We start from the raw sequence: 108,744 nt of genomic DNA on the forward strand, positions 1-108,744 counted from the left end.
TCGATGGCTCCGCAGATATCAATCTACCAGGCGTAAATACATCGGGTAATCAGAATACTTCCGGTAATGCAGCCACAGCGACGAAGCTGCAGGCGGCCCGAAAAATTGGTGGGGTTTCTTTTGATGGGTCAGCCGATATCAACTTACCTGGCGTAAACACAGCAGGCAATCAGAGCACTACGGGCAATGCTGGTACGGCGACAAAACTGCAAACAGCGCGAAAAATTGGCGGAGTTTCTTTTGATGGGTCAACTGATATCAATTTGCCGGGCGTAAATACTGCGGGTAATCAGAGTACAACAGGCAATGCAGCAACAGCGACTAAGCTACAGACCCCAAGAACGATTAATAACGTGTCTTTTGACGGGTCAGCAAATATCTCCATTCCCACACTTGTGTCACGCGGGAGAGTCGCAGCGCTGGAAGCTAACTCCCAGGGGGCAATGCCCGGCATACAAATGTATGAAGCCTACAGCAACAATTACCCAACGACTTATGGCAACGTCATTCATCTTAAAGGTGCGGCGTCTTCAGGTGAAGGTGAACTATTGATTGGCTGGAGCGGAACGAGCGGTACTCATGCGCCAGTTTACGTTCGTTCTCGCCGTGATGCTAGTGATGCAAATTGGTCGGCGTGGGCACAGCTCTACACCACACTCAACAAGCCGAGCGCCGCAGATGTGGGGGCTTTGCCTTTGTCCGGTGGCACGCTTTCAGGTGGTCTGACTGCAGCAGGGGATATCATTTCCAGATCGGCCAACGCCTACCGCGCGGCATATGGCAACTATGGTTTCTTTATCAGAAATGATGGGGGGAACACCTATTTCCTTTTGACCGCATCTGGAGATCCGCTTGGAAGTTGGAATGCTTTACGACCGATTACTATTGCAAACGCAAGCGGTGCAGTTTCAATGGGGAATGGCTTGAGCGTTGGGGGAGGGGTGGATGTCACGAGCGGAAATATCCGAATCCCGACGTCGAGCACATCGTGGATCGACATGAGGACTAACGCTGCGCTTTCAAACAGCTCCGCTGTAAATACCTCCTCCGCATCAGCAATTGTTCGTCAGGAGCACGCCGATCGTTACTTTATGGTCGGTGGGTTGGGGAACTCGCAGTTCGGGTTCTACATGATTAACAAATCGCGTACTGCTAACGGAACGGATGCACAGGCTTTTCTGCAGAACGATGGCGTGTGGTATTGCGGTGGCAATGGTAGTTTTAACGACGTTTATATCCGCTCTGACCGTCGTAGCAAACGTAATATTCGCAAGATTGAACGGGCGCTCGACAAGTTAGAGCGGATTGAAGGCGTTCTATATGAAATTCAGGTCTATGACCGTTACGAACAGTCTGGCGGTCTTATCGCGCAGGACGTTCAGAAGGTCCAGCCTGAGCTGGTAACTGTCGACCACAATGATCAGTCCGGCCAAGCGCGTTTACGTCTGAACTATAACGGTGTGATCGGCATGTTGGTCGAGGCTGTGAAGGAGTTACGTGAAGAAGTGCGCGAACTCCGTGGAGAAATGTCTGTTTTAAAGGGAGGTAATTGATGGCTATTGGCTCCGGATGGGTCGGGTCGTCAGCCGTCGCAACAACTGGTCAGCGGTGGATGTCCGCCGCTGGCTCGGCTGTTAAGGTCGGCACACCGTTCTGGATGAGTGGCTTGGTTGGTAAATCTACTGCCGACTTTACCATCACAACTGGACGCAGTACTTATGATGCCCGCGTGCAGGTAACAAACATGCAGTGGGTCGTTGTGTCCACTAACTACACCGGTTTTGCAACCGCTACAGGCAGTATCCAGAATGTACTCAGTAACGTTCTAACCGTGCGCCCTACTGGTTCTCTAAGCGGTAGCTTGTTTGGTTGTGAAATCCGACATTTTTATCAACCAAGCGGTTATCAAAATCTCTATTTGGGATTGGTTAATGGGCCTGCACAAAACTTTAATCTATCTCTTAATGGTACTGTGCTGTCGTTTGTCAATTATATGTACCTGAATGGGGTGCGGACTTATTACGCATTAACTGCACAAAACTGGTTTTTCAATCAGGTAGGAGCGACGTTTACCGTCTCCAGAGTCTGATTTTAAGAGGTACGTTAGTGCCTCTTTTCACGGAGGGAAAATAATGAGTTATGGAGCAAAAATCTGGTCGCCTAGCCGTCAGGAAATGGTTGACGCATTAGCGCCAATTTATTATCTGGATTATTTTCTACCGACAGGTAGTGGCAGCAGAAGTTATGCAATTGAGCCAGGTATGTCAATTGATTACTACATAATGGAAACAATCAATGGATATATTGGAAGTGTTTCGGTATCGGGCAACTCGATTAACTGGTCTGATGCTCGCGGTACAATTTATATATTGGTGTTTCAGAAATAATGTACGGCAGCAAAATTGTTCGTTCTGATGGGAAGGTCTGGATGTCTCCAAGTCTTACCCCGATGGTGTTCCAAAGTAAGCATGTGGTGTCGTTGCGAGGTGGAAGTGAGTTCAATACTGGCCTGTCTCCAGATCGGTCGCCTATTGTTTTCGTTGCTTATTCAAAGGCTGTTTCGCTGCTCGCAAGCCGATTAGTTCGCAATAACCAGGTTATTTACAGCTTCGGTGGGGTAGGCAGCGACTCCAGTGTAACGGTGTATGTGTTCGCAACTGGCATTTCAAAAAAAGAGAAGTGGGGGATGAGTTTCTTTAATTCATCGGGGGTGGAGATCTATAACACGGCAAATATTCCATTGTCATTTACGTTTCTTGATAATAAGAGCTGGAACAGCGGAGATAAACACAACTTTGATTATCCAGTAGCTATTGTGCCTACATATGCTAACGCATTCGCCATACCGATGCCGGGTGGTGCGAAGACCCTAGTATACGGTTACACATGTTATGGGAACACCGTGAGTTCGATTCTCGTTAATGAAATTAACGGTGGAGCTACATTAGCTATCAATAACCGAGTTCCAGTTTTGAACAGAAACCTCTACGGATAACGGAGAATAGAATGAAAAAGATGATATTAATTTTAGGTATGGCTTTAACTTTGACTGCGTGCCAGAAACTACCAGAGCCGGTTTGCTATGGGCGAGCAATGGTAGGCGGCGTTGACACTGGTGTGCCAATCTATGCGATTAAGAAAGAAGGGCATTACACATTATACCGTGCAGGTAGTGTCTTTAACTGGCGTTGGGTCGGCTCTGGTGCTTTCACCTCACTAAGCTCATGCCCAAAAATTTAAAGCTCATTTTGTAGGTAAGTGCTTACCTACAAAATGCAATTAAATTGTGATATAAAACTGCCATCCCGATTTGACTTTTCATGGAGGAAATCATGTCGAACGAGATGGCAGGCGTAACGCCTGAGCAGGTTGAACGCATTGCCGCAATCGTTGCGCGTGAAGTCGTTGGAAAATTAGGTAAGGAGTTGCGTGAAGAAATTGGCCAGGAGGTCAATGACCAGCTCAAAACCTACTTTGGCGATATGACGCCTGCACAACACAGCATTCAGCACTCCAACCTGGACAAACTTCTTAACCGGCTCGACACCATCTCCAGCGGGTTCTTTGGCGGCATTATCTCAAAGATTACGTCGTTCCTGATTACCGCGCTGCTGCTGGGGTTAGCCGCCTACGGCGTCAAGAATGGACTGCAATAAAGGAGATCAAGGATGAAAACTCCAAGAGGTATTCGTAACAACAACCCAGGCAATCTCGATAAGGGGTCGCCGTGGCAGGGGCTTATTAGCAACCCTTCCGAACCACGTTTCTGCACGTTCAAAGATCCCGTATGGGGGATTCGAGCGCTGGCGGTAACGCTCATCACTTACCACGACAAGCGCCGGGCGAAGGACGGCTCAAGCATCGATACCATTCGCGAGGTCATCGAGCGCTGGGCGCCGCCAAACGAAAACAACACCAGCGCCTACGTGAACGAGGTATCTAAAGCCGTTGGTGTCACCCCGGACATGATCATCGATCTACACGACTACGACACTCTGCGTCCGTTGGTAGAGGCGATCATTCGGCACGAGAACGGCCGTGGCCCACTGAAAACGCCAAACACCTGGTATGCGGCAGAAGTTATTGAGGAAGGTCTGCGTCGCGCTGGCGTCGTTAAGCCGATCAAGACGGTTAAAGCGGTTCCTGTGACCAAAGAAACGGCTGGCGCAACTGTCACGGCAGGTATTGGGCTGGCGCAGCTGGCCGACGTAATGCCCCAAGTGTCTGTGGCGATGGATAAGGCGCAGGGACACATCACCAGTGGTGATACGGTTCGGATCATCTTCGGTATCGCGACCATTGTGGTGGCTGGCTTTATCGCCTGGTCACAGGTGCGAAAACACCAGAACGGGATGGTCTGATATGACCGGCAGCCTATTTTCAAAGCTGAAGTTTGCTCTGATGACTCTGGCTGCCGTTCTTTTCGTGCTTGTCGGTGCTTATACGATGGGAGGTCGTGCGGCCCGGCAAGCAATCGAAGAGAAGGCCAGACAGGAGGACAGGAAAAGGCTTCAAAGCACAGTGGACGTCAAAAATGAGACACTTAATGAAGTGCGGCGGAAAGATGCTTCTGCTGTTCATCGCGAGCTGCATGATAAGTGGCTGCGTGATTAAGACACAGACTTCCGGCGTGCTGTTCTGCGATGCAGCAAACCCTATTTATGTCAGTAACGACGACTTTATGACCGAAGAGACGGAACGCGAGATCCTCTTCCATAACACGATGGGAGAGCGATTGTGCAACTGGCAGGACAGACAAGCCTTGAATTAAAACAGCCCCTCAATCGAGGGGCTTCTTTATTTTCCACCAAACAACTTCTCAATGCCTTTTGTGGGATAGAACAGCGAATTGGCGTTATCACCCGTAAGAGGGGTAAAGCCTAACTGCTTATAAAACCGCATCGCATTCTCATTTTTGGCGTCAACAAACAAAGCGTAGATCCCAACGGCCAGGGAAGCCCGGTATACCACTTTCATCGCATGTGCCACCAGCGTTTCCCCATACCCTTGTCGCTGGATACTTTTGTCTATTGCCAGACGACCGAGCGTAACGCTTGGGGCGTCGGAATAGGGGACTTTACGCTGTTGAGTGTTGGAAGGAAGCGTGTTTCTTGCAAAGCAGCTCCCGGACAACGTGTAAAACCCCATCACTTTCGGTATCGGATCTCTCGTCAGAAGCAGATATCCGCGTAATATACGCCCGCTGTGTTGCTGGGCGAGGCGATTGTTAAGAAAATCATTGAGAGACGTTTCTCCGCAGTCGAAGCATGAGAAATCATATACAGCCTCTTCTGAAAACATCTCAATGGTCAGGTTGGCCACGTCTTACTCCATGCTTTGTAGACGCTCGGCAGCTCGTTTCAGCCTATCATTCGGTGCAGGCGGGTTACTGATGGCATCCATCACTATATTCCATGACTCTTCGCTAAGAATCAGGCGACGATGTTGCTCTATCACTTCCGCAGCACGTTCAGAGGCACTGGCAACCATAAACTGAGTAATTGTCTGGTTGGTCATTGCCGCAGCTTCTTCGATCATGCTCTTGTCGTCGTCGGTTAATCTGAGATCGATGCGCTGTTTTTTCAGTGCTGACATGCTTGTACTCCTAGCCCCACGCCTTGACTCGCGAGGCATCTCTATAGTCGATTTTTCAGTTTTCAGTTTTCAGTTTTCAGTTTTCAGTTTTCAGTTTTTCGATTTTCAGTTTTTCGATTTTCAGTTTTTCGCATTTAGTTTTGTAGACGGATTACGCCACTCTTTGTACGGCATCTTTCCGTACAAGAACTATAAAGCCAATCGAACAAACTTTCAACTGATTGTTTGTCCTGTGAGCCAACACCCGTACTGCCTATCATTTCACCTTTACACCGTAGCCGTAGGCATTTAGGCTATATCGCATATAAGAAAACAAGTTGTTTCATACGACAATAATTCACGCAAAGGGAACTCACCAATGACCAGGATCATTGTGGTTGGCGGCACAAAAGGCGGCCCAGGCAAATCTACCGTTGCCCAGCAAATTGCGGTATGCCTCAAAGTTAAAAAGAAAAAGAAGACTCACGTCACCGACATTGATATTCAGCGCACCACAACGAGCTGGTGTGAAGACCGTCGCCAGAACGAAGATCTTGAGCTAATCCCGTTCGCATACGTTCAGGACGACATCGTCAAACACATCAAATCGCTGAAGGGACGCTACGATTACGTCGTCATTGATGCGGGTGGTTTTGACTCCGAAATTCAGCGACAAGCGATGCTGCTGGCAGACTTCATCATTATCCCGCTGCGCCCTAAGCGTCGTGATTTGAAATCCCTGCGTGATATCGACCCGATTATCGACAACGTTCGCAACGTGAACGAGACTGTGAAGATCCGCGCGGTAGTGAACCAGTGTCCGTCACTGCCTTCCCAGGCGTCACGTATTCTGGCGGCGAAAGAAATTGTCGAGACATTCGGCATCGAGGCTGCGCCGGTTAACCTGTACAACCGTAACGTTTATGACGATGCGGAAGAGGCGGGTCGTTCTATCTTTGAAATGACTGGCGCCGAACGCGATAAGAAGGCAGAAGCCGAGTTCGAAGAGTTTGTAGATTACATCATGAGTCTGGAGGAAGAATAATGTCCATGAGAATGGGAGACCTTGCAAAGCGCAAAGATCCGGAAGAACCGGTAAAAAGCAGCACCCCAATGCGCCAGCCAGTCAGACCGCAGGGGCGTCCGACTCGTGGGAAAGAGAAGATTAAGAGCCGCACAATGTCGCTGGAAGACGAGTACTTCGATCTGCTGGAGATGATGAAGTTCATCCCTCGTTTCGAGAAATTCACCCGTTCTGACGTGATTCGTGCAGCCATTTTCCATCTGGCAGAGAAGTCGCCGCAGGAAATCGAAGACATCGTGAAACTGAACGAGGCGATCACCGCTGCCGACGTCACGATGCGCACCGATGAAATCAAGCGTGAGCTGATGAAGAAAGGCTAGTTATGATGAAGCGAACACAAACCGCTTGTGTTCGCTTCATCTCAAATTTCGTTTTTTTCGAATGCTGATATCACACCGGCAAGAATACCGAAATCAGCGCTAGGCCAATCAGTAAGCAGACTCATATCATAATCCGTTTTATCTAAGTCCCAAGTTCCCCTCTTGAAACAACATTTTTGGATTTTAATATTGTTATCCAAAATGCCATTTCTTAAATTATCATTTTCGAGTGCTGTAAGTTCAAAATCCTCATTGTTGATTCCTATGAATATCTCTTTAATAATATTTGTGCCTGGCGCCTTGTATATATAAAACCTATCTTCTTCATCAACACCGATAGGTATCAATTTGTCACTTTCAATAACAATTCGAACTTCTTTCTCATATTTCCAATGTTGGCTTTTTCTAAATAAGACCTTTTTAACTATATCCTTGTTTTTAAAGTTTTTATCGGAGATGATGACTCTGGATTTGTCTCGTTCATCGAGATAATCAATACCCCCTTCATTCGCAGTGATTAAACAAAGATTCTCATCGTGAAACCCTGCTAATTCGGTATCAATGCCAACAACATAACCTCTGTGGTGTTGAGCATAGTGAGACCACATTAGCACTTCTAAAGGTGATCTTGATAAGCATAGACTGGCTAGGTCTGAATTGATCTTTGAGCGAAACGTCAAATGCGCTAGCGAGTCTTCATCTTCAGAGGCAAACGATACACCGTAGGTTTCGAAAGGATCATTGAACTGACCAACTGGAGTAAATTTGAAGCTGGTTGCGTCATGATCAAAAAACAGTTTTAAAGTTTCTTCTGGGACGTATTTGTACAATATCATCATGTCGCCTTTTGTTGAGGTTTAGAAAGGATTATGCACTTTTTTGTGTTTCATTACAGCACTCAGAATCTGGTGGAGACTTCGAGTTCAGAACCTGCTTCTGTATATAAATACTAAGTTACTTATTATTATTTATACGGAAGCAGGTCTTTTTCTATGCCAACTTCTCAGACACATTCCCTTCCGTTTCCACTTCCAAAAGCTGTCTCCAGTCGCTATGATTCGCTCATTATGATAAGTAAGTATCTACCTATCAGGCGGAGCACATGAGCCAGATCTTCTTTAACACTATTAACAACGATCAGTACGACTTCATGACCGAGTGGGACACCACAGTCATGGACAAGTGGGTGGCCGAGAATATTGGGCTGTCACGCTGCAAGGATGAGGCGGAGTTGTTCGAGACAAAGTGGTTTGATTACCGCGACATGCACCCGCTTATGGCCACATGCCTCTTCACTGAGGCATACAAGCGCCAGTACTCATACATCATGCTGTCGCATGGCCGCGAACACTATGAGACGGCCCAATTCACTACCGGTTTGAAACGTGTGCCGTATCAGGAGCTGTCGACGGCCAACAAAACATCTCTCTGGAAAGCACGCCAGTTTGCCGACCAGTACTGCTGCTCTTATGACTACTTCATTTCTACCGTTCTTTCCGCAGCTGCACGCCGTCTGTGGGACAAATTACCTCGCCCCCAGCATCTCTGGCAGCCCGAGCTGATTGAGATATTCGAAGAGAAGTTAGCCAAACGCGCTGTAACCCGTCTGGATGACTCTCTGGTGAGTTTTAAGCATCTGGGAGACATGCAGCACGACCCGATTCAAGAACGCTATTTTGAGTGGGTTCTGGAGCGTCTGCGTGGCATTACCCGAGACAAACGTGTCCGCATCATCTTCTCCGCTGTCTGGTTGATGGAAATCGTGCCTGAGCGTGTGATTTACGCGCACTTCCCGGAAGAACTGGAAGAAGCACGGCGATTCTGTTGATCCCCTATTTGGCTTTTTTAGTATTAGAAAACAAATTGTTTAAGCACCAAAGGAAAGCACATGACCGAACTTTGCCACACAGGACGAGGGTTGTCTGAAGAGTTCGATGACGACTTCCAGAATCGACTCGCAGCCTACTTCTGTCGCGACCATGAGTTTCTGACTCGCGCCGGTGATCTGGTTGCGCCAAACCAGTTCTCCAATGCGGCCAACGCCATTCTGGTGAACATGGTGTCGGGCTACTACAGAATGTATAAGAGCGCACCATCATCGTCGGCCATACTCGACATGCTCAAACGCGCCAAACGCGATAAGACGATCCGCGAAGAGCTGTTCCCCGACGTCGTTGAGGCGTTTAAGCGGATTCTCGCTGAGAAGCTGTCAGACACGGCGTACATGGTCGACCAGGTCGCCACGTTCGCCAAAAGCGTAGCATTCGACGACGCGCTGATTAAAGCGGCTGAGATGAAAGAGAAGGGCGATTTCCAGGGCGCGATGGCAATCATGGCTAAAGTCCAGCAAATCGGCTCTAACGAAGCGACCGGCATTTACGATTACTTCTCTGAATCAGCAGAGCGTTACAAGGCGCGTGAGTATGAAGCGTCCGACGATTACGTGCCAAACAGCATCACAACGGGTCTACCGCTGCTCGACAAGCTGCTTTACCAGAAAGGCTGGGCAAAGCGTGAAATGGTGCTGTTCATGGGCTTCGCGAAGTCTGGTAAATCGACGGCGATGGGTGAGTTCTCCATCAACGCCACGCTTGCCGGTTACAACGTCCTGTATCTGTCGCTGGAAGTTCACACCTCCATTCTGTCAGATCGCTTTGACGCCCGTCTGTCTGAGACCGAAATGTCCAAGCTGGTGGAGCGCCGCGACGACGTCCATCGCAAACTGGCAGAGCTGGGCGCGACGAAAGGCGTGGGGAGCTTGTGGATTGTTGAACGACCGTCCGGAAGCATGTCGCCTGCAGATCTGGATCGTATGTTGGGCAGCATGAAAGCCAATGGCATGATCCCCGACATGGTCGTGGTCGACTACGCTGACCTGATGCGTGCCAGCTACGACCTCCGCGACGACCGCGCCAACATTCGCAGCATCTACACTGACCTGCGTGCGCTGTACGACAAACACAACGTTGCCGGCATCACTGCATCGCAGACTAACAGGGAAGGTGGTGCTTCAGAGGTGGCTACAATGATGCACGCAGCGGACAACATCGAGAAGGTGCGTATCGCTGACCTCGTTATCACGATCAACAAAACGGAAGAGGAAGAAGCGAAAGGCGAAGCGCGTCTGTACTTCGCTGGTTCACGTAACCAGAAAGGCGGCGTAAGCATCCGCGTTAAGCAGAACCTCGAACAAATGCGATTCATCGAACGCATTATGGACGTCCTCTAAAAAAAGAAGGCGTGGAGAAACGCTCTCCACGCCGGTCTCCATAAGAGAACAAATTTTCTCTTTTGCCAAAGCCACAAAAGAAAAAACACATGAGCCTTTATGGTATTCAAATACCGAGGATTATCAAGATATTACCTGCAAAAAGTAGGGTTAAGAACGTGAGCGACTTGAAAGAATTACTGACCGAGCTGGATTTTGAACAATGGCTCGATATGGAAGGAATCATCTACCGTCGTGGTGGCGTCAGTACTCGTGGACGTGAGGTGAATATCAAGGAGTGTCCGGTATGCGGCAGCTCAAACTGGAAGGTTTATTTCAACCTGACCAATGGCGTCGGCAAATGCTTTGCTGGTGATCATCCCGAAGAGATTCAGTTCAACAAGCTGGTCTTCCTCAAGCACTACAGCGGCAAATCCCGTCGCGATTTTGAAGAGTACGTCCAGAACGCGCTGATCTCACAAGGATGGGCGCCGAAGACGGAAGAGGTCGTGCTGGCCAGCAAGGTTGAACTCGAAGGGCCAGTAGCTCTCCCGCGCCATTACGAACTCCCCATTGACGGTCGTCTTCCTGATTATCTGGTGGAGCGCCATATCTCCCCGGAGCTGGCCAAATACTTTGATCTGCGTTACTGCGTCGAAGGCAAGCACGCATACGTCGATCCGTACACAGACCAGGTCAAAGGGCAGGTGTTTGATATGCGCATCCTGATACCGGTTTACGATCTGGATGGCGTGATGAAGACCTTCCAGGGGCGTGACATTACCGGTGCAGCAGAACGCCGTTATCTCTTCCCCATGCAGCTGCCGGCGTCGGGTAAGTTTCTCTACAACGGCCACAATGCAGTCGGAAAACAAACGGTCGTTGTGTGTGAAGGGGCATTTGACGTAATGGGCGTGAAGCGAGCCATCTTCGACGAAGAGACGCTGCGGGATTATGTAGAGCCAATTGGCACGTTCGGGATGCACTTGTCCGGAAATATGAATGAGGACGCTGAAGATCAGTTAGGCGCGTTCCTGACGCTCAAGGCGCGTGGATTACGCAACGTCATCATGATGTGGGACAGCGAAAAGCAAGCGATCCGCAACACCATGTCAGCGGCCAAACGTCTCACCAGCATCGGACTGAATGTCAAAGTGGCCTGTCTGGGCGAAGAAGGTCTCGACCCCGGCGACGCGACGCCAGAGCAGATACTAAAAGCCTATTATCGTGCCAAGCCGTACTCCAGACAGTTGGAGCTACAAAGCAAGGTACTCGGCATTAAAGCTCTTGTATAAATTGCACGCCTTTAATGATAAGTAGATACATACTTATTTTTCTGTAAGAATATGCTCGACGAAGGAATTGAGGAACCTTTATGAAAGCAGATATTCAGAAGTCCGTTACCGAAATTATCGACAAATCAGGCGTAGAAATTGATACAGAAGAGCGCCAGAAGATTATCGATGAGGCGATCCAAACTGCGCTGGAGCACATCGCCACGTCTGTGAGCACAGCACCTCTTGGGGAAGGCTCGAAATACATGCGGGTATGGGTTCGTTTTGGAGAGTCCCCGGAGCTGCCTGGTGTTAAACAGAAACGCGCGGCACTCGTGGCGTTCACTCGCAAAATGAAGGACGCAACGGTCGAAGTACGTGCCGGTGCATGGTACGACGGTCGCGTTGTCTACACCAATCAGGCGGTGTGTGATGAAGGTGAACGATTTGAGGAAATTGTCGACGCAACTCTTCGCGCGATCAAAGGCAGGGCTGGTGTAGAGGATGATCCGTCTATCGCGGCGTTCCTGAGCATTGTCGAACTGCCTGAAGTTACCGAACGCGTTACCGATCTGACAACACCACCTGGTTTGCTGGAATTGGTGGTCAGTGGCGATACCAAAAAAGCCGTTGAGCGCATTCGTGAGGTGGAATACGGCATCATCTGCGATATGTGCCGCAGCGACTTAGACCTGGTGCGCATCATTGTTGACGCGGGTCAGGCATGTGACGGTGTGCTCGCCAGTTTTGCAGGGCAGGTGGCACGCCTGGCCAACGAGCTGCCGATGATTAAACAGGAGGCAAAATCATACGCCGTCCACCATGCCAACGATTTACTGGAGCCATACCGGTTCGAAGCCGCTCAGGACAAAATGACTGGCTGGGCGACCTGGTAAACCTCGAAAAACCATTTAGCCCCCTGGTGGGGCTTTTTTAAACTGCGCTTAATAAGTAAGTACACGACTACGGTTAGAAGCATGTCCACAAGAACAGATTTGTCGAAAATCCCGTCTATCTCCGGAAACAACGGTTATTCGCTGCGCTGTCCGGAAGTGAAGATCAACGGCCATGAGGCCCATTGCAGCTATACAGTCTGCCAGCACACCATCCTCGCCTACAAAGAGAAGCGCCTCCCGGCGACATCGTTCCAGTCCTGCGCTGCGGCCATTGCTGCTGGCAAATGCCAGGCGCTGAAGATGATGGTCGAAGAGATCCGCAAAGGCGAACAGCTCTACTTCATCGATATGGCTGCGCTTATCAAAGAAGTGGAAGAGCAAAACGACCACGCCAGAACGCTAACCCGGAAGCGCAACACCATGACGATTAACAGTCTGGTTAAACGCACGAAGAAAACAGAACCAGCCAAACCCGAAACCACGTCCACCGATTCACTGGCGCCCGTCACTGACGTGTACGCGGCACTCATTGAAGAAGCAACCAAAGAAAACACATGAAAACTCCCGAGCGACCGATGGAGGTTAAACACTAATGGAAAAACTGATCGCCCTAAAGCACAAGCTGGATGCCATAAAAACGATGGGAACCAACGCCAAGAAAGAGGCGCTGGCCAACCTTGATGAATTTGAGCAGAGCATGGTCTCGCTAATGCTCAACCCATTCATTCGATTCGGTGTGAAGAAGTACAAAGTGGCCGAGCCACTCGATACTTCCGTACCCAGCGATCAGAAGGTAGTCGAGCTGCTGGAGAAGCTGGCGGCGCGCGAACTGACCGGGAACGCGGCCATTACTGCTGTCGAATCACTCGTTGCCTCAATGTGCGCTGACGGGCAGGACGTGTTTCGTCGCTTCCTGCTGAAAGATCCGAAAGCCGGCGTCGGCATTAGCCTGTGCAACAAGGTGTTCGAAAACCCAATTCCGAAGTTTGAGGTACAGCTGGCGTCTCCGTACAAGGAGAAAGGCGACAAATACCCATTTAAACAAAACCCAAAGGCCAAGTGGCCAATGATCGGCAGCCTCAAACTCGATGGTCTCCGGGTTATCTGCGAAGTTATCGTTGACGAGGAAGAGGTGAACTTCTTGACGCGTACCGGCAATCCGATTACGTCACTCGATCACCTTAAACCAGCCATGCTTGAGCGAGGCAGACTCTCCGGTTTCAAGCACATCTTTTTCGATGGTGAGGGTACTGCAGGTACGTTCAACCAGTCCGTGTCGGCGCTTCGCAAGAAGAACGTGACAGCCATTGGTGCCGTTTACCATATCTTCGATTTCTTCTTACCGGAGTGGCGTGCTCAGGCAAAAAGCAAAGAGTACCTGAAGACCGGCATGAAGCTGAAAGAGCGCCTGGCTATGCTGGTGGCGTTATTCCGCAACACTTGCGGGGAAGATTACGCGCAAGATATCCACCTGCATCCGTTCTACATCATCCATAGCCATGAAGACTTTATCGAACGCTTCATGAAGCGCCTGGACGAGAACGAAGAGGGGGAGATGGGCAAAGATCCGGATTCTGTTTACGAGTTCAAGCGTACCCGCAGCTGGTGGAAGCTGAAAGATGAGGATTCCGAAGACGGTGAAATCATCGACTTCGAGCCAGGCGACCCGGACTCAGGCTTTGCACATACGCTGGGCAAGATAGTGATTCGTCTGGAGAACGGCGTCATCGTTCGTGCCAGCGGTATCAAGCATAAGTACCTGGATGAAATCTGGAACAATCAGGAGAAGTATCGTGGACGCATCGTCGAGGTTCACTGCCATGAGAAAACGCCAGACGGTAGCTTACGCCACCCACGTCTGAAGTGGCCGAAATGTCTGCGAGATACCGAAGACCGTATTGGAGATAAAGACTGATGCTCGGCTGGATGATTGTATTTTTGGTCGTCGGCATTGTTATCGGCAGTCTGGTTATGTCCAGCTGCATCAACGATTACGTAAAAGCCGGTGTCATGCAGAGGCGCGGCCGCATTTACCGCATTGTAGATATCACGTACACACTGAAGGAGATTAAGGATGATCATGTTAAGTAAACGGGAGAAAGAAACTCTGCGTGAAATCAGCCAGTGGAAACAGTTCTACGCCAACTGGAAGCCAAAGACCCGCGCCAAACTGGAACGTATGAATCTTGTCGCTAACGTTTCGCCAAAAGGATGTGTGGAGAACTATCAACTCACTGAAAAAGGACACTCACTGTTACAGCAATTGACTGAGGCGGGGGCGTTCTGATGATTCCATACATCCTGTTATCTTTTGCTGGGGGCGTGGCCCTCGGCTTCAGTATCTGTCGCGATCTGGTCAGGCAGGAACTGAAAACCAAAACGCTTCGCATCGGTAAGCGTCTGTATCGGGTTGTTCACGAGACGGGAGTGCAGAAATGAGCAATTTGACCTCATTCGACTGGTGGCTGGCAACCTACCTTGTGGCGGCCGGCTTCGGATATGCCTTTTACATTGGTCAGTTAATCGTAAAGCTACTGCTGATCAGATTTGCCAGCCATAAACGCATAGACGACGGTCTGTGGCGCCTGGGTTCTCTGCTGGAGACTCACTACGGCGAACTCAAGGAGAACGAAACTATCACTATTCAAGCGAAGCGTTTTACGGCCATCATCACGAGAACGCCGGAACAGAAGGTGAGTTTGATCAAAAAGATAGCAACTGAACGAGTCACAGAAAAATAAGTATTTACTTACTTATCTAATATGTATAAGATTCACTTGTTTTCGTTGAGACGCGACTGTTTGAACGTTAAATATAACTGCAAACGAAGATACGTACCTGGCAGTAGCCTAAGAAGCCAAACACCAGCGAGGTCAGTTTCCAGCCTCGTCACCGAAATGGGACACACTGAGCGAGTGTGATTGCAGAACGCAGGATAGGGCATGTTGCACCACCCATGCCCTATTCGATGAAGTAACAGGATGGGCGGTTGGTTTTCCTCATTCCATTCCATCATCCCGGTTTCAGCCAGCTGACCGTCCATCCTGTTACGTCATTTCCATTACTTATGTCGTTTAATCTTGGGTTAAAAGCGGCGACGTAACCCGGCTGGCTTGGTTAGCCAGCGCACAACGTTGAGGTCACTGTTTTTCTTTTAATCATACAGGTGATTCCACAGAGCTGTAGTGACTGATCGATATGTTGGGTCGAACATAAATCGGTTCAGTGGCCTCAACGTTGTGAAAGCAGGATTCTTTAACCCTCTGGTGAAATCATTGTTGCCTATGTAGCCCCTGGTTTCACAACATGGATGATTCCATACATCCAATAAGATCGAAGAGTCTGGCGGCCATCAACCGCCGAGAAGGATTCCAGATCTTCGCTCTATGTGAGCGAGCCACAAGCCTCGTCTGGCACTAACGTAAAGTGCAAGTTGCGGGAAAGTTCTTGGTTGCCTGGTTGTCCATGAACAAGTACCGCCGCGAAAAATGATGGTGTAGCTCAGTGGTAGAGCGGTTGACTGTTAATCAACTGGTCGGTGGTTCGAGTCCACCCACCATCGCCAACACAGCGCTGAACGGTTTGGAGTTCGCCACCACCGTCCGAACGGAAAGACTCCGCAAATGTCGCCAGACCGTTCAGCGCTGTGATAGACACGGCAGACGTTCTTAACCATTGATTCCTAGCATTGTACCAACACTTTTTAGCGCAAAAATCAAAGGGGCTTCGGCCCCTTTTTTGCTGGGTTGACTCCAGAATATTTCCACGTATGGTTTTACCACCTTTGGGCCTTCATTTAGCAACGGCAGCATTAGACTGCCTGCATGTGGGTGATAGGATGTGGCAGCAAAACATGGAGATAAGCCAATGAAAAAGCGCAACCTCAATATTCTCGCATCTCTGGTGATCGCGCTCGCTCTGACGGGATGTAACGAGTCTGAAGTAGATAAAATCACGCTGATAGGCCAAGACAAAAACGCTCTTGAGAGCCAGTACAAAACCCACTTTGAAAAACGAACCCCAAACATCGAAGCCTTCGCTCTGTTCGATAAAACCGCGGCTGAAGGCAAGGAACCGCATACCACTGGTGGATTAATTGACGGCAAAGTTGAGTCGAGCATGACTACTAACGTCGGCAAATATACCTTCATGCAGCTCGACGAAATGCTTACTAAAGAATACGGTAAGCCGGTTGCCACTAAAGACCAGGTATTTGATGAGACAGCCTTGAATGGACTGGAATGCGCCAAGACAATGTCATGTGCAGCGGGAAAGTATTATGAGGTATTCCGCGGCAAAGAGCGCCTGATCATGATGATAAACGGTGCCGGTTTCATGAATAAAGATGAGGGCGTAACGTTACTTACCTTTACCGACAAACACTTAAAAACGGCGCGTCTGGAAGAAGACAAACGCCACTAACAAACAACCATATGATTTTTTAAACACAGCGAGGTTAAACGTGAGTAACAGAGATGATTTTCCCCAATCGGTGAAGCGAACACTGGCCGAACGCGTAGGCTGGAAATGCTCTTTTCTTGGCTGCAACCAGGTAACAGTTGGCCCGGATAGCAGCAATCCAAACGGCAGGATTAATAATGGGATTGCGGCCCATATTACGGCAGCTGCAAAAGGCGGCCCGAGATATGACTCTAGTTTGACCCAAGAACAGAGAAGCTCGATTGATAACGGTATATGGATGTGTCGTTCACATGCCGCACTCATCGACTCTGACTACGTTGTCTATTCCACTCCACAATTGAAACTTTGGAAACAGCAGGCCGAAACTCAGCAAGCTCTACTGCTCCAGATGACGCACCAGGTGAGCCAAAACAATTACTCAGAAAGAGACATCGGTGTTCTAAATTCTATTACTGATATTTTTAATTACAACTACCTCCAAATACTGAAGAACGAGCAGTTCCGAGTAAAAGTAAGTACCAACATTACCGACCCTCTCTACGCTTTTGATGATATTGCAAACAATCCCTTTTACAGCTTCAATGATGTTGTTTTAGAAGGACTTCGTATAGCGTTGATCGGCAAAGTTAACAACTTTTGGGCGCTGTTCAGACAGCATTGCGCTGGAGGGTATGGCGGGTATTATGACTATATAGACATACCCAAAATCAGACAGTTCCGCCCTGATGAGGTTGAACGCCATTACGATATAATTAACGAAACCCAAGATCTGGCGTATGACATCAGTGTCGCGGCACAAAAATTACTCGAAATTAGAGCAAAACTGCCGTGAGTCATGAAGATACCCCTCTACATGGTAGAGGGATAACACACGCAAAATAGGTAATGACTTACCTATTATTTGTCGGTATAGTTCTTTCAGTTACTCACTTGAAAGGACTCAATATGGGAAACAAACGTAAACAGGCGCGTCGCGCAGCTCGTCAGGCTCTGAAGTCAAAACCACGCATCCACGGCTACGAAATTGACACAATCATCGTTGACGAGCTGGCCGCCGCCCCTGCTCTGCCACCAAAACCTAAACGCGACAACTCTCCCATCGAAGCGCGTAACGAGGCCCAGGCCCACTATCTTATCTCTCTCGATACCAAACCTCTGACGTTCGCCACTGGTGAAGCCGGTTGCGGCAAGACCTACCTGGCTGCTGCCGTCGCAGCGCAGCGTCTGCTGGATAAGGAAGTCGGGAAGATCATCGTGACGCGTCCGGTATTGCAAGCAGAAGAAGATCTGGGCTTCCTTCCGGGCGACATGAGCGAGAAGTTCGCTCCGTTCTTCCGGCCCGTCTATGACGTGCTACAGAAGCGTTTGGGTGGCTCGTTCCTTGAATATTGCTTAAAGCCAGAGGTGGCCAAAGTAGAGATTGCCCCCTTCGCTTACATGCGTGGGCGCACGTTCGAGAATGCTGTAGTCATTCTCGATGAGGCGCAAAACGTTACAGCGTCACAAATGAAAATGTTTCTGACCCGTATGGGCGAGAACGTAACCGTCATTGTGAACGGAGATGTGACGCAATGCGACCTGCCAGGCAATGTTAAGTCTGGTCTGGAAGATGCACTGGAGCGTTTTAAACCTTCCTCCCATGTTGGCCTTATTGAGTTTGCGACCGAAGACTGCGTGCGTTCTGAGCTATGCAAAGTCGCACTGGAAGCCTATCAGTAAGGGAAAGCCAATGACCAAAGAGTACCTGCCACACCAGAAACGTGTCATGGATGAACACGAAGAACTGTGTGGCCGCATCAAAGAACTGGAGGCGTACATTGCCGGCGACGAGTTTGCTCGCCTGCTGTATGTCGACCGCATCATCCTCATTAAGCAGCTGGACACGATGAAGGCGTATGACCTGATTCTTCGTGCTCGGATCGCTCGTTTTTAACGTAAGGAAACCAAAATGACCGATATGGATATCGAAAACGAGATTGTGGCCAAAGGCAAAACGGCCGCGCGTGTTACCCCGGAACGCATTGAAGCTGTTATCTCAGGCGAGTTTTACTTTACCGGCGCGGACGGATATCGCAGCTCACCGTTGTGGCTGAAGCAGGAAGAGCCTGAACCGGCCCCGCAATCACTCGAACTGCTGACCTTCTGCGTTCTTGTGCTGGAGAACGGCTACACCGTAACCGGCGAGTCTGCGTGCGCCAGCCCGGAGAACTTTGATCCGGAGATCGGACGTAAAATTGCACGCCAGAACGCGATTGCCAAAATCTGGCCCCTGGAAGGCTATCTTCTCAAGCAGCAGCTGCACGAGGTGAAGTGATGAAGGTCGTTATCTACGGACGGGATAATTGCTCATACTGCAAACGTGCGGTCGAGCTGGCGAAGCAGCTCCACGGCCACGGCTTTGGCGATTATGAATACATCGATATTGTGTCTGCCGGGATCGACAAAGAGAAGTTGAGCGACCTGGTTGGCAAGCCGGTGGAAACCATACCGCAGGTGTTCGTAAATGGCGAACCTATCGGGGGTTATACGGAATTTGCTGCTTTTGCGAGCACCCTGTAATACAATACGGCTCCTTTTGGGGCCGTTTCTGTTTGTCGCAGTTTCAGGGAACGCGTACACTTAGTTACGAGCCAGCAAAAAGCAGGCAGATAAATCATGAAAGACTCAATCACCAAAATCGCAATGGTTGTGGCACTGGCACTAAGCAGCCTGTCACACGGATCTTATGCCAAAGACCACACCCATGAACGCAGCGCTATTACTTCAGGGGCGAGCGCACCATCCCTCGCAGAACTGCGCGAAAGTGTGGGTAAAATCCAGGAAGTCACCGCTGATGGCCGTGAAATTTACGCCAGACTGGATGCGCTAGCAGAACATGATTTTGAGCAGGCAAAGTTTGCCGCAGAAGGCTTGCGTGCTGATGTAATTGGCTCCCTGGCAATTGCCGAGTTCTTATTCCAGGCATTACCAGAGATGTCGATCATCCGGTCTTACGACAAAAACTCCACTGAATACAAGCTATGCAGGGCTGTCGCTGAGATGCGTCACGGGGCCAAAAATCTCGATAATCTGGTTAATCAGATCCTGACAGTTAGCCCTCTTCGCGAATCAGAAATTAGCCATGCGGCTCTTGCTGTTCTGGCAGCCAGTGGCACAGAGGCTTCGACCAAATGGCTCTGATTGTCGAGATCAACCCCGATACACGCGCCGAATTTTTAGACCCCACTTTCAATAAGTTCCCTGGATTGGAACAGCAGCTCATAGACGAATTTATTTACTGCAAGGAGCACAACGCCACAACGGATATCTTCGGCAATGACGCCGTCTTCACTTTTCCACCTTATGCCGTAGACGCTCAACTCGCTCGCATCCACATCAAGCTACCCGACGAACAACCCTGGCCACCTCGCACTCCAGATCGGCAGAAGAAGAGTAATACTTATTTAGTTTATGCACAGCATTTGTGGAATCCGGACAGATACTCCATTCTTGCACTTGTTACCCCAGCACACGATCTCATGAGCGCCGCCAACACACAGTTAATCTCCCACTTTTCAGCCTGTGCTGAAGATTTTCACAACCGCTAAAATCATCTTGCTTGTTTCTCAGATTTAAAAAAATCGACTCTCAATGATTCCATACCTATTAAGTATGGAATCATTGTACAAAACAGGCTATTTTATGGTTGATCATACAAAAACTTATGCCTAATATACTGTTTATACATACAGTAAAAAGGGCTTCACTCAGTGAGTGGACGATGAAAAACACCTTTGATAAAGCACGCGCAGCAGAAAACACCTCTCGGGAAGCCATCGAGTACCTCGAACGCGCTTCCGGTTTGTCGGCAGTGTCGACCGCCAAATTCGACGGAGACATGTCGTTTTCTTCCGCCTTCATGTTATTCACTCGCTTATCTTTACTGATAACGAGGCGTCGACCTGAAATAGCCGTTCATTGTGTTTTGATACATGTAATGCCGCATATCTCTGATGTAAAGGTAAGTGATATAAGTAGGGTCTTGGTCAACCAGCTGGTGAACCCACTGATACTGGAAGGCAAGATCGTCCAGGGCAGACGCGTGTTCTCCCTGATGAAACAGTTCCTGAGCTGGTGCGCCTTTCAGGGGCTGATTGATACATCACCGTTGAATGATATGTCGCTCAATAGAGTTGCCGGTGGCGCAAAGCCAGTGCCGCGCGAACGTAAGCTGACGGACGCCGAGGTCTGGGTATTCTGGAACGTCTGGGATTACTTCAATGTGTGCGAAGGCACAAAGTGGGCGGCCAGGCTCTGTCTTGTCGCTGCCAGACGACCCGATGAAGTGCTCCGGGCCAGAAAGGATGAGTTCAACCTTCAACGTGATGTATGGAATCAAGGTACGCGAAACAAATCGGCCAGACAGCACGCGCTGCCGTTAAGCCCATTGATGCGTCAATGCGTGGAAGAGTTGTTCGAGTACGGGAAAGACAGCCAGTGGCTCGTTCCTTCGAATAAGAAGAAGGGCGTGGATACGCCAATGTCTAAGGTGGCCATTGCCCAGGCACTGAGAAGGATACTGGAACGACCTGAGTTGATGGAGGTTGAGTCATTCACCCCACGCGATCTGAGACGTACAGCGCGTAGTTATTTCCCTGCTCTGGGGATTAATCAGGAGGTGGCCCGTAAGATTATGAACCACAGTCTTGAAGGGATAGATCGCGTCTATGATCGCCACGATTATATGGATGAGATGCGAGACGCCTTGAATAACTTCTCAACGTACATCGCATCTATCGTTAATCAAACAGACTTAGACGAGATAGACCACAAATTCAAGGGAGATCGTCTAGCCACGGAGCTTATTCGTGTAAATTTCTCACAGTGACTTGATGGCCTCTACCACCTTTTCTGACGCACCCTGTTGACCGTCAAAACGGTTACGGAACGCTTCTAGAACGAGTTTTTCATCAGCGGAGAGAGGTGCAGTGCCCTCTTCGCGAAAAAACTCAAGCAGCTCAGGATGACGTTCTTCCAGAACCATCAGCATCAGTCGAACCGGATCTGCCTCCAGTGCTTCGGCTAAAGCTCGAACCTTATCGACTGGAAGTGGGATTTTGCCGCTTTTGATGAGGGAGAGGTTGTTGGCGTTCTTGTACCCAACCTCTTTGGCAATGGTAGCCTGACTTTTAGGCGAGATTGTGATTAACGAGTCAATGTAAGCTGCGTAGCGACCTTGTTTGATCTCTGTTTCGTTGGTAGCCATGTAGTGAACCTTGCGTGTTTTGTTTATCTCTGGTAAGTGCTTACTGATATTACAGCAAAGGCCAGGGTTGTAAAGACTTATCTATTTAATTTCGATAGGCACAAAACCCCGGCATACCGCCATTATACTATGGTTTTTAAGCAATTTGTCACTATTCTCTTACAGAAAAAAGTAAGACGTATCTGATATAGGTGCATTCCATATTGATACAATAGGTAGTAGTATTGCCGAACTTTCAAATGTGTTCAGTTGGATGATATGAAATGAAAAATATAACTTCTAAATTGACCGCCCTTGAGGTTGGACACGCATATGCGATTGGACTGGATGGCGTCGCGACGATCCTGACAGAACTAGAATCTGAAGAGCTTCCCGTGGACATGAATGACACGACCGTTTTCGCTTTTGAACTCAAAAATAAGCATTTCACTCTCATCAATACTGGTTGCGGCTCTCTGGCCGTAAGAACCAATTAACACATATTCCTGCCTATAGATGCCTGTACGAACAGCTGAGTTGCCTGTTCGTACAGTGATAAATTACGCACATCAGAAAACAAATTGTTTTAATAACAAGGAAATTCTCATGTCCAAAGCCATGACCAGATCTGTGCTGAAAGAGGTACAGGACTTTCGCGACTGCGTAAAACGAGTTGTAGCGATGCTATCAGGAAAACAGATACCTGTTGCAGAGCGAGGCAATGAAGCATATGTCCGCTACAACCGGCGCGGCGAACCAGTGCTGGTAAACATCCCATCTATACCGGACGACGCGTCACCAACCCTCATGAACGCAGTACGTGGTTTTCTCGACCATGAGATAGCCCATATCCTCTTTACTGATCCGAAAGTCGCAATGAAGATGCGAGAGAGAGGAAAGGCTCCGTCTACCGGGCTTTGGAACGCGCTGGAAGACGTTTTTATTGAACGCAGAATGGGGCAGGTATTCAACGGAACCCGTCGCAATTTGCTGGCCACACAGAACCTGGTGATCGACAAATACTTCAAGGGCAAAGTGTCAGAGGCGGTTTCAATCTGCCACGGCAACCAGCGTGAATTGTTCCTGAAATTCTTCCTTTGCCCGGTCGTTCGCGCCTGGGATGGCCAAAGCCCTTTCATCGACTTTATGGAAGAACACTGGCACCTCATCGATAAGCCTGTAGCCTTGCTCAAAGAGCATGGCATCGACGTGGCCGTTCGCAATATGTCGAACACAGAAGACTGCGTGAAGGTCGCAGCTGCTATCGCCCAAATCATGCAGGATATGAAAGACAAGCCAGAGGGCAAATTACCAGAGCTTAAATCGTCTGCTAGGAAGCCGTCGAAGAGTGAGGACGAGTCAGAGGAAACCCCAGAAGCCGGTGACGAACCGACTCATAGTGAATCAGCACCAAAGCGTACCAAAGGCGAAGACGACGACAAGGAAGAGCAAGAAGATGATGCCTCAGAAGAGGAAGAGTCTGGGGATTCTGATTTGCCTGAATCAGTAGATAAGGACTTACCTACAGAGGATAAAGAAATTAGTGATACAGAAAGTAAATATACAGAAGCAGGCGAAGAAGAATCAGGAGACACCCCAGAATCCGATGATGCCGGCATGGAATCAGGTGATTCTGATGACGAAGGTGGTAGTGATGACACTGGCTCTCCAACGCCTGGTGATGGCATTCGCGAAGACGCCGATGACTCCGATGGTTATGGCTCTGGCGCCGCTGGCGATGGTGATGGTGATGACGGCGAAGACTCCGATGCCAGTCACGGGGAGTCGGAAGGAGAAGGCGAAGAGGAAGATGACGCCGCCGATCACACAGACGGCGAAGGTAAAGAAAATGAGGATGCCGCGGAAGCGCCTGAAGACAGTGAGTCAGGCTTTGTTCCTGCTCCGGATGAAATGACTCTGGAGGACGCACTCAAGGCGCTCGACGAGATGGAAGACGGAACAGGCGAAATGACCGAAGACGCACTGTCGGCCACCATCAGCAAAGAGCTTATGAGCACCTCACTTTCTGAGTATCGCCCATACGATCGTTCATACGACTTTATCGGGTTGATTGATGAGGCTGAAGAGCATGTAAAGCGCACCAGAAAGACGTTTGGCGCAATCCCAATGCACTCACCGGTCGATCGCTACCGCATGGTTCCGGAAGGCAGAAGGCTCTTTGAACTGAAAATCGAAAAACATCTGTCAGCAGGCGTTTCTTCGACTCTGGCCAAAGACCTGGAGCGAGCTATCGCCAGCCGCAATCGAGTCCAGTTTATCCCAGGCCAGAGACGTGGACGGATACATGGCGCGAACCTGTATCGTCTGGCAATGAACGACGACCGCGTGTTCCGCAAGAAAGAAGACCACAGAGCGGTGAACGCGTGCGTCCAGCAGGTGATCGACTTGTCCGGCTCAATGGGCGGCAGGAAGATTCAACTGGCACTCGCCAGCGCCTACACCATTGCGGATGCTCTGGATCGTATCAATGTGCCTAACATCATCACCGGCTTTACCACGTTTGGTAGCCCAGATTATGAAACCATGTCGAAGCGCGGGTTTACTCGTTTCGAGGCGCTAATGCTGCCCATTATCAAAAACTGGAATGAGAAAGCCAACTCTCCAGAGATCCGCGCCCGCATGGGCTGCGTGTGTGAGACGTTCCCCCTGCTCAATAACGTCGATGGTGAGAGCGTCGCGCAGCTGGCGACTCTGTTTGCAGGGCGAATGGAGGACAAGAAGATCATGCTGGTTATGAGCGACGGGGCGCCATGTGCTGCAGGCGATGGGTTCCATCAGCATTTGCGAACCGTCACCAAAGAAATTGAGACGTTGAGTGACATCGATTTGATGGCTATCGGCGTTCTGACCGACGCACCACGGCGTTACTACAAAAATTACGCACTGGTAAACAGCGTAGAAGAGTTAGGGCCGTCAGTCGTCACAGAGCTATCTCGTATCATTCTTGGGTAATTGGTTTACCCGTAAAAATAAGTAATCACTTACTATACAGCCTAATATATTTATATAAGATATACCCCACGAACGACAAACAGTAAGGAAAAACACATGACCGCTACTGCACTACAGCAAGAAGAACATTTGCCAGAAGCCATCGTCTGCAAGTGGTGTGGCAAATCCTTTCATTACCTGAAATCCCATATCTCTATGGGCCGCTGCGAGAACATTCCTGAGTCCGCGAAAGGTCTGGACGTGGACGAGGTGGTGAAAATGTACACTACTGCGTTTCCGGATGAACCAACGATCTCTCGCACGGCACTGGCCAAACTCAATGAGAAGCGTGCCGAAAAGCATTCAGGTGAAGGAAAAGTGGCGGACATTAGCGCACATCCGGGCTACGCAGGAACGGTCGAATACAAGACCGAACTGGTGGCCGCGCACGAGCTGCTTGGCGTAACGATCAAAGAGCTGGGAACGCCACGCGGAAAACCACTACAGGTGACAGTCAACGTCAACACGCCATATCCGGAGTTCGTACCGGAAGCGAAGAAGAACTATGTGTATGGCGACTTCGACCTGATTAAAGACATCTTCATGATGCTGGAAATCGGAATCCCAGGCTATCTCTGGGGTCATGCAGGAACCGGTAAATCTTCTCTTCCTACGCAGCTATGCGCCCTGCTGAATCGACCACTGATCCGCGCCCAGCATACGGCGTCTATGGAAGAAGCACACGTTACAGGCCAGATCCTCGCTCGCGATGGCTCCACCTACTTCGAGCCTGGTTTGCTGGCGCTGGCGATGAAAAATGGCTGGGTGTACCTCGCTGATGAATATGACTTCGCGTTCCCGCAGATTCTGGGTGTGTACCAGCCAGTTCTTGAAGGAGAACCGCTGATCATCAAAGAGGCAACTCCGGACTGGCGCCGTATCACTCCGCATAAACGCTTTGCCTTCATTGGCACTGGCAACACTAACGGCTCTGGCGACGAAACGGGTCTCTATCAAGGAACGAACATCCAGAACGCGGCGAACTTCTCGCGCTTCGGCATTGTTTCGAACGTGAAGTACATGAGCACTAAGGCTGAAGTCAACATGCTGGCTGAGGCTGGCGTCATCCGCGAATACGCCGAGAAGATGGTGAAATTCGCGAATCTTGTCCGTGAAGGTTATGAACAGCATCTGATCAGCCAGCCAATCGGCCCTCGCGAGCTGCTGCTGTCCGCAAAAATCGGAATGATGCGCGGTGATTTCTCTGCCGGCATCGAAAAGTCGTTTATCAATAAACTTCCATCCACGTCTGCACAGGCAGCGCGTGAAGTGGTTCAGAAGATCTTCGGTTAATCGTGCGTAAAGGATGTTTCGGCTCTCTTATCGCAGCGTCTGAAACTGGCCGGGCTTGTCTGGCGTGTCCGGATAGGCCCGAGTGCCACCAGTCAGCCAAAGAGGTTGCGATTTCGATGTATGGGAAGTTCGTTGGCTTCCCCAATGACAAAATCAAGAAAACCAGAAAGGTAAAAACACATGAAGGCTCTGATGGTCAGAACTGACTTCTCCCTGGGAGAGTCGGCTCTAAAAGCAGAAAACGCGGTGAAAATCGCGAGAGACGCTGGCTACACCGCTGTCATTTCCGCTGACAGCATGAACATTGCCAGTGTGATCCCCCTGCAGCGTGCCGCTGGCGACGACATGGCGGTTATTTGTGGTGTTAAGCTGAATGTTGTCGACGATCCGACATACGAGCACCGCGCCCGCCTTGCGAAAGAGTCAGGGGGATGTATGGAATCATTGGTACGTGATCGCAGCTACTGCTTCACGGCACTGATAAAGAATGAGCAAGGTTATCGCGACGTGTGCGAACTGATGACCTTAGCCAACAAGCGCGAGCAATTCTACTTTGTCCCGCGTCTGGCGCTTGACCAGCTGGCGGCCGCATATGCCAAAGGCAACATCATCCTGCTGACGTCTGACATTGGCAGTGTATTCCAGCGCCAGGACTTCGCAAAGATTATCGGGACGCTGGTCACAGCTGGAGGACGCGATAACTTCTACAGCGTGGTTTATCCGCACCCTACCCCATTCTACGACCAGATTAACGTCCGGGCGATGAAAGTGGCGAGCGCACTGAAAATAGAGCCAGTGGCGTTCTACCCCGCTTATTACGAAGCGGTCGACGACGCTGACATTAAAGACATTGCGCACATGGTTACGAACAACATCAAAATCGACCAGCCGCATCGTCTGCGTATTCCCCACCAGCGAGATAACGCCGTTAATGGTCGCCGCCATCTCCTTGAAGCGCTGAAAGCCTTCTCCGTTCGAATGGATGTGCCGGTAACAGCTGCAATGGCCTCAACAACGCAGGACACCATTATTGAAGCCTGCACATGGCGCTGGCATGAATTGCCACCAGCACTGCCCAAGATGGCAGACGACGAGCCTGCAACGCTGATGAAGCTGGCTGTCGCGGGGCTGCGTAAGCGTCTTACTACCAAAGAGTTTGGCTACACACCACCGGCTTCTGAGCACCGTGTGTATGTTGATCGCCTGAAGTACGAAATGGACACACTGACCCGCCTGGGCTTCTGTGGTTACTTCCTGATGGTGCGCGACCTGATGAATCACAGCCGTGAAACTGGCATTCCTGTCGGGCCAGGTCGTGGTTCCTCTGCCGGTTCTCTGGTGGCGTGGTGTATAGGCATAACCAACGTCGATCCTATCCGTCACGGTCTTCTGTTTGAGCGTTTCATCAACCCTGAACGTCTCGACTTACCGGATGCGGATCTGGACTTCAGCCAGGCACGTCGTCATGAGGTGATCGAGTATCTGAATGAACGCTATGGCGAAGATTACGTTGCCGGTATTCCGAACTTCACCTATCTGGGCGCCGCTTCTGCGCTGCGTGACACTGCGCGTATTTACGGTGTCGACGCTGCGGATATGGCGGTATCCAAAGAGTTCAAGAATCTGGAAGACGATAGCCTGTCTCTGGAAGAGCTGCGCGAGCAACTGGCCAGCCTGGACAAATACGCCACGAAAAACCCGGAAGCGTTCAAAGCGGCGTGTAAGCTGCAAAGCCTGATGCGTGGTTTTGGTCGTCACGCTGCGGGGATGATCGTCGCTGGCGTTCCACTGGTAGAGCGCACGCCCGTCGAGCTGCGTGGCAATGCTCGCTGTATTGCGTTCGATAAACGTTACTGCGAGGCGATGGGGCTGATTAAGCTGGACGTTCTCGGTCTGGCCACACTGGATCTGCTGGATAGCGCGAAACGCTACATCAAAGAGAGTACCGGGGAAGACATCAATCTCGATGCTATCCCACTGGACGATCGCAAGGTTCTGGATGGGTTCGCTGCAGGGTACACGCAGGGCGTATTCCAGCTGGAGTCCGGCCCCATGCGCAAGCTGCTTAAAGATCTGGGCGGTGGCATTGAGCCAATGAGCTTCAAAACCGTTGTCGCCACGACCGCACTCTTCCGACCTGGCCCGATTCAATCCGGCATGTTGGACGACTATGTCTCCGTGGCCAAAGGCTTCATGGCTCCACAGTCGCTGCACCCGGTACTGGACGAACTTACCGCGGAAACCAACGGCGTGATTCTGTATCAGGAACAGACGATGAACGCGACACGATTGCTGGCCGGCTTCACGATGGCCGAAGCAGATGGTGTGCGTAAAGCGATCGGTAAAAAGGATATGGAAAAGATGAAGAGCATGGGCGAGAAGTTCGTCGTTCAGGCTCAAGCTGGTTGGATCGACGTTGAGATGGAAGACGGCACAACGCAGCGCATTCACCGCGCGGAACACTTCAAATGTGAGGACGGCGCACTGCGGACGGTCGAAGAAGCGCTGGAGGCAGGTGTGAAATTGCCTATGGCTGCTGTACGCGTTACAGGGTCACAACCCGGCTTGTCTGAGACGAAAGCTAAGGAGATCTGGGATGCCTTCGAGAAGAACGGTGCGTATCAGTTCAACAAATCACACTCCGTTGCCTACTCGCTGATCAGCTATCAGTCTATGTGGTTAAAGACACATTACCCTGCTGAGTTCTTCGCTGCTGCGCTCACCATTCTGGGCGAGGATAAGCACCAGGGGCTGGTTAAGGATGCGCTGACCTATGGCATTCGCGTATTGCCACCAGACGTTAACGTGTCATCTAACCGAATTGAGATCCGCACGCTGGAAGACGGCAGCCAGGTACTGTATGCGCCATTCTCTGCTGTGAAAGGCTGCTCTGAGAATGGTTGCCAGGCCATCATGAGAGCGCGTGAGAAAGTTGGCGGCAAATTCGAGTCACTTGAGCAATTTGAGGAAGCGGTCGAGAAGCGTGCGTGTAACAGCCGGGTACGCGAGTCACTGCAAAAAGTAGGTGCGTTCGCATCGATTGAGCCTGGCAGTCTGCCAGCGACAGATCCGGAACGACTGCGCGACCAGGCAGAGTTGATGGGCAATCTGGTGATCGACGCTGTAAAAGCCTCTCGACCGTTCGAGATGAACCCTAAGCGCTCTGCTGAAGTGAATGTACTGATGACTCGCATGGCGGCCGAAATGGGTCTGGGAGACGACCTGATCCGCCCAAGCATTGGCATTAAGCCGAAAATCATGGTCATTCTGGACAACGCGAACGGCAATGATGGGCGTACCGGTTACTTCATGGAGAACGGCTACGACGACTTTAAGGCGAAGTTGCTTACTGCAGGCGATCTGCGCATGGGCGATCTCTACGTCACCGGCGTGTGCAAAAAGGTGAAGGACAAAGAGAAGGACTACACCAAAGACGAGATCGGCCAGTTCACCGACTTTATGCGTGAAGAGATCAATCTGGTGCGTCCGACCTATGTGCTGACGTGTGGCAGCCGGGCGACGTCGCTCTTCAACAACAAGAGCAAACCATCCGACCTGGTTGGACGCAAAGAGTATCTGCCGGAGCTGGATGTGACCGTTTTCTACGGATTTAACCCGAACATTTTGTACTTTCGCCCAGAAGAAGGCGAAAAGCTGGAAGCAATTCTGGCAGAGGTAGCGGAGACTATTAGCAAATGAATAAAGAGAACACCATGAACGAGGCACAGAAGATTGCACAAGCGCTGGCGGCTATCCCAGCGGATTTTCAGGATAAAGCTGTTGCGGCCACCATGCGGTCGCAGTTCTGGGAAATCATCGACTGCCCGGTCACGTTAGATCTGGCGCTGGCGTTCGCCGGGCTGGATGGTGCCGATAAAGTCAGTCGTCTGCGTAAATGTGCCAGAGCGCTGGCGCTTAAAACGCAAGATCCGAAGGCGTGCCAGTATCTGCTGGAGATCTACGAATCGGATAATCCAGAGGAACAGTTGGAGGCGTTCAAAGTGTTCCGCAATCGGCTGGTGCTGAAGGTGGCCAAAGAGTTTATGGAAGTGAACAAGATTGGCGATGTGAGACAGTACAGGCTGAAACGCCAGACCAGAGTCACGCTATCCAACATTTTTGGTAAGAAAGTCGCATAAAGCAAAAACCCGCCGATTGGCGGGTTTTTTTCATGCGCATTCGGCGTGATGACGTCGACGTGCGATAAGAGCTACCGCGATCGACTCAACTTCTTGAAAATCTTTTGAAGCGCTTGCACGTAAGGCAAGGTTCCATTTACTCAGCACACGAGCGTTATTTACCAAGTTGCTGTCTTCTTTTAATCGACCGTTCTTTAGTAGCCATTCGGCTACATCAGCCCAATCCCAAAGTGGAGATTGGCCTTTGATTCGTTGGATAGGGCAAGGGAAGTCTCCGCTACCACGAGTGCCATCTTTCAGCATCGCAATCGCCTGGCGAGACATTTCTGTTATTTCTGCAATGTCGCTCAAGCCTACAAGGGCAGAGTCGACAGATTCAACAATAGCGCCGATTCCGGCTGATTCGATATTGTCGACCGCTGATGCAATAGCGGCATCCAGCGATTCAGCTTCGCGGTCGAACTCAACATAGACGGAGTTTCCATATGCGCAAATCAGCGCATCGTCACAGCCGCTTTCGTACAGCGCGTCTTCCAGTCCTTCGGTCTCATACGTTACGCCTGAGAGTGTCAGAGTGAAGTTATAAAGCGCCATAGTACCTCTTCGTTTAGTATTCAGAGTATTCTCTTATTGATTCGGTAAGGAGTTGTTGTCGCAACTCCTTACCGGGCAAAATCAATCGCAGCGATCTACCATACGAATGATTTGCTTGGCATGGTTTTCAGCACTTCTCGGTGTCGACCATACGCTCATCTGGTGATCTCGGTGCTCACCTTCTGGACTGCCGCAGCGCAATTTGCAAAAACAGTGTGCAGAATCGCCTGGTGGAACCCAAACCCAGCCCTGAGTTACAGCATATTCAATGGCCGCTTGAATGTGCTTATTAGTATGTTTCTTCAGATACAATTTATCTCCGGCATATTATATGTTCGGTGTTGACAACTGTCAACGGCAAGTGAAATCCCTCCGTCCGTGTCCCCACCACATTGTCGTACGCTGTCTACGGCCAGCTTTTAACGGGGCATAGAGTACCAGAACCACCTGATTTTTCACTGGCTTACCTATCTCATAACCTCCATTTCATCGTGTCATAATCTCCACCGCCTGTTTCCATTATGATAAAATTGATATATAGAAATAAGCTGGAACCTATCAAAATGAGTGCAGATATCTACGAAAAAATCATGTCCGATCTGGAGTTCGACCGCGACAATCTTGAGGAAGTCTGGCGTCAGCAACCGCGCCTGTTGATGGAGTACGGCTCTAAGCTGGCGCGGGCAGAACGCGAAGTCGCAGATGCAAAACTCTCCCTCGATGCGATTGAGGCGAAAATCTACGACAATGAGCGTAAGAACCTGAGTATGAACGGCATTAAGTTTAATGAGTCCGTACTGGAGGCGAAGGTTAGAACCAACCCGCAATACCTCGCGAAGCGCCAGAAACTCGACGATGCCCGGCACGTTGCTGATCTGTACAAGCACGCTGTTGTCGCCTTTTCCCACCGCCGCGACATGATTGTCCAGGCGTCCAAAATGGCTATCGTGGAGATTGAGCGTTTGGGCGCCGAACGTTTCCACTCTCCCCGTTAATTTATGCTAGATCATAAGTAAGCACTGATCTATCATTCTTCTCGCTCGAAAGAGCCACGAATAAACGAACGCCCAACGCGCATAGCGCCAATGGCCACAATCACAACAAGGAGAAATACATGTCTAAGTCATTACTTGATCTGCTTAACAAGACCCGTGGCGATATTGCTTCTAAACGTGGCAATAACGTTGATTTGACCCGTCTGAAAGACGGCAATAACTATCTGCGCATTTTTCCGAACAAGGACGACCCGAATGGCGTGTTCTTCCAGACTTTCGGTATGCACTACGTTAAGCATCAGAATGAGGAAGGCAAAGATGTAACCACCGCCTACATCTGCGAACAGCACACCCACGGCCACGCTTGCCAGCTGTGTGAGATGGTTATGGAAGGTCGTGCTCGCTTTAAGGGCAACAAAGCGATGGAAGAGCGCATTAACAGTATGCGTGCTACACCGCGTTATCTGGTCAACGGTGTTCTGTCTGCGCGTGAAGACTTTGCGGACGCAGAGAAATGCCAGCTGATTGAGCTACCGTCTACGGTCTTCGACGATATCTGCAAAGTGATGTCCGAAGATATTGCGGATGATATCGGCAATCCACTGAGCAAAGAAGAAGGCTATGCGTTCCTGATTAAGCGTACCGGTTCCGGTCGTGACACCAAGTACGACGTATCCCCGAAACGTAAAGTCTACAAAGGCGACATTCCTGAGAAGCTCTGGACTACCCAACACGATCTGATCGCATACGCGAACCAGGCTGACGAAACCCGTCTGCTGTCTACGGCTCGCACTATGGGTCGTCTGATTGGTATCGCGGCTCCGGCAGCAACAATGTCCTCTCCGGCCATTTCTTCCGCTGCAAAATCAGCTGCTGCTGAACTGCCAGGCTTTGGCTCTATCACTGGTCATACGGAAGGTGCAGCTGCTGTCGCTACAGCACACACTCCGGCTCCAGAGTCCACCAGCCTGGTTGATGAAGAGATCCTGCGTGCCGCTGAAGCTGAGTTCAAACCGGAAACTAAACCGGAAGAAGTTAAAGCTCCGGAAGCCGCCGCAGCTGCAAGTGCTTCAGCATCTGCTGCCGCTGCATCTGCACCAGCTGACGAAGGTCTCGACGACCTGCTGGCTGAACTGGACGCTCTGTAATCCCATAACGTGACCAGTAAGGCGTCTACGGACGCCTTACTTTTTGGAAGGAGTGTACCGGTGAATTATCTCTTTGTGGACGGTAACAGCCTGGGCTATTACCACCAGCAATCCGACAAATTACACAACGGCGAGATGGAAGTTCAGGCGGCTTTTGGCTTCGTGAAGAACGTTCGTCGTTACGCCTCAATTCTCCATGCCCGCCCAATGATCTTGTGGGATGGATTCAGCGACAAACGTCGCGACTTCTACCCGGAGTACAAAGCGAATCGCGATGACGACCCGGATATGAAGAAGATGAAAGAAGGCTTTGCTCTCCAGAAGCCGTACATCTTGAAAATGATGACCGCGCTGGGCGTTAACCAACTCATTGCAAAGGATGCAGAAGCGGACGACCTGGCTGGAATGCTGGTCTCTCGCCTGGCACCGCAGCCGACCGTTGACCATATCTACCTGCTGACAGGTGATGGCGACTGGCTCCAGCTGGTTCGCGAGAACGTGAGCTGGGTAAGCCTGCGTGAAGATGCCAAGCACAAACAGGTGAACTTCGAACAGTTCGCAGAGCTGACTGGTCTGCCGACGCCACGCGCGTTTCTGGAAGCGAAAGCGTTGCAGGGCGATAACTCGGACAACATCAAAGGCGTCGGTGGCATTGGTGATGGTGGCGCGAAAGAGCTGCTTCATGAATGGGGAAGCGTGGCCGCAATGGTACGCGGCATTAACGACGGCTCCATTGTCATCAACAAAGGTCGCTATAAGACGGCATTCAACAAACTGGCAAAGAATGCCTTCAACGAGAAGACGGGCTGCCGGATGCTCGAAGCCTTTAAGCGCAACATGATGCTGATGAACCTTATCGACACAAAATTCCCACCCAGCGAAATCGAGTCGATTAAAGGCGCACGCGACATGAATGCCTTCGAACAGATGTGTTACGAGCTGAACTTCCGGTCGTTTCTGGAAGATCTGGAAGTGTTTGTTCTGCCATTTGAGAGGTACTGCTGATGCTGAAATCCATCATTAATGGCGGGGCAACTACGCCAACCATGCTGGCTAAAGAGATTGTCTTCTGCCACGGCGAGCACGCTGTGGTGGCGCTGCCGAACATTCTGGGCGCTGCTGGCATTTCTGCTACTGAGCGTGAGTTCGCGCTGGTCAGCGAGCAGGTCGTGAAGATCATCGCTCGCGTCGCCAAACACCTGAACCACGACGCAATCAAGTTTGACGAAGCCGCTGCTTCGAAGCGAATCAACGAATCAAAAGGAGCCTAATCATGGCAAAAGGCAAATCCGCACTGGCACTGGCGCTGAAAAAGAAAATCGGCAGCAATGACGAGATCCAGAAAGTCTCCCACTGGATTGACTCCGGTTTCCCTCCACTAAACAAAGCCATTTCCGGACGTTACGACGGTGGTTTTCCGTGTGGACGTATCGTTGAAGTCTTCGGGCCACCAAGCGCGGGGAAATGTGTTACCGCAGACACCATGCTGCTGACGGAGCGTGGAATGGTAACAGTGAAAGAACTGTTTGAGATTGAGGGGCACAAAGCAACATGCACTACTCGCGATGTAGAGCATAACGTTGGACTCATCAATGAAAATGGCGTGATAGAGAAGACCTCACACCTGACATGGAACAACCGTCGCAAATTCAAGCGCATTAAGCTGGCATCAGGGGGTTACATCGAGGCTACGTTCCGTCACCCAATTCGTGTGGTTGACGACTTAGGCAATATCGTCTGGCGGTATGCTGAAAAAATCAGTGTAGGCGACACGATTCCTTCAATGGTTGGCACACATCAATTCGGCGATCAGCACTTGGATGCCAATATCGCAAAACTGATGGGCTATTTAATTGCTGACGGATACGTGGCCTCTGAAAATTCTGTGCATTTTTCTAACACAGATCCATTCATCAAGGATGAGTACTACCGCCTCATTTCGCTGGTATCAGACAAGATGCCAGTTACGAGAAAACATAACGGCTCGGAAGACCATGTGCTGTTTAGCAAAGAGGTGCGTTCGCTGCTTTTTAAAGAATATGGTCTGGAGTATGAGAAAGCTGCTGGCAAGCAGGTTCCGTTGAGTGTGCGTCGCGCCAATAGCGAGGCTCAAATTGCATTCCTTCGCGGCTACTTTGAGCTGGAATGCCACGTCAATGATGGTCGCTGCATTGAGGTTGTGAGCGCGAGTGGGCTGCTGCTACAGCAAATTCGCCTCATGCTCCTGAATCTGGGGATTACGTCAACTATCTCTGAAAAACACGTCGCAGGTTATAAAAACATATATTACCGGCTGTCATTCAGTGGCTCTAACTACGACCTTTTCCTGTCAACGATTGGGTTCGAGTCTCCGGCTCGTTTAGCAGTGGCAACCAAACGGGACATTAGTTTTGACCGCACTTATTTAGGCTACGTTCCGCACATCAGCGGCTTAGTGAAATCACTCTACGAGTCACTCACCAAGACCTCTCGTAAAGACTACGTTCTGGTAGATCACGTTATTGGCCGCGGCGATCGTGTCGGAATAGACAAACTGCGAGAAATCTATGTCTCCTTCATTGGCAGAAAGAATCGTTTTAACGAGCATCTGTTTGCACAACTGGCAGCGGTAATTGACTCTAACTTGTTCTACGACGAAGTCGTGGCTATTGAGGAAGGTGAAGCACCAACGTTCGACGTAGCGATGCCGGAAACACACTCTTTCTGGTCTAACGGGATTATCAGCCACAACACATTCCTCGCGACGGCAGCGATGGTGTCAGCACAGAAACAGGATGGTCTGGCCGTGTTCCTTGACCACGAAAACAGTTTCGACGTTGGTCTTGCGGTGGCGAATGGCTTGAACGCCGACGAAGACGACGGTCAGTGGGTCTACAAACAGCCGGATACCTTCGAAGACTCCGTCGAGCTGATCGGCACAATCCTCAAGCTGGTGCGCGACGAAGAGCTTATCCCGGAAACAGCCCCTATCTGCATCGTTGCCGACTCTCTGGCGTCGATGGTTCCGAACTCGAAGGCTGAGAAGTTCGACAAGATGGCAGAAGGCACTGCGAAGGACAAAGATCAGCTGAACATGAACGACAACACGGCGCTGGCGCGCGCGACGAGTGCGAACTTCCCTACTCTGGCGCTCTGGGCGCGTAAGTACAACGCGTGCATCATCTTCTTGAACCAGGTGCGTACCAAAATTGGCGTGATGTTTGGCGATCCGACTACGTCTCCGGGTGGTGACTCTCCGAAGTTCTACGCGTCGGTGCGTATCCGTCTGGGCGCATCCGTCATGAAGGATGGCAAAGAGAAGATCGGACAGGACGTTGGCGCCGAGTGCATTAAAAACAAAGTCGCGCCTCCGTTTGGCAAATGCTCATGGAAATTCTACTTCGACCCGACTCGCGGGCTGGACGTCATCGAATCGCTGGTTGAGTACATGCTGGAGGAAGGATACCTGCCCAAGAACGCCAGCGGGCGTGTGGAAATTGGCGATAAGAAATACACCAAATCGCAGATCGTCGAGATGTACCGCGAGAAGCCACTTCCGGAAATCATCGCAGCACTCCAGGCGATAGACGAGCGTCGAGCGAAAGAGTCGACCCCAGCCGAAACAGAAGAAGCGTAATCACAGGGCGTCCGTTGGACGCCTTTTTTATACTTGAAAATATATAAGTACTTACTTATCATTTCTACACCAAAACGACAAAAGGAAACACATGATCAAGGGTTATCTCATGGCTGTTTCAGCGGTGATATCAGTCTGCTTTATCTACGGTTTACTGGTTCCATCGCTTATCTCAGCTAAAAGCGATCTGGCCTTATTTATCGGACTTGCCATCGCTGTAGTCTTCCCGGTTGCCTTGTTAAAAGCTGGCCGCAGGTATATCAACTCACTCAATAAAATTAAGGAGAAGTAAGTAATGAAGAAAGGTTTACTGGCGGTGGCTTTGGCTGCTATTTGCACAATGGGTCTGACCGGCTGCGATCGCGTGGAACCGGGATACGTTGGCATTAAGGTAAACAAATTGGGTGAAGACAAAGGTATCGGTGAAGTTGTCGGCGTTGGCCGTCAGTGGACTGGTCTGAATACCGAGCTGTACACCTTCCCCACTTTCAAACAGATGAAAACCTACGATGAGCCGTTCACATTCCAGATGAGCGACGGTACAGCCATCGGCCACAAAATTGGTGTGGCATATCTGGTTAATCGCGACAAAGTAACTACCGTATTCCAGACCTATCGCAAAGGTGTTGATGACATTACCGACACTGATCTGCGCCAGAAGATTGCGGACTCACTGAACCGTCTGGCCAGCCGCATGACTACCGACACGTTCATCGACGGTGGCAAGGCGTCTTTGCTCGACAATGCGCTGAAAGACATTCAGGCAGAAATGTCACCGGTAGGTATTGAGGTTATTAGCCTGTCATGGGTGGGCAAACCAGACTACCCGGACACTGTCATCGAATCTATCAATGCCAAAGTGACCGCGAACCAGAAAACGCTCCAGCGCCAGCAGGAAGTTGAGCAGCGCAAGGCAGAAGCGAACATGCTGCGTGAACAAGCCGAAGGTGAAGCCGACGCTATCCGCAAGCGTGCTCAAGCAGAAGCTGATGCCATCAAGTTGCGCGGTGAAGCATTACGTCAGAACCCGAACGTCATGGAGCTGGAAGCCATCAACAAATGGAATGGTCAGTTGCCTCAGTACATGACTGAAGGGGCCAATACTCCGTTTATCGCGTTGAAGTAACAGCCTTTTCAAAGATACGGCGTCCACTTGGACGCCTTTTTTATTTCCGTATTATCACCAACAAGAAAACAAATTGGTTACTAATACGGAATTACCATCCGTAGAAGTACAAAGTGACAACGCCACATAGTTGTTCGGCAACGGATGAGAAGGAGATCGGGAATGAAAAATTACAGCGAGATGACGGACTTTGAGATTAACTGCCTGGTCGCGGAAGCCACCGGCCATCGACCGCTTATCTCACAATATGGCTGGAAAGGCTCACAGGAAGGCGATTACACAGCAGTGGTCGCCATCGGCCCGAACGGAGCCGGAACCTTCGACTGGTGTAACGATCCGGAAGATGCGTGGGACATTATTTATCGGCACAGAATCGGCGTAATCCCTGCCAGACAGCCTGGCGAGTGGAGGGCGGCCCACAGAAAGGTGGATAGCTCAACGCCACAACATCTGATCCAGAACCCTAACCCTTTCAGAGCGGCAATGACCGTGTTCCTTTTAATGCAGGAGAAAAAGCGTGAAGAAACTGTATGACGCGGCCAACGCTGCGCTGGATGTAGTGGATACCGAAATTGCCCAGGGCTTCCCGGAGCCAGAATGAGCGACGCAGCTGCGTGAGGCGATTGCAGAGATGAACGCACCGGAACCTTCAGAAGATGAAGCCGACTGGCAGCGTTTCATCAGAATGTACGCGGAAGAGATTGGCCCGACGCCCACCGCTGAACAGGCCATGCTGCTCAAGTACTTCAAGGAGGCTGGAGAGAATCTGCCGGTTGATGATACACCGCACTGGTTTCACGCCGCCTGGCGTAAGTTCGACGTGATCTACACCCGCGGTCTGGGAAGCAAAGATATGGTCGTCTGGCATCTGATGCACATTGATAAGGCTGTCGACCGGACGCTGGAGAAGTTCTTCCCACCAGCCTGAACACAATGATTGTGCGCCGCATGGCGCACATTAATATAAATAAGCACTTACCAACAAGGAGAAAACACATGAAGATTTTGGTTCGCATTTCAGCCAGCACCGACTATGACGTTTACCCGCTATTCATGGTCAAGTGCGATGGGCTGAACGATGAAGAAATTCAAGCGGCAATTGAGCGCAATCTCGTTGAGTACACTGGCATTGATGCAGATTCTGTGTATGTCGATGATGACGGTGTTTGTTGGCACAACGGTAGTTGCTGGTACGTCGACGACACGATGCCGGTAAGCGATGAAGACGCGGCTCATCTTGAGCGTATCTTAGGCATCAGCACTTTTGAGTGATATTTACAGCAAAAAATATATAAGTTAGTATCTACCTATCATGAAAACTGTATTAGACACTTTATTACTTATTGTCTCGATAGCTTTTGTGCTCGATTGCATCTTCACCGGAGCAATCCGTAAAGCGCTGGCGCCTGTTAATGGCGCGATGGTTAATGCGCTGGCCGTAGTGCTGGTATTCGACTCAGCATTCGGCGTTATCAAAGGAGTCGTGGCATGAAGAAAATAGCCCTGGCTCTGGCGCTGCTCTCCCTCCCTGTCTACGCGGACACGCACGTCTATGAGTGTGAGATGTCAGTGGCCGAAGTGAAAAACGACGTGATCCGCAATGTCGTCAAAGCCAGCTACGGCGCGATGGTTGTGGACAGCGGCGAACAGTTTTATGTTGTTCGCGATGATCGCGTCCTGTCTTCCCCCTATCTCACCAAACGTAACGGCAAACTGTCTGGCGTGGGTGAAGATAAGTTCGTTTACAACAAATCAGGTGATGTCTACGGCGTTCACGCGAAGAACGCCAGCTACCTTTTCGATGACTGCAAGGAGGTTGGTTGATGGCGGTTACACTGGCAGGTCTGGAAATCGAAAAAACAAGCGGCTACTGGCGTGCCAAAGGGTTTAAGCAACCCGGCGTGCTGGAGCGACTGGAACGTGAGGACGGTGTCATTGTCCACCAGCGTCGCGAATGGCGCATGTACGATCCGGAAACAGGTAAGCTCACGACGAAGGCCGGGACACTCTGGGGTCTGCTGAAGAAAATCCACTGATAACACTAACCACTGCGGTGAGTAGCCAGCTCACCGCGTGCGTATCCGGCCCATAACCACTGTAGTGAGTAAAACGGCTGCCGTGATATCCGGTATCCACTGTAGTGAGTAAAGTGGCGATTATCGACGTCGCTATCCACTGTAGGGAGTAAGCAGGCGTTCATTCGCAGCAAACAACCACTATAGAGAGTGATGGAATGCGTTCTCCAGCGGGTATCCACTATGGAGAGTAAACCTTCACTGTTTTCAGCGGATATCTACTCACTACAGTGGTTAGTAAATACGGCCAACCGATTCTGCTCTCCACAGTGGATAGCCAATAACTACGGGAACAACGATAACCACTATAGAGAGTGGATCTAACAAGATACCCAGTGACCACTAACCTCGCAGCCCTTGTTTCATCTAGGTTTGTAACCACTAACATTTATTTCGCTATTTGAGCGCCACTGCCTACAGTGGCTACTCTTCGGTTGTTGTTACTCACTACAGTGGATAGCGGATTTCAGATAAACAAAAGGCTCACTACAGTGGATAGTGAGCCTTTCTACTCTCTACAGTGGTTGGGTTATTTGCGAGCTTTTGCCTTGCGTAGCTCTTCGAGAATCGCCAGTTCTTCCTTGCTCAACATGACCATCTCACCCTCTTTTTCTTCAGGAACAACATCGATAATGTCCTCCTGATCATCACCAGGCAAGATGTCTTCTGGTTCTTCAGGCGCAGCTTTAGTTGGTGGCAATGACGGGCGTAACTTCGGCCGCCTATAGTGGATGATGAAGTAGACCGAGCTGCCGCGCTTCACTTCGGTGTAATCGAGATAGCCGATCTCCCGAAGTTGCTCCATCGCCTTCCTGACTGTCGCGTTCTGGGTAATGGTGCGGCTGGTTAAGTTAAGTCTGGCGCGTAAGCGAGCCAACGAGATTGGTGCCGGGTCAGGTGGCAAACTTTCGATGAAGGTGTAGAGCGCCTGCGCGGATTCTTTTCTGGAGAGTTCGTTAATTGCCCGGAGTTGCAAAAGAACCTTTTTGTCGAACTGGTAGAGTTCGAAAATCTTAGGATCAGCCTGCAGCGAGACCGTGTCGTTCTTTGTGCTGTACTTTGCTGTCTGCACAAGGTGCGTCACGTAATACTCATCAGAGCCTTTACTGCGGAATGAGATAGTGTTTGTAGCAATACGAGTTAGAGAACTGTCCAGGCGCTTGCGTAACTTCGCGGACGATCTGGCCGTTGGTATGCCACAGAGCCTGACGAACTCGACGAACGGTAACGTGACGGTGTCGCCAACAACCTTGTGTTTGGCGAACGCGTGGATGATGCCTACCCACGTTTTGAAGTCGTTATCCATATCCAGACGAACGCCGGAGATCCTTATGTCCTCGTACCCTTCGGCTTTGGCCAGAGACAGCTGTTTGAGTTCAGCAGAGGCGTCCATAGAGACCATTTGCCCCTTTCTGCCCCTGGCGGTCGATTTCAGCGTCGGAACGAAGAGACCAAGACGCATCAGAGCAACAGGCTGAACTGTGTTGTTGGTGTTAGGAACTAACGTAACAACTTCACCGGTCTTTTTGTCTGTTTCTGAGAATGCTTCAACGATCGCTATGTTTTTATTGCCGTTTTCGCTCATTCCAAGTGTCTCTTTTTATTCGACCGCTTTGGTGGCCTTTGCTGATTACAGTGGATAGTAGCACTCATCACAGCGGTTATCCTACCGCCTATAGTGGTTTTTCTACTCTCTACAGTGGTTGGCTTGCTCTTCATAGTGGCTGATCTTCTCTCTATAGTGGATATCGATCACCTCTAAGGCCATGTGGCACAACGGTTTGCTGGGTGCGGGGATCTTTTTGGGTCTTTGTGGGTCTCTTTGGTTCTCTTTGGGATCTGAATTACTGGATCGGGCCTGTGTATAAAAATCAGGTAATTGCAAAACCAGCCATCACTCCCCTTCTGGGGATAATGTGTGGTCGAAACAAACACGCCTGAACGCAAAACTTTCAACATCTCTATGAATATCAGCCACCTGACGTAGAAAAACAGGCACTGAGTTATCCAGTTAAGACAATGTATCCTACTCACTACAGTGGATACCGACCACTCTCCAGAGAGGTTGTTTTGCTCTTCATAGCGGTTATTATGCTCTCTACAGAGGTTACTTTCCTCCCCATAGTGGATAGTAAACCCCTCTCAGGCCAGTAACCGCAACGGCTGGAGACGATCGGGGATCTCTTTTGATCTTCTGTAGGATCTCTCTGGGGATCTAATTATTGGATCGGTCCTGTGAATAATGGGTATAAGTAAAACAGGCATTTGCAAACATCGGTGCGCCTTGTCAGTTATCGTTGCCCCGGACAAAACTATTTGAATAAGAATTATGGATCTCAAACGCACGCGCTGGGTTCGCCGTCTTGAAGATGGCTCCTACACCATTGAATCGAACACTAGCCTGAACAAACAGAAGTTGCTCTGCGACCTGTGCGGCATTGCGTCGAAGTGCCCGATTAACGAAACCCGGCTCAAACTCCACGACGCCGGGGCGCACTTCCACCTGAACAGCTGCATACGTTACGTGCCACTGCTGGCATTTCGTAAACCGATCATCGGATTAGACGCACCCTACTTCAACACATTCCGCTCTGGCGTAACATGGCGAGACCGGGTCGAACCTGGCAAGCTCGTTTGTCTGGTTGAGGCTGATACTGGAAATATCATCCGGTTCGGGAGAGTCGATAAGGTCTACTCCGGCCCGGTGGATGAGATGCTGCGGAAACACAGCCGGTTTAACCATCTCTGCATGGGTGGAGAGAAGATCGAGAAGGTTGGCGAAGTGATCCGCAAATCCTACGGACACTTCCTGAACGACGACAGCCTTCTTACGGCCATCTACATTCGCCATGTCGATCGGGAGTTCGATACGGAGTATCACAGTGCTGAAGAGTTGAATCTTGTCGACCCTCGCCCAAAAGCTGGGGTAATCGACATCAGCGTAGCGCGTCAGAAGCCCCCTGAGACGTTTTAAACGTAAACTCATGGTTTTACCGGGGCATAAAATATGGTGTCTTAGAAAGACACTGAGAGCTTTAGGGATTAATACATGAGTGAATTTTATTCAAGGGCAGCAACTGTGGCAGACATGCCATTTATCATGGGTGAGTTCGAAGACGGCGCACGCAAGGGTCACTTCTACGAAGAGATCCTCACATCAAAGGGTGGTAAAACCTTTGAGAAGCAGACCAGGCTGGCCATCCAGACGAACGAGCAGGGCCAATACTCCGGGCATTATATCTACATCCTGCTGCGCCGTTCTGATGACAAAAAAGCAGGGCTAATCTGGTTCTGTGCCGCACTCGATCCAACCGGTGCGCCACGACTTGAACTCCGTGCCGTCAGTATCGTCAAAGAGCTGCGCGGGAAAGGCTATGGGTCAATGCTGGTGTCCGACATGATCGATTCAAACCCGAGCCAGCCGATGATGGCGAAGTGCTACGTCAAATCCTCGCAAATGGCCGACATGCTAAAACGCAGAGGTTTTCACCTTTTCGACACGTCACCCAAAGGCACGCAGATGCTGTTTCGCGATCCAAAGTAAAAAGCACCCCATATGAGGTGCTTCTGAAGAATTAATCGCAAGTTGTTTTGCCAGTGCCGTCTGGGTATACGATGGATTCGCACGACTTGCCGTTCAAGAAGCTGTAGCTGCGAATAGTGCCGTCAGGATCGCGTTCTGTGTAGGACTCCAGCTTCTTCGGATCAGCGTTCTTACGGCGCACTTCTTTCAGCTCATATTGGGCCTTGTACATCTCCTTGTAGGCTTCCTCTATGCGCTTCATCTTGATCTCCTTTGCCTCTTTGCTACCGAGATAAGCGGCCATTTCAAGATCACAGTTGAAACGGATTTTTGGGAATGAAGGCGCGTATTTACCCATGACTTTGGTTAAATCATTGTCGTTGGAGACATAATAGGCATGGCTTCCACACAATTTGTCGGCTCTGTCTTGGGCAATAGCTACGCTTGAAGTGGAATAAATATCAACGTACCCGCCAGCTGACTTTTCATCTTGAGGCGGCTTTGGCACGCATCCGATCAGAGCAATGGCCATCGTCCCTATAATTACGCGTTTCACCGTCCGTTCTCCTTTTTCGTTTAGTTGTCATCAATGAGTGACTGCGATTATAGAGTGGCTTGTAACATTTAGAAATCTATGCCGCTTCATAAAATAGGTATTCACTTACTTATAAATTTTGTCATAATCGTGTGCCTGTAGATTTTCTTCTGTGCCGTGTTGTCTGGGTTGCTCGCCTCTCAAGCACGCTTAACATCTGTATCAAAATAACCACAAAGGAAAAGACACATGACATTGCCATACGGGGTGATATCAGATCCCCATTATCATCGTTGGGATGCTTTTGCGACAACAAACGCTGACGGGCTGAACTCTCGACTGGAGATCCAACTGGACGCCACGAAAGAAGCAGCCAAAGCCATGAAAGCTGCGGGCTGTAAGTACATGCTGGTGGCTGGTGATACTTTCCATGTTCGTGGTGCTATATCACCTTCCGTCCTGCATTTCGTGACTGAAACTTACGAGTGGATCATCAAAGAGTTGGGCCTCGAAGTGGTAATGCTGGCCGGCAACCACGACCTCGAAACCAACGATTCCGTATACAGCGCCAATGCAGCGGCCTCTCTGCGCTCAATCGGTGTGGAAATCGTCTGCGGCAAACGTCCCCATTCCATCAAAATGGGCGACGTTACCGTCCACTTGATTAGCTGGCGTAACAACCACGCAGAGCTTATCAGCGACCTCAAAACACTGCGTTCCGGGCTTGATGGCGACAACCACGATGTTGTTGTGCATACCTCGATCAACAAAGCGATCCCCACCATGCCTGATGTCGGCATCGACGCACAGGAACTGAAAGATATCGGCTTCCGTTTGTTGCTGTCCGGACACTACCACAACCACAAAGAAGTGCTGCCTGGAGTGGTTAGCATCGGGGCGCTGACGCACCAGAATTGGGGCGATGTTGGCTCGCTGGCTGGCTTCATGATCGTCAACCCTGACGGCACATTCACCCACCACGAAACCTCCGCACCCAAGTTCGTCAACCTTGAGGACGATGTGGAAGACGACCAAATTCGCGGTAACTACGTGCGCTTCCGTGCCGTTGTGGAGAGCGATGAAGAGGGCATCAAAATCCAGAACGTCCTGAAAACAATGGGCGCGAAGGGTGTCGTCTGCAACTTCATCCGCAAGGCATCGATGATGGAAGGCACTGCCAGTACTGCGGAGACCAGCAAAATAGACAGCCTGGGCGAGTCCGTCGCGGCGTACTGCAAGATCGTTCACGACACTGACGGCGGCTTCGACCTGAGCAAGCTGGACATGCTGTGTCAGGAGATCCTGACCGAAGCGGAGAGTGCGGAGGCAATGTGAGTACGAGCCATTCTGGGAGCTTTCGGGACTTCATCTCCACGATGAAAAGACTTGAACGAGGCCAGACGGTGATGTTCCACAAGCCCTACCCACCCAACGGAAACCCTGTGGCGTTTTATCTGGGAAGACTGAGCAAACAAGGCGTACTGAAACGCCGATCTTTCCCAGCCCACACGGAGTTTCAACTGCGAAAAGGCCAGCATTTGAATCAAAAAGTTAGAGGCATTGTATGAAATTTCTAAAGCTCCAGGTTGAGAACTTCATGGCGTTAGCCAGCGCCGAAGTTGAGTTAGACCAACGCGGTCTGGTGCTCATTCAGGGGGTTAACAGTGGCGACTCTTCCGCTGCCAGCAATGGCGCGGGCAAATCGACTTTGATGAACAGCCTGATGTGGTGTCTGTATGGCGAAACTGCGCATGGCGTCAAAGGTGACGACGTGCTCTCTACAGGCCACGAGAAAAACTGTCGCGTGATGGTGACTGTTGAGGATGAAGGAAAGCGTTACGCCATCATTCGCCACCGCAAACACAAAGAGTTCAAGAACCGGCTGATCGTTCGTGGCGAAGACGGTGATATGACCAAAGGCAAAGACACACTGACGCAGGAGTTCGTTGAACGCCTGATTGGTGCATCGAAAGAGGTGTTCATGGCGTCCATCTACGCCAGTCAGGAAGCAATGCCTGATCTGCCGGGTATGTCCGACAAGAACCTCAAAACCATCGTTGAAGAAGCCGCTGGCGTCGACCGGTTAACGCGAGCCTATGCCATTGCTCGCGAGCGTGCTAATGCAGCTGCCGCACGCATGGATGTTACCAAATCCAAAATGGACGCCTGTCTCACGCTTATCGAGACCGCGCAGTCAGAGATTGAGGCGGCCAAAGCGTCCTCTGATAGTTGGGAGCGCGATCGCGGCGAACGTCTGGACAAGGCCCGCGTCGATTTGGCTGGCGCGGAGGTAACGCTGTCTGAAGTCGTGATGGAAATTCGCTCGCTGCCGGAACAGATCCGGGATACGGAAAACGCGATTGCTGGCGAACGCAGCAAGCTGGCCTCCAAAGAAGAGCATGACGCCAAACTGCTGAAGGTGCGCGGTGCGATTACGGAGATCCGCTCAAGCATCCGCACTTCAGAAGCGGCACAGAACGAGTCCATGAACCGTGCTCGCTCGTTTAAAACCAAAGCAGAAGAGGTCAACACAAAGGTCGGAGCACCTTGTGTTACGTGCGGAAAGCCCTACTGCGAAGAAGATTTGTCCACCGTGAAGGAGAGTTTCATTGAACAAGCGCGTAATGAGATCGGCCAGGCGCAGGCATCAGCAGCGGCAGTGGCTCAACACAAAGCTCGTCTTGAGAAAGCGCTCGGCATCGAGTCTGCACTGGTCGCAGCCACACCCGACGTCTCAGAAATCATCGCCAGAATCGAACGCCTGACCAATGAGCTAAGTGCGCTGCGTCATCGAGAACGTGAAGTTGTGGCCGTCGAAGCGATGGTGGCGCGGGCGCGTACTGACGTGAATCGCATCATGGCAGAGGTAAACCCATTTCTGGCTGTCATTAAGCGCCATGAAGACAACCTGGCTGCCAATAAATCTAATCATGCAGTACTTAAAAAAGAGTTAAAAAGCATTCAGGAACAGGCTCTGTTGCTGGAGAAAGCTCGCCAGGTTTACTCCCCAGCAGGCGTGCGTTCACACATCCTGACGTCTGTTACGCCTTTCCTGAACATCAGGACTGCGGAGTATCTCAACACGCTGTCGGACGGCAATATCGTTGCCGAATGGTCGACAATGGAGACAACGAAGAAAGGCGAGTATCGCGACAAATTCAATATCAGCGTAACCAAAACAGGCTCCAGCAAATCCTTCCAGACGTTATCTGGTGGCGAGAAGCGTAAGGTACGCATTGCGTGCTCTCTTGCCTTGCAGGATCTGGTTGCCAGTCGCGCCAGTAAGAATATCGAGCTGTTTATCGGCGATGAAATTGACGACGCGCTCGACACTGCCGGTCTGGAGCGTCTCATGGGGATTCTGGAAGCCAAAGCGCGTGAACGCGGCACAGTGATGATCATCTCCCACAAAGAGATGAAATCGTGGTTCCGGGAAACCATCACAGTCGAAGTCAAAGAGGATCGCAGCTATGTCGTTTAACTTGAGCCGCACGCAGTTTTTGCAGATGTTTGCCGTGATGCAGTCTATAAAGCTGATAAACCACCATACGGCAAAAGCAGCTGCGCCTGCACTTTTGTGGAAAAACGAAAACATCAATGACGACCAGTTCTCGGTATTAACCAGTCTGTTGTCATCGACTCCGTTGATGCCGAGTTTGTCTATGCTGCCGTCAGGAAGCACTGCGCCGATCCTTATTAATCCATTTACGGAAGGTGGATATCTCCCACATTCTGGGCCGGGGTTCGTTGTGATTCCTGAAACCGGAACGCTGAACATCCAAGAAAATGCGCTCTTCAATGCGATGGAGACGCACATCAGCACCGCATTCACTAATCTGATTCGACACGCTAACGCACGCGCGGATCACGTTGCAATGCCTGGTGCTGCTTTCGCCAGCTTCTCTGTTGACTATGACCGACACGCGCCAATTTCAAAGCGGGCGAAACTCTGCTTTTACGAGGAGGGATGTGAAGTAGCGGTTATTGAAGTTCTTCTCCCCCATGTATTCAGCGCGAATGAAACGGCTGCACGCCATCTGATCGACATCATGCGGCATTTCATCGGCCAGAGCATGATCGATGCAGACATTGCTGCAGGCGTTCTAACCAACGATAGCATTCACGTTGTTAGCGACATTCCGAAGCCGCCAACTCGCGAGCCGGAAAAGACACTTGAACAGAAACTAATGGAATGCCCAACCTGGGCTACGTGGTAAGGAGACCAAAAATGAGTAAAACCATTCGTGTGGTCGGCGTCGACCCTTCAATGAGCAACTTTGGCCTGGCGATTGGCACGCTGGATCTGGAAACGGATAAGCTGGACATTCATGGCCTGACATTGGTGGAAACCAAAGCTGGTGGAAACAAGAAGACGGTTCGCGTTAACAGCGACGATCTGCGCCGCGCTAACGAAATCTGGCGTACCGCCAAGCCCATAATCGAGCAGGCTCATATGGTGTTTTGCGAGTTGCCGGTTGGTAGCCAGTCCAGTCGCGCACAAACCTCATACGGCATCTGCATTGGTGTACTGGCGTGCGTGGATAAGCCACTGATACAGGTCACGCCAAACGAGATTAAGCACTATGTCGGGAATAAGCTGACCACGTCGAAGGAAGAGATCATTCAGTGGGCTACGCAGAAGCAGCCAAACGCCCCGTGGTTGCGCCGGAAGCAATCTGGTAAGGAAGTGCTGGTGAATAAAAACGAGCACCTTGCGGACGCTGTCGCGTCGATTTACACCGGTATGCAAACTGATCAATTCCGTCAGGTTCGCGATGTTCTTGCAGGAATTTTATAAGTCGGTAATTGATAGGTAAGTACTTATCTATTAACATGAGGCCACTATATTTAGTGGCCTTTTTTATTGGGTGATACATGATAAGCATCGTAAAACGTAACGGTTCCACAGAGCCGTTGTCAGAGGAAAAATACAACCGCGTTGTGATGTGGGGAGTCGAAAACATTCGCAACGTTAGCGCGTCTGCTGTCGCTATGGGCGCCGCTGCCAGCATTTTCGACGGAATGACCACCTGCCAGCTGCATGAAGCGCTGGTGAAGTCCGCTGCCGATCTGATCTCTCCGGAAACCCCGAACTACTCGCAGGTTGCCGCGCGACTGAGCCTGTTCAAGATCCGCAAGGACGCCTTCGGGCAGTATGACTACCCGAATTTCTACAATCACATCGTCAGCAACGTCAGCCGTGGCGTTTACGATGAAGACCTTCTCAAGTACTACTCTCAGGAAGAAATTGCCGAGCTGGGCGTGTACATCAAGCCTAAGCGCGACGAATACTTCGGCTATGCCGCAACCGTGCAGCTGGCGAGCAAGTATCTCGTTCAAAACCGTGTAACTGGCGCTATCTACGAAGGGCCACAGCAACTCTACATGCTGGTCGGCATGTGCCTGTTCCAGAATTGGGAAGATGGCTGCGCCGGTAAGACGCGTCTGGAGATGGTTAAAGGCTTCTACGATGTGACCAGTACATTCAAGCTGTCTCTGCCAACGCCAATTATGGCCGGCGTGCGCACCCCTACTCGCCAGTTCTCCAGCTGCGTGCTGATTGAAGCTGCTGATAGTCTGAAAGGGATTAGCGCTGCGTCTTCCGCAATCATCGACTACGTGTCACGTCGCGCGGGCATTGGTATTGGCTTTGGGCGTCTGCGTGCGCTGGGAAGTGAGATCCGCAATGGCGAGGCCACCCACACTGGCGTTATTCCATTCCTGAAACACTTCCAGACGGCGGTGAAATCCTGCTCTCAGGGCGGTGTTCGCGGCGGCGCTGCTACAGCGTTCTATCCGATCTGGCACTTGGAAGTTGAAAGTCTGCTGGTACTGAAAAACAACCGTGGCATTGAAGAGAACCGTGTTCGTCATCTCGACTATGGCGTGATGATTAACCGTCTGATGTATCGCCGCCTGGTGCGCAACGAAAACATTACGCTGTTCAGCCCACACGATGTGCCGGGCCTGTACGACGCGTTCTTTGTTGATCAGGACAAGTTCGAAGAGCTGTACCTGAAGTACGAAGCCGACGAGAGCATCCGTAAGAAATCTATCCCGGCCGTCGACCTGTTCTCTACGCTGATGCAGGAGCGTGCCTCTACTGGTCGTGTTTACATTGCCAACGTCGACCACATGAACGATCACGGCGCATTCGTTCCGGAAATTGCACCGGTACACCAGTCCAATCTCTGCATGGAGATCACGCTACCGACCAGGCCACTGGCGTTCACTGACGATCCCAACGGGGAAATCGCGCTTTGCACCCTGTCTGCGTTCAACCTTGGCGCGATCCGCACGCTGGACTCACTGAAAGACGTGGCGTTCTACGCTGTGGCGGCACTGGACTCTCTGCTCGACTATCAGGACTACCCGATGGCTGCTGCAGAAATCCCGGCTAAAGCTCGTCGTAGTCTGGGTATTGGTGTGACCAACTTTGCCTACTATCTGGCGAAGAACGGCTTTAACTACTCTGACGCTGCGGGCAACCAGCTGGTGCATGAGACCTTCGAAGCCATTCAGTACTACCTGCTCGATGCGAGCTGCCGACTGGCTGAAGCGAAAGGTGCATGTGACTGGTTCTCCCACACCAAATATGCACAGGGCCAGCTGCCAGTCGACCACTATCGCAAAACGCTGGATACCAACCCGGAGACCTCTTTCGAGCTGAAAATGCCGTGGGAAGAGCTGCGTGGCCGTATCCGTGAGCATGGTCTGCGTAACTCCACTCTTACAGCGCAAATGCCGTGTGAGACGTCCAGCCAGATCACCAACTCCACCAATGGTATTGAGCCGCCCCGCGGCCCGGTGTCCGTGAAGTCTTCAAAAGACGGCATCGTGAAGATGGTCGTTCCGGACTTCGCGCAACTGAAAGACCAGTACGAGTACCTGTGGGATATGCCGGATAACCGCGGCTATCTGACTAAGGTGGCCATTATTCAGAAGTTCTTCGATCAGGCCATCTCTGCGAACACCAACTACGACCCGACTCGCTTCCCTGGCGATAAGGTTCCAATGATGAAGCTGCTGGAAGACCTGCTGTTTGCGTATCAGCAAGGTGTGAAGACGCTTTATTACCACAACACGCGTGATGGCGCTGGTAAGCGTGATGACGACGATCAGGTGTCAGAACCTTCCGCTGCGGAGGTTGTTGAGCCAGAAGATGAGTGCGATGGCGCGTGCAAAATCTGATGAGCGTGGGGAGAAATCCACACCTTTTCAAGGAGTTGAGCGCCTTGTTTAAACCAATAAGATAACAATTTGTTTAAAGCCACTCGATAACATTCAGAGGGAAACACATGACTTATTCTACTTTCCGTTTGGGCGCTAACGACGCAACGAAGGAACCTATGTTCCTCGGCCAGTCTGTCAACGTAGCACGCTACGATCAGCAAAAGTACCGTGACTTCGAAAAGCTGATTGAGAAACAACTCTCGTTCTTCTGGCGCCCTGAAGAAGTCGACATTACCACTGACCGCATCGACTTCAATACCAAGCTGCAAGAGCACGAACGCCATATTTTTCTGAGCAACCTGCGTTACCAGACGCTGTTGGATTCCGTTCAGGGTCGCAGTCCAAACGCAACACTGCTGCCGCTGATCTCCATTCCTGAGCTGGAGACATGGGTTGAGACCTGGTCGTTCTCTGAGACGATTCACAGCCGCAGCTATACCCACATTATCCGCGGTATGGTGGATGACCCGAGCATCGTTTTCGACGGCATCGTCACGGACGAAGAGATCATCAGCCGGGCTGTAAGCATCTCAAGCGAATATGACAGGCTGTACGAAATGACCTGCGCTCGCCAGCATCTTGGCGAAGACGAATTTGAACGGCTGTATGTCAGCGAGTTTGATGGCAAGCCCTACCCTCTCCAGCGCCAGCTGTTCCGAACACTGGTGTCGGTGAATGCACTGGAGGCGATTCGCTTCTACGTGAGCTTTGCGTGTACGTTCGCCTTTGGTGAGCGGAAGCTGCTGGAGGGCAACACGAAGATCATGCGCTTTATCGCGCGTGACGAGGCTTTGCATTGCGAAGGTACTGAACGCATGATCCGCTTTATGCGTACCGGTCGTGAAGGTCTGATGTGGAAGATGATTGCCGCAGAAGAAGAGAGCTTCATCTATCAGACCATGATGGACGTGGCCGGGCAGGAAATGCGCTGGGCTGACTATCTGTTTAAAGACGGCTCAATGATTGGCTTGAATGCCGACATCCTCAAAAGCTATGTGAAATACCGCACCAACCTGGCAATGCGTCGTCTTGGGCTGCGACCGCTGTTCCCGGAAATCAAAGACGATCCACTGGTATGGATGAATAAATGGCTGCTGTCAGACACCCTGCAGATCGCTCCGCAGGAAGCTGAACAAAGCAACTACCTCGTTGGCCAGATTGACTCCGCTGTCGATCGCTCCGGCCTGAGCCAGTTCGCAGACCTTTAAGCCGAGTTTAACCACTTTGTGGCCTGGCGCTGCTGGGTCACAATTGACGTATCAAATGAAGTCCAAAGGAAAGAAAGAAGACATGAAATTTACGAAACTGACCGATCATCTGAAACTTGCCGCAGACAAACTCGTGGGATTTAAGCCAGAGCCTTACGAGTTGAATCCCGGTTTTGGCAAGGCAACGGAAAGCATCTACCTGATGGTTGACCAGTTCCACACACTGTTTCAGCACCCACGCCGTGCCATTCCAGATCCTGCACTACTGCGTCTGCGTGCCAAGCTGATCCACGAAGAAGCTGTTACCGAGGGCATCCCGGCAGCTAAAAACGGGGACATGACGGCGCTGCTGGATGCGATGGCTGACTTCCTTTACGTGGGCGTCGGCACAATGGTGGCCATCAAAGGCGGTATCTCTACAGGCATGAGCTACTACACCCAAGAGCAGAGTGTTGATCGCTTCATCCACACCATCATGGTTCCAGGCAACACGGTCTTTGACGACATGGCCATCCCGTTTGAAGAAGCAAAAGAAGCTGCATTAATGCTGAATGCGCTGGCTGACAAACTCGAAGCGAAGCCGATTAGCGATTCCGAATTGGTGCAGGAGCTGCGCCGCGTGATGAATAAAATCTACGTTGCCTGCATGATGACCTACCGCCTGGCTGATTTTCTCGGTATCGATATTGTTGAGCTGGTGGCAGAAATCCATCGTTCCAACATGACCAAGCTGTGGCCGGCTGACGCCGAAGAGCGTCGTGTGGCGGTAGAGAATTGCAAATACGACAAGGGAGATCTGGGCTTCCGCCACGCTGAAGGGACTGACATGATGATTGGCTTCAGAGTTTCTGATGGCAAGATCCTCAAATCCCCAACCTACAGCGATGTGGATCTGACTCGCTTTGTTGAGAAGGCGAAAACCTCATCTCTTTACGAGATGGTAAAAAAATAATTGTAAGTATCTACTTATCATTATATATTGCCTGGGCGTGTTTTATTGTCCAAGTTCTTAATTGCTCATTGCAATGGTGGCCTAAGAGCCACCATTTTTTTTACTCCCCTCCTAGCCTTACACACTTCTGACAGATAAACTTGTATAAAATAATATGTATGTACTTACTTATCTTGTGTGAGGTTGATTTTGTCTATCCTACTGAATCGAGACTTTACGAACGGTCAGTTTGCCAGTGGTTCGTATGCCAAAGTGGTTGAAACGGTGCTCAACACTGGCGTTCACGCGGGTGATCGCACCGGAACCGGCACAAAAAGCGTTTCATATGTCCCTTCCTACTACATGCTAACGGGCGGCTCTGTTCCACTTATCTCCGGAAAAGCCGTCAACCTGAAGCCGTTACTGGTTGAGCTGGAGTGGTATCTCAAAGGAACGGGCAACATCCAGTTCCTGAAAGACAATGGCGTCAAAATCTGGGATGCCTGGGCTGATGAAAATGGCGATTTAGGCCCGGTCTATGGCAAACAATGGCGTCGGTGGGAAGATACCCGCATCGTGAGCCATAGCGAGTATTTGAGCAAAATCGACACGTTCCGTGAGCGCGGGTACAAGGTCGAGGGGTATCTGGGCGTAAGTGAAGATCGCGTTGTGTTGTCCCGTGAAATCGACCAGCTACAGCGTATCGTTCACACGCTTCGCACCAACCCGACAGATCGTCGCATCCTGCTGAATGCCTGGAATGTTGGCGAACTGGAAGACATGAAGTTGCCGCCATGCCATTTCGTGTTTTCACTGTGGAGTCGCGAGCTGGACTTTGAGACCCGACTGACGATGGCCACCGACATTGGCATTCAGCACAACCGCCACGGCCACGAGTCCATTTACACCCAGATGCTGTGTCTTCTGGAAAGAGATGGCGGCATTACTGAGAACATGCTGGACGAGCTGGGCATCCCGAAACGCATTCTGAACTCATGCCTGGTGCAGCGCAGCGTCGATACCTTTGTTGGTATGCCGTTCAACATCGCCGGTTACGGCATTCTCACCCACTTCCTCGCGAAGATCACCGGCCACATGGCTGGCGCATTCGTGCATTTTGGCTTTGACGTTCATCTCTACGACAACCACATGGAAGGCGTTGAGGAGCTGATGAAGCGCGAGCCGCCCAAAGAGTCCGACCCGGTTGTCATTTTTCCGCATGAATGGGCCGAACTGGACGACTTCAAATGGGAAGGTGTGCAGGTGTGCGGCTACAGCCCTCTTCCGTGGATCAAGGTTCCAGTGGCGGTGTGATATGGCCAGAGGGATGTATGTGTTGTGTGAAATTGAGGGTGTGCTGGCGAGAGCCAGCCATCGCAAAGCAGTGTCTGATGCGGATGCAGGCGCTCTCATTGCCGGTGATGAACTCATCTTTCCCACCAGCCGCATGTTGCGTGGTTTTGCTCGCTCCGGTGCTGAAGTGGTGCTTATCAGTAGTCGTCCGGAAGCGCTCGAAGGCCCAACCAAACGCTGGCTGAAGGACTTCGGCATTGATTATGACTGGCTCCATCTGGTTCCGCGCGGTGTCAGTTTTGAAACCCATATCAAGCGCACGCTGACAGAGCACAAAGGCGACTTACTTATCGCCGCACTGGTTCATGATCCGCGTCTGCGTTCTGCGCTGGCAGATTCTCACCAGCGACCAACCATCTATGAGGTAAGCCAATGAAGATGATTGCAGCTGTCGGCCGCAACTATGAAATCGGCATTGGCAACGAACTTCCCTGGCGTTGCCCGACCGATCTGAAACTGTTCAAACAACTCACCAAAAACGCCACTGTCGTGATGGGACGCAAGACGATGGAAAGTCTCAAGCGCCCGCTGCCAGAGCGCCATAACCTCGTTTTGACGCGCTCTCGTGGGTATATCCCCAATGGGTTCTACCCCGCTGGCATCGATGACGTTTTGAGACTGCCAGATCCGGTCTGGGTGATTGGTGGCGGGCAGATTTACTCGCTCTTTATGCCACACGTAGAAGAGATCTGGCTGTCGCATATTGGCGTGGATGTGCCGGGCGCGGATGCGTTCTTCCCGGCGCCAATGATGCGTTCTTTAGGGTTCGTACCAGTCGAAACGGCTTATACCCAACGTGCAAATGAGGATGAGCCTGGCTTTTTGCAGATCGTATACAGAAGGTCGTAATGGATTACCGGATTGGAATCACTGGCGCACAGGGCAGTGGAAAAACAACCCTGGCAAGGTACATCGATGCGCATTATGGCATTCCGTATGTGGATGCCGGCGTTGGCAAGCTGATGAGCAGTCTGGGGGTGAAGGTTGGCGAGCGTTTGCCCCTTTACGAACGTCTTCAGGTTCAGATGGAGATTGCCAGACACATCGAGATGATCACCCGCGGCGTTGAAGGTTTTGTTATCGACCGCACGCCAGCCGATGTCATGGCTTATACGCTTGACCTGGTCGGCCAGACCAACGAAGACCGCTGCATCGAGCTGGCTCTCGACATTGAGCAGTTTTGCCACAAAGCGGCCATTTCCAACTTCAATGCTATCGCGGGTCTTCGCCCGGGCGTTGAGCTTTCCAGCAAAGATCTCGCGCGTCCCCAGCGAGGATCGCTTGACCGTCTCTATGTTGCTCGCATCGATGCACTTATGTGCGGTGAGCTGACGAAAATCAACACGCTTCCCCAAACCGGCGATCTGCAGGTGTTCGTTATTTCTGAAAAGTGCCGCACGGTTGAAGCGCGAGCCAGATCGGTATTGCGAGTGCTGGACAGAGCCGCTGAAAACATCGAGCGCCGTATAACAGGACGAGTGACCTTCCACTGAATGTTGCTCCCCTGTTGGGCAGTGTGACAATAAGACACGCGAAATGAATCGAGGAAAAACAGAATGATAGACGAACTTCCCCTCTCGGATGAATTAGATCGTAAAGCGATTGAAGCACTGATCCGCATTGCTGACGAACAATCCCGCTCTTTGATGAGTGAACGTGAAGCACGTCTGGCTATCCGCGCAGTGTTTGAGTCCGTTCAAGGACTTGTTGGGGAAGAGGTTGGCGAAGCCATCAATGTGGCGATGTCGCAGTTCAATGGCGGCACCAAGCTCCCTCTGTTTCCTATGCACCTCAAACTCTCAGGCGGTACGGTTCTGTACGTGTCCGTTTGCCTGGAGACCAACCAAATCCAGATCCTCAACACATCAACGGGCGAATGGCGCGAGCCGGTCGTCTGCGAAAGTGGCGAGGACGCACTGAAAAAGGCTGCTCAGTTTGTGCGTGGCGCACTGCTGAAAGGCGCGAAGAAGCTGTAAGGAGTACGAATGACCACGATTGTCGGTGGCGTCGATATTGAGTCCACAGGGCTGGACTTCACATCCGGCCACAAAATTATCGAAATCGCGATAACCCGTTATGAACTGGAAACCCAGAAGCACATCGACAGCCTTGAGATGCGCTTCAACCCGCGTCGCAGTATCGATCCGAAGGCGCAGGCAGTGCATGGCATTTCACTGGAAGATCTGGCGACGGAACCGCTACTGGCTGACCACGCAGGCAAGATTGCTGCGTACATGGGCGCATGTAGCGCGTTAGTCGCCCATAACGGAGAGGCTTTTGACCTTCCGTTCATTCGCCACGAGTTCGGTAGCTATGGGGTGAAATTGCCAGATATCCCTCTGGTTGACTCCATGCTGGATGGCTTGTGGGCTACCGAGGATGGGAAGCGCCCACGCCTGGAAGAGCTGGCGTTCTCACTTGGGTTCACTTACGACCGTGAGAAGGCCCACAGCGCTCTCTACGATACTGACCTGATGATGCAGTGTTTCTTCAAAGCCCGAGAGAAATACGGCTTCTTCAAACTCCCATTCGAAAGCGCCTGATGGCGCTTTTTCTTTGCCTTCAGTTCTTCTAACTGCCTGTAATTATGACTTTTCCGCCTGATAGGTTTTGCCAAAATACGCTCAACCAAAACGCGGAAACGCACCAACGAAAACATAAGGAGTTAAAAATGAGCGCAGTTACAAACACTGTTAAAAACGATGACCTGGACGAACTGACTGCAATGTTGCAATCTCTCGACGAACCAGTGCAGAAAGCTGCGAAAATGAGCGGCGTCGACGAGATCGACGATCTTCTCTCTGGTCTGGATGATGCAATCGCAAAACCAGTCGAGGCGGTGGCGGATGAAGTCATGAATGCCAGCTCTACCGGCGATCTGAGTAGCGTTCTGGAAGAGCTTGAGATTGAGCACGAATCGGTGAAGGTCGAGGAACCAGAGCGTGACCTTGTTGCGGAGATGGTGAACGAGCCAGCGCCTGAACTTGACGCTCGAAGTACTGAGACTACCGGTACAGATCCAACCCCTTTACCTTCAGTGGCGTCAGAGCCTAAACCTGAAGAAGAGCAGCCAAAACGCCAGAAGGCAAAATCAGAGCGTACCCCTGCCAAACCTCGCTTCACGCTGGAAGGTAAGGACGAATCGTTCTATGCGACAGCCGGTCTGGAAAGTGAGAGCTTTACTGCCGCATTCGAAGGGGCGCCAGTCAAAGCGAAAGACAAGATCTTAAACCTTTTGAACTGGTTTAGTGGTGGGCCGGAAATCAGCGTCTACACGGTAATCGCAATGCGCCATATCCTTGACGCGAACACGGCGACCAGCAATAGCATTAAACTGGCGCTAATGAGCAACCCGGAGAAACCATATCCGCTCAACACCGCTTCGACTCAGGCTGGCCAGATGATGGCTGTGTTTCCAGCTACTGGCATTGCCACCAGGGAAGGTGGAAATCTAAGCCTTAATAAAGAGTCGCCGATCGTCAAAAAATTCATAGCGGAGTATTCCATTGGATGATGTTCCCCTACCCGATCTAAAGCCCCCTGAGAGCTTTAGGACGCTGGGTAAGCTAATTGCATACCCAGCATCGATAAAACGCGCCAGAGAGCTTCCCGTTTGCGAATCTGGCGCGTTCTTCTTTGTTTGCTATCCGTTGGATTAAATGAAAAAATAGGTAGGTATTTACCTATCAGAGCAAAATAATGATCGCAGCCGAAAAAATCAAAAAGCGAGAGCGTGATGCCTTTCTTCGCGACCTTTGGCGCACACCGCAGTGGTTGTTTGTCGCCATCCAACGTTACATAGGCGTAAAGTTCGATGTGGACGTCGCCTGCAACAAAGATAACGCTCTCCTGCCGAACTTTATCGGTGTTGAGCGTGATGCGCTCAAGTGCAGTTGGGGAGAACCTGGCACTGTGGCGTTCCTTAACCCGCCCTACTCCAAAATCACCCCCTGGATAGACGCAGCCATCCGCGAGCAGGCGCGTGGAGTGACGACGGTCATGTTGATACCACAATCCCTCGATACGCAGTGGTACGAGCGTGCGGCTGAATGCGCCAACGAAACCGTCATCTTGTCTGGCGGCCGCGTGGCGTTCGTTGAGCCAGATGTTGAACTTGGGCTGGTGGAGGTGAACATCAACCCTGGTGGCAGCATGTTGCTTATCTTCCGTGGCTACTGTCAGGAAGCTGGGCACACCATCAGCAAGATACCGCTGGCGGTGATGAAAAAGCTGGGTGGTTATGATCCTGCCAATGTTGTCAGGAAGAAGAGACCACGTAAAAAGGCAGCGTAAACACCAGTCTGGGAGTTAGTTTGAGAACCTGCTTCCGTATATATAAATAACTAAGTACTAATTATTAATATATACAGACGCAGGCTTTTTAAGACGTGATTTCCAAACAACTCCCAGACCGTTTTACACCTCCAGAACCCACTGGAACCCCTCTTCAGACGCTTTAGAATCGATTTTATGAACCACAGTAAGGAAAACTATCATGGTATACCCGACGAACGTCGTAGCGCTCGTTGAGAGCGATTTTCTGGCCAAAGTGCGCGACATGATGAAAGATCGCGATAAGGCTTTCAGTCTCTACGAATGGTCGCTCAAATGTCTTCATTCAGGCGAGCACAAAGAGCTGGTGGAGCAGCTGTTAGGGGAACTCATCAATGAGGTGTTTGCCCTGAACGTCCAGCTTCATGGTCGAGAAAATAATCAATCAAAATAATCGGTAAGTACTTACCATTTAAAACGCTGATCGCCAGTGATAAAATCTACCCGCTTTCCGGATTGATTCCGGCAGCTCGACCTGATGGGTGGGGGATAGCGTCACTGGCGTCAGGTTTAAAAAAGCTCACTACCAGCGTAGAACCGGCACCGTTTAGGGGTTGGGGAAGGGGGAACCAAAGTGAGCAGAGAGAAGGGTCACTTTATGATTGTCGAGTCTGGAGTGTTTCGAGAGGTTGAATCCAGTACTCCCCTTCATAAAGTGTGGGAAGATCTCGGTTCTGGGGTGCTGTCATCCATAACTTCCCAAGCCTAAGCTGGCAGTAGACTTAGGTCATAACTTTTCAGGTTATGTAACGACCAGGTTGGTGAGGAAATTTTGTACTCACCTCCCTGGGAAAGTATTACCTGAAAAGACAACCTCTCACTTCGTTCGAGGTGAACTTCACTCACTTCGTTCGTTCAGTTCAGGTTTTATTAAAACCTGTTCTGGGAAGTAAGTTTTTCTTTTCTAAAAATTTTTAATATTCACACGCACGCGTGCGCACACGCGCGAGGAAAAAAATCGTCGCGGCGCGCGATTCTGGAGCCAAAATGACGACCAAGACCCCAGCCCGGCAACATACTGGCTGCCGCACGAAGTCCAAAGCCAGATACCAAACCCACCAGCAATCCCGTACCAACTTCAAAACCCCCGTAGTCGAGTTCAATCCCCAGCTCAAAACCGTAAAAGTATTCAGTGATGGCTCTTGCCTCAAAAATCCGGGCGGGCCGGGCGGTTACGGCATCGTTCTCCAGTATCGAGGCGAAGAGCGCGAGCTTTCTGAGGGCTTCCACAGCACGACCAACAATCGGATGGAGATGATGGGCGCCCTGATTGCGCTGGAGCGTCTGAAGTACCCCTGCAACGTGATCCTGCATTCCGACAGCCAGTATTTAAAAAACGGCATGACGCTCTGGATGAAAGGCTGGAAGCGTAACGGATGGATCACGTCTGAGAAGAAGCCAGTCAAAAACGTCGATCTCTGGAAACGTCTCGATTCGGCCGCCAGCCGTCACAATGTCCGCTGGAAGTGGGTTAAAGGTCATGCCGGTCATCGCGAGAACGAAATGTGTGACCGCCTGGCGAAGATCGCCGCCTACTCCGCAGCTGATATGCCTCACAAGCGTGACATTGGATTTTTGTCACAAAACGATAAGTAAGTATTTACCTATCATTTTAAATCAGGTATCTTACCGTTCGTCAGGATGACGAAGTACCGGTAGGTACTGTTCCAGGATGGAACGCCAAAAGGCGGCTGGCTTGGCCAGCCGCAACTCTTTCTGACACTGAATGGAATCCAAATGGCACGTCAAACGCCTTTCACTTCTTTCAATAAACGTCCCCGTTCAATTCGCCTGGTTCTGGCCGAGCTGTTTAGCGGTCGTGTTTCTGCACGCCTTGCGGAACTGGAAGAACGAGTGTTTGAGCTGGAGAAGCGCATTGATGCGCAAGCTACCGCCATAGCAAATCTGGGTGCGACAGTAGGCATGGGGAAGGTGCGTGATTCCGTCGCCTCTCGTGTGTTGCGTGAATCCCAGGCACACAAGGACAGTTCCCATGGAAAATTTTCAACGAAATCGACTGAAGCCAATGGCCTACGGAGTAATTTTAGCAACCCTGGCAGCGGTAGCCGTGCCAGCCGGTCAGAGTCTGTTGATACCGGACACAACTACTTCCACCACAACCTTGCAGACGACGCCCCTGCCAGAACGACCTCCTGTCTCTCTGGATGGGATGCTGCTGGACACGATTCCAGCTCGACCTGCAACTCCGGATCTTCCTTCTACTGTGACTGAGGCTATTGCATGAAATGGAGCTTCCAGAAAGTCACCGCGATGATTGTTGGCCTCGCCATTTTTCTGCTTGGTGGCTGGATCATGAATCTGGTGAAACTCGTGAACGGTGGCGATCTTCAGTTTGATGCCGGAATGACACTTGCGCGTGTCGTGGGAATTTTCGTTGTTCCGGTGGGCAGCATTCTCGGGTTCTTTTGATGCCGAATCCATTTTCGGCACTGTTAAAACAAATTGTTTAGCCAATTAACCAATGAGAGTTAACAACAAGGGCCACTGACGGCCCTTTTTACACTGAATGGAGAATGTATGTTTGAGATGACTACTTTATCGATTCCCGGTGTGCTCCCGGACAGACCATTGATGTCCTCAAAAGAAATCTCAAAGCTGACCGGTAAACGACACAGCGACATTCTTCGCGACATCCGTAGCGTGCTGAATGAGCTGTATGCCGACGATTACCATAACGCAAAATTGCGTTATGAGAAAAATCAGTTACTTACAATTGTTGAAGGCATTGTTGTCAACATCGATTACCGGGGAATGGAAGGCGAGTACATGCTCGACCGAAAGCATACCGATGTTCTCATTACCGGCTACTCGTTGAAGTACCGCGCTGCTGTCATTGAGCGCTGGCATGAGCTGGAAATGAGTGTTTCAAGCGGGGCGCTTTACGGTGCCTACCCCAGCATCCCGGAAACCTTTTCAGAAGCACTTCGACTGGCAGCCGATCTTGAAGAACAGCGTGCTGATCTTGAGCGCAAGCTGTCGGTGGCAAGGCCAAAAGCTATTCTCATGGACACCATTTGCGGCACTGCTGATGAGCTTTATGGGCTGAATGAAGCTGGTCGCATTCTCGGAACGTCCGGGGCTGTTCTGGGTGCGCTGATGGACTCGCTGGGTGATGTGTACGTTAAGCGCAAATACACCACTGTTAACCGCCAGTTCCTCAAGATCTTCATTGACCGCGGATATGGCAAAAACGTTGTCATCGGAAACGGACGCAACCAGGCCAAGTTCACCTTTAAAGGACTTTGCTTTGCTGCCGTGAAGCTAATTGCTGCCGGGAAAATTACCGCCAGCGCCATTGAGTATGAGCCTTGTCGTGAGCATGTCGAACGCGAAATGAAGGAATCCAAACGTCTTCATTAACCGTCAGTGTGGGCGTCCGCCTTTACGTAGCGTTTGCCCACCTTTTCAGTCACGCCACAATAACGCCATCGAGAAAACAACTTGTTTAAAAACATAAGGAAAAAACACATGTGCGAAAAATGCAAAAAAACTAATGCCAAAGTTGAAAGCGTGATTAAAAAAGTTGGTGCGGCCGAACTGGTTGAGATCATGGGTCTTGTGGTTGGTCACGAAGACGACGCCTCCCCTATCGACCGCCTTTTCAGCGTTCTCAAGTTCTCAAGCATGATTGATGATCCGATTGAAATTGTGATGCTGGCGCGTCATTTCGGCGAAGCGTATCTGGAAGAGAAAGAACGCGCCGACAAACTTCAGGCAACGCTGGAAATGGTAAGCAAGCCGAAGTGCTCACCGGATTCAGTCAAGGCAGATGAAACCAACGCCAGCAAAGATCGTGAAATCGCCGGGCTGAAGTCTTCTCTGGCGATGTTGCTGGCCGCCTTCAAACTGATGTCTTCCCAGGCTGGGTTCAAAATGCCTGAGCTGAACAGCGACGATCCGATAGCCGTTCGCCATCTGCTGGGGGCAATGGCCGACCAGCTTGACGACACCAAGAGCCGTCTTGAAGACATGATGCGCGAGCTGACCCATCGCCACGACCTGAACAAACAGCCGCACAAAACGCAGCACGTACACCACTAATATCTCACCTGCCGACAGGGGGCGAAAGCCCCCTTTTTTACGCCTTAAATCAGCTGCAACGCCTGTGAATGCTGCTTTTACGCCTTTTCAACTTTGGGAAAATAACACCAACAAGAAAACAATTTGTTTAATGGTGCAATCATGAATACAGCCCTTTCCATCATTGACGCTATCACCCCAAACACTGATATCGACTACCGGCAGGAAATGAACGTCATCCACGAAATTGTGGCCGAGTGCGAGAAAGAGATCGCATTCATGCATCAGGTTCACGACTTCGTTTATGGCGACGAACGCCACAACATGATTAACCGCCTGCTGCGACTCAACCACCGGCCGGATGACGAGCGCACACGCTTTAACAGAGCCTGGCTGGACAAGGTCGACCTTGAATGGGTGAAACAGAATATCTGGGCCGAGTACTGGAAGAAGGTCACGGATATGACAAACGTTCTGCTGATCATGCCAGCTTCCCGCCGCGACGAGTGGCGTGAGCAGTTTATCGAGGGCAAGCAGGAGACCATCAGGACTGACAGAACCGGCTACCAGATGAAGGTTAAGGAGTTCGTTGGTGTGCCGGAGTTCAAAGCAGAAACGGTCATCCCCACGATGCTCAATCTGCTGAATGACAGGCACAAATATCTCTCTGAGCGCGTGTATGGCTTGTTTAAGGCGCTGAGTCCTGCCCACAAGACCAATAAGACGAACGGCTTTAGCGAGCGTCTGATCATCGCCAACTGCATTTCCGAGTTCTGGCGGGACAGCGTCAGCGTGAACTACCGAAAAGAGGACTACATCGACGACCTGCGCGTCATGCTTCATTTCTTCGCGCACAAAGAGTTCATCACCATCAACCGCACAACTGAGATGCTATCTGCTGCGTACCGGGCAAACGACTGCCAGACCGGTGACTGGATGAATGTCGACGGAAACCTGATGCGCGTGAAGATGTTCAAGAACGGCAACGTTCACTTTGAAATACATCCTGACGTGGCCTGGAAGCTGAATGAGGTGCTGGCTTACAGTATGCCTGCAGCAATCCCGGCGCCATGCCGTACTGCACCCAAAACACGGGCACCAAAAGAGTTCGGGTTAATCCAGAAGACGATCTCCGAGCCGGTTCGTACCGCGCTGCGCGACGGGCGATTCAACAAAGACAAAGGCGTCTGGTACTTCTCTGATTCCAACCTCCAGAAGTCGCAAGTGGAAGAGCTTGAGCGCACACTGAACTTCATTGGCGGCGTACAGGAGAAAAAGCACTGGCAGTTCCCGTATGAGATCGGCCATACGCTCAATACGATTGTGGCCACCGGCTTAATGCCGGATACAAAATCACACCAGTTCTACCCTACCCCACGTTTGATAGCTGAGTACGTTGCCAGAGCCATCGAGCTGAAGCCAGGTGAGAAGCTGCTGGAGCCTGAAGCCGGGCGTGGAGATCTGCTGGCCTGCATCGACGCTAATCCGGAAGACGTTACCTGCATAGAAGTCGCACCTCTCTTCGCTGATATCCTGCTTGGCAAGGGGTACACAAATACGGTCTGCTGCGACTTCATGAAGTGGTCTGAGGACAACGCAGGCTATCAGTTTGACAAAATCGTCATGAACCCGCCCTACTCTCTTGGCCGTCACAGAGAGCATACGCTGGCCGCGCTGGAGCATCTGAAAGTCGGCGGGCGACTGGTGGCAGTACTGCCTGGTAATGCGCCAGTTCTGAACTGGATGGCGCTGGATAATTACGTTTATGCCAAAGGGAAGTCGTTTACTGACGAGTTTGAAGACACCGGAATCACTGTAAGCGTATACGTTTTCAAACGCGTAAAATGATAGGTAAATACTTACCTAATTTATGTAAGAATAGAGCCACTTTATCAGAGGTGAACACATGAGCGAAAAATCGAGAATTACATTCGCCAGCGTTAATCAGGCGAAGCTGCCATTTAATTTAGTGCTACAGGGGAACGAAGGAACGCCTGCCGGAACCATCAAAATCGACAAGGAGCTTGTGACGTTCGAAGGTAACTTTGATGAATCGGCGCAGGTTTTTATCGAACATCTGGCACGCCGTTGGAGCCAGCAGTGGAGAGACCTTGAGAAACGCGCCAATGAGTTCGACCGGTTCATGGACGCAATGGACACAGCAAAAGAGGCTCTGTCTGTCGGCACTCCGTTAGATCTGGAGTCGCTTTTCAAAGGAGAAATGGCCTCTGCGATGTTTGCCACCATGTTCGCAGGTGAGTTCGTCCGCAGCGGCGCTAGAAACTACCTGGAGCTGGGGTACAACGTTCCTGAAATGGGCGAGTTTACCGTCACCATCCAGCGCAAAGAGGGCAAGACGCCAGGCGAACGTATCGCTGAACTTGAGGCCGTTGTTGATCAGCGTAACGGCGAGTGCGTCCGTTTGATCAACGAACGTGATGCGCTGCGCGAAGAACAGCTGAACAAAGGCTCGAACACACGCGCGGCCGCAGACATCTACTTCCAGTTGGTTGAGGAATGCCAGATCCCGCCAGGCGGCTCTTTGGTCGAGTACGTTCGCGAATTGCAAGAGAAAGCAGAGAGGTGCGCGGCATGAATGACCTGCTTGTCGAGCGAGTCTCCGCTTTTGTTAAGTCCCCGCTGGATAATCCCCTCACCCGCGGTGAGCAGATGGAGCTGGCAAGGTGGTTTCTGCATATCCATGAGCAGATGGAAGTTTTTAAACAGTTGCCGGATCTGCCCATTACAGACGGCCATGTTCAGCAGGTGATTAACAGCCACGAAAAAGGCTGGGCGATGATTGTGCCGTGCAAAATTACCTACGAGCTGGCTAAGGAAGTGCAGGCTAACAGAGCAAGGAGTAAGGAAGAGTAACTATGAAGTTGGGTAATGCCGTTTCGCTGTTTTTTACAGCATTACTGGAAGGTTTCAATTATCGCTTTTGTCCGGTCTGGGATAAGGCGCTGGATACACTTATTGATGAAGGAACGCTGCTTGAGGTGCGAAATGGGATAGCTCTGTTTGAGCGCGACGCCCAGCTATATGAAGTGTTCGTCGGGGCTGGCTTCAACCACTTCGGGCATCTTATTAGCTTGAATACCAAAGCCATCGACGAGAGCGTCATGCGCCGTCCGTCGTTCCGTGTAATGGATAAGCTGCAACGTCATGTAAATGCCGAATTACTCCGCGTAGCCAAAGAAAAAGAACGAGAGCTACAGGCGATGATTGGATCGCTTATCGCTGAGTAAATGAAGGCCACTATTGTGGCCTTTAATAATTTGTTTTCTACCTTTTCTTATCTGTGAAAATAACCACATCCAGAAAACAACGGAGTTAAGAATGTCCCGTATTTCCAAAGCCCATATGTTTGCCGCTGGCGCTCATGGCGGCGTTGGCCAGAAAAGAAAATATACCGGTGAAGACTACATCAACCACCCGGTTGCTGTCCGCGAGATTGTTGCCTGGCATGGTGGAACCGTAGAGATGCAGATCGCGGCGCTGCTGCATGATGTGGTCGAAGACACCCATGTCACCATAGAGATGGTTCGTGAGCACTTCGGTGAGCACGTAGCCGAAATGGTTCTGGCTCTGACCAACATTGCCAGACCAGAAGACGGCAATCGAATACAGCGCTTCATCATCAACGTCCGGGAGCTGGAGCAAAGCCTCGACATGCAGACGCGCATGATCAAGCTGGCTGACCTGCTGGACAATACCTCTTCTATCGTGAGTCGCGATCCTGAGTTTTCAGCCATCTACCTCGCAGAGAAAGAGCTGATGCTGGCCGTACTCTTTGACGGCAAGGAGATTGGTGCCGATGCCGGTGTTGTCGAGTACCTGGAGAAAAAAGGCATAGAGCATTCGTTGCTGATAAACGCCCGGGCGATAGTGACGAAAGGCATTGCCAGTCTGCAACCGGTACACACCAAACGTTATGAAAAACACAAAGCGCTGATCTGGAACGCGTGGGAGGCTGCATGAAGGTCGAAAAAATAGATGTTCTTTCCTTTGTGCTGACGGATCTGGAGCGTCTCGACCCGGTACGCGTAATGATTGAAAACTACGAGCCGGGCAAGGGAAGAGTCACCATTACCTGCTATGGGAAAGCATGGACTGCTGCCTGGTTCGCGATGGGCGGGGATGACGTGCAGACGTTTATTAAGAGAGTGAGCAACGATTATTTGATTGGTTGCCTCGACCCTCAATTGCTGAGTACGGTCGACGATGACAACGACGCAAACCTGCTTTTCGTAAAGTCCGAAATCATAAAGTTGCGCAGGGAGAGAGAAATCGACGCAGAACAGGCCCGCAATATGTGGGACGAGGCAGAAAACGCTGATGACGTAAAAGAAAGTTGCTGCTGTTTCGGTGTCGGCAACGAACTGCTGAGTCTGTTTGGTGACGATCCGTGGTATGCCGGTTGGCCAACGGTGCCAAACCCCATATACCAATACCTGGAACGTATCGTGAACGCGGTACGTGATGGGCTGAAAGCGCTTGACGATCAAGCGAGAGAAGCAGTCGGTTAAGTGTTATAGTCAGGCGCTTTTATATTTATGGAGTGAATATGAAAAATATCCTACTGGCATCATTGTTGGTGGCATCGCCAGCTGCATTGGCAGCCAGCTTCGACTGCCAAAAGGCTTCGACAGAAATCGAACACAAAATCTGCGATAACGAACGCCTGTCAAAATTAGATGAACAACTTAGCTCTACCTATTCTATTGCTCTCAAAGCGAACCCGGGGGATGCAGACACCCTAAAGACGGTTCAACGTCAGTGGATAAATATGCGTGGAAAACTCACTGATGATAAGGCTCTTGAGCTGGCTTATCTTATCCAAATTAATGGACTCAAGGGGTTGGGTGGCTCGGCCAGTACATCGCTGGTCAATGAGACACCGAAGCCGGTGCAGAAGCAGCCTGAAGTTCAGGAAAAGACAAGCAAGGCAGACGCAAAGCAGGCTAAGAGCGGTGATGAGCTAACTCTGGAGTCGTTCCGGGCCAAGTATATTGAAGTTGACGGTGAATACTACAGCACGACATCCCTTCCCAGAGGGAGTTCGTTCTTATTCACCTGCGCCAGTCGCATTGCCGATGACCAAGTTAATGTCTGGAAGAAGTACGCAGCAAAAGAGGGCAAGATCGACCTTTTCTTTGAGCTTGAGAGTCGAATACACACCGCGATGCTGAATGCCAATTTTCAGAAGCTGAATAGTGATTTAACTAAAACAGGCATTTGCGATCTGATTACCGCTGTGCCGTAAGTAAATTTAAGGCCACTATTGTGGCCTTAAACAATTTGTTTTCTGGTTGGTGAAATTAGTGGAATCCCAGGCGAACTAAATCCATTGGGCAGAACAGACCTTCCACACCTTCGATAGACACGCAGTCAGAACGGCGTAATTGTTCTTCTGATTTGCCCTCTCCGCAGATTTCCTTGATGACTCCCGTTGCACCATTCGTTGCCACCATCACTCGGCTGCCGGTAGTGATAGCGTTACGGTTGCGATCATAGGTCTTCATCGTTTCCTCCTTTCACTTGGGTCAAATCAGGTTTCAAAAATTGCCGCTTTTCATGTATGTGCGGTTTGCAAAATCTCAAGTGCCGAAACAAATTGTTTTCACCACCTTGTTATTCCCTTAACCCGCAAAGTTGACCGGTATAGTAATAAATACTACTGTTTGTATATACAGTATTGAGGGCGAAAAAATGGGACTCAAAGACTCAAACTATCAGATCGTCTATAGGGGTGAGACTCTTCAAAATTTCAAACCGGGGCAATACGTTTTCTTTCAACGATTGAAGGAGTATGGCGGCGGATACTGGTTAGGCAGGACTCATGAAGATGGGTTCGAGTTTTTGCTGGAAGAACCAACCTCGCTTGGAAGGGGTCTTGAGTTTCTGATAACGCACTCAAGCGTGGAGGCCAGATTTATGGAGTTCGTCGACGATGCGGACGACTTCAAACTCACCTAATCATCCCTTAAACATCTTGTTTTCTGCCTTTTGTTATTTGAGATAATAACACAACAAGAAGACAAATTGTTTAAGGGGTTAATCATGCTCGGAACCGCAAAAGACATCATCGAAAAGCTGGAGAACTACCCAGAAGACGAGCCGCTGCTGATGGTGATGTGGCACAAGGAAGATGTAGGTGAAGTGCGACCAGACCTGACTGACGAACAGTGCGTTCAGGTTTTGCGAAAAATCAAAGAGTGCCATGACGCCAGCGTCGGCGTGAATTGGGATGTCATTTCTGACACGGCCGACATTCTGTTTCCAAAGGAGAAGGCATGATGCTGAAAATCACCGAATCGTATAAGACGGCGGTGATCAGCACCGCCCACGTAACGGCAGCGGATTCAGAACGGCTACCCATTGCCTGCTTCGACCCACTTTCTGATCGCGGGTTGAATTGGGTACACGGTACACAGTACGGCTGGATTGTTCGTGCTGGAATGCGAGGGAATGACTGGAAAGAAGAGCTGCGTGAGTATGGCATTTCCGAAGAGACGATCTCTAACATACAGACCATAGTGGATGCCGGCTTTGACGCGGTTCACTTCGATTGCGACGCCGAGCTGGTGGACGGATTACCTGGCTGGGACTGGTAAGCCTTTTTTTTTGCCGTGGACAGATCGGCTCTCCATGTGAGATACCAGATATCAGAGCCGATCTCATAAGGGACATTTTCTGCATGGAACTATTCCAGTACCTTCAGTCGCTATACCCGCAGCTGACCCCAAATAACAGCAAAATTCATTTAGCCAGCACCAACGAATATAAAGAAAACCCGATACAGGAGTTCGTGAAAGAGACGTTCGACGACTGGCAATGCCTGCAGAAGCTGAAAAGCTTCAATCGTACCTACGTTGTCTCTCTTATTCAGACTGAAGATAAGGCGCGATTTCTCTATGCTGGCACCTATCTCAACGTTGGGTGTTCTCTGACAGCATCACATGCAGTACCTGGCCGGAACGAAGACTACTATCTCTATCAACTGACACCTGTTCCTGAACTGGATGAATATCGTGGACGTTTGTATGTCAGTGCGGAGCGTCCTCGCAGATCTATTTTGAACGGCGAAACTCTTGCCGGAAAACTGCGAGTCGTTGAGATTGCGCCATCCTGTCTATCATTTGGCGAGTTTCCCGGCTACAAAGACGTAGTTCTGGACAGAGCCAGTCTCGGAACCATCATTCGGCAGGAGTTAAAGTCGTGGAGAACTGCACTGAGTATTGTCAAAGGCATCTACCTGCTGACTGATGTTGATGGCGAGAAGTTGTATGTTGGCCAGGCAAACGGCAAAGGCGGAATATGGGGAAGATGGAAGACCTACTTTAAAACGGGTCACGGCGGGAATGCTGGCCTGATTGAAGCGTTTGGAACCGGCGATGAGGAAAGGCTCAAGAATGTCACGTTCTCTATTCTGGAAATCATGGACATTAACAGTGACGCCTGCGAGATAAACCGACGAGAATCACACTGGAAACGCATACTGCTTTCTCGTTCAGTAGGACACAATAGGAATTGAGTTATTGTCGAAATTGTAGCGTTTATTTGTTTACACATATAAGAAAACAAATAAATAACAAGAGCTATAATATCTTGGCTAAGTAGTTGATCGGCCCCCTTAGTCAACCGATTACTGGAACGAGACATTTAAGAGGACAATATGACGGATACAGCTTTTTCGAAATCGTTACAAAAGGAAGTCGACCCCGAGCAGTACTTGGCACTTAAAAATTTAGATGACAGCTCAGTTCATGCTGTCGCTCGTGAAGACATCATCTGTCCAATTTGCAAAGTCGGAGGTGGCTCGTTTGTTAGAGCCTCTAGGAATGATGGTTATCACAAGAAGGCGCATTTCAGATTTACTGGTGAAGCTGGCCAAGGCCACCATCCATCATGTGACTTCTACGGAGATAGGTTAACATCTGAGGTAAGGCAGCACCTTGTCACATTCACGAAAGATCGAACAAAGTATTCGCAGGTAATACGAAAACTGGTATGCGCCGGCATACAGGAAGGGATTTTTACGCAAGAAAAAATGTGGCAGATGAGGGAATGGTTCTTCAATAAGCGTAAGGACTCCACATTTGAAATATGGCTGGAAAAGGGTCATTTGGATTGGCTTGACTATATTAGCGGGTTACGTGAATCATATTTGGCATGGACAAACCCGGATATTATGCCTTTCTCACCCATTCAGGCTACTGTGCCTGGTTTTTCTTGGTCTCGTGCAATTGACAAAGAGGTGCTAAGAGTTCACATCAAGACTCTCCAGCAATTGCGTAAAATTTCAGTATCCCATAGAGACATTTCGGCAATCTTAGAACACATAGATAATAATCGTGGCCGTGCAATTCTCGACCCATCGCTTTTGGAAGATGAGATAAATAAGACTTACAAGCTTACTGGGTTTGTGATGAGCAATTACATTGAGTTTAAGACAAAAACGGTTAGCGACAGAGCATATGGAGAGGCTAAGTTTCTGGCATTTGCCGCACTGCTGTTATTCGTGTCTGATTGGGATCTCAACATTGCTATTGGTAAGTTTTCCAAGATTGCCAGAGTGAAGGAGGTTGATGACATGCTGGCTGGTAATTTCATTGGTCTTAACCCTTACTTCCGGTACGACGTGGCTAAAGCTGTGAAGAAATTGCAGGATAACTGGCCGATTGAATACCAAGAGTTGGAACATTGGGATGTAGAAAAATCTATGCGTGAGGCATATGAAAAGTGGTGTTCGACAGAGCCAGAATTCGCTCCACCTCTTTTACCCGACCTGTATGTTACCCAACACGAGAAAGAAGTCGCACGAGACGAGGAAATCAGGCAGTGGATTAAGAACGGAGATGTTTGAGCACAACTAGCTTAATCAATCCGTTGACATTGGCGGTCACAAATTGAGGATTTCTATAAGAGTCCGTTGATCGCCACTTCCCCCCCCCCTCCAACCTGCCCCAGCCCAGGCGTGACAAGGCATTTAAGCCAATTACACCCATAAGAAAACAAATAAATAACACATCAACGAAAAGTCAACGCTTTCCCCTGATTTGGTCTAAAAAGTTGATGTTTTCGCACGCCATCTCTTATACCCAAATTCCTGCGCACCAGAATCCATCTCCCTGCGACCAAAACGTCAAAAACGACTCGTGATACCACCCAAAAGCAGACACGCTCAGAAGCGCTCCCGTTGCGTTATGTTGGACATCTAAACAAGTTGTTTTCAGGCACAAGAAAACAAGTTAACCACACCCACAGGAAACCCAGAGACGCCATTACCTACAATCCCGGAAACACCCACCTCTTCCTGTCAGGCTACCGAAAAGACCCACCTCTTTGCCCCAGGCTACAGAGCACCCACCTAATCTCCCCAGGCAACCGTGAACGCAGCTCGCGCACGCAAACCCCTATATGCCATTACCCAATACACGGAGAAGAACAGCCAGAACGAAACCCCGGACAAACCCAGACCAGAACAGGAACCGTCGCAATCTCCTTTACCCACCATTACCCCGAAAGAGAGCGCAAATTCCTGAATAGCAGGGAACGCCATTACTTCATATGCGGAGAACAATAAAAGCGCCCTACTGCCATTACCCACACTTCCACCATTTCACGTAAACGAAGAGAAAAGTGCACCTGCCATTACTCCATACACGGAGAAGAACACTCACCAAAACGACGATAACAACCCAGACGAAAACACAGAGAAAAACCGCCTCAAGAACAACGAAACCACATACGCCGGTAGAGAGAACAAACCGCCCATTTCACCCAAAGGAATACTCGCCGTACAGAGCGTTATCAGGGGGAAGGTATATGCCCCCATAAGAGGGAAAATCCGCAGAGATTTAACTGGAGGTATAAGTGGGAAGGGGAAGAGGGGTATCGCTACTTTCTCCGTAGAAATTCAAGCCATAGTTTTCATCCCCCGTAACGTCCCTATCCACCCCTTCGGTCAACCTTCGGGCCATCCAGGGAAAAGGCCATGTCCCTTTTCAGGAACGGGGCATCGCCGTAGGGAAAAGGCTGGAGGTTTTCAGGGAAACGGTGGGAATCCCGCTATACGAACCGAGAAAAGGCTGGCTGCCGGTCGGGAAACGGGTACATCCCGGTTCAGAGCGAGGGGCGGCTGCGGGAGTATGCCTTTTCCTCATTCACCTGAAGAGTGCGGGAATTGGTGAATCCCGCAGTTGAGCGTTGAGACCAGATCAGCTTCGCACGCTCATGTCGGGAAGCCAGATCTAGTGTAAAGGGTTACGGGTTTTGGTGGTGAAATCGCCGAGGACGTTTATTCGAAAATCAAACTGCCCTGATTCGCATCGTCTCTGTTGTCCCACAAATCATCGAGCGCCTCTTCTCTTGTCCCGAAGGGGCCGGAGACGACAGGTGCGCTTGAACTGGTATCGTCCAGCTCTGTGTAAATCTGACCGTTAACCAAAATGACGCGTCCGACAGCGATGCCGCCATGTAGCAACTCGCCTCTCTCGGCGTCGATGCTGAAGTACCCGTCTGTGTAGTCTTTAGTGCTCATCACATTTCCTCTGAGTTAGCCAGATACATACATAGCAATAAATCGGCACAAGCACATCAGCCTTTAAGGAATTCTTTTTCCCCGTTTTCTTATTGCGATAATAACACCAACAAGAAAACAACGTGTTTAGACAAAGGAGAAACACATGTACAAGCATCTGAATATCAGCATCACCCTCTGTGGCGAGGAAGCGTCCTCCGAGTGTGAGATCTCCCTCGATGACGTTATCCGTTCCCAGGATGTCGCTGGTCGCGTGGCGACGCTCATCTCTGAAGGATACAGAGAAGGGACGTTTGATTTCCATATCGAGGACAACCCAATGTCCGTCGCGTGGAACTGCACGACGTCAGAAACCAAGTGAGGGTGAAGAGATGATTAAGATGCCTGTGATGGTTGAGGTGTGGAGCGTGGATTCCCTGGCTGAGTGCCTGGATGCTGTGGGGCCGGAGTTGTACCGCAAGTTGTGGTCGTTCGTACCAGCTGAAGGGGAATCACCCAAAGGAAAGGAGATCTGGCACCTGCTCAGTGAAGATGAACAGCGGGAGCTGGTGGATGCGGTACACATCGAGTTCCCGGACGACGAAGATTAAGCGTGAGGCCACCAGCACGGTGGCTTTTTGCTGTTTGCAACCTCCGGGGCAGCGCAGCGCCGTAACGCTATGCTTTGTAGCCGTTTTCTCGCTGGTATTATTTACACCAACAAGAAAACAAGTTGTTTACGGAGTGAATAATGAAAAACGCGATGATCACCAAACTGAGTGCGGGCCAGCCACGTAAAGAAAAGCCAACCGCAATGAGCCAGCTGACCCTGCTCGATATCATCGCCAACGGCACTGCTATTCGCCTGTTCAAAGAGACGCTGGTCTCGTTCGACAATGGTTCCCGCACGCGTTACGTCATGAGTGTGCGTCGCCAGAGTGGAAGAGGGTGGATGGCAAAACAGATTATCTGGCCGGAAGGAGAGCTGGAACAGGCGCTACTGGAGGCGAACAAAGCAGCCCAGCAAGAAATCCAGCGTGCCTCTCTCCTGGCGACAGCCTGACATGTGCAAAAGCGATTAGTCGACCCTACGACAGCCCCGTTCATCCTTCGGGGCTTTTTTAGTCTCCTGTATTGTAAGTACATACCTATGATAATAATATAGGTTAGTCAACTACAGGGAGATAAAGATGACTGTTTTACGCGAAAATCTTGTGCTGGATTTACATTATGCGTCCGAAACCACCTTCGGCGAGAAAGTTGCCAAACTGACCGTCGTTCTGCGTGACAACACTACCGGAACTGAGGTTCACACCAGCACCTTAGTGCGCGAGGGGGAAGGTGAAAGTGCGATCTACAGCGTAGGTTATCAGAACATCAGCAACGCAGCCGACCCGCTGCTGCTAAAGCTGGAAGCGTATTTCCGCACTGCGGACAAGGCGATGTTCGATAAGCTGATGACCAGAGTAGATACGCTGTTTAACTCCGATTTGAACTCTAACAGCACCTGGATGGGTCAATACGGTCTGCGTATCGTTTCCAGCGCGATGGTAGACGAATTTATTCCCGAAAGCGTGTTTGAATAATCCCTCCAATGGCGCGTACCCCGCGCCATTTTCTTATCCCCGATAACAAAATGTTTTCTGCCTTATCCATACTGCGATAATTACACCAACAAGAAAACAAGATGTTTACGCATGGAGGATATGCACATGACCGATTTCACTATCTCCCCTAAAGCTGAAAACGTATGGCTGGAATCCTGGCTCGACCTGTCGCCGGAAGAGCAGCAGGAAATGGATCACGTTGAACAGGACGAACAATGTGATGCCCGCTTCTTCCGCTTTGAGGTCAGCGTTTATGACATTGCCGACTTCATGCGCGATGACCGCTTCCCGGACTGGCACGCAGGCTACCCATTAAATGCCTTCGCCATGTTGATGATCCGCGTGGATGGCTCCGGCGATACCATCGACGTCGGTCTGCTCCACTAAGAGAACGAGGCCACCCATGCTGGTGGCCTTAAATGACCATCATGTTTCCTGCAGGCTAAAAACACCCACCTCTTACCGCCAGGCTACCGAACAACCCTCCGACTCCCTGTCGGCCACCAGCAGCCGGAACAGAACGCTTGGACGCCTTATGCGCGTAGTGATAATTAAACCAACAAGAAAACAAGTTGTTTAAAGGATTATCACCATGAACTTTATCGCTACTGTTAACACCCCTGCGCATGGCCATATTTCTGTGACGTTCTCTGATAACGAGAAAAGCGTGCTGGGCGCCTGGCGTGACAATGTAACCATCGAGCTGTCCGGGAAAGAGAAACAGCAGATCACCAATGACATAATCTGCAACCGTCGCCATAAGCGCGTATTTGAGAAAGCGTATGTCTCCACCTCCGGATTTGGCGTATTCATCTTCCCGGTGCGCAGCGGTCGCTTCTGCCAGTCAAAACTCATCGAGTTCGCCACGCAGATCGCGCTATGGGTTAAAACAGAGTCCGGGTTCGACTTCAGCGAACAGGAAGCAGTGGGGGAGGGGATGCGCATCGCCAACAATGCCATCAAGTGCAAAAACGTCACCTACGAAGCAGGAATCGACTCGTGGAGTGTCTCGTGCGGGGAATACGTGAAAGAGGTGTACGGAAAGAACCGCATTCACATCATGGCTGGCAAGTAAGAGGGGAGGGGCCGGAAACGCCCCTTTCTTTTCGTCCACCAGCTGCCGCAGGGAATTTCAGAAACGGCCAGAGAGTTGTCCGGGGAACCGAAGGGAAACGGTCAGGAAATTTTCGGGAAACGGCTGGGTTTGCCTTTATGTAGAAAACAGAGCGGGAGAAGCCCAGAATCGCGCCAGAAATTGCGTAGCGGCGCTGGGGTAACGCTGGTGGAGTTTCAGCCCCTGAGCCATCCAGATAGCTTTCGCTATGTGATTATGTGAATCCGTGGGTAAACCACTGCAAGCGCGTACACGTCGCGCCAACGTGCCAATGATACGCGAGCGCCCACGGATCATGCCAATATTGCCGACACGTCCCGAAGGATAGCGCGGATCACGTCGCCAGATATCGCCAGACGATCACGCCCACGACACGACAAAATAAGCCACGCGCTAAAACGCTGTAAAACGCGCTATAACGTGATTTTTATTGTGGGTAATGGGTATGTACCACCACACATAAAAACGCGTTAAATTGGCGCGTTTATGGCGCTTATTTTTGGTCTGTTTTGGCTGACTTCAGACAATAAAAAACGCGCCAACAATGGCGCGTTATGATGTGCGGATCTTGAAACGAAAAAAGCGCCCATAGTGGGCGCTATTGCTTAAATGCTGTTTTGCAGTTTTCCGATCATTTCAGACAAGCGCAAATATTCACGTTTGCGTTTACAGTCTCTTTTGCTGTTAAGCAAATCAGAAAACGTAAAATTTAATTTGTCACGTTGCGCTTTTAAGTCGTCGATTAATTCAAGTTTATAAGCGCGATATTTTGCGCGATATTCCGCGCGGATCTGGTCATAACTAATCATGATTTTTATCCTTAAAAATAGCGCCCATAGTGGGCGCTATATCCATCTATTTACGCTTTGAAAGCATCAGCCAGATAGTTATAAAAATCATTCTTGATAAAGCGATATTGCTGAGATCCGTTTTTAGCAGCGCCCATTCCTTTGATCTTCTCGACCAGTCCGAGACGTTCACAAAGATTGATCAGCTGGTTGGCTTGAGTGTAGCCAGCGTCTAATTTAATTTCATTTTCTTTTTTCGCTTCATTCATCAAATCGAAAACAGCGCCATTTGTGAATGTTTCTAATTCATCATTAATCATTTCGATTAATGCGAATACGCGAGATCCGGACATATCAGCGACGGAATAAACGCATTTACCAGACTTGATAGACTTAACCAGATAAACCAATTTTTCGAGTGAATAGCTATTGGTCATAGCTTCGCGGAAAAACACTTCTGGCGCTTGTTTGCTTGCTTTAATCGCGTAGTAAAAGACACCAGCTAATTTCTCATCATTAACAGCGTTTAAAACGTTGTTGGTGAAGTATGCAAGTTTGGTAGTCGCTGCAAGCATGTTAGCTTTATCTGCTTTTGTGTGCGTACCATTCTGATAATGATTGTTATAAGTCTGAGTAGCGTTATTGGCTGCAACTTGTAATTCATTAGCGATAACTACAGCAGCGTCGATGATGGATTTTTTAGAGATAGCAACGTTAGACATGATATTAATCCTTATGTAATATTGATAACTTAATTTGTTATTTGTTTATCGTTAGCGTGTTCGCTTTCGATGTGACTAATTATCGATATACAGAAATTAAAATCAAGAGTTTTTTACACGGGAACGAAAAAAATTTTCTTCAATAAAAATCAAAGTCTTAGAAATAAAACGCGTTTTCTCGAAGGTGTTGCCTAAATAAATTCCCTATTCGGTCAATCACCCTTATATATTTATAACGGAATCGGGGTTAGGGGAAATAAATATAACGGGAAGTGACACGTAAAATAATAACCGGACTTAGCCGGTTATTACCCTTATAGATTTAAAACGGTAAAATCCGTTCGACCCAATCGAACATGACGACTGTCTTCCGACCGCCCCCCATGTTGAGAGTGACCTGGCAAGCGTCAACGCCTGAAGACACACCCTCAATTTCACGGCCATCCGCCATGTAGACCCTTATAGACTTCTGCATCTCATGAGCCTGGCGACAAATTTTGAAGAAATCACGGCGAGATGGCCGATTGTCCACATAGTCTGGGTGTACCGTTGTCCGACCCGTGAAATCGTGCGCAATGCCTTCTGTCACACCTGATTCAATCGTGCTGATTCGCTCAAGTGGGAGCCTTATACGATTTTCTTTGTCGAACGGGGCAGGGCAAAGATCGACTTTGTTGCGCGACGACATGAGACCCTGAACGTACATGCAGAACACCTGACCATCTTCCATCGTGACCCTTACAGGAATGAGAGACTTACGCCAGAACATCAGCGCCTTCTCCACGTTGGTGTAATCGCGCGGCCAGACTTCTGCAGGAATCCCGTAGGTGATGTCAGTAATATTCGTCATATCGTCACAGTGTCGTTGGTAGGATATCGATGTCACCTGCGTTGCTGGTGAACACCCGGAAGACTTTCGTCTCGCCAGCTTTGGTGATCGTCTCGCGTTCCTGACGAGCAGGGTTCAGTGCGCACAGCCCGGCGCCTTCCAGTGAAGCGCCAACAATCCATTCTCCGGCATCCAGATGAAAAGTGACTTTTTCACCTGTCTCCAGTTTGGCAACGGTTTCGCCATTGATGAAGATCGATGCGTCGCAACCTGCGCCCACCATGCTTTTGTCCCTCAGAACCACCAGCGTAGATGCCGCTGGAGATTGGTATTTGAATATTCTGGCCTGCGGTGCTGGCTTTGCATCAGAGACAGAAACAGGACGAGATTGACATGCAGTGATAAGTAACGCGAAGGTAGCAATCAGAGGAAGTAATGCGTGTTTCATTGTACTGAACAAAATCCTTATCTTCACGAAAAATCATGGCGCCTCAAGGCGCCATAATACTCAATCGAGGCGTTTTAGAATATCGGCCAGATCTTCTTTGGTCATACCCGAGTTTTCGTAAATCTTCATGACCTTTTCGCGAGCTTTGGCTGAAGCCTCTAATGATGTAGCTGCCTTATCAAAATCAGCCATCGTCATGTTGGACAGCACCAGATTAATGATGTCTGCCTTTGACAGTTTTATGTTGCGTTCACGCAGTCGATTCTGAAAGGTTTCCAGCTTGTCGTTTGCTTTTTCGGTTAACTGAACCTGGCAGTGTATAGCGCGTTTCTCGCTCATGCTTACTCTCTATTCAAAACAGTGAAATCGAATGTGCTACCCACCGGCAATACTCCCTCGGCAAATCCAGGCGTCGTGTCGATAATGTGCTTCCGCTCATATGAATGCGACATGAGGTATTTGTTGCTCACGTCAATGAAGTCGGTAATAAAGCACACGTTAGCCTGATTCTTTTTGGCTCGAAGACCGCGACCAACACGTTGGCGCATCTCAACTTCAGCTTTGCCGCCACCACCCAGAATCACCGCCCCTACGCTTGGAACGTCGACACCAACATCCAGAATGGTTGAACCAATCAGAACATCTATCTTGCCTGCCGCCAGACTGTTGAGCTTTGCTTGTCGAGTAGTCTGGTTTGATTCTCCGTAGATGAAATCGACCTTCAGGCCGCTCTCTTTCATCATTTCCATCAAGATCTGACCATGACGCTTCAGGCGAACCAACGTCATACAGTTCAGACCGTGGCTCTTGTACATTAACGCTTCACGCACAATAGCTTCGTTGCGTCCCAGATTATAAACGATGCCTAACTGATAGGCTTTCTGGTAAGCCGTACTCATTCCAACCCGAAAGTTCAGGTGTTTCGAAGCAAGTTCGGCCCTAATCCGCACCTCGTCTGGAGTGTACGCGATTTTATGATATAGAAAGTATGGTTTCGCTAAAATACCTCGATCGATCAAATATTTCTCCGTGACCTTTATCTCAATGCGACCAGCAACGGCCATGAGACGCATATTTGCCTCGGTCGAGTCCTTCATGAACGGCGTAGCTGTCAGCGCCAGACGGTAATCGGCATTGATGCACAACCTGGCGATATCGTAGAAGTTTGAACCAGATGATTCGTGTGCCTCTTCCAGAATCAGCAGAGAAACGCTGGACAGAAAGCGCTTAACCAGTTCCCGGCGCTTCAGGTGGTACTGCTTTTTCTCCGGTGATGCGTCGCGCGGTGGCTCTTCGAGAAAACTGGCCAGAGTCTGCACCGTGGCAACGTTGATATGGCGCGAGACCTGGAACTCACCCGATCCAATCAGCCCAACTCTCTGACCTTTCAGCCACGGCTCGCCATTCTCCGCGCGGTAGTCGATGGATTTCTGGAAGTTCTCTGCCATCTGGAACATCAGAACCGAGCGCGTGGTTAAAAACAGCGTCATACGACCAATGCGAGCAGCTGCCTTACACGCTACGTTCGATTTACCGCCACCCGTCGCAATCTGGGCAATCATCATCCCTTCGCGCACCAGTGTTTCCACAGTCTGATCCTGATACGCATAGTCCGGGTTATACGGGAATGGGTTAACTACCGGGTTCGGCTTGCCCAGCGCGGGGGCTTTTTCCTTGCGCACGTGCACGCATTTGATGCCAGCTTTCAGAAGGTTGGCCGCTACTGGCTTCGCAAACCCAGCCGGGAACGCGTTTTTGCTCCAGTTGAACATCGTGCTGGTTCCTTTCCAGTCACCAGCCTCCACTTCATAGCTCAACATCTCCTGAACGAGCCGTTTCACGTTGTCATCAGCGCCAGAAATCAGCGCATTGACTGCATTCGATACAATCCGAACTGTCATAAACCTCTTTCCTTCGTGCCTTTTGTATGGTAATTGGCTATTATAGTAAGTAAGTACTTATACAATGGATTGTATCAGAATTATGGATGTGAAAATTACGATTCTGCAGGTGGAAGTCGCGAACCTGCGTCCGAATCCCTGGAATACCAACTCCGTTGGGGCGCAAAACTTCGAAAAACTGAAAGGCTCTATCGAAAAATTGGGCTTTTTTAAGCCAATTCTGGCGCGGGAGCTGGACGGGGGCATTTTTGAGATCCTCGGTGGCGAACACCGCTGGCGTGCCGCGATGGAGCAGGGCATTTCAACGGTTCCCGTCATCTCCGTGGGCAAAATTAACGACCTGGTGGCCAAGCAGATGTCCCTCGTCGACAACGAGCGCTACGGCGAAGACGATCAGGTCGCTTTGCAGCGCTTAATCGAAGAAATCCAGTCTGAAATCGACTACCGGTTGTCCGATATCGCCCCGTATGACGACGAAATGGCGGCAACACTCGCCAAAGCGTCCGTTATCGATCTTGAAGCGCTGGAAGCGCTCTCCCGTGGCGATGACGAGTCGGTCGATGAGGACAAACGCGAGAAAACCGAGCGAGTCGGCGCTGAACACCAGACGATGCGCTTCAAGGTGACGTTTGATGCGTCAGATCGCGTCGCCGACACCATCAAAACCATCATCAAAGAGCAGGGGATCAATACCGGTAACGAAATGGAGAACGCCGGGGAAGCCCTGGTGTGGCTGGTCGACTACTACAAGGAGCGTATGTAATGACCAAAAACTTTGAAATCGTCTATCGAAACCCGGCAGAACTCATCCCGTATGAGATGAACGCCAAAAAACATGACGAACAGCAGATCCGCGACCTGGCGGCCGCCATCAAAAAGCGCGGTTTTGACCAGCCGATCACGGTCGACAAGCACGACGTCATCATTACTGGCCACGGTCGTCGCGAGGCGGCACTTCTGGCTGGTCTGGAGCGTGTGCCGGTCATCGTTCGCGACGATCTGAGCGAAGAAGAAGTGAAGGCGAAGCGTCTGGAAGACAACCGCCTGGCCAGTATTGACTACGACGCCATCAAATTGCAGCAGGAACTGGAATCCCTGGTGCTGGGCGACGTCGAGGTCTTCGGTTTTGAAGAGCGCGAGCTGAACGTGCTTGTCGGCAGCATGACCGAAGAGATGGAAACCGGCTCTCTGGTGCTCGATCTGGGCGAAGAGACGGAACGCCAGAAAGAAGAGCACACCGAGATCAGTCGCGAAGTGGCCTCTGAAGAAGTCCGCGTCATCGACGTATTGGGCTTTAAAACGCTCCCTGCTGGCTCTGCCATTGTGGTTGGGGATTTGCTTGCCCACATGGAAGAAATCACGGGAGAGAGCGGGGTAGACGCTTTCGTGGCGTATGCGGAGAAAGTTTCTTCTGGGGAGCTGGCTGCATGAGCAAATACACCATCAACGTATCGTTTCAGACCCGCGTGAACAAAACCACGCGCACGCTGGAGATTGCCGAATCGTTCGGTCTTGGCCTGGACGAAAAAGAGTGGACGCTTTACGACAATCTGGAGCTGGAAGTGAAGCAGGGCGATGTGGTGTACATCACCGGCCAATCCGGTTCCGGTAAATCCGTTGTGCTGCGCGAGCTGCAACGCCAGATGAAGGATGAAGGGCTTTCTGTAGCCTCCATCGATGACTTTACCTTCGACAATGAGGTTAACGTCATCGACCAGCTGGGCAAAACCACCAGCGAAGCGCTGGGGCTGCTGTCTATGGCCGGATTGAATGACGCCTATCTATTCGTGCGCAAGCCATCCGAGATGTCTGACGGCCAGAAATACCGTCTCAAGATCGCCAAGCTGATCGAGTCAGGCGCCAAAGTCTGGGCAGCCGACGAATTTGGCGCTGTTCTCGACCGTGTAACCGCCCAGGTTGTGGCGTCGAACCTCCAGCGTGCCGCCCGTAAGGTTGGTGCGACGGTAATGGTGGCGACGACCCACGAAGACCTGAAGAACGCGCTGCGCCCGGATATGCAGATCACCAAGCACTACAAAGAACGCGTGAAGGTGGAATATGCCTGATTTGAAGATCGTAGAGCTGAAGCCATCGAAAGAGGCTGACAACAACAACGTTGAAGTCATCCGCCTGCTGGAAGAAGCACTCCAGTACGCTAGAGAAGGCAAAAGCCAGAGCCTGGCGCTGCTGATGATCAACAACGACGGCAATGTTCTGGATTGCTGGCATAACGGTGGGCGTCCATACGTCATGGTCGGGGCGATGGAATCGCTTCGCCTGGACTTCATCAATGCCAATATCGAGCGCAGGTGATCGACATGACAGACATCATCATCAAACGCTACCGCCCGGAAGAGTTCCCGCGTCATCTGGACTTTCTGGAGCGTATGACCGTTACCAAAGGCACGGTTGAAGACTGGCACGCGCTGAAGTCGCTGCACTACAAGACGGATGGTAAGCCGTTCGCGCCAACGTATTATCGCTGCGAACTGGACGACCGGCTGGTGGGCGTCGTGGTTATGGCTTACCCGAAACTGCTGCTGGCGCCTCGCCATCGCATGTTTCCTAAGCTGAAGCCAACCACCAATACCACCGTGGCCAACCAGTATTGGGGTCGGTACGTGAACAACAACTTTGCGGTGATCAGCCGTTCCGTTGTGGACACTCAGTACCGCGGCGTCGGTGTCTCCTATCGAATGATTAACCTGGTTAGCAGGATGCACGACCGGCCAATCATCGAGATCCAGTCGTCGATGAGCAAATACAACCCGTTCGCCATGAAAGCAGGGTTCCAGTTCATCCGTCCGGAGCGTCCGAAGAGCTATGAGAGTGCGTTGCGCGTCTTCCAGCGTCATTTCCGTTCCGACCCTGGCGACAACGAAGCGATCGTCAAAGAGCTGTTCGCCATGAGTGAGTCTCGCCGTCGTCGTGCGCTGCGCGATCTGGTCGCTGACTACCACAAGAACAGTTCCCTGGCCAAAGCCGGGCGTAATCGCGGCACGACGATTCAGGACATTGCCGACAGCCTGGTGGACGAGGCCAGCATCGTGAAGCTGCTCAAGGACATTCACAACCTGAGTTTCACGTCTCCGCTGTATGGCGTGTACCGAAACCCGGACTTTGGTCGTCAGCTGCCGGACACGCTGCCACTGCTGGCATTCGACAAACAGCCTTTGAATAAACCTCTTGAAATTGCATTACCGGCATAAGGATTTGCCATGACGTTGACCGACAAACAAAAAGACATCATCAAAACCATCAATTTAGGCCATGAGCGTGGGCATCTGCTCGATCTGGACGAGCTGCTTGAAGTGCTGCCGTACAAAACGACCAAACAGAGTATGCAGTTCTCTATCCGCGCACTGGTGAAAAAGGGGCTGGTGGAGAAAGGAATGTGCCGCCAGCGCGGTGATTCCGGCTACCACCGTCGCACGCTGGGACTGACCACTTTAGGTCGTGCCAGAGCCAAATTACTGGTGATGTAAGTCGGTCTGGGAGCCAGTTTGAGAGCCTGCTTCCGTATATATAAATACTAAGTGACTTATTAAATATATACGGAAGCAGGCTCTGAATACTCCCCAGCCCGGTTTTAAACACCCAGAAAACAAATTGGTTAGGCACAGAATTAAACAAGTTGTTTAGGAGCGCAAGGATGCGCTCTGAGTGTTTTAGAGGGATCTATGACTGTAGAAAAAGACGAGAGCAAAACTCGCCTGACGCCAGCTGAGTGGGCAGAAGCCGAAGCAAAGTGGACTTCCGGCGAATACACACTCTCCAAGCTGGAGGAAGAGTACGGCATTCGTCGTGAAACGCTCTCCAGACATTTCAAAAAGCGTGGATTAGAGAAAGGCGCGGACTCCGTTGGGAAGATGGTGCGCGAGTCGCTCAAATCCGACGCAGAGCTGCGTGCGAAGGCGCGTGCAGAGAAAATCGAAGAGCGCCGGACTCGTTACGACGATTGGGCATTCGCACTCGGTCGGATGGTGATGCATGAGGTGGCCACAGCCAAGAAGGACGGCAAGCCACTCGCAACCATCGAAGATGACCTGAAGAGTCTCCAGCGTGCCAGCGGCACACTCGCTAAGTGCTTCGAAATATCCTCGAAAGCGCTCGGTATGGATCGCGCTGAGAACGAAGAAGACGAAATCCCGAACCTGGTATTTGGCGAACTTACGCCTTCCCAGGTGGCGCAGCTGCGTAAGGAAGATGATGAGCCGGATCTGATTGATGACGATCTGCTTGAGTCACTCGAAGAGGAAGCACTGAGCGAAGCAGAGGGCGATTCTGACGCGTCTGGTGATGAAAGTGATGGGAGCGTCTAACTATGGCCATCCCGTCGTCTCTGAGTCTCGTACAGCTGCATTCTGGGCAGATGCAAGTCTTCCAGTCGCCACATCGTTTCAAAGTGGTGTGTGCGGGTCGACGCTGGGGTAAATCCCGGTTGTCGATCTCCACCATCATCCGCGCGGCAGCCAAAGAGAAAAAGCAACGTGTCTGGTACGTCGCACCGACTTACCAGATGGCTCGCCAGATCTTGTGGGATGACCTGCAGGAAGTTCTGCCTCGTAAATGGGTTCGTAAGAAAAACGACACCACGATGACCATCGTGCTGAAGAACGGCTCTGAAATCGCGCTGAAAGGTGCGGATAAGCCCGATACGCTTCGTGGTGTGGCACTGCACTTCGTGGTGCTCGATGAATTTCAGGATATGAAGCCTGACACCTGGTACAAGGTACTGCGTCCGACACTGTCCTCTACCCGTGGCGGTGCGCTGATCATCGGTACGCCAAAAGGCTTCTCCGAGTTCCACAAGCTGTGGACTATCGGTCAGAACAAAGATTTGCAACGCAAAGGGCAGTGGAAGAGCTGGCAGTTCGTTACGGCTGATTCTCCGTTCGTACCGAGCGCGGAAATCGAAGCAGCGAAGAACGATATGGACCCTAAATCGTTCGCACAGGAATACCTGGCCAGCTTCGAAAACATGTCCGGACGCGTTTACTACCCGTTCGACCGCAATGTGCATGTGAAGCCACTCCAGTTCAATCCGAAACTGCCGATCTGGGTTGGTCAGGACTTCAACATCGACCCTATGTCATCGGTCATCCTGCAGCCGCAGCCAAATGGCGAGTTGTGGGCCGTGGACGAGGTTGTGCTGTTCTCTTCCAACACGGCTGAAGTGTGTGATGAGCTGGAGCGCCGTTTCTGGCGCTGGAAGTCTCAGGTCACTATCTTCCCTGACCCGGCAGGTGCGTATCGCCAGCACGCACGCGGCGAATCGGACGTCGATATCTTCAAGGAAAAAGGTTTCCTTCGAGTCGATTATCCGAAGAAGCACCCGCCGATCGCAGACCGTGTGAACGCAGTGAACCGAATGTTGATGAGTGCCTCGGGCGAAACCCGGTTGTACATCGATCCGAAGTGCAAACACCTCATCGACTCGCTGGAGAAGGTGATCTACAAGCCAGGCTCACGCGATATGGATAAGACTGGCGGCATCGAACACAGTGCGGATGCGTTGGGTTATCCGGTTCATCGTAGGTATCCGGTGAAAAATCGTGTTATTCTTGGTGGATCTAGATAGGTAAGTGCTTACCTAAAGGGAAAGGAAAATCAAATGGAATTGACTGACAAGCAAATCAAAGACCTTGTGGCACGACGCCACCCTGAATATGAGAAGAAAAAAGAACATTGGGACTTCCTCGCCAGCACCTACGCTGGCGGGCGTGCCTGGTTCAACGACAATATCTTCCGTTACTTCAAAGAGGGCGATCAGGAGTTCAAAGAGCGCTTGGAACGCGCTTATCGCTTCAACCATACGCGCGAAGTGGTAAACCTCATCAACAAATACCTCTTCAAAGAGGTCATTCACCGCAACACAGACGAAGCACCGGAGCAGATCCGCAATTTCTGGAAGCGAGCCACGCGCCAGAACGCCTCCATCGATGCGTTTATGGCGGCTATCGATCTGCAATCATCCATTTATGGCCGTATCTGGGTTGTCGTGGACAGCACGATGAACGTCGATGTTGAGTCTGTTGCAGACGAGAAGAAAAATGATGCGCGTGCCTACGCATACTGGATTTCGCCGCAGCAGCTGCTTGATGTTGCCTGGGATGAAGACGGCAATATGTTGTGGGCGCTAATTGTTGAAATCGCGCGCGACGACGAAGATCCGTTCACTTCAACCGGACAGGAATACCAGCGTTACCGTCTGTGGACGCAAAACGAGTGGTATCTGTTCCGTGAAGAAGTGAAGAAAGGTTCCGGAAATAGCGGTCGCCGTCAGGCCAAAGTCGTTCTGGAGGATAGCGGCCAGCATAATCTGGGCGTGGTGCCGGTGTTCCCGGTGGATTGCATTGGTGAAAGCGAGTCTCCGTATTTCAGCCCGTCGTTGATTGACGATATCGCCTATCTTGATCGCGCCGTGGCCAACTACCTGTCGAACCTTGACGCGATTATTCAGGATCAGACATTCAGCCAGCTGGCGATCCCGGTTCAGTCATTGCTGCCGGGCGATGAAAACCACACCAAAGTGCTCGAAATGGGGACAAAACGCGTCTTCACCTTCGACTCTGAGAGCGGTAATCAGCCATTCTACCTGTCTCCGGACCCGAAACAGGCCCAGATGATTATCACCACGATTAAGACGGTGATTAACGAGATCTACCATTCCGTTGGCGTGGCAGGTGAGCGAACCAAGCAGGATAACGCACAGGGCATCGATAACTCTTCGGGCGCAGCGAAGATGTACGACTTCCAGCGCGTTAACAGTCTGCTGGTGACGAAAGCAGAACGTCTCGAAAGGGCAGAGCGCCAGATGATGCAACTGGCAGCGAAATGGATGGGTGTCGAACTGGATGAAGACCACTCTCTGATCGCATACCCGGAAAGTTTCGACATTCGCGGTCTGACTGACGAGTTTGCCGTTGCCGAGAAACTGTCGCTGCTTCAGGCGCCTGATTCTGTTCGTCGTCATCAGATGGAAATGCTCATCGAGAAGGTCTTCCCGAACATTTCCGAGGCGATGCAAAAGGAATTTCAAAAAGATCTCTTGAAATTTCCTCCAAAAAATGATCTTAACACCCTTGAAAATAAGTCAGTACTTACTTATGATCAAGATGCAGCCCAAGAAAGCGGGCAAGATCAACCCCGAGGGAATGGGGACTCATCTACTCAAGAGACCGAGTGATAAGTAACGAAAAGGAATTTCTATGAATCTGTGGCAAATGCTTATGGCCCGTCGTGGCCTGATGGATGTAGCTGAAGCGCATGAGCGCGGAGGCGCTGGTGGCGGTGCTCCTGCTGGAGACAATGAGCAGGGCAATCAAGACCCAGGCAAACAGGGCGAGCAAAAAGAGCAACCGAAGGGTGACGACGACGAGTATGCCGGTATGACTCAGGAAGAGTTGCTGGCAGAACTGCGTAAGTCCAAGAAAGCCGGTGCTGACCTGCTGAAAGAGAACATGAAGCGCAAGGAGAAAGAGCGCACATTGGCCGATCAGCTGGCTCAGTACGGTGATATTGACCCGGCGCGTGCTCGCCAGCTTCTCGAAGCTGAACAAGCCGCAGAAACCGCACGTCGGGAGGCGGAGCAGGCTGAACTGGAACGCCGTGGTGAGTTTGATGCTGTGAAAAAGCAGATGATCGAAGCACACCAGGCTGAACTGGCACAGCGCGACGAACGCTACTCCGCTCTGGAGAGCGAGAACGCCGCACTGAAGGCTCAACTGGTCGAAATGACGGTTGGCGCTTCCTTCAGCGGCTCTGCCTTCCTGCGTGACAAAGTTCTGATGACTCCGGCTAAGGCTCGCGTTATCTACGGCTCTCATTTCGAAGTGGGTGAAGACGGTAGTGTTGTGGGCTTTGATAAGCCAGCCGGTCAGAAAGAACGTGCAGTTCTGGTTGACGGTGAAGGCAAACCGTTACCGTTCGAATCCGCGATTGAGCGCATTCTGCGTGCAGATCCGGAAGCTGACGCACTGTTGCGCAGCGAAGCCAAGCAGGGTGCTGGTTCCAATAGCAAACCGACCCACAAAGTAAACCAGCCGAAGAGCAAGTCGACTATGGATAAGTTGACCTCCGGTCTGGGGAAAATCGGACTCAAGTAACATCTTAAATCATAGGGAAATGAAAGATGCCATTACTGCGTGATGAAGCTGAAAAGCTGTCTAACAACGAACTTGAGCAGGGTGTGATCGAGACCATCATCGATCGCGATGACCTGTTCGCTGTTCTGCCTTTCATGAAGATTAATTCTAAGGCATACCTCTACAACCGCGAAGCTACCCTGAGCGAAGCAACCTTCATCGATGTGAACGACACCATCACCGAAGGCGCTGCAACCTTCACCGAACATGTTGCGAAGCTGCGTATCCTGGCAGGCGACGTAGACGTCGACAAATTCCTGGCGACCACTATGTCCGACACCAACAACCAGCTGGCAATCCAGGTTCGTCAGAAGGTGAAAGGTCTGGCTCGCGCATTCCGCCGCAACCTGATTCTGGGCGACTCCAGCACCAACAACAAAGCGTTCGACGGTATTCCGAAGCTGATGCACGACGATCAGAAGATCGACATCGAAGGCGCTTCCATGACCTTCTCCATGTTCGACGAGCTGGTCGACGCGGTGAAAGATCTGGGCGCAGACTGCATCATGATGCGTTCCGAGCACCTGCGTGCTTACCGCGCTCTGCTGCGTACCGTTAGCCTCGGCCCGTCCGAAATCATGATGGAAAACTTCGGCCGTCCGATGCTGTGCCACAACGGTGTACCGTTCATCGTGAACGACTTCATCCCAACTGACGCGGGCAAAGCAAGCATCTACTGCCTGCACCTGTCCGAAGAGAACGGTGTGACTGGTCTGTATGGCGGTGAAAACGCCGGTATCGTTGTTGAGAACATCGGTACTGTTCAGAACAAAGACGCAACCCGTACCCGCGTTAAGTGGTACTGCTCTCTGGCGAACAAGCACGACAAGGCTATCGCCGCGCTGACCAACGTAAAAATTTGATCAGTATAGTAGGTAAGTAATTATCTACCGTTTAGGGGTGGGCTATACGCCCACCCTTTTTGTAGGAGCGAGAAATGCCAGAACAAAAGATGAAGATCACGGAAGAGGCGTTTGCGGATTTCACGGGGCATATGTGCCGGGCCGAATTCACCAATTCCATCTCCAACGAGCCTCTGAGCGAGCGCCAGCAGAATCATCTTGCGGCTTGCTTCCGGGCAATTCCGTTCACTCAGTCTGTCACCATTACACCGGCTGCGCCGTCCGTATTGGTGGGCAAAACAGTTCAACTTAGTGCAGGTATCACCATGAGCAAAAGTGCAGATTCATTCACCTGGACGTCGGCCAATGACCAGGTCGCCACAGTCAGCGGTACGGGGCTGGTTACTGGCGTGACTCCGGGCAAAGTGAAGATCACCGCCACCGATAAGCAGACTCAGCTTTCGGCATCAGTCGAAGTGACCGTTAAGCCTGTCAGCGTGGAGTCCGTTACCGTAACGCCAGACTCCACCTCCGTTGAGAAGGGAAAATCGGTCAAGTTGCGTGTTGATGTACAGCCGTCAAACGCAACCAATAAAAAAGTCACCTGGACTTCCAAAAATAGCGACAAAGCGACCGTTGACCAGAACGGTAACGTAGCTGGCGTAGCCGTTGGTACGGCAACCATTGAAGTGGTTTCGCAGGATGGCAGCCATAAAGCTACTGCTACGGTTGAAGTCACTGAGCCTGTCGTTGCTGTTACTGGCGTCTCTGTCGATCCGAGCACCACCAGCGTTGAAGCCAACAAAACGGTACAGCTGACCGCGAACATCGAACCGGCTGGCGCAACCAATAAGCGCGTAACCTGGGCGTCAAAAAATGCCGAGTTCGCGACGGTTGATAGCGCAACTGGACTTGTGACCGGTGTGGCTGCAGGTACTGCCACTATCGAAGTCACCACGGAAGACGGTAGCCACAAAGCCACTGCGACCGTTGAAGTGACCGCAGCACCGGCTGCGTAACCAACACATGGGCGGCGATGCCGCCCATTAAGTGAGAAGAAGAATGAAACCAGCAAAAATTCGTTTATTGGAGCCTCAATTTTTGGGGTACACGGGCATTCTCTGCGGTATCCAGTTTGTCGACGGCATCTCGGTTGCCGAACTGCCATTCATCGATCAGCAGCGGATTTGTGCCTCCATGCGTGCCACTACCGTTGAAGGCAAAAATGTATCTCCTTCTGCCGCGTACAGCAGCCGCAATGATTTAACTGCGGACGACATTGTCGAGACGGCGGCCCCGGATATTGTGCCAATGAAACGTGGTACGGCTGAAGTGGAAGCCAAACCGGTACAGCGCTTTACTCGTGAAGAGCTGGAGTCGATTGCGGACTGTGAAGGTATTGCGGGTCTGCGTCAGATCGGCAACCAGATTGGCGTGAAAGCCAAAGGTATCGTTGAAATGATCGAAGGCATCCTGAAAGCACAGGGCGGTGAGTAATGGCGCAGATCGACACGTACCGTAGCGGGGAAGCAGTTTCCCTGTCGTTTGCATTTAACGTTCTGGATATTGAGTCGGCCACGTATACCGTCAGAGATGGCGCAGGTGCGATCATCGTCGATAACGAACCTCTCGATATTACTGAGGGGCAGATGTCCATTCCGGTTGTCGTGTCGGCCGAACACAACCTGCTTTCAGATAAAGAGCGCGATCTGCGACACGTCATTGTCAAAGCGGTGGCATCCGGGCTGACGCATGAAGAGCGCAAGATGTACGTTCTGCTGAATAGCTTCGAGCTGTCAATTCCAGGCCAGTCATTCGCAACGGTCGCAGACGCCCAGATGCAAGCTATCGATATGCTGAACGGCGACACCCTGTTAGCTGATGGAGAAGGGCTGATGCGCAAACGTCTCATTGAGGCCACCAGACGCGTCAAAACGCTGCCGTTCTCAATCCGCAAAGTCCTGCGTATCGACTTCGACCGATACGATCGCCCGCAAAACATGCTGAACGTCTATGACATTCCGTGGGGCGCTGACGGGGCATATCGTCACGATCTGATCGATTGGGAGCAGATGACGCCTGAGAAATTCGACGAGTTCCCGGACTACTTCAAACAGGCATTAATGCTGGCCGTGGTTAATGAAGCCTGCGAAATCGCTAACGGCAATGACGTAGCGGCAGCCCGCGAGGACGGCATTCTGTCTGAGTCCATTGGTGAAACGACCAATATGTACCGCACCGGCAAAGCGGCAAATGTGCATGTGGCTCGCAGTACCTGGCGACTGCTGGTCAGTTACATCAATAACCGCATGATTGTTCGCCGTGCGTAACGCCAGTCGCATTATTTACTTCTGGTCGAAAGGCTCAAGACGAGCAATCGCGCCTTCGCCTGGTAATGAGTGCGGCTGCCAACCACAGGGAGAGTGCATGAACATTTCATGGCAAACAGAGATAGCGATTTACCGTCTGGGTTCGAAGAACGTCTACGGTGAAGCGCAATTGCAGTTCGTCAGGAAGACGAACGTCGGCGTCGTTAAGTTTGAGCAAAGTAACGAGAAGTCATCGGTACGTGCGGACAGCTCCGGCAGTCGCGGTAAAGCGAATCTGGAATTGTTCGATGCTGTTCTGGTGATCCCACTTGAGGCCGCAGTGCAGCTTGATGACGTTCTCATTCTGGAGGGGCAAAAGCTGAAGGTATCCAGCGTGCATCGTCGCTGGGGACTGCGTGGGCGCCCTGGGCATCTGGAAGTAGGGGCAAACATATGGGTCTGAAGTACGACGCGCATCAGTTTAAACGTGCTGGCGACAGGCTCAATAACAGCCAGAAAGCCTTTAAGCGTTATCTCATCCGTGACATGGAGAAGCTGGCGCGTCTGGTTGAGCGTCTGGCGCGGGCAATGGCCCCGCTGGAGACCGGCTCACTCGAAAGCGCGATCTTCGCGAGAGTGGTCAAAGAAGGTTATACCGGGCTTCGTATTGAGTTATCGGTATATGGAGCCAAACCACGCGAAGGGCATCCGGGCGTTGAGGTTGGCGATTATGCGGAGTACATGGAGTTGGGCAAGTATCGTCTCGGCTATCTCTCTCGCATGAAGAGCGTCACCAACCCGCCAGTCGCTGGTGTGAAGCCACGAGTTGGGCCTTTGTTCCTTGAGAGAGCCGTACAGATCAGTGAAAAACAGTTCACTCAGACGATAGCAGAAGCGGCAAGGAAAGCAGGTTTTACGAGAGGTTGATGTGTTTATTGAAGCATTTGCGAGCCTGATGCAGAAGGCGAAGATCGGTACAGTCGGCGCTGACATTTTCTGTCACTACATGCCAGCCAATGTGAAGTCCGGTGTTCTGTTGGTTAATCCCAATACGGGGATCGCTATTGACCATGAGTTGAAAGGCTTTTATCACGACTCTTTTACCGTCATCGTGCGTAATGCGACGATCACAAAGGCGGTGGCGAAAGCCAATAAGATCATGGATATGTTCCCGGTCGAAGAAACCGTGTCAGAGGGCGTTTACTTCCGGTTGGTTCGGCCAATGTCTATGCCGATCACTTATCCCAAAAACGAAGGCTCATTAATTGAAGCGGGTATCCCGATTGAATTTGCGGGCTATTTGTTGAATTAATAAAATAAGTAAGTATATACTTACCATTAGCGCCATGAAGGTGCTGATTTAACGGAAAAAGGAGTTTTCCAACAATGTCCAATACCCATGTAAAAAACATCAAACTTGGCGCCTGCAAAGTGTCGTTTGGTGGCGTTGATCTGGGTTACACCAAAGGCGGTGTTCAGGTTGAGGTTGCGACCGAAACTCTGAAAGTCACCGTAGACCAGCTGGGGCAGACCACCATCTCCGAGCTGGTGCAGGGTCGTAACATCACTATCACTGCGCCGCTGGCCGAGTCTGTGTTGAAGAATATGGTCGATCTGATGCCGGGTTCTACCCTGAGCGAAGAAGATAACGCTGTAACCATCACCTCCGCACAGGGCGTCAACCTGATCGACGTAGCCAAAGAGCTGGTTCTGACCCCGCAGGATACCACCGACTACGTTCTGACCATCCCGAAAGCGGCGACCGCAGGTAACTTCACCATGACTTACCAGTCTGATGATGTTCGCGTGTTCTCCGTTCAGTTCACCGCTTACCCGGATGATAGCGGCGTACTGGGGAAAATGAGCGGCCCAAAGCCGGTTAAAACCGTCTCTATCTCTCCGGAATCTCCGGAAGTTAAAGCTGGTGAGACCGTGCAACTGACTGCCCAGATCACCCCAGAAGATGCCGGCGACAAAACTGGTGTGTGGGAATCCGACAATCAGGAGAAAGCAACCGTTGACCAGACTGGTCTGGTTCGCGGAGTAGCTGAAGGTTCGGCAAATATCTCCTTCACCAGCAATAGCGGCGGCAAGAAAGCGACCAAAGCAGTAACGGTTAATTCTGCCCAATAATCGCGATGTAACTAAGCAGAGGCTCAGGAAGAGCCTCTCTTTTAAAAGGACTTTAACCAATGACCAAATTACTCGATCTCGACTCCATTCTGCCTCCGAAGAAAGGCATCAAGTTCGGCGGCCAGGAATACCCCATCGTTGAAATGACTGTTGGCCTGTTCGTCTCCATCAAGCAGATGGAAGGCAAAGACCTCCAGAACATGTCGCCTGTTGAGCAGGTTACTGCTTACGCCGACCTGGTTCGCAAGGTCATCCCATCCGTGCCGGACGCTGTACTGGAAAAACTGACTGTTCCGCAGCTCCAGCAGATCTTCACCTTCGCTATGGAAGTGATTGATGAAGAGAACGAAAAAGCGGCTGGTGAAGGGGCAAAGTAATTTCCCGCGATGAATCCGGGGTAAAGACCGTATCGATAGATCTCGGATTCTATTTCAGTCGTGTAGTTGCTCACTACGCCGTGTCGCCATTAGAGCTGCTGGGCGTCCCTCTAACGATGTTCTGGATGCTCAGTCGCAACATCGACCGTCTACGCGCGGAAGAGGATGTCCGCAACCTGCAAGTCGCTCGCGCTGCCCAGGCAGATGGCGAGGGCGTGAAGGCGTTCATGGAGGGTTTGCAACTCAGGATTGGAAGACCAGTCGTAACCGATAAAGTCTACGATCCGCGCAAGGATAAGGCAGACCCTGACGCCAAAGAGCAACTGATGCAAATTTTTGGCAGAGGATGACAAGGGAATGTCACAAAACGTAGAGTTTATCCTGTCGCTGGAAGACAAGCAGTTTACAGCGTCAATCGACCGGGCGGGTAAGCTACTTACCAGATTCGGGGAGCAGGCCACAAAGCCCGCTCAGAAAATTAACAATCTGGAACGCTCGTTGGGTTCGGTCTCCCGCATCATCGGCGTTCTGGAGTCCAAGCTCGATGCCACGGCAGACAAACTACAGGATGTAGCTGCCGGCTTCGAGCTTGTGTCTGATGTTTCGCGCAAGACGCGAGGCAACATTACCAGCCTCAACTCAGGTCTCAAAACTCTGATTGAGCGCGTCGACACAACCACCTCATCCGTTAATAAACTCACCACATCGCTGCGCAAGGTTCAGTCTGAACTCAACGAGTTTTCCGATTGGGCAACGTTCGCTGGTAAGAGCGCCAGCCGCTTCGGTACGGAGGTAAAAGAAGCCTCTGCATCCGTGAGTGGCATGAATACGCGCCTTAACACCACGACGAAGCGTCTCAGCAATTGGGGCGTCACAACGAGCCAGGCTGCCGAGGGGCTGAAGAAAGTCCGCGATCAGATGGATGCGGTGATTGGCCGCCAGCAGCTGATCAGCAAGCCGGTGCGTGTGCGCACCAGCGGCTACGGTGAGGGCGATGGTAATGGCGGTGGCGGTCGACACAGCGGTTCCTATAGCCACGGCGGGCGCGGTGCTGAAAATGGCGTGTTCTCTGGTCTGCGCGGCAATATTTTCCTGCTGGGCGAGATTGGTGATGCGGCAAGAACGGTAACTGACATCCTGTTCGGCTGGCAGAAGCCAATCGTTGAAGCTGCCTCCGAAATGGAGCGTATGCGCGTCATGTTGCGCGGGCTGAACAAGGACAAGGCCAACCCTGGCAAAGCAGCCGCAGAGGATATGCAGTACATCGTGGATATGGCGCAAAACGCCCCGTTTGCGATGCAGGCGCTGACCGATTCCTTCGTTAAATTCCGCTCGGCAGGTCTCGATCCTACTGACGGATCGCTGAAAGCACTGGTGGACTCCGTTGCACGCTTCGGCGGCGATAGCGAGCTGCTTAAACGTGCTGCCGTGGCTGTTCAGCAGATGTCCGGTAAGGGCGTCGTGTCGATGGAAGAACTGCGTCAGCAATTAGGTGAAGCCGTTCCTAACGCGATGAAGGCGATGGCAGACGCTGCCGGTATCACTATGGGGGAACTGACCAAAGCAGTCTCCACCGGTACTGTGGAAGCAAAACAGGCGCTGTCGCTGATGTTCGTTGGTCTGCGTGCAGAGAACGAAAACGCCGCCAAAGACATGATGCAGACCTACACCGGTGCGCTGGCGCAACTGCAAACCTCATTTACGCTGTTTGCCGATCGCGTCGGTCAGGCGGGCTATCTGGATTCTCTCTCAAAGGGAATGAAAGAGCTGGCCTCCATCATGAACAGCGCTGAAGGCATTTCATTCGCTAACTCATTGGGTTCCGGACTTACTACCGCAATTGACGGCTTACGTGAGCTGGCGCAGTGGCTGGCGAAAAACCAGGAGTTGATTGTCAACCTGGGCAAAGTAGTGGCCGCAATGGTGGCGTTCAAGCTGATGCGTGCCGGGATTGCTGGCGTGATTGGCACTGCCGGGCAGATGGTTAACACGTTTGCGACGATGTCGACTGCCATCCAGGCGCCGTTCAATCTGGGGGCGACTGCTGTTACCCGGTTTAATCGAGCCTCTCGAATGGGGTTGGCACCTATTCCATCGCTGATCTTCGCTATCCGCGGCGCAATTACGGGGCTACAGGGGGCATTCGCTGGTCTTACTGCGTTCATCGCAGCAAACCCAATTGGCGCAGCGTTTACCGTCGCTACCGTGGCTGTGGCCGGTCTTATCACGTATATGACCATGCTCCGCAGCGAAACGTCAAAAGTCGTTGACGAGATCCGCAAAATCCCGGAGGCGATGACGGCGGCTAAACGTGCGCAGATGGCAGAGCGTGCGGAAAAGCTCGAAAAAGAGATCATCGCAGACCAGCGAGCGCTCAAAACAGGCGAAAGCGTGAGCTATGTGTCCAACTCCGTTGGCGCTGTCACTCACAAAGAGTCAAAAGCCGATATCGAGGCTCGCCTGAAGAAGAATCAGGAAGAGTACCAGAAGATCACCGGCACTATTGCGCTGGGTGACGGGGCTGTAGCCAAACGTCTGGCTAAAGAGGCAGCAGAATCCCAGATTGAGAAAATCCGGGCCGACAATCAGGTCTTCTCTGCGACATTTGTGAAAGCACGTCAGGAGGCTCTGGATAAGATCCAGAAAATCAATGACGACAAATCACTGTCCGACGATGAGAAGAACAAACTTCTCGCACCGCTCCGTGAAACGGTGAACAAGTCATACCTGGAACCGGCGCAAAAACTGGTCGATTCCCTGTCCTCCCGTAAAAACGCGACCGAGAAGCAGATTGCCCACTACAACGATCTGCTCGAAAAAGCGAAGAAAGAGGGCAATACCGAGCAGATTCAGAAGCTACAAGGCAGTATTCGAGGCTATCAGGAGCATCTGGAAGCTGTCGCTCAGGAGTTGACTCAGGCCGAGTTTGAGCGTGATAACGCTGCCAAAACTGGTAAGGGCGTCATGTCCAACCAGGGAACCGTTTTGGGGCTTGGTACGAGCGACAAGGCGGCCCAGAAAGCTCTGGCACAGTACATGCGCAACCAGATGGACTCCGCAACCTATCAGCGCACGTTGCCGGACGGCACGGCGATGCTGGATTTCGAAGGCAAGCCGATTATTGGGCCTAAACAGCTCAAGACTCAGTTGAACCTGCAAAAAGCATCCAGTGCCAGCTCTCTGGAGAAAATGAGCGATGAGGAACGCGCCGCAGCTATTGCCGCGCTGACCAAAGCGCGTGAGCAGGATGCAGCAGCTGCCGAGAAAGCGGGCCAGCGTACAGCCAACGCCTCCCAGCGTGCCGCGAAGAAGGAAGAAAGCGCCCAGCGTAAGCTGGCGGCTGGATACCAGAAAGCGCTGGATAAAGCCGATCAGCTTATGGGGCAGATGGGCGAAAGCTCGAAAGCGACCGTATCGTTTGACCAGTCACTCCGCGACACCACCAAATCGCTGACCGACCTGGCCAACGCCGTACCGAATGAGTTCATCACTCAGGAGATGATCGACAAAGCCAAGTCACGCCTTGCTGATCTGGCTAACGCGAGCGACGACTACCGCGAGATGTTCAACCGCCGCAACGTCGAGCAGATGATCTCCACCTGGGCGCCGGAATCCGATTCCATCATTAGCGCGGGTTACAAGCCGTCTCGTGAAGAGAAGGTGGCCGATTTCAACGACACCTACAACCGTAACCTGAAAGCGTTGATGGATCTGCGTGACCAGGCATCTGATCCGAAAATTGTGGCGCTGTACACCAAGCAGATCAATCAGCTTGTTGCCGCTGGCAATACCGCGCTCATCAAAGAGACCGGCACGGCCACCCAGAAGCTGGCGCTTGAGTATGAAAATCTGGCCGAGCAACTGGAAAATAGCTGGAGCAATCTGTTCAGCAGTCTTACCGATACGCTCACCGACTTCGTCATGAAGGGGAAAATGGATTTCTCCAGCCTGGCAGAATCCATTCTCCGCGACATCACCAACATGGTTGTGAAGACGCAGATCACCCTGCCTCTCATGAACATGCTGGGGATGGGAACGACGGCAGCTGGCAGCTCTCAGAGCGGCAATCTGCTTTCTGGTGTCGCGTCAGCGGTTGCCAATCAGGGCGTCCGTATGAATGCGGTCAACGGTGACAAGTCAGTAGGTGAAGCGACGAAAGAGACCTCCAGTTCTGTGTCCGGATTGGGTCAGACGACTCAGCAAACGACCAGCGCTATCGGTACGGCAACCAACGCGATTGGGAGTTGGGTGTCGGGGCTGTTCAGTAGCACCGAGGCCAAAGACGCTGAAACTAAAGCAGTGAAGACCTCCATCTTCTCAATGCAGAATCTCAGCTCTGTTACTGGCGCACTCTCCGCTGCGTTCGCCATGTTGGGGGCAAATGCTTCCGGATCAGGCAACAAGTGGTTGAGTTTCGGTTCGACAGTGGTTTCCGGATTGGTATCAGCCTGGGCTGGTGGCGGGTTTGATAGCCTGATGTCGGGTTCCTCTGGCAGCTCAGGGTTTAACAATCTGACTGGTTCCGCGGCAGATGGTACGAATGGCATTCCTTCAATTCCGAAGTTCGCTAAAGGCGGCATTTTCGGGAAAGACGGAGTGGTTCCGCTGCGGGCGTACCAGAAAGGTGGCATCGCGGACTCCCCACAGCTGGCGTTGTTTGGCGAAGGAGACATGAACGAAGCCTACGTTCCGCTTCCGGATGGTCGTTCCATCCCGGTCACGCTCAATGCAGAGAGTGTTAAAGGCGGTGGCGGCGGCGTGTTCTCCCCCGTCAGCATTGAGATCAACGTCAACAGCGACGGCAGTGTCACGGAGAACAGCAATTCCCAAGGCGCATGGAGTCAGGCCGCACAGCGCATGAAGGCGATCGCGCTTGAAACCATCGCTCAGGAGAAGCGACCAGGCGGTTCGCTCAACCCTAACTCTCAACGTAACTAACCACGGCTGCCCCGGAAGGGGCAGTCTCACAAGGATGTGAGATGGAAAGACTGACTTTTAACTGGTATCCCGACTACGAGTCGGAAAAGACCGTGAAGCCTAACGTGGCGGTTCTGAATTTCGGTGACGATTACGAACAGCGCCAGGCCAAAGGTCTCAATCGCATCAAAGAAGAGTGGAGCCTGACATTTACGCGCTCTTACGACGTCATCAATGCCGTCGATGACTTTCTGACGGCACGCGCGGCCGTTGAGTCGTTCTACTGGACGAACCCTCGTGGCAAAAAGATTGTTGTGGTGTGCGACAGCCATACGGTCAAACGTTACCAGGGCTATCAGGTTCTCACTGCGACCTTCAGACAAATTTATGAAGGATAATTTAACCTACTAGATAAGTAAGCACTTATTTACTATTATTTATAGGCGCTGACAGGATGTTGGCGCCTCTTTATTTCAAGGAAGAAACGATGGGTATTAAAGCTGATATTCAGAGCTTGTCGCCCTCCGCGCTCATTGAGTTGTTCGAACTTGATATGTCGAACACCACCTCTGGGGGCAAGCTGTTTTTCCACGCCGGCACAAACGAACTGATGGAGCCAGTCGTTTGGCAGGGTGTGTCCTACGAACCGTGGCCAATCAAAGCGTCAGGCTTTGATAAGACTGGTCAGGGTACTTTGCCGCGTCCAAAAATCCAGGTCTCCGACTTTGCCGGAACTGTCTCCGCTGAAGTTCAGGCAAACGACGATCTGGTGGGTTGCCGCATCATCCGCAAGATGACGCTGGCGCGTTTTCTCGATGCGGCCAACTTCAAAGACGGGAATCCAACCGCAGATCCAAATCAGCACTTCCCGGATGAGATGTGGTTCATCGAACAGAAGACTCTCGAAACCCATGAGGTCGTCGAGTTTGAGCTGTCGAGTGTGTTCGATCTGATGGGCGTGCAGCTGCCGTACCGCCAGATCATCAAAAACACCTGCCCGTGGAAATACCGCGGCCCAGAGTGCGGCTACACCGGCCCATATTTCGACAAAAACAACCAGCAAACCACCATGTCAGGCGCGGATTACTGCACGAAACGCTACGACTCATGCAACGCTCGCCGTAACTACTTTGCCAATGGCGTAATCCACTTTGGCGGGTTCATCGGAGCAACACGTTATGGGTAATAAAGTGCTCCCTGAGCTTGGCTCGGACGTTATGCAACAAATCTATCTGACAGCCATCAAACGCTACCCGAACGAAGCGTGTGGCTTTCTGGTGCGCACCACTGGCGAGAAATATCGCTTCATTGAAGCCCGGAACGTGTCGGAGTACCCGGAAAACACGTTTGTTATGCACGCTGACGACATTATCGCTGCGGAAGATGCGGGGGACGTGGTTGCCATCTGGCACTCCCACACTGACGAATCAGCTGATGCGTCAGACGCCGACCGAGCCGGATGTGAGGCAACGGAAGTTCCGTGGTTGATTCTGGCTGTTCGGAAGAATGTCGAGGGCGATGCGCCATTTCACTTCAGTGAGATGAATGTGATCACCCCAGACGGCTTTGAGATGCCTTATCTGGGGAGACCCTATGTGTTCGGTGTCTTCGACTGCTGGATGCTTTGCCGCGACTATCTCAAGCGCGAGTTTGGTGTTGAGCTGAATCCGAATGCGCACCTGCATATCCCGTCATGGTACACGGGCGACAACGACATTCTCGACCAGAACTATCGAAATGAAGGGCTGGTGCGTCTTGCGCCAGGGACGGAACCGCAGCGCGGCGATGTCTTCTTCATCCAGTACGGAAAAATGCCTGACCACTGCGCGGTGTATATCGGAGACGGCATGATCCTGCATCACCAGATCGACCGCCTGAGTTGTCGCGCTTATTACGGTGGCATGTACCAGAAACACACGACGCACCACCTGCGTCACAGAGACTTACTCAAGGGAGATGAGACGTGTCTGAGTTAGTTCATGTGCAACTTGGCGGCCCTATGGCCAAACACTTCGGTCGTCACTGGCATTTGAAGGTTCGCAACACCAAGCAGGCTCTGGATTTGATTGAGGCTAATCGCCCCGGATTCAAAGCCTGGATGAAGCGAAACCTCAAAACCTACGACAAATACCACATCCAGATCACCAACAAGCAGGGCCACAAATGGTCGGTCGACGAAGGTGAGTACCAGATGATGGGGCAGTCCGACAACATCGCGAAGATCCGAATTACGCCAGTTCCTCGCGGTAGTGGCGGCTCTGCGTTTGGTTGGTTTCAGACGGTGGTGGGTGCTGTTTTGATGGTCGCCTCCATCTGGGTTCCAGCCCTGGCTCCGCTCGGTTTGTCATTAATGATGGGCGGCGTCGCGCAACTCATTTCGCCACAGGCGACGAACGACAGTGTGAGACAGGCGGATAACTCCGACTCGTTCTATTTCGATGGGCCGCAGAACACCACTAACCAGGGAAACCCGGTGCAGCTCATCTATGGAGAGGAAATTTTGGTTGGCTCGCAGGTTGTGAGTTCTTCTATCACCATCGACCAGCTTATGTAATAAGGGATTTTTTGAACATGGAACAGTTCAAGAAGAAAAGGTTGCCTCTCCTGATCGCAGGTGCAGGCGGCAAGAAAAGCAGCAGCTCCAGCCGCACGCCGGTTGAAGCCGATGATACCGTTAACTCGCGTGCTATGGCGTCTATCCTCGACTTGCTCGGGGAAGGCGTTATTGGTGGTCTGGTTGACGGTGCAAAATCGATTTTCATCGATGATCTGCCGATCCTCAATGAAGACGGCTCGGCCAACTATAGCGGCATTACATGGGATTTTCGCGACGGTTCGCAAGACCAGACGCCTATGGCTGGCTTTGATTTTGTTGAAACGCCCAAATCCATCAACATTCAGCTGAAAAAGACACATGAGGTGACAGTCTCCATCGATAACGATGAAGCTGACCGCGTTCGCGTCATCCTCAAATTTCCCTCTCTGCGTAGCGTGGATAAGAAATCGGGTGACACCAACGGCACAACAGTCAAATACAAGTTTCAGATCGCCAATGGCGATGGAACATTTGCTGATGTAGTTGCTGAAGGCGAGAAAAGTGTTGAAGTTGCCCTGACAGCGAAGAAGACAGGTGTTTACTACCGCAGCTACGAACTCAAACTGCCGAAACCTGGCCGCGCATATAAGGTTCGTGTCATACGCCTAACCGACGACAGCAAAACTCAGTATCTCTATAACGATACGTGGGTGGACTCCATCGGTGAGATCGTCGATACGCCAATGAACTATCCGAACTCTGCGCTTGTTGGACTCAAGGTTAACTCAGAGCAGTTCGGCAGCTCTATGCCTTCTCGTTCGTATCTGGTGCGTGGTTTGAAAATCCGCGTGCCGTCAAACTACAACGAGAACACCAATACCTATGTTGGTGTTTGGGACGGTACGTTTAAGCTGCTGTCATCTTCTAACCCAGCCTGGATTCTCTTCGACGTTCTGACCAACGCCCGATATGGCCTTGGGCAGTTTGTCTCTGAGTCCATGATTGATCTTGGACAGATGTATCAGATCGGTCGCTATTGCGACGAAGAGGTCGACGATGGTTTCGGCGGCAAGGAGAAGCGTTTCGCCATCAACACCCAGATAACCAGCCGGCAGGATGCTTATCGACTGATTCAGGATATCGCTGGCGCCTTCCGCGGTATGGTCTTCTGGGCTGGTGGAATGGTCAACGTCATGCAGGACAGTCCGTCAGACCCGGTCATGATGTTTACCAACGCAAACGTCAAAGATGGCCAGTTCAGCTATAAAGGTTCAGCTCGCAAAGATCGTCCTTCCGTTGCGCTTGTCACCTACAACAATAAAGAAGACGGCTACAAGCAGAACATCGAGTACGTCGAAGACCAGGAGGCGATGCGCCGTTATGGCGAGCGCAAAACTGAAGTGGTTGCGTTCGGTTGTACCAGCCGTGGACAGGCGCATCGTGTCGGTTTGTGGTTGCTGTATACCGCTCGCATGGAGTCTGACGTTATCACCTTTACTGCAGGTCTCGATGCTTCGTTCTTGATGCCTGGTGAAACCGTGCTAATCCAGAACAAGTACCGTTCGGGCAAGCGCAACTCCGGTCGCATTATGTCCTTTAACAAGAGCAGCATTACATTAGACGCACCAGTATCGTTGAAGAAAAGCGGCAGCTACATTCGCATCTTGAACCAGGAAGGCAAGTTCGTCGAACGCGACATTCTGGAGACGGGGGAGAATATCACTAAAGTGACGTTCTCGAAGTCTCTGGCATCCGGCGAAATGCCAGTAATGAATGGCATCTGGACTATCACCGAACCAGACCTGGAGCCAATGCGAGTACGCGTTATCAACGTTGCACAGGGTGATGCGCAAGGGTCTTTCGATGTGACGGTCGTCCAGAATAACCCTTCGAAGTACGAAGCGATAGACAATGGGGCGACGCTGATTCCGGAGAACAACACCGTTCTCGATCCAACATACTCGAAGCCGACAAACCTGCAGGTGACGGAAGGAACGTATATTTCCAGCCCAGGCAACCTTTCCATCAAGCTTATTGCGACCTGGGAAGGTAAGTCTGCTGAGTATTGGATCAGTTGGCGTCGCTCGGACGAGAACAACGTTTCTAACTGGCAGTCCGCGCGTGTCACTGAAGAGCAGTACGAAATCATCAATATTGCCGAGAACGGCCAATATGATATCCAGCTTTATGCTGTGTCATTCAGCGGCAAAAAGACTGAGATCATCAGTACAGTCTATAAAGTTCAGGGAACGATGACACCGCCAGGCGCACCGACTGCGTTGACGGCCGTGGGTGACTATCGCAACGTGATTCTGAATTGGGTTAACCCTGATTCAATCGATCTCGACCACATCAACGTGTATGCGTCACAGACCAACGACCTGGACACCGCAAAACTGATTGCCGAGGCCGCCAGTACTACTTTCACCCATGCAGGTCTGGGAGATAGCGAAACGTGGTTCTATTGGGTTCGCGCGGCAAATAAGAGAGGCATGTTGAGTCCGCCGAACTCCAATTTGGGTACCGAGGCGATGACAAAGGATGTTCTCTCATTCCTGACAGGGAAAATCACATCTTCTGAGTTGGGACAGGAGTTGCTTGAGGAAATCGACTCTAAGGTTTCTCAGGAGGCTGTTGATTCTATCTATCAGCAGATGGAGGAAAGCCTCAAAGATCTCGATGACAAGTTGACGGCGGCAGATCAGAGACTAGAAGAAGCGCAAAACGGGCTTAAAACGGAAGTGTCCGGCACTTTGGATAAGGTCAATGACGCTCTGCAACAGGTTGAAGATTCCAATGCGGCTTTAGTTGAGTTACAGGAAACTGTATCCGAGCAGGGCAAAGCCGTAGCTGGCGCGGTCGAAGCAGCTCATGCAGCACTCGATAATGCTTCTGCATTGATTGCCGAAGAACGTGAGGCCCGAGTAGAAGGCGATATGGCGAACGCCAAACAGATTGAGGCGATGAAGTCTTCTGTTGACGATAGCGTTGCTGCTGTTGAAGAGATGAAGAAAACTGTGGCCGAAGTCGAGCGAGCCAGCGCGGAAGTAACCACCAATATTGAGGCATTGGCCAAAACCAATATCGATCTCGCTCTGCGTCAGGATGAAGACCAGCACAAGCAGATGGTCAATAACGCGAAGATCGCAACCACTCAGAAGACGTTTGCCGACGATATGTCTGCAATGGCCTCGAAAGTGGAAGAGATCCGCGCAGAAATTGGTGAAGATATTCGCGCTTCTATCACTGAAGAAACGACGGCTCGTGTTGAGGCTGATAAGGCTATTGCGACCCAAATAACCAAGCTTGAAGCTCAGATTAACGACGATATCGCTGCGGCAATTGTGACCGAACAAGAGGCTCGTGCAACAGCGGATGAGTCGTTGTCGAAGCAGATCACAACATTGCAAGCGAAGGTTGAGGGAGATATCAGCGCGGCGCTGGCCGAAGAGCAGATTGCAAGAGCGACCGCCGACGAATCGTTGGCGCAACAAATCACAACACTAAAGGCCCAAACAGGCGCCGACATTAAGGCGGCTATTGCGGAAGAAACGAAAGCCAGAACCGATGCCGACTCTGCGCTGGCAGGGCAAATCACCAATTTGCAGGCTCAGACAGGAAAAGATATCAGTGCCGCTATTACTTCTGAAGCAACCGCACGCGCGGAAGCCGATAAAGCACTAGGTGGTCGTATTGATACGATTAAGGCTGAAGTAGACGGCAACTCGGCAACTATCCAGCAGCAGGCCCAGGCAATTGCCGATACCAACAAAAAGGTTTCGACAGCGTGGACGCTTAAAATGGAGACTTCCACGAGCGGTGGCCAGAAATATGTTGCCGGTATCGCGCTGGGCATTGATAGCACAGGTCTTTCTCAGTTCCTTGTTCAAGCAGACCGCTTTGGTCTTGTGAACTCGGTTAACGGGAAAATCACCACACCGTTTGTGGTCGAAAACAGCGTTGCTTACATGAACGGCGCTTTTATCAAGGATGGAACAATCACCAACGCCAAAGTTGGCGACCTACAGTCCACCAACTTTGTCTCTGGCCGTTCAGGATGGCGCTTTGGGAAAAATGGCGTGCTGGAGATCAACGGCAATAGTGGCGGTAACGGTCGTCTGGTCATCAACGGCCAGCGTATCGATGTCTATGACGACAACAACGTTCTCCGGGTGAGGATTGGGCTTCTTTGACAGTAGAAATATTTCTTCATATCGGTAAAAATAAGTAGGTACTTACTTAATGACGGGCAAGGATGCCCGTCTTATCAAGGAGCGAATATGTGGTACAGGGAAGGTACTATCACATTTACACAGGGGAGTGACACACTCACCGGCACCGGTACGTTCTGGAACGTTACCGCGAATGGTGTGCTGCCGGGCATGATTGTCATTGGCCCTGATAACAAACTGCACGAAATTAAGCGCGTACTCAATGACACCAGCCTGCTGCTGGTGGAGCCGTATTCAGGCGAAACCCAGACGGAAGTTCCGTGCCGCATCATTACAACCTATGAGGGCGATTTAACGCAGTTCAGCGCACGTTTTACCGCGCTAATGACCCGTATGTCAGCCGACTCGAAGACGATGCGCAGCTGGTTGACAGCTGTTGATGAGGTCACGCTTGAGCGTGAAGACGGTACGGAAGTGACCGTGAAGTCGCTGACGCAGATCGTCAATGAGCACAATGCCAATCAGCAATGGTACAAAGACAATACCGACGCTATCGATGCCGCTGGTGAAAAGGCCAAAGCAGCCGCTGCCAGTGCTGCGGCCGCTGCGGAAAGCGCCAATACAGCGACGACCAAAGCCACCGAAGCAAGCCAGAGTGCTACCGCCGCAGCTGCATCAGAAAGCGCTGCCGGTGTAAGTGCATCCGCTGCCAAAACGTCTGAAACCAATGCTGAAAGCCTCAAGGTCGATGCTGCTGCGTCTGCCGCGACAGCGTCTGCCAAAGCGACTGAAGCTGGTGAATCAGCCACGAGTGCCGCGGCATCCAAAGATGCGGCTAAAGCATCTGAAGCTCAGGCTGCGACCAGTGCATCCGAAGCCTCTGCTTCAGCGTCTGCTGCGTCTGACTCTGCTGCTGCTGCAAAAACCTCTGAAACCAATGCCTCTGCCTCAGAGCAGGCCGCCGCTGGTAGTGCAGCTGATGCGCTGGCCTCGAAAAATGCGGCTAAGGAGTCAGAAACTCATGCTGCTTCGAGCGCCGGGGAGTCGGTGGCCAGTGCTGCTGCGGCCAAAGTTTCAGAAACCAACGCCGACGCATCGCAGAAGGCTGCTGCTGAGAGTGAATCTGCCGCAGGTCTGAGTGCCGAGGCTGCGGCTAATAGTGCTTCGGCATCTGGCGAATACGCTGATGCTGCGTTAGCCAGCAAAGAAGCCGCTGCATTGAGCGCAGGTGAAGCTAAGAAGTCAGAGACGAGTGCAGCTGCGTCGGCAACAACAGCGGCAGATTCTCTGGCTGGGATAGAAGTCAAAGCGAATGAGGCGGCTGAGTCCGCTGTGCTCGCATCGAAGAAGGCAACCGAGGCGTCAACCTCCGCGGGTGAAGCAAAAATATCCCAAACAAAAGCGAAAGAGTCTGAGGATAAGGCGTATGAGTATGCTCAGAATGCCCAATCAAGTGTAGCGAGCGTGAAGTGGAAAGGGACTTCCGCAGAGATGGACCTAACTACCGATTCGCCTAAATGGGTGAAGATTTCGCGCGCACGTATGCCGCAGTCGACCAGCACCGTTTATATCGAGATCATTGGCGGTGCGGGATATGAAGTCAACAGCCCTTATCAGGCGGCAATGGCCGACATAGTGCTTCGAACAGCTAGTGGCGATCCGCGTGGCCTGAATGTAGTTACCTATCGCACAATGGATTCTGCCGTGCAGAACGTAGCCACTGTGAACACCGATGAGGACAACTACGATATCTATCTGAATGCCGGTGCGGGTGCTCAGAAGCTGATTGTTAACCTTCAGTTCTCTGGCGCAGCGGTAGAGACCCTGGAAGTTTTTGAGGTTCTGGATACGCTACCGGAAAACGCCGTTGTGGGAGTTGTTTATCATCGTGTGCTTTCCGATGCAGATGGCTCTATTACCGGATCGCTCATGGGTAACGCAAGTTCAGCGACTGTACTGCAGACCGCTCGCAGCATCGGTGGCGTATTGTTCGATGGCAGCAAAGATATCGTGCTTCCGGGGGTGAATGCTCAGGGCAACCAGAGTACTTCCGGTAACGCTGCAACGGCGAGCAAGCTCCAGATCGCTCGTAGTATCGGAGGTGTGTCTTTCGATGGCTCCGCAGATATCAATCTACCAGGCGTAAATACATCGGGTAATCAGAATACTTCCGGTAATGCAGCCACAGCGACGAAGCTGCAGGCGGCCCGAAAAATTGGTG

131 protein-coding genes, 1 tRNA gene and 3 pseudogenes are annotated in these 108,744 nt (G+C 51.2%); 119 read left to right on the forward strand and 16 right to left on the reverse strand.

All coding sequences use genetic code 11. From position 1 onward, the window contains the following. The 9 genes from AB4K05_RS21785 to AB4K05_RS21825 form a co-directional block, all read left to right on the forward strand. Positions 1-1,553: tail fiber domain-containing protein (locus tag AB4K05_RS21785; protein ID WP_368481906.1), on the forward strand; the 1,553-nt coding region annotated here is incomplete at its 5' end. After that, on the forward strand, positions 1,553-2,089 hold the full coding sequence (locus AB4K05_RS21790; protein WP_022649954.1) for a hypothetical protein: 537 nt from the start codon (positions 1,553-1,555) through the stop codon (positions 2,087-2,089). The genes AB4K05_RS21785 and AB4K05_RS21790, both read left to right, overlap by 1 nt. A gap of 43 nt (positions 2,090-2,132) precedes the next feature. Continuing rightward, a complete protein-coding gene (locus AB4K05_RS21795; RefSeq protein WP_022649955.1) occupies positions 2,133-2,387 on the forward strand; it encodes a hypothetical protein in 255 nt (84 codons plus the stop codon). Then, entirely contained in the window at positions 2,387-2,995 is a 609-nt protein-coding gene (locus AB4K05_RS21800; protein ID WP_022649956.1) for a hypothetical protein, read from the forward strand. Before AB4K05_RS21795 ends, AB4K05_RS21800 begins: the two co-directional genes overlap by 1 nt. An 11-nt stretch (positions 2,996-3,006) precedes the next feature. After that, positions 3,007-3,240: a lipoprotein gene (locus AB4K05_RS21805; RefSeq protein ID WP_016051632.1), complete on the forward strand. Its 234-nt coding sequence runs from the start codon at positions 3,007-3,009 to the stop codon at positions 3,238-3,240. Positions 3,241-3,332: 92 nt separating this feature from the next. Then, entirely contained in the window at positions 3,333-3,656 is a 324-nt protein-coding gene (locus AB4K05_RS21810) for a hypothetical protein (protein ID WP_016051633.1), read from the forward strand. 12 nt (positions 3,657-3,668) lie between these two features. Then, on the forward strand, positions 3,669-4,361 hold the full coding sequence (locus AB4K05_RS21815; protein WP_368481907.1) for a hypothetical protein: 693 nt from the start codon (positions 3,669-3,671) through the stop codon (positions 4,359-4,361). A 1-nt stretch (position 4,362) separates the two neighbouring features. After that, positions 4,363-4,614, forward strand: coding sequence for a hypothetical protein (locus AB4K05_RS21820; RefSeq protein ID WP_000147960.1), 252 nt, complete (start codon positions 4,363-4,365; stop codon positions 4,612-4,614). Then, entirely contained in the window at positions 4,607-4,771 is a 165-nt protein-coding gene (locus AB4K05_RS21825; protein WP_006812499.1) for a hypothetical protein, read from the forward strand. The genes AB4K05_RS21820 and AB4K05_RS21825 overlap by 8 nt, the downstream gene beginning before the upstream one ends. Before the next feature lie 26 nt (positions 4,772-4,797). On the opposite strand, the gene AB4K05_RS21830 is transcribed toward AB4K05_RS21825, so the two are convergent. Together AB4K05_RS21830 and AB4K05_RS21835 are read right to left on the reverse strand one after the other, a co-directional pair. Continuing rightward, a complete protein-coding gene (locus AB4K05_RS21830) occupies positions 4,798-5,322 on the reverse strand; it encodes an N-acetyltransferase (protein ID WP_006812498.1) in 525 nt (174 codons plus the stop codon). Between the two features lie 3 nt (positions 5,323-5,325). Continuing rightward, entirely contained in the window at positions 5,326-5,595 is a 270-nt protein-coding gene (locus tag AB4K05_RS21835; protein WP_006812497.1) for a DUF1778 domain-containing protein, read from the reverse strand. Positions 5,596-5,953: 358 nt separating this feature from the next. Between AB4K05_RS21835 and AB4K05_RS21840 the strand changes: the two genes are divergently transcribed. Both AB4K05_RS21840 and AB4K05_RS21845 read left to right on the forward strand, forming a co-directional pair. Further along, positions 5,954-6,619, forward strand: coding sequence for an AAA family ATPase (locus AB4K05_RS21840; RefSeq protein WP_023315962.1), 666 nt, complete (start codon positions 5,954-5,956; stop codon positions 6,617-6,619). Positions 6,620-6,624: 5 nt separating this feature from the next. After that, positions 6,625-6,978, forward strand: coding sequence for a hypothetical protein (locus AB4K05_RS21845; protein ID WP_160859104.1), 354 nt, complete (start codon positions 6,625-6,627; stop codon positions 6,976-6,978). A gap of 41 nt (positions 6,979-7,019) precedes the next feature. Here the strand turns inward: AB4K05_RS21845 and AB4K05_RS21850 are convergent, their stop codons facing one another. Continuing rightward, entirely contained in the window at positions 7,020-7,817 is a 798-nt protein-coding gene (locus AB4K05_RS21850; RefSeq protein WP_080338102.1) for a DUF2971 domain-containing protein, read from the reverse strand. 263 nt (positions 7,818-8,080) lie between these two features. On the opposite strand from AB4K05_RS21850, the gene AB4K05_RS21855 reads away from it, so the two are divergent. The 20 genes from AB4K05_RS21855 to AB4K05_RS21950 all read left to right on the forward strand — a co-directional run bounded on the left by AB4K05_RS21855 (position 8,081) and on the right by AB4K05_RS21950 (position 21,645). Then, positions 8,081-8,806, forward strand: coding sequence for a hypothetical protein (locus AB4K05_RS21855; protein ID WP_006812583.1), 726 nt, complete (start codon positions 8,081-8,083; stop codon positions 8,804-8,806). Between the two features lie 60 nt (positions 8,807-8,866). Continuing rightward, on the forward strand, positions 8,867-10,207 hold the full coding sequence (locus AB4K05_RS21860; protein ID WP_006812582.1) for a DnaB-like helicase C-terminal domain-containing protein: 1,341 nt from the start codon (positions 8,867-8,869) through the stop codon (positions 10,205-10,207). Between the two features lie 89 nt (positions 10,208-10,296). Next, complete coding sequence (locus AB4K05_RS21865) at positions 10,297-11,481, forward strand: DNA primase catalytic core, N-terminal domain protein (protein ID WP_049002222.1); 1,185 nt, start codon at positions 10,297-10,299, stop codon at positions 11,479-11,481. An 80-nt stretch (positions 11,482-11,561) separates the two neighbouring features. Then, positions 11,562-12,356 carry a hypothetical protein gene (locus AB4K05_RS21870; RefSeq protein WP_022649965.1) on the forward strand — a complete coding sequence of 265 codons (795 nt, stop codon included), beginning with the start codon at positions 11,562-11,564 and terminating at the stop codon, positions 12,354-12,356. An 81-nt stretch (positions 12,357-12,437) separates the two neighbouring features. Next, entirely contained in the window at positions 12,438-12,914 is a 477-nt protein-coding gene (locus AB4K05_RS21875; protein ID WP_022649966.1) for a hypothetical protein, read from the forward strand. 34 nt (positions 12,915-12,948) lie between these two features. Next, positions 12,949-14,271, forward strand: a complete 1,323-nt coding sequence (locus tag AB4K05_RS21880; protein ID WP_022649967.1) for a hypothetical protein — start codon at positions 12,949-12,951, stop codon at positions 14,269-14,271. Next, positions 14,271-14,447 (forward strand): hypothetical protein, encoded by a 177-nt coding sequence (locus AB4K05_RS21885; protein WP_000901956.1) that lies wholly within the window; start codon positions 14,271-14,273, stop codon positions 14,445-14,447. Before AB4K05_RS21880 ends, AB4K05_RS21885 begins: the two co-directional genes overlap by 1 nt. Beyond that, positions 14,431-14,643, forward strand: a complete 213-nt coding sequence (locus AB4K05_RS21890) for a hypothetical protein (protein ID WP_022649968.1) — start codon at positions 14,431-14,433, stop codon at positions 14,641-14,643. Before AB4K05_RS21885 ends, AB4K05_RS21890 begins: the two co-directional genes overlap by 17 nt. Next, entirely contained in the window at positions 14,643-14,795 is a 153-nt protein-coding gene (locus AB4K05_RS21895; RefSeq protein ID WP_000613550.1) for a hypothetical protein, read from the forward strand. Before AB4K05_RS21890 ends, AB4K05_RS21895 begins: the two co-directional genes overlap by 1 nt. Continuing rightward, positions 14,792-15,097, forward strand: coding sequence for a hypothetical protein (locus AB4K05_RS21900; RefSeq protein WP_004110169.1), 306 nt, complete (start codon positions 14,792-14,794; stop codon positions 15,095-15,097). Before AB4K05_RS21895 ends, AB4K05_RS21900 begins: the two co-directional genes overlap by 4 nt. 749 nt (positions 15,098-15,846) lie before the next feature. Then, a tRNA-Asn gene (locus AB4K05_RS21905) sits at positions 15,847-15,921 on the forward strand. A 302-nt stretch (positions 15,922-16,223) separates the two neighbouring features. Next, positions 16,224-16,778, forward strand: coding sequence for a hypothetical protein (locus AB4K05_RS21910; RefSeq protein ID WP_032655945.1), 555 nt, complete (start codon positions 16,224-16,226; stop codon positions 16,776-16,778). Between the two features lie 40 nt (positions 16,779-16,818). Next, entirely contained in the window at positions 16,819-17,610 is a 792-nt protein-coding gene (locus AB4K05_RS21915) for a hypothetical protein (RefSeq protein WP_227536916.1), read from the forward strand. Positions 17,611-17,723: 113 nt separating this feature from the next. After that, positions 17,724-18,497, forward strand: a complete 774-nt coding sequence (gene phoH, locus AB4K05_RS21920; RefSeq protein WP_045339937.1) for a phosphate starvation-inducible protein PhoH — start codon at positions 17,724-17,726, stop codon at positions 18,495-18,497. A 10-nt stretch (positions 18,498-18,507) separates the two neighbouring features. Then, positions 18,508-18,711, forward strand: coding sequence for a hypothetical protein (locus AB4K05_RS21925; RefSeq protein WP_032655937.1), 204 nt, complete (start codon positions 18,508-18,510; stop codon positions 18,709-18,711). Between the two features lie 15 nt (positions 18,712-18,726). Then, entirely contained in the window at positions 18,727-19,092 is a 366-nt protein-coding gene (locus AB4K05_RS21930) for a Gp49 family protein (RefSeq protein ID WP_032655934.1), read from the forward strand. After that, positions 19,092-19,337 (forward strand): GrxA family glutaredoxin, encoded by a 246-nt coding sequence (locus AB4K05_RS21935; RefSeq protein ID WP_006812570.1) that lies wholly within the window; start codon positions 19,092-19,094, stop codon positions 19,335-19,337. The genes AB4K05_RS21930 and AB4K05_RS21935 overlap by 1 nt, the downstream gene beginning before the upstream one ends. A 96-nt stretch (positions 19,338-19,433) precedes the next feature. Next, entirely contained in the window at positions 19,434-19,958 is a 525-nt protein-coding gene (locus tag AB4K05_RS21940; protein WP_006812569.1) for a hypothetical protein, read from the forward strand. Continuing rightward, positions 19,949-20,365, forward strand: a complete 417-nt coding sequence (locus AB4K05_RS21945; protein ID WP_050597052.1) for a type II toxin-antitoxin system YafO family toxin — start codon at positions 19,949-19,951, stop codon at positions 20,363-20,365. Before AB4K05_RS21940 ends, AB4K05_RS21945 begins: the two co-directional genes overlap by 10 nt. A 173-nt stretch (positions 20,366-20,538) precedes the next feature. Further along, complete coding sequence (locus AB4K05_RS21950; RefSeq protein ID WP_045340011.1) at positions 20,539-21,645, forward strand: site-specific integrase; 1,107 nt, start codon at positions 20,539-20,541, stop codon at positions 21,643-21,645. On the opposite strand, the gene AB4K05_RS21955 is transcribed toward AB4K05_RS21950, so the two are convergent. Then, on the reverse strand, positions 21,637-22,023 hold the full coding sequence (locus AB4K05_RS21955) for a transcriptional regulator (RefSeq protein ID WP_004110129.1): 387 nt from the start codon (positions 22,021-22,023) through the stop codon (positions 21,637-21,639). The two genes, AB4K05_RS21950 and AB4K05_RS21955, sit on opposite strands and share 9 nt — an antisense overlap. Before the next feature lie 263 nt (positions 22,024-22,286). Here AB4K05_RS21955 and AB4K05_RS21960 point away from each other — a divergent pair, with 263 nt between their 5' ends. The 5 genes from AB4K05_RS21960 to AB4K05_RS21980 all read left to right on the forward strand — a co-directional run bounded on the left by AB4K05_RS21960 (position 22,287) and on the right by AB4K05_RS21980 (position 30,446). After that, on the forward strand, positions 22,287-22,499 hold the full coding sequence (locus AB4K05_RS21960; RefSeq protein ID WP_046340568.1) for a hypothetical protein: 213 nt from the start codon (positions 22,287-22,289) through the stop codon (positions 22,497-22,499). 109 nt (positions 22,500-22,608) lie between these two features. Then, positions 22,609-24,975, forward strand: coding sequence for a porphyrin biosynthesis protein (locus AB4K05_RS21965; RefSeq protein WP_080112986.1), 2,367 nt, complete (start codon positions 22,609-22,611; stop codon positions 24,973-24,975). A gap of 96 nt (positions 24,976-25,071) precedes the next feature. Beyond that, positions 25,072-26,307 (forward strand): AAA family ATPase, encoded by a 1,236-nt coding sequence (locus AB4K05_RS21970; RefSeq protein ID WP_004110112.1) that lies wholly within the window; start codon positions 25,072-25,074, stop codon positions 26,305-26,307. 180 nt (positions 26,308-26,487) lie between these two features. Beyond that, complete coding sequence (gene dnaE / locus AB4K05_RS21975) at positions 26,488-30,006, forward strand: DNA polymerase III subunit alpha (protein WP_080112985.1); 3,519 nt, start codon at positions 26,488-26,490, stop codon at positions 30,004-30,006. After that, complete coding sequence (locus AB4K05_RS21980) at positions 30,003-30,446, forward strand: hypothetical protein (protein ID WP_002213143.1); 444 nt, start codon at positions 30,003-30,005, stop codon at positions 30,444-30,446. The genes dnaE and AB4K05_RS21980 overlap by 4 nt, the downstream gene beginning before the upstream one ends. Before the next feature lie 30 nt (positions 30,447-30,476). Here the strand turns inward: AB4K05_RS21980 and AB4K05_RS21985 are convergent, their stop codons facing one another. Together AB4K05_RS21985 and AB4K05_RS21990 are read right to left on the reverse strand one after the other, a co-directional pair. Continuing rightward, positions 30,477-31,040: an AlpA family transcriptional regulator gene (locus tag AB4K05_RS21985; protein ID WP_006812564.1), complete on the reverse strand. Its 564-nt coding sequence runs from the start codon at positions 31,038-31,040 to the stop codon at positions 30,477-30,479. 81 nt (positions 31,041-31,121) lie between these two features. Then, the gene (locus tag AB4K05_RS21990; RefSeq protein WP_071785734.1) at positions 31,122-31,346 is read right to left on the reverse strand and encodes a hypothetical protein; all 225 of its coding nucleotides are present in this window, start codon (positions 31,344-31,346) and stop codon (positions 31,122-31,124) included. A gap of 257 nt (positions 31,347-31,603) precedes the next feature. On the opposite strand from AB4K05_RS21990, the gene AB4K05_RS21995 reads away from it, so the two are divergent. The 14 genes and pseudogenes from AB4K05_RS21995 to AB4K05_RS22060 all read left to right on the forward strand — a co-directional run bounded on the left by AB4K05_RS21995 (position 31,604) and on the right by AB4K05_RS22060 (position 40,324). Beyond that, positions 31,604-32,035 (forward strand): hypothetical protein, encoded by a 432-nt coding sequence (locus AB4K05_RS21995; protein WP_023315972.1) that lies wholly within the window; start codon positions 31,604-31,606, stop codon positions 32,033-32,035. 119 nt (positions 32,036-32,154) lie between these two features. Continuing rightward, the gene (locus tag AB4K05_RS22000; RefSeq protein WP_004110098.1) at positions 32,155-33,183 is read left to right on the forward strand and encodes a hypothetical protein; all 1,029 of its coding nucleotides are present in this window, start codon (positions 32,155-32,157) and stop codon (positions 33,181-33,183) included. Positions 33,184-33,243: 60 nt separating this feature from the next. Further along, positions 33,244-34,188 carry a 5'-3' exonuclease H3TH domain-containing protein gene (locus AB4K05_RS22005; RefSeq protein WP_023315974.1) on the forward strand — a complete coding sequence of 315 codons (945 nt, stop codon included), beginning with the start codon at positions 33,244-33,246 and terminating at the stop codon, positions 34,186-34,188. Further along, complete coding sequence (locus AB4K05_RS22010) at positions 34,188-34,454, forward strand: hypothetical protein (RefSeq protein WP_000920226.1); 267 nt, start codon at positions 34,188-34,190, stop codon at positions 34,452-34,454. Before AB4K05_RS22005 ends, AB4K05_RS22010 begins: the two co-directional genes overlap by 1 nt. Positions 34,455-34,456: 2 nt before the next feature. Beyond that, a complete protein-coding gene (locus AB4K05_RS22015; protein WP_368481908.1) occupies positions 34,457-36,799 on the forward strand; it encodes an LAGLIDADG family homing endonuclease in 2,343 nt (780 codons plus the stop codon). Positions 36,800-36,890: 91 nt separating this feature from the next. Continuing rightward, a complete protein-coding gene (locus AB4K05_RS22020) occupies positions 36,891-37,091 on the forward strand; it encodes a hypothetical protein (protein ID WP_032655925.1) in 201 nt (66 codons plus the stop codon). A 3-nt stretch (positions 37,092-37,094) separates the two neighbouring features. Next, positions 37,095-37,925 (forward strand): SPFH domain-containing protein, encoded by an 831-nt coding sequence (locus AB4K05_RS22025; protein WP_004110049.1) that lies wholly within the window; start codon positions 37,095-37,097, stop codon positions 37,923-37,925. A gap of 162 nt (positions 37,926-38,087) precedes the next feature. Continuing rightward, the gene (locus AB4K05_RS22030; RefSeq protein ID WP_004110046.1) at positions 38,088-38,459 is read left to right on the forward strand and encodes a DUF2591 domain-containing protein; all 372 of its coding nucleotides are present in this window, start codon (positions 38,088-38,090) and stop codon (positions 38,457-38,459) included. Beyond that, a pseudogene (locus AB4K05_RS22035) lies at positions 38,443-38,853 on the forward strand (hypothetical protein). Before AB4K05_RS22030 ends, AB4K05_RS22035 begins: the two are co-directional and overlap by 17 nt. Positions 38,854-38,921: 68 nt before the next feature. Then, on the forward strand, positions 38,922-39,197 hold the full coding sequence (locus AB4K05_RS22040) for a hypothetical protein (RefSeq protein ID WP_032666376.1): 276 nt from the start codon (positions 38,922-38,924) through the stop codon (positions 39,195-39,197). Positions 39,198-39,237: 40 nt separating this feature from the next. Next, complete coding sequence (locus AB4K05_RS22045; RefSeq protein WP_004110036.1) at positions 39,238-39,417, forward strand: hypothetical protein; 180 nt, start codon at positions 39,238-39,240, stop codon at positions 39,415-39,417. After that, a complete protein-coding gene (locus AB4K05_RS22050) occupies positions 39,414-39,749 on the forward strand; it encodes a hypothetical protein (protein ID WP_016051670.1) in 336 nt (111 codons plus the stop codon). Before AB4K05_RS22045 ends, AB4K05_RS22050 begins: the two co-directional genes overlap by 4 nt. After that, positions 39,749-39,961 carry a hypothetical protein gene (locus tag AB4K05_RS22055; protein ID WP_006812558.1) on the forward strand — a complete coding sequence of 71 codons (213 nt, stop codon included), beginning with the start codon at positions 39,749-39,751 and terminating at the stop codon, positions 39,959-39,961. Before AB4K05_RS22050 ends, AB4K05_RS22055 begins: the two co-directional genes overlap by 1 nt. A 222-nt stretch (positions 39,962-40,183) precedes the next feature. Beyond that, positions 40,184-40,324, forward strand: a complete 141-nt coding sequence (locus AB4K05_RS22060; RefSeq protein WP_168157138.1) for a hypothetical protein — start codon at positions 40,184-40,186, stop codon at positions 40,322-40,324. Positions 40,325-40,529: 205 nt separating this feature from the next. On the opposite strand, the gene repA is transcribed toward AB4K05_RS22060, so the two are convergent. Further along, positions 40,530-41,585, reverse strand: coding sequence for a replication protein RepA (repA, locus tag AB4K05_RS22065; protein WP_032655920.1), 1,056 nt, complete (start codon positions 41,583-41,585; stop codon positions 40,530-40,532). Between the two features lie 744 nt (positions 41,586-42,329). Here repA and AB4K05_RS22070 point away from each other — a divergent pair. Together AB4K05_RS22070 and AB4K05_RS22075 are read left to right on the forward strand one after the other, a co-directional pair. Next, a complete protein-coding gene (locus AB4K05_RS22070; protein WP_006812555.1) occupies positions 42,330-42,974 on the forward strand; it encodes a hypothetical protein in 645 nt (214 codons plus the stop codon). Between the two features lie 75 nt (positions 42,975-43,049). Continuing rightward, complete coding sequence (locus AB4K05_RS22075; protein WP_004110023.1) at positions 43,050-43,544, forward strand: GNAT family N-acetyltransferase; 495 nt, start codon at positions 43,050-43,052, stop codon at positions 43,542-43,544. A gap of 31 nt (positions 43,545-43,575) precedes the next feature. On the opposite strand, the gene AB4K05_RS22080 is transcribed toward AB4K05_RS22075, so the two are convergent. Next, positions 43,576-44,079 carry a hypothetical protein gene (locus tag AB4K05_RS22080; protein ID WP_000832167.1) on the reverse strand — a complete coding sequence of 168 codons (504 nt, stop codon included), beginning with the start codon at positions 44,077-44,079 and terminating at the stop codon, positions 43,576-43,578. A gap of 228 nt (positions 44,080-44,307) precedes the next feature. On the opposite strand from AB4K05_RS22080, the gene AB4K05_RS22085 reads away from it, so the two are divergent. The 29 genes from AB4K05_RS22085 (at position 44,308) to AB4K05_RS22225 (ending at position 68,422) form a co-directional block, all read left to right on the forward strand. Further along, positions 44,308-45,393 (forward strand): exonuclease SbcCD subunit D, encoded by a 1,086-nt coding sequence (locus AB4K05_RS22085; RefSeq protein WP_006812554.1) that lies wholly within the window; start codon positions 44,308-44,310, stop codon positions 45,391-45,393. Continuing rightward, positions 45,348-45,626: a hypothetical protein gene (locus tag AB4K05_RS22090; protein WP_306301967.1), complete on the forward strand. Its 279-nt coding sequence runs from the start codon at positions 45,348-45,350 to the stop codon at positions 45,624-45,626. Before AB4K05_RS22085 ends, AB4K05_RS22090 begins: the two co-directional genes overlap by 46 nt. Then, positions 45,623-47,539, forward strand: coding sequence for an AAA family ATPase (locus AB4K05_RS22095; protein ID WP_080112983.1), 1,917 nt, complete (start codon positions 45,623-45,625; stop codon positions 47,537-47,539). The genes AB4K05_RS22090 and AB4K05_RS22095 overlap by 4 nt, the downstream gene beginning before the upstream one ends. After that, positions 47,529-48,275, forward strand: a complete 747-nt coding sequence (locus AB4K05_RS22100; RefSeq protein WP_006812552.1) for a hypothetical protein — start codon at positions 47,529-47,531, stop codon at positions 48,273-48,275. Before AB4K05_RS22095 ends, AB4K05_RS22100 begins: the two co-directional genes overlap by 11 nt. An 11-nt stretch (positions 48,276-48,286) precedes the next feature. Then, complete coding sequence (locus AB4K05_RS22105; RefSeq protein WP_002214145.1) at positions 48,287-48,856, forward strand: hypothetical protein; 570 nt, start codon at positions 48,287-48,289, stop codon at positions 48,854-48,856. A gap of 77 nt (positions 48,857-48,933) precedes the next feature. Further along, the gene (nrdA, locus tag AB4K05_RS22110) at positions 48,934-51,249 is read left to right on the forward strand and encodes a class 1a ribonucleoside-diphosphate reductase subunit alpha (RefSeq protein WP_046340539.1); all 2,316 of its coding nucleotides are present in this window, start codon (positions 48,934-48,936) and stop codon (positions 51,247-51,249) included. Positions 51,250-51,356: 107 nt separating this feature from the next. Next, complete coding sequence (nrdB, locus tag AB4K05_RS22115; RefSeq protein WP_002231164.1) at positions 51,357-52,499, forward strand: class Ia ribonucleoside-diphosphate reductase subunit beta; 1,143 nt, start codon at positions 51,357-51,359, stop codon at positions 52,497-52,499. An 82-nt stretch (positions 52,500-52,581) separates the two neighbouring features. After that, positions 52,582-53,451 carry a phosphoribosyl-ATP pyrophosphohydrolase gene (locus tag AB4K05_RS22120; RefSeq protein WP_032666380.1) on the forward strand — a complete coding sequence of 290 codons (870 nt, stop codon included), beginning with the start codon at positions 52,582-52,584 and terminating at the stop codon, positions 53,449-53,451. A 189-nt stretch (positions 53,452-53,640) separates the two neighbouring features. After that, positions 53,641-54,744: a thymidylate synthase gene (locus AB4K05_RS22125; protein ID WP_022649915.1), complete on the forward strand. Its 1,104-nt coding sequence runs from the start codon at positions 53,641-53,643 to the stop codon at positions 54,742-54,744. Between the two features lie 19 nt (positions 54,745-54,763). Continuing rightward, the gene (locus AB4K05_RS22130; RefSeq protein WP_162620099.1) at positions 54,764-55,159 is read left to right on the forward strand and encodes a hypothetical protein; all 396 of its coding nucleotides are present in this window, start codon (positions 54,764-54,766) and stop codon (positions 55,157-55,159) included. Further along, entirely contained in the window at positions 55,156-55,632 is a 477-nt protein-coding gene (gene dfrA51 / locus AB4K05_RS22135) for a trimethoprim-resistant dihydrofolate reductase DfrA51 (protein WP_000781812.1), read from the forward strand. The genes AB4K05_RS22130 and dfrA51 overlap by 4 nt, the downstream gene beginning before the upstream one ends. Continuing rightward, on the forward strand, positions 55,632-56,276 hold the full coding sequence (locus AB4K05_RS22140; RefSeq protein WP_000386471.1) for an AAA family ATPase: 645 nt from the start codon (positions 55,632-55,634) through the stop codon (positions 56,274-56,276). The genes dfrA51 and AB4K05_RS22140 overlap by 1 nt, the downstream gene beginning before the upstream one ends. Before the next feature lie 63 nt (positions 56,277-56,339). Further along, positions 56,340-56,759: a hypothetical protein gene (locus tag AB4K05_RS22145; RefSeq protein ID WP_042863522.1), complete on the forward strand. Its 420-nt coding sequence runs from the start codon at positions 56,340-56,342 to the stop codon at positions 56,757-56,759. Positions 56,760-56,768: 9 nt separating this feature from the next. Next, positions 56,769-57,326, forward strand: a complete 558-nt coding sequence (locus AB4K05_RS22150) for a 3'-5' exonuclease (protein WP_000208226.1) — start codon at positions 56,769-56,771, stop codon at positions 57,324-57,326. A gap of 128 nt (positions 57,327-57,454) precedes the next feature. After that, entirely contained in the window at positions 57,455-58,297 is an 843-nt protein-coding gene (locus tag AB4K05_RS22155) for a hypothetical protein (protein WP_045339187.1), read from the forward strand. 185 nt (positions 58,298-58,482) lie between these two features. Further along, the gene (locus tag AB4K05_RS22160; RefSeq protein ID WP_265845869.1) at positions 58,483-59,076 is read left to right on the forward strand and encodes a phage N-6-adenine-methyltransferase; all 594 of its coding nucleotides are present in this window, start codon (positions 58,483-58,485) and stop codon (positions 59,074-59,076) included. Positions 59,077-59,278: 202 nt separating this feature from the next. Further along, positions 59,279-59,509 (forward strand): hypothetical protein, encoded by a 231-nt coding sequence (locus AB4K05_RS22165; RefSeq protein ID WP_000262979.1) that lies wholly within the window; start codon positions 59,279-59,281, stop codon positions 59,507-59,509. Between the two features lie 593 nt (positions 59,510-60,102). Beyond that, the gene (gene rnhA, locus AB4K05_RS22170; RefSeq protein ID WP_022649920.1) at positions 60,103-60,711 is read left to right on the forward strand and encodes a ribonuclease HI; all 609 of its coding nucleotides are present in this window, start codon (positions 60,103-60,105) and stop codon (positions 60,709-60,711) included. 141 nt (positions 60,712-60,852) lie between these two features. Further along, positions 60,853-61,347 (forward strand): hypothetical protein, encoded by a 495-nt coding sequence (locus AB4K05_RS22175; RefSeq protein WP_045339190.1) that lies wholly within the window; start codon positions 60,853-60,855, stop codon positions 61,345-61,347. A 9-nt stretch (positions 61,348-61,356) separates the two neighbouring features. Further along, complete coding sequence (locus AB4K05_RS22180) at positions 61,357-61,545, forward strand: hypothetical protein (protein ID WP_000872126.1); 189 nt, start codon at positions 61,357-61,359, stop codon at positions 61,543-61,545. Positions 61,546-61,653: 108 nt separating this feature from the next. Beyond that, positions 61,654-62,496: a Rha family transcriptional regulator gene (locus AB4K05_RS22185; RefSeq protein ID WP_000462606.1), complete on the forward strand. Its 843-nt coding sequence runs from the start codon at positions 61,654-61,656 to the stop codon at positions 62,494-62,496. Between the two features lie 108 nt (positions 62,497-62,604). After that, positions 62,605-63,177: a hypothetical protein gene (locus tag AB4K05_RS22190; RefSeq protein WP_006812544.1), complete on the forward strand. Its 573-nt coding sequence runs from the start codon at positions 62,605-62,607 to the stop codon at positions 63,175-63,177. Between the two features lie 141 nt (positions 63,178-63,318). Then, entirely contained in the window at positions 63,319-65,004 is a 1,686-nt protein-coding gene (locus tag AB4K05_RS22195) for a DUF4942 domain-containing protein (RefSeq protein WP_042863525.1), read from the forward strand. A gap of 58 nt (positions 65,005-65,062) precedes the next feature. Then, a complete protein-coding gene (locus AB4K05_RS22200; protein ID WP_311101325.1) occupies positions 65,063-65,752 on the forward strand; it encodes a hypothetical protein in 690 nt (229 codons plus the stop codon). After that, complete coding sequence (locus AB4K05_RS22205) at positions 65,749-66,030, forward strand: hypothetical protein (protein ID WP_006812541.1); 282 nt, start codon at positions 65,749-65,751, stop codon at positions 66,028-66,030. Before AB4K05_RS22200 ends, AB4K05_RS22205 begins: the two co-directional genes overlap by 4 nt. A 2-nt stretch (positions 66,031-66,032) precedes the next feature. Further along, entirely contained in the window at positions 66,033-66,404 is a 372-nt protein-coding gene (locus AB4K05_RS22210) for a hypothetical protein (protein WP_046340547.1), read from the forward strand. Positions 66,405-66,495: 91 nt separating this feature from the next. Then, positions 66,496-67,137: an HD domain-containing protein gene (locus AB4K05_RS22215; protein ID WP_368481909.1), complete on the forward strand. Its 642-nt coding sequence runs from the start codon at positions 66,496-66,498 to the stop codon at positions 67,135-67,137. Further along, positions 67,134-67,685 (forward strand): hypothetical protein, encoded by a 552-nt coding sequence (locus AB4K05_RS22220; protein ID WP_368481910.1) that lies wholly within the window; start codon positions 67,134-67,136, stop codon positions 67,683-67,685. Before AB4K05_RS22215 ends, AB4K05_RS22220 begins: the two co-directional genes overlap by 4 nt. A 38-nt stretch (positions 67,686-67,723) precedes the next feature. Further along, entirely contained in the window at positions 67,724-68,422 is a 699-nt protein-coding gene (locus tag AB4K05_RS22225; protein ID WP_368481911.1) for a lysozyme inhibitor LprI family protein, read from the forward strand. 55 nt (positions 68,423-68,477) lie between these two features. On the opposite strand, the gene ydfZ is transcribed toward AB4K05_RS22225, so the two are convergent. Further along, the gene (gene ydfZ / locus AB4K05_RS22230; protein WP_006812537.1) at positions 68,478-68,681 is read right to left on the reverse strand and encodes a putative selenium delivery protein YdfZ; all 204 of its coding nucleotides are present in this window, start codon (positions 68,679-68,681) and stop codon (positions 68,478-68,480) included. A gap of 187 nt (positions 68,682-68,868) precedes the next feature. On the opposite strand from ydfZ, the gene AB4K05_RS22235 reads away from it, so the two are divergent. The 5 genes from AB4K05_RS22235 to AB4K05_RS22255 all read left to right on the forward strand — a co-directional run bounded on the left by AB4K05_RS22235 (position 68,869) and on the right by AB4K05_RS22255 (position 72,025). Continuing rightward, positions 68,869-69,135, forward strand: a complete 267-nt coding sequence (locus AB4K05_RS22235) for a hypothetical protein (RefSeq protein ID WP_024144955.1) — start codon at positions 68,869-68,871, stop codon at positions 69,133-69,135. Between the two features lie 84 nt (positions 69,136-69,219). Next, entirely contained in the window at positions 69,220-69,456 is a 237-nt protein-coding gene (locus tag AB4K05_RS22240) for a hypothetical protein (RefSeq protein WP_039264862.1), read from the forward strand. Next, positions 69,456-69,773, forward strand: coding sequence for a hypothetical protein (locus tag AB4K05_RS22245; RefSeq protein ID WP_052319133.1), 318 nt, complete (start codon positions 69,456-69,458; stop codon positions 69,771-69,773). Before AB4K05_RS22240 ends, AB4K05_RS22245 begins: the two co-directional genes overlap by 1 nt. Before the next feature lie 83 nt (positions 69,774-69,856). Next, on the forward strand, positions 69,857-70,693 hold the full coding sequence (locus AB4K05_RS22250) for a GIY-YIG nuclease family protein (protein ID WP_006812534.1): 837 nt from the start codon (positions 69,857-69,859) through the stop codon (positions 70,691-70,693). Between the two features lie 141 nt (positions 70,694-70,834). Then, the gene (locus tag AB4K05_RS22255; RefSeq protein WP_039264864.1) at positions 70,835-72,025 is read left to right on the forward strand and encodes a hypothetical protein; all 1,191 of its coding nucleotides are present in this window, start codon (positions 70,835-70,837) and stop codon (positions 72,023-72,025) included. Between the two features lie 1,434 nt (positions 72,026-73,459). Here AB4K05_RS22255 and AB4K05_RS22260 read toward each other — a convergent pair. Further along, positions 73,460-73,702: a hypothetical protein gene (locus AB4K05_RS22260; protein ID WP_368481912.1), complete on the reverse strand. Its 243-nt coding sequence runs from the start codon at positions 73,700-73,702 to the stop codon at positions 73,460-73,462. A 145-nt stretch (positions 73,703-73,847) separates the two neighbouring features. Between AB4K05_RS22260 and AB4K05_RS22265 the strand changes: the two genes are divergently transcribed. From AB4K05_RS22265 to AB4K05_RS22290, 6 genes are all read left to right on the forward strand, one after another. Continuing rightward, on the forward strand, positions 73,848-74,063 hold the full coding sequence (locus tag AB4K05_RS22265; protein WP_016051704.1) for a hypothetical protein: 216 nt from the start codon (positions 73,848-73,850) through the stop codon (positions 74,061-74,063). Between the two features lie 13 nt (positions 74,064-74,076). Beyond that, positions 74,077-74,292: a hypothetical protein gene (locus AB4K05_RS22270; RefSeq protein ID WP_164708971.1), complete on the forward strand. Its 216-nt coding sequence runs from the start codon at positions 74,077-74,079 to the stop codon at positions 74,290-74,292. 140 nt (positions 74,293-74,432) lie between these two features. Then, the gene (locus AB4K05_RS22275) at positions 74,433-74,744 is read left to right on the forward strand and encodes a hypothetical protein (RefSeq protein WP_022649933.1); all 312 of its coding nucleotides are present in this window, start codon (positions 74,433-74,435) and stop codon (positions 74,742-74,744) included. Positions 74,745-74,871: 127 nt separating this feature from the next. Further along, positions 74,872-75,267 (forward strand): hypothetical protein, encoded by a 396-nt coding sequence (locus tag AB4K05_RS22280; RefSeq protein ID WP_368481913.1) that lies wholly within the window; start codon positions 74,872-74,874, stop codon positions 75,265-75,267. 126 nt (positions 75,268-75,393) lie between these two features. Next, positions 75,394-75,675 carry an ABC transporter gene (locus AB4K05_RS22285; RefSeq protein WP_368481914.1) on the forward strand — a complete coding sequence of 94 codons (282 nt, stop codon included), beginning with the start codon at positions 75,394-75,396 and terminating at the stop codon, positions 75,673-75,675. A 205-nt stretch (positions 75,676-75,880) separates the two neighbouring features. Continuing rightward, on the forward strand, positions 75,881-76,363 hold the full coding sequence (locus tag AB4K05_RS22290) for a hypothetical protein (RefSeq protein ID WP_048231962.1): 483 nt from the start codon (positions 75,881-75,883) through the stop codon (positions 76,361-76,363). 644 nt (positions 76,364-77,007) lie between these two features. Here the strand turns inward: AB4K05_RS22290 and AB4K05_RS22295 are convergent. The 6 genes from AB4K05_RS22295 to AB4K05_RS22320 form a co-directional block, all read right to left on the reverse strand. Then, positions 77,008-77,211: a hypothetical protein gene (locus AB4K05_RS22295; RefSeq protein ID WP_016051712.1), complete on the reverse strand. Its 204-nt coding sequence runs from the start codon at positions 77,209-77,211 to the stop codon at positions 77,008-77,010. 50 nt (positions 77,212-77,261) lie between these two features. Further along, positions 77,262-77,912, reverse strand: coding sequence for a hypothetical protein (locus AB4K05_RS22300; RefSeq protein ID WP_023316005.1), 651 nt, complete (start codon positions 77,910-77,912; stop codon positions 77,262-77,264). 322 nt (positions 77,913-78,234) lie between these two features. After that, positions 78,235-78,762, reverse strand: coding sequence for a transcriptional regulator (locus tag AB4K05_RS22305; RefSeq protein ID WP_352438688.1), 528 nt, complete (start codon positions 78,760-78,762; stop codon positions 78,235-78,237). Positions 78,763-78,766: 4 nt separating this feature from the next. Next, positions 78,767-79,189, reverse strand: coding sequence for a hypothetical protein (locus AB4K05_RS22310; protein ID WP_368481915.1), 423 nt, complete (start codon positions 79,187-79,189; stop codon positions 78,767-78,769). 60 nt (positions 79,190-79,249) lie between these two features. Next, a complete protein-coding gene (locus AB4K05_RS22315) occupies positions 79,250-79,528 on the reverse strand; it encodes a hypothetical protein (RefSeq protein WP_016051715.1) in 279 nt (92 codons plus the stop codon). A gap of 2 nt (positions 79,529-79,530) precedes the next feature. Continuing rightward, a complete protein-coding gene (locus tag AB4K05_RS22320) occupies positions 79,531-81,090 on the reverse strand; it encodes a DEAD/DEAH box helicase (protein WP_368481916.1) in 1,560 nt (519 codons plus the stop codon). 59 nt (positions 81,091-81,149) lie between these two features. Here AB4K05_RS22320 and AB4K05_RS22325 point away from each other — a divergent pair. From AB4K05_RS22325 to AB4K05_RS22455, 27 genes and pseudogenes are all read left to right on the forward strand, one after another. Then, positions 81,150-81,853: pseudogene (locus AB4K05_RS22325) on the forward strand (ParB/RepB/Spo0J family partition protein). Then, positions 81,853-82,521 (forward strand): ParB/Srx family N-terminal domain-containing protein, encoded by a 669-nt coding sequence (locus AB4K05_RS22330; protein WP_000164561.1) that lies wholly within the window; start codon positions 81,853-81,855, stop codon positions 82,519-82,521. Before AB4K05_RS22325 ends, AB4K05_RS22330 begins: the two are co-directional and overlap by 1 nt. Continuing rightward, positions 82,518-83,156: an ATP-binding cassette domain-containing protein gene (locus AB4K05_RS22335; protein ID WP_006812519.1), complete on the forward strand. Its 639-nt coding sequence runs from the start codon at positions 82,518-82,520 to the stop codon at positions 83,154-83,156. The genes AB4K05_RS22330 and AB4K05_RS22335 overlap by 4 nt, the downstream gene beginning before the upstream one ends. Next, the gene (locus AB4K05_RS22340) at positions 83,149-83,403 is read left to right on the forward strand and encodes a hypothetical protein (protein WP_022649942.1); all 255 of its coding nucleotides are present in this window, start codon (positions 83,149-83,151) and stop codon (positions 83,401-83,403) included. Before AB4K05_RS22335 ends, AB4K05_RS22340 begins: the two co-directional genes overlap by 8 nt. Positions 83,404-83,408: 5 nt before the next feature. Further along, complete coding sequence (locus tag AB4K05_RS22345; protein ID WP_002211789.1) at positions 83,409-84,299, forward strand: hypothetical protein; 891 nt, start codon at positions 83,409-83,411, stop codon at positions 84,297-84,299. A 9-nt stretch (positions 84,300-84,308) separates the two neighbouring features. Then, positions 84,309-84,575, forward strand: coding sequence for a hypothetical protein (locus tag AB4K05_RS22350; RefSeq protein WP_000176291.1), 267 nt, complete (start codon positions 84,309-84,311; stop codon positions 84,573-84,575). Positions 84,576-84,770: 195 nt separating this feature from the next. Next, a complete protein-coding gene (locus AB4K05_RS22355; RefSeq protein WP_006812517.1) occupies positions 84,771-85,412 on the forward strand; it encodes a hypothetical protein in 642 nt (213 codons plus the stop codon). 2 nt (positions 85,413-85,414) lie between these two features. Then, positions 85,415-86,671, forward strand: coding sequence for a phage terminase large subunit (locus tag AB4K05_RS22360; protein ID WP_002211787.1), 1,257 nt, complete (start codon positions 85,415-85,417; stop codon positions 86,669-86,671). Between the two features lie 33 nt (positions 86,672-86,704). After that, complete coding sequence (locus AB4K05_RS22365) at positions 86,705-88,279, forward strand: hypothetical protein (RefSeq protein ID WP_058672000.1); 1,575 nt, start codon at positions 86,705-86,707, stop codon at positions 88,277-88,279. Between the two features lie 22 nt (positions 88,280-88,301). After that, positions 88,302-89,198 (forward strand): DUF6651 domain-containing protein, encoded by an 897-nt coding sequence (locus tag AB4K05_RS22370; protein WP_045339224.1) that lies wholly within the window; start codon positions 88,302-88,304, stop codon positions 89,196-89,198. Positions 89,199-89,224: 26 nt separating this feature from the next. Further along, a complete protein-coding gene (locus AB4K05_RS22375; protein ID WP_040110313.1) occupies positions 89,225-90,100 on the forward strand; it encodes a major capsid protein in 876 nt (291 codons plus the stop codon). A 74-nt stretch (positions 90,101-90,174) separates the two neighbouring features. After that, positions 90,175-91,098, forward strand: coding sequence for an Ig domain-containing protein (locus tag AB4K05_RS22380; protein ID WP_368481917.1), 924 nt, complete (start codon positions 90,175-90,177; stop codon positions 91,096-91,098). 43 nt (positions 91,099-91,141) lie between these two features. Beyond that, on the forward strand, positions 91,142-91,576 hold the full coding sequence (locus tag AB4K05_RS22385) for a hypothetical protein (protein ID WP_000801184.1): 435 nt from the start codon (positions 91,142-91,144) through the stop codon (positions 91,574-91,576). After that, complete coding sequence (locus tag AB4K05_RS22390) at positions 91,576-92,409, forward strand: hypothetical protein (protein WP_000057119.1); 834 nt, start codon at positions 91,576-91,578, stop codon at positions 92,407-92,409. The genes AB4K05_RS22385 and AB4K05_RS22390 overlap by 1 nt, the downstream gene beginning before the upstream one ends. Positions 92,410-92,506: 97 nt before the next feature. Continuing rightward, entirely contained in the window at positions 92,507-92,851 is a 345-nt protein-coding gene (locus AB4K05_RS22395) for a hypothetical protein (protein WP_057102241.1), read from the forward strand. Continuing rightward, positions 92,842-93,315 carry a hypothetical protein gene (locus AB4K05_RS22400; RefSeq protein ID WP_368481918.1) on the forward strand — a complete coding sequence of 158 codons (474 nt, stop codon included), beginning with the start codon at positions 92,842-92,844 and terminating at the stop codon, positions 93,313-93,315. The genes AB4K05_RS22395 and AB4K05_RS22400 overlap by 10 nt, the downstream gene beginning before the upstream one ends. A gap of 1 nt (position 93,316) precedes the next feature. Further along, positions 93,317-93,700, forward strand: coding sequence for a minor capsid protein (locus AB4K05_RS22405; protein ID WP_057102242.1), 384 nt, complete (start codon positions 93,317-93,319; stop codon positions 93,698-93,700). A 74-nt stretch (positions 93,701-93,774) separates the two neighbouring features. Continuing rightward, positions 93,775-94,521 (forward strand): Ig-like domain-containing protein, encoded by a 747-nt coding sequence (locus AB4K05_RS22410; protein WP_048231971.1) that lies wholly within the window; start codon positions 93,775-93,777, stop codon positions 94,519-94,521. 59 nt (positions 94,522-94,580) lie between these two features. Beyond that, a complete protein-coding gene (locus AB4K05_RS22415) occupies positions 94,581-94,898 on the forward strand; it encodes a hypothetical protein (RefSeq protein ID WP_063929381.1) in 318 nt (105 codons plus the stop codon). 125 nt (positions 94,899-95,023) lie between these two features. Beyond that, positions 95,024-95,248, forward strand: a complete 225-nt coding sequence (locus tag AB4K05_RS22420) for a hypothetical protein (RefSeq protein WP_000952684.1) — start codon at positions 95,024-95,026, stop codon at positions 95,246-95,248. A gap of 7 nt (positions 95,249-95,255) precedes the next feature. After that, the gene (locus AB4K05_RS22425; protein ID WP_368481919.1) at positions 95,256-99,836 is read left to right on the forward strand and encodes a tape measure protein; all 4,581 of its coding nucleotides are present in this window, start codon (positions 95,256-95,258) and stop codon (positions 99,834-99,836) included. A 41-nt stretch (positions 99,837-99,877) separates the two neighbouring features. Continuing rightward, a complete protein-coding gene (locus AB4K05_RS22430) occupies positions 99,878-100,213 on the forward strand; it encodes a phage tail protein (RefSeq protein WP_016051623.1) in 336 nt (111 codons plus the stop codon). 89 nt (positions 100,214-100,302) lie between these two features. Further along, positions 100,303-101,001, forward strand: a complete 699-nt coding sequence (locus AB4K05_RS22435; protein ID WP_368481920.1) for a phage minor tail protein L — start codon at positions 100,303-100,305, stop codon at positions 100,999-101,001. Beyond that, the gene (locus tag AB4K05_RS22440; RefSeq protein ID WP_022649951.1) at positions 100,994-101,791 is read left to right on the forward strand and encodes a C40 family peptidase; all 798 of its coding nucleotides are present in this window, start codon (positions 100,994-100,996) and stop codon (positions 101,789-101,791) included. Before AB4K05_RS22435 ends, AB4K05_RS22440 begins: the two co-directional genes overlap by 8 nt. Continuing rightward, a complete protein-coding gene (locus AB4K05_RS22445) occupies positions 101,779-102,369 on the forward strand; it encodes a tail assembly protein (protein WP_016051626.1) in 591 nt (196 codons plus the stop codon). Before AB4K05_RS22440 ends, AB4K05_RS22445 begins: the two co-directional genes overlap by 13 nt. Before the next feature lie 17 nt (positions 102,370-102,386). Beyond that, complete coding sequence (locus AB4K05_RS22450) at positions 102,387-106,544, forward strand: phage tail protein (RefSeq protein WP_368481921.1); 4,158 nt, start codon at positions 102,387-102,389, stop codon at positions 106,542-106,544. An 87-nt stretch (positions 106,545-106,631) separates the two neighbouring features. Next, a pseudogene (locus tag AB4K05_RS22455) lies at positions 106,632-108,744 on the forward strand (phage tail protein); the annotation flags it as partial.

The organism is Kluyvera sp. STS39-E (assembly GCF_040932435.1).
GTDB lineage: Bacteria > Pseudomonadota > Gammaproteobacteria > Enterobacterales > Enterobacteriaceae > Kluyvera.

Excerpts from the sequence above, each read along its gene's own strand:
- AB4K05_RS21790 (WP_022649954.1), top strand. The coding sequence starts at position 1,553 with ATGGCTATTGGCTCCGGATGGGTCGGGTCGTCAGCCGTCGCAACAACT.
- AB4K05_RS21795 (WP_022649955.1), top strand. The coding sequence starts at position 2,133 with ATGAGTTATGGAGCAAAAATCTGGTCGCCTAGCCGTCAGGAAATGGTT.
- AB4K05_RS21800 (WP_022649956.1), top strand. The coding sequence starts at position 2,387 with ATGTACGGCAGCAAAATTGTTCGTTCTGATGGGAAGGTCTGGATGTCT.
- AB4K05_RS21805 (WP_016051632.1), top strand. The coding sequence starts at position 3,007 with ATGAAAAAGATGATATTAATTTTAGGTATGGCTTTAACTTTGACTGCG.
- AB4K05_RS21810 (WP_016051633.1), top strand. The coding sequence starts at position 3,333 with ATGTCGAACGAGATGGCAGGCGTAACGCCTGAGCAGGTTGAACGCATT.
- AB4K05_RS21815 (WP_368481907.1), top strand. The coding sequence starts at position 3,669 with ATGAAAACTCCAAGAGGTATTCGTAACAACAACCCAGGCAATCTCGAT.
- AB4K05_RS21820 (WP_000147960.1), top strand. The coding sequence starts at position 4,363 with ATGACCGGCAGCCTATTTTCAAAGCTGAAGTTTGCTCTGATGACTCTG.
- AB4K05_RS21835 (WP_006812497.1), bottom strand. The coding sequence starts at position 5,595 with ATGTCAGCACTGAAAAAACAGCGCATCGATCTCAGATTAACCGACGAC.
- AB4K05_RS21840 (WP_023315962.1), top strand. The coding sequence starts at position 5,954 with ATGACCAGGATCATTGTGGTTGGCGGCACAAAAGGCGGCCCAGGCAAA.
- AB4K05_RS21845 (WP_160859104.1), top strand. The coding sequence starts at position 6,625 with ATGAGAATGGGAGACCTTGCAAAGCGCAAAGATCCGGAAGAACCGGTA.
- AB4K05_RS21850 (WP_080338102.1), bottom strand. The coding sequence starts at position 7,817 with ATGATGATATTGTACAAATACGTCCCAGAAGAAACTTTAAAACTGTTT.
- AB4K05_RS21855 (WP_006812583.1), top strand. The coding sequence starts at position 8,081 with ATGAGCCAGATCTTCTTTAACACTATTAACAACGATCAGTACGACTTC.
- AB4K05_RS21860 (WP_006812582.1), top strand. The coding sequence starts at position 8,867 with ATGACCGAACTTTGCCACACAGGACGAGGGTTGTCTGAAGAGTTCGAT.
- AB4K05_RS21865 (WP_049002222.1), top strand. The coding sequence starts at position 10,297 with ATGAGCCTTTATGGTATTCAAATACCGAGGATTATCAAGATATTACCT.
- AB4K05_RS21870 (WP_022649965.1), top strand. The coding sequence starts at position 11,562 with ATGAAAGCAGATATTCAGAAGTCCGTTACCGAAATTATCGACAAATCA.
- AB4K05_RS21875 (WP_022649966.1), top strand. The coding sequence starts at position 12,438 with ATGTCCACAAGAACAGATTTGTCGAAAATCCCGTCTATCTCCGGAAAC.
- AB4K05_RS21880 (WP_022649967.1), top strand. The coding sequence starts at position 12,949 with ATGGAAAAACTGATCGCCCTAAAGCACAAGCTGGATGCCATAAAAACG.
- AB4K05_RS21885 (WP_000901956.1), top strand. The coding sequence starts at position 14,271 with ATGCTCGGCTGGATGATTGTATTTTTGGTCGTCGGCATTGTTATCGGC.
- AB4K05_RS21890 (WP_022649968.1), top strand. The coding sequence starts at position 14,431 with ATGATCATGTTAAGTAAACGGGAGAAAGAAACTCTGCGTGAAATCAGC.
- AB4K05_RS21895 (WP_000613550.1), top strand. The coding sequence starts at position 14,643 with ATGATTCCATACATCCTGTTATCTTTTGCTGGGGGCGTGGCCCTCGGC.
- AB4K05_RS21900 (WP_004110169.1), top strand. The coding sequence starts at position 14,792 with ATGAGCAATTTGACCTCATTCGACTGGTGGCTGGCAACCTACCTTGTG.
- AB4K05_RS21910 (WP_032655945.1), top strand. The coding sequence starts at position 16,224 with ATGAAAAAGCGCAACCTCAATATTCTCGCATCTCTGGTGATCGCGCTC.
- phoH (WP_045339937.1), top strand. The coding sequence starts at position 17,724 with ATGGGAAACAAACGTAAACAGGCGCGTCGCGCAGCTCGTCAGGCTCTG.
- AB4K05_RS21925 (WP_032655937.1), top strand. The coding sequence starts at position 18,508 with ATGACCAAAGAGTACCTGCCACACCAGAAACGTGTCATGGATGAACAC.
- AB4K05_RS21930 (WP_032655934.1), top strand. The coding sequence starts at position 18,727 with ATGACCGATATGGATATCGAAAACGAGATTGTGGCCAAAGGCAAAACG.
- AB4K05_RS21935 (WP_006812570.1), top strand. The coding sequence starts at position 19,092 with ATGAAGGTCGTTATCTACGGACGGGATAATTGCTCATACTGCAAACGT.
- AB4K05_RS21940 (WP_006812569.1), top strand. The coding sequence starts at position 19,434 with ATGAAAGACTCAATCACCAAAATCGCAATGGTTGTGGCACTGGCACTA.
- AB4K05_RS21945 (WP_050597052.1), top strand. The coding sequence starts at position 19,949 with ATGGCTCTGATTGTCGAGATCAACCCCGATACACGCGCCGAATTTTTA.
- AB4K05_RS21950 (WP_045340011.1), top strand. The coding sequence starts at position 20,539 with ATGAAAAACACCTTTGATAAAGCACGCGCAGCAGAAAACACCTCTCGG.
- AB4K05_RS21955 (WP_004110129.1), bottom strand. The coding sequence starts at position 22,023 with ATGGCTACCAACGAAACAGAGATCAAACAAGGTCGCTACGCAGCTTAC.
- AB4K05_RS21960 (WP_046340568.1), top strand. The coding sequence starts at position 22,287 with ATGAAAAATATAACTTCTAAATTGACCGCCCTTGAGGTTGGACACGCA.
- AB4K05_RS21965 (WP_080112986.1), top strand. The coding sequence starts at position 22,609 with ATGTCCAAAGCCATGACCAGATCTGTGCTGAAAGAGGTACAGGACTTT.
- AB4K05_RS21970 (WP_004110112.1), top strand. The coding sequence starts at position 25,072 with ATGACCGCTACTGCACTACAGCAAGAAGAACATTTGCCAGAAGCCATC.
- dnaE (WP_080112985.1), top strand. The coding sequence starts at position 26,488 with ATGAAGGCTCTGATGGTCAGAACTGACTTCTCCCTGGGAGAGTCGGCT.
- AB4K05_RS21980 (WP_002213143.1), top strand. The coding sequence starts at position 30,003 with ATGAATAAAGAGAACACCATGAACGAGGCACAGAAGATTGCACAAGCG.
- AB4K05_RS21985 (WP_006812564.1), bottom strand. The coding sequence starts at position 31,040 with ATGGCGCTTTATAACTTCACTCTGACACTCTCAGGCGTAACGTATGAG.
- AB4K05_RS21995 (WP_023315972.1), top strand. The coding sequence starts at position 31,604 with ATGAGTGCAGATATCTACGAAAAAATCATGTCCGATCTGGAGTTCGAC.
- AB4K05_RS22000 (WP_004110098.1), top strand. The coding sequence starts at position 32,155 with ATGTCTAAGTCATTACTTGATCTGCTTAACAAGACCCGTGGCGATATT.
- AB4K05_RS22010 (WP_000920226.1), top strand. The coding sequence starts at position 34,188 with ATGCTGAAATCCATCATTAATGGCGGGGCAACTACGCCAACCATGCTG.
- AB4K05_RS22015 (WP_368481908.1), top strand. The coding sequence starts at position 34,457 with ATGGCAAAAGGCAAATCCGCACTGGCACTGGCGCTGAAAAAGAAAATC.
- AB4K05_RS22020 (WP_032655925.1), top strand. The coding sequence starts at position 36,891 with ATGATCAAGGGTTATCTCATGGCTGTTTCAGCGGTGATATCAGTCTGC.
- AB4K05_RS22025 (WP_004110049.1), top strand. The coding sequence starts at position 37,095 with ATGAAGAAAGGTTTACTGGCGGTGGCTTTGGCTGCTATTTGCACAATG.
- AB4K05_RS22030 (WP_004110046.1), top strand. The coding sequence starts at position 38,088 with ATGAAAAATTACAGCGAGATGACGGACTTTGAGATTAACTGCCTGGTC.
- AB4K05_RS22040 (WP_032666376.1), top strand. The coding sequence starts at position 38,922 with ATGAAGATTTTGGTTCGCATTTCAGCCAGCACCGACTATGACGTTTAC.
- AB4K05_RS22045 (WP_004110036.1), top strand. The coding sequence starts at position 39,238 with ATGAAAACTGTATTAGACACTTTATTACTTATTGTCTCGATAGCTTTT.
- AB4K05_RS22050 (WP_016051670.1), top strand. The coding sequence starts at position 39,414 with ATGAAGAAAATAGCCCTGGCTCTGGCGCTGCTCTCCCTCCCTGTCTAC.
- AB4K05_RS22055 (WP_006812558.1), top strand. The coding sequence starts at position 39,749 with ATGGCGGTTACACTGGCAGGTCTGGAAATCGAAAAAACAAGCGGCTAC.
- AB4K05_RS22060 (WP_168157138.1), top strand. The coding sequence starts at position 40,184 with ATGGAGAGTAAACCTTCACTGTTTTCAGCGGATATCTACTCACTACAG.
- repA (WP_032655920.1), bottom strand. The coding sequence starts at position 41,585 with ATGAGCGAAAACGGCAATAAAAACATAGCGATCGTTGAAGCATTCTCA.
- AB4K05_RS22070 (WP_006812555.1), top strand. The coding sequence starts at position 42,330 with ATGGATCTCAAACGCACGCGCTGGGTTCGCCGTCTTGAAGATGGCTCC.
- AB4K05_RS22075 (WP_004110023.1), top strand. The coding sequence starts at position 43,050 with ATGAGTGAATTTTATTCAAGGGCAGCAACTGTGGCAGACATGCCATTT.
- AB4K05_RS22085 (WP_006812554.1), top strand. The coding sequence starts at position 44,308 with ATGACATTGCCATACGGGGTGATATCAGATCCCCATTATCATCGTTGG.
- AB4K05_RS22095 (WP_080112983.1), top strand. The coding sequence starts at position 45,623 with ATGAAATTTCTAAAGCTCCAGGTTGAGAACTTCATGGCGTTAGCCAGC.
- AB4K05_RS22100 (WP_006812552.1), top strand. The coding sequence starts at position 47,529 with ATGTCGTTTAACTTGAGCCGCACGCAGTTTTTGCAGATGTTTGCCGTG.
- AB4K05_RS22105 (WP_002214145.1), top strand. The coding sequence starts at position 48,287 with ATGAGTAAAACCATTCGTGTGGTCGGCGTCGACCCTTCAATGAGCAAC.
- nrdA (WP_046340539.1), top strand. The coding sequence starts at position 48,934 with ATGATAAGCATCGTAAAACGTAACGGTTCCACAGAGCCGTTGTCAGAG.
- nrdB (WP_002231164.1), top strand. The coding sequence starts at position 51,357 with ATGACTTATTCTACTTTCCGTTTGGGCGCTAACGACGCAACGAAGGAA.
- AB4K05_RS22120 (WP_032666380.1), top strand. The coding sequence starts at position 52,582 with ATGAAATTTACGAAACTGACCGATCATCTGAAACTTGCCGCAGACAAA.
- dfrA51 (WP_000781812.1), top strand. The coding sequence starts at position 55,156 with ATGAAGATGATTGCAGCTGTCGGCCGCAACTATGAAATCGGCATTGGC.
- AB4K05_RS22140 (WP_000386471.1), top strand. The coding sequence starts at position 55,632 with ATGGATTACCGGATTGGAATCACTGGCGCACAGGGCAGTGGAAAAACA.
- AB4K05_RS22145 (WP_042863522.1), top strand. The coding sequence starts at position 56,340 with ATGATAGACGAACTTCCCCTCTCGGATGAATTAGATCGTAAAGCGATT.
- AB4K05_RS22150 (WP_000208226.1), top strand. The coding sequence starts at position 56,769 with ATGACCACGATTGTCGGTGGCGTCGATATTGAGTCCACAGGGCTGGAC.
- AB4K05_RS22155 (WP_045339187.1), top strand. The coding sequence starts at position 57,455 with ATGAGCGCAGTTACAAACACTGTTAAAAACGATGACCTGGACGAACTG.
- AB4K05_RS22160 (WP_265845869.1), top strand. The coding sequence starts at position 58,483 with ATGATCGCAGCCGAAAAAATCAAAAAGCGAGAGCGTGATGCCTTTCTT.
- AB4K05_RS22165 (WP_000262979.1), top strand. The coding sequence starts at position 59,279 with ATGGTATACCCGACGAACGTCGTAGCGCTCGTTGAGAGCGATTTTCTG.
- rnhA (WP_022649920.1), top strand. The coding sequence starts at position 60,103 with ATGACGACCAAGACCCCAGCCCGGCAACATACTGGCTGCCGCACGAAG.
- AB4K05_RS22175 (WP_045339190.1), top strand. The coding sequence starts at position 60,853 with ATGGCACGTCAAACGCCTTTCACTTCTTTCAATAAACGTCCCCGTTCA.
- AB4K05_RS22180 (WP_000872126.1), top strand. The coding sequence starts at position 61,357 with ATGAAATGGAGCTTCCAGAAAGTCACCGCGATGATTGTTGGCCTCGCC.
- AB4K05_RS22185 (WP_000462606.1), top strand. The coding sequence starts at position 61,654 with ATGTTTGAGATGACTACTTTATCGATTCCCGGTGTGCTCCCGGACAGA.
- AB4K05_RS22190 (WP_006812544.1), top strand. The coding sequence starts at position 62,605 with ATGTGCGAAAAATGCAAAAAAACTAATGCCAAAGTTGAAAGCGTGATT.
- AB4K05_RS22195 (WP_042863525.1), top strand. The coding sequence starts at position 63,319 with ATGAATACAGCCCTTTCCATCATTGACGCTATCACCCCAAACACTGAT.
- AB4K05_RS22200 (WP_311101325.1), top strand. The coding sequence starts at position 65,063 with ATGAGCGAAAAATCGAGAATTACATTCGCCAGCGTTAATCAGGCGAAG.
- AB4K05_RS22205 (WP_006812541.1), top strand. The coding sequence starts at position 65,749 with ATGAATGACCTGCTTGTCGAGCGAGTCTCCGCTTTTGTTAAGTCCCCG.
- AB4K05_RS22210 (WP_046340547.1), top strand. The coding sequence starts at position 66,033 with ATGAAGTTGGGTAATGCCGTTTCGCTGTTTTTTACAGCATTACTGGAA.
- AB4K05_RS22215 (WP_368481909.1), top strand. The coding sequence starts at position 66,496 with ATGTCCCGTATTTCCAAAGCCCATATGTTTGCCGCTGGCGCTCATGGC.
- AB4K05_RS22220 (WP_368481910.1), top strand. The coding sequence starts at position 67,134 with ATGAAGGTCGAAAAAATAGATGTTCTTTCCTTTGTGCTGACGGATCTG.
- AB4K05_RS22225 (WP_368481911.1), top strand. The coding sequence starts at position 67,724 with ATGAAAAATATCCTACTGGCATCATTGTTGGTGGCATCGCCAGCTGCA.
- ydfZ (WP_006812537.1), bottom strand. The coding sequence starts at position 68,681 with ATGAAGACCTATGATCGCAACCGTAACGCTATCACTACCGGCAGCCGA.
- AB4K05_RS22235 (WP_024144955.1), top strand. The coding sequence starts at position 68,869 with ATGGGACTCAAAGACTCAAACTATCAGATCGTCTATAGGGGTGAGACT.
- AB4K05_RS22240 (WP_039264862.1), top strand. The coding sequence starts at position 69,220 with ATGCTCGGAACCGCAAAAGACATCATCGAAAAGCTGGAGAACTACCCA.
- AB4K05_RS22245 (WP_052319133.1), top strand. The coding sequence starts at position 69,456 with ATGCTGAAAATCACCGAATCGTATAAGACGGCGGTGATCAGCACCGCC.
- AB4K05_RS22250 (WP_006812534.1), top strand. The coding sequence starts at position 69,857 with ATGGAACTATTCCAGTACCTTCAGTCGCTATACCCGCAGCTGACCCCA.
- AB4K05_RS22255 (WP_039264864.1), top strand. The coding sequence starts at position 70,835 with ATGACGGATACAGCTTTTTCGAAATCGTTACAAAAGGAAGTCGACCCC.
- AB4K05_RS22260 (WP_368481912.1), bottom strand. The coding sequence starts at position 73,702 with ATGAGCACTAAAGACTACACAGACGGGTACTTCAGCATCGACGCCGAG.
- AB4K05_RS22265 (WP_016051704.1), top strand. The coding sequence starts at position 73,848 with ATGTACAAGCATCTGAATATCAGCATCACCCTCTGTGGCGAGGAAGCG.
- AB4K05_RS22275 (WP_022649933.1), top strand. The coding sequence starts at position 74,433 with ATGAAAAACGCGATGATCACCAAACTGAGTGCGGGCCAGCCACGTAAA.
- AB4K05_RS22280 (WP_368481913.1), top strand. The coding sequence starts at position 74,872 with ATGACTGTTTTACGCGAAAATCTTGTGCTGGATTTACATTATGCGTCC.
- AB4K05_RS22285 (WP_368481914.1), top strand. The coding sequence starts at position 75,394 with ATGACCGATTTCACTATCTCCCCTAAAGCTGAAAACGTATGGCTGGAA.
- AB4K05_RS22290 (WP_048231962.1), top strand. The coding sequence starts at position 75,881 with ATGAACTTTATCGCTACTGTTAACACCCCTGCGCATGGCCATATTTCT.
- AB4K05_RS22295 (WP_016051712.1), bottom strand. The coding sequence starts at position 77,211 with ATGATTAGTTATGACCAGATCCGCGCGGAATATCGCGCAAAATATCGC.
- AB4K05_RS22300 (WP_023316005.1), bottom strand. The coding sequence starts at position 77,912 with ATGTCTAACGTTGCTATCTCTAAAAAATCCATCATCGACGCTGCTGTA.
- AB4K05_RS22305 (WP_352438688.1), bottom strand. The coding sequence starts at position 78,762 with ATGACGAATATTACTGACATCACCTACGGGATTCCTGCAGAAGTCTGG.
- AB4K05_RS22310 (WP_368481915.1), bottom strand. The coding sequence starts at position 79,189 with ATGAAACACGCATTACTTCCTCTGATTGCTACCTTCGCGTTACTTATC.
- AB4K05_RS22315 (WP_016051715.1), bottom strand. The coding sequence starts at position 79,528 with ATGAGCGAGAAACGCGCTATACACTGCCAGGTTCAGTTAACCGAAAAA.
- AB4K05_RS22320 (WP_368481916.1), bottom strand. The coding sequence starts at position 81,090 with ATGACAGTTCGGATTGTATCGAATGCAGTCAATGCGCTGATTTCTGGC.
- AB4K05_RS22330 (WP_000164561.1), top strand. The coding sequence starts at position 81,853 with ATGACCAAAAACTTTGAAATCGTCTATCGAAACCCGGCAGAACTCATC.
- AB4K05_RS22335 (WP_006812519.1), top strand. The coding sequence starts at position 82,518 with ATGAGCAAATACACCATCAACGTATCGTTTCAGACCCGCGTGAACAAA.
- AB4K05_RS22340 (WP_022649942.1), top strand. The coding sequence starts at position 83,149 with ATGCCTGATTTGAAGATCGTAGAGCTGAAGCCATCGAAAGAGGCTGAC.
- AB4K05_RS22345 (WP_002211789.1), top strand. The coding sequence starts at position 83,409 with ATGACAGACATCATCATCAAACGCTACCGCCCGGAAGAGTTCCCGCGT.
- AB4K05_RS22350 (WP_000176291.1), top strand. The coding sequence starts at position 84,309 with ATGACGTTGACCGACAAACAAAAAGACATCATCAAAACCATCAATTTA.
- AB4K05_RS22355 (WP_006812517.1), top strand. The coding sequence starts at position 84,771 with ATGACTGTAGAAAAAGACGAGAGCAAAACTCGCCTGACGCCAGCTGAG.
- AB4K05_RS22360 (WP_002211787.1), top strand. The coding sequence starts at position 85,415 with ATGGCCATCCCGTCGTCTCTGAGTCTCGTACAGCTGCATTCTGGGCAG.
- AB4K05_RS22365 (WP_058672000.1), top strand. The coding sequence starts at position 86,705 with ATGGAATTGACTGACAAGCAAATCAAAGACCTTGTGGCACGACGCCAC.
- AB4K05_RS22370 (WP_045339224.1), top strand. The coding sequence starts at position 88,302 with ATGAATCTGTGGCAAATGCTTATGGCCCGTCGTGGCCTGATGGATGTA.
- AB4K05_RS22375 (WP_040110313.1), top strand. The coding sequence starts at position 89,225 with ATGCCATTACTGCGTGATGAAGCTGAAAAGCTGTCTAACAACGAACTT.
- AB4K05_RS22380 (WP_368481917.1), top strand. The coding sequence starts at position 90,175 with ATGCCAGAACAAAAGATGAAGATCACGGAAGAGGCGTTTGCGGATTTC.
- AB4K05_RS22385 (WP_000801184.1), top strand. The coding sequence starts at position 91,142 with ATGAAACCAGCAAAAATTCGTTTATTGGAGCCTCAATTTTTGGGGTAC.
- AB4K05_RS22390 (WP_000057119.1), top strand. The coding sequence starts at position 91,576 with ATGGCGCAGATCGACACGTACCGTAGCGGGGAAGCAGTTTCCCTGTCG.
- AB4K05_RS22395 (WP_057102241.1), top strand. The coding sequence starts at position 92,507 with ATGAACATTTCATGGCAAACAGAGATAGCGATTTACCGTCTGGGTTCG.
- AB4K05_RS22400 (WP_368481918.1), top strand. The coding sequence starts at position 92,842 with ATGGGTCTGAAGTACGACGCGCATCAGTTTAAACGTGCTGGCGACAGG.
- AB4K05_RS22410 (WP_048231971.1), top strand. The coding sequence starts at position 93,775 with ATGTCCAATACCCATGTAAAAAACATCAAACTTGGCGCCTGCAAAGTG.
- AB4K05_RS22415 (WP_063929381.1), top strand. The coding sequence starts at position 94,581 with ATGACCAAATTACTCGATCTCGACTCCATTCTGCCTCCGAAGAAAGGC.
- AB4K05_RS22420 (WP_000952684.1), top strand. The coding sequence starts at position 95,024 with ATGCTCAGTCGCAACATCGACCGTCTACGCGCGGAAGAGGATGTCCGC.
- AB4K05_RS22425 (WP_368481919.1), top strand. The coding sequence starts at position 95,256 with ATGTCACAAAACGTAGAGTTTATCCTGTCGCTGGAAGACAAGCAGTTT.
- AB4K05_RS22430 (WP_016051623.1), top strand. The coding sequence starts at position 99,878 with ATGGAAAGACTGACTTTTAACTGGTATCCCGACTACGAGTCGGAAAAG.
- AB4K05_RS22435 (WP_368481920.1), top strand. The coding sequence starts at position 100,303 with ATGGGTATTAAAGCTGATATTCAGAGCTTGTCGCCCTCCGCGCTCATT.
- AB4K05_RS22440 (WP_022649951.1), top strand. The coding sequence starts at position 100,994 with ATGGGTAATAAAGTGCTCCCTGAGCTTGGCTCGGACGTTATGCAACAA.
- AB4K05_RS22450 (WP_368481921.1), top strand. The coding sequence starts at position 102,387 with ATGGAACAGTTCAAGAAGAAAAGGTTGCCTCTCCTGATCGCAGGTGCA.